The sequence below is a fragment of the Pseudogemmobacter sp. TB195 genome (assembly GCF_058313095.1).
In genome coordinates this window covers 111,477-200,218 of sequence record NZ_JBZEGG010000007.1, presented here as the reverse complement: position 1 = coordinate 200,218, position 88,742 = coordinate 111,477, and the positions used below count along the sequence as shown (strand labels likewise).

The following is an 88,742-nucleotide window of genomic DNA, read 5'->3' as shown; positions in this document are numbered from 1 at the left end:
AGAGACCTTCGTGCAAATGGACCACAGGCCGACAATGCACTAACATTCAAACCGGACCACTCAGTGGGGGCATTCCATGGTCTGTTCAATGAGGACGCGCTTCGCGAGGGCGATGGTCCGGTGGTCATCACCGAGGGCGAGATTGACGCTCTGAGCGTGATCCAGGCGGGCTATTCCCGGGCGGTATCGTTGCCGGATGGCTGGACCGTGGACGGTGGCAAGCGCGATGTGCTGATCGCCGCCGAGCTGCTGCTGCGCAAGGCACCGTTCATCATCGTAGCGGGTGATGCCGACGAGGCCGGGGCAAGTTTGCCGCGGACTGTGTCAAACATCCTCGACGGCCATGATGTGCGCTATGTGACCTGGCCGGATGGCTGCAAGGACGCGAACGATGTGCTCATGCGCTTCGGTGAGGGCGAGCTTGCTGGCTGCCTCTCTGACGCGGTACAGATGGACCCGCCGGGCGGCTTCATCACAAGTCTGCACGATCTGCCGCCGATGCCCGAGCGCCGTGTGCTTCGCCTTGGCATGTCGCCCTACGATCACGGCCTGGCCTTCGAGGTCGGCGCCATGTCGGTGGGCACCGGCACGCCCGGCGCGGGCAAATCCACCTTCACGACCTTCGCCGCTTTTCACATCGCGAAGCACGAAAACATCCGAGTAGGTCTGCTGCCGTTCGAGACCCATTCCTACCGGATCCGGGATCAGATCGCGCGCCTGCTGTGCCGGAAGCCTTTCGCCGATCTGACCGCCTCAGAGCTGGCGCAGGTTCATGTGTTTGGTGCCCGGCATCTGCGGATCGTCCATCGGCGCTACAGCGCGGATGTTCAGCACCACCTTGCGTGGCTGCGGGCCAATATCAAGATCCTCGCGGTTCGCGACAACTGCAAGCTGATCATCATCGATCCATGGAACGAATTAGAGCACTTGCCCGAGAAGGGCGAGAGCATGACCGCCTACATCAACTTTGCGCTGCAGCAGATCCGCAGCTGGGCCGAGCAGTACGACACGCATATCTGCGTGATCGCTCACCCTCGGAAGATGAGCACTGAGGGCAAGATGAAATGCCCGACCGGTTACGATATCGCCGACAGCGCCGCCTTCTTCAACAAGCCCGCGCTCGGGTTCAGCGTTCACAAGGACGAGGACAGCGACGGTGACCAGTTCGTGCAGGTCATGACCTGGAAGGTGCGGGAGACCCAGCTCTACGGCTTCTCCCCCGGCAACATGCGTCTGCGCTTCCACGAGCACGGCATGACCTACAGCAAATTCGAGAGCAACGCCCGGTTTACCAGCGGAAAGGCATCGCCATGACCGTCACCCGCAAGGCCTTTGTCCGCATCCCCGGCAACTCTGGCGGCCTCGATGAGGTCACCCTGGCCCGCGCCCCGTGGGAGGCGCCTGTCACCATGCCCGAGCCCCGGGAGGAAACACGCCCCGGCTTCACCCTCATTCGTCCCACACCCCGCAAGGATCTGACCCGCGCCGAAATGGTGATCGCGGTCCTGCGGGCAGAACTCAAGGAGATCCGCGCATGAAGCCGGTCAAGCCATACCTCACCGTCAGCGTCTGGCAGATCGCCACCGGCGATTATGCCGTGCGCGGCTACCGGCGCGGCATCAGCATTCAGGTCGCGCACTGTGCCGATCTCACCGTGGCCCTTTCCATCGCCCTGGCCACGCCTCGCAAGCAGCTCGCGGTGTCGGTGGTGCCAAGCGCTGAAATCGGGGTGATGACAGCACCGGCTCCCGGCACCCCTTCCGATCAACAAAATAAGGCTGAAACGGTGGTGACCAAGGACGCGACCGGCCGGGTCAGCACCACCCCGGATCGGCCAATTAGCGAGATGGCGGCGCTTGAGGCCATTCGGGGTGAGAGAAAGCAGCACGCCCTGCAGTTTCCTGAATCAGGCGATGAAGAACTGGATCACGGCAACCGGATGTTTCGGGCCGGTCTCAGCCATGCTTTCAGCGTGGTTCGCGCCCTGCCGGATTTCGTCAGCCCTGCACCAGAAGGTGGTGGAGGGCAGAGAGGTGAGATCACCCACGAGTGCATATCGATTGCCGAACTTGATCGGCTCCGGGGTATTGAGGGACATTATGACGCTATCGTTCGTCTGACCGCTGCTGATCAGCGGGAGGTGCGCGTATGATCGTTCGCGCCTCGCATGTGGTCTGGTCTCTGTCGGGCGCCGTCGCTGCAAGTTCAGCAGGCGACGTGGGTCTAATCTGGGCAGCCATTGGCATCGCTTTCGTCGGCTCATGGGCTGCCTGGTGGGAGGGTCAGGCATGACCCGCCGCCGCGAGCCAGAGACCGTCGAAGAGCTGAACGACATGGAAGCTCTTGTCTGGGAATCCATGCTGCATCGCCACGCCGGAAGCGCGGATTGGGCCGCGCAAGCGATCGCCGACCTCGCACGGGAGAAGCTGCTGGCCCTCGGTCGCCAGCCCCCTCTGACCGGAGGGCGGCATGGCCTCAACTGACCAGACAGCAAACACCCTCGATGGGCGCTGCAAGGGCTGCGGTGAGGCGTTCACCATCGCCCGCCTGCCGATGCCCCTTGATCAGATCGCAAGGCTTTCAATGCGGGCCAAATGCCCGATCTGCGGTGGCAAACGCATTGCCCTCGCCAATCCCGAAAACGATTGAGGCACTATCCCATGTGGACCAAACACCCCCATGACGGCGGCGAATACACCGGCCCGGCTGGCGCGCTGGTACGGCCGGTTTATCGCGGCAAGGCGACCGGAGACAGGCGCCCCGTTACGCATTCCGCCCTGCTGCGCTGGCCCCATGATGGCGGCGCGGATGACATTCTGGCCTTTGAGGTCTGGTCGTCTGATCGGCCTGGGCGTGAGCCTCGTTGCTTGCCCCCCGAGGGCTGGTTCGGGCTGCGCTGCCTGACTGGCAAGGAGTTTCAGGCTGAGGAAGAGATGCAATCCCTCGGCCTCGAAATCTGGATGCCGAAGTACCGCACGCTGACCAAGCCGGGTAAGCGCCGCAAACCGGTTGAAACCACCCGACCGCTGCTTGTGGGGTATGTGGTGACGCGGGTCGCGCCTGAGCAATGGTCTCTGGTCAGCGGCGCGCGCCAGATCATTGGCTGGATCTCCGATCATAAAGGCCCGCTTCCGATAAGCCGGGCGCAGCAGATGGACGCGATCACTGCCCGCGCTGAGGCCGGGGAGTTCGATAGCCGTGGCCTCGGCCCGAACATCAAGCCCGGCATGCTGCTGGAGGTGCTGCTCGGCCCGATGCAGGGCTGGCGCGTGACCTTTCTCGGCATGGCTGGGCGAAAGATCGAGGCGGAAATCGACCTGATGGGCGCACCCCGCCGCGTCCGCATCAACCCCAATCACGTCAACCTGAGAGGATAGGCCCATGGCGAAAGACAGCTTCCATGGTTTTGAAGTTCAGATCAACGATAGCTCGGGCCTGATGATATCCCGTCCCGAGCATCAGGAAGGCCTTTGTGAGCGCATCCCGAAGGGCGAAACCCCCGCCGGATATCTGAACGAATACCGCGCCGATTTTATGGTGCGCTGTGCCTTCTGCGATGCTCAGCGCTGGCACAATCGGGGCTTCACCGCAGTAATGGAGGATGGCCGGATCGCCCTTTGTGGCGCCGACTGCGCTGAACAGTTTGGGCTGACCGCCCGCACCCTCTCCAGCCAGCTCGAGCGCCGAAAGCGCGCTGTGTCGATGCGGCGCAAAGTCATGCTCGAAACCGGCAATCTCTCTGCTGTGGTCGATCTTCTGACCGATGAAGTGATGCAGATGGAAGATCTGGCCATGCACGCAGTCAAGGCGATCAACGCCACAGGCCAAGGGACAAGCATCCACCACCGACCTGGCATTCGAGGGCTTGCCGCATTGCGCAATTCGCAGGCCGCTGCCTATCCCCGCCGCCTGCGGATGGTGCGCCGCAAGCTGGCCGAATGGCTTGACCTAGGCGATCTCTCTGCGCAGCCAGACGAGGTGGTGCTGACCATCCTCAAGGAGCGCGACAAGCTGGTGGCTCTAATCAGGGATGGCTGCGCCTTTCTGGATGCGGCGGCTGATCTCTTCACGGTCGAGAGCATCAGGGCGATCAGTGACTATTTCCGCAATAACGCTGCGGCTGACGGCACGTATTCGCTCGCCTCACCCCTGACTGGCGGCATCGGCCTCAAGTTCTATCCGACCGGCCGGCACCACCACGCTGACAGCGCGCGCTATGAGTTGGTCGAGTTCCAAAAGAGGCCTGCCGTCGAGGATCTTCTTGGCGCGCTGTCGGGGAGACAGGACAGCAGTTGACCCGATTCGTTAGAGTCAGTATGTTGGCGGCAGAGCGGCGATCTGTGCGAGGCTATAAGCTGGACGCGCAGCCCTCTGCCGCAGGGCCTACCCGATAGGGCCACCCTGCGAGCCCCTTGGCGAAGCTATGACCAGACGAGAAACGCCCCCGGATTGCCGAGGGCGGCAGGACCGGCCGGAGGGGTATTTTTCGCTTTCCATTGGTTGATCGATTGCAAGGCTCACAGAAAGACCGCACGGTTCCGCCCCATCCGCTTCGCTGCATAAAGTGCGGCATCTGCCTGATGAAAGACCTGCCGAAAGTCGAACTTGTCAGGCGGCAGGGACACGCCGCCAACACTTACGGTGACGGTTATTCGCTTCCCGAAAACCTCATGCAAGCCTGAAATCTCTTTGCGCAGACGTTCGGCCATTTCATACCCATCTTCGGTTTTCTCCACCCGGATCAGAACCGCGAACTCTTCGCCGCCAAATCTTGCTGCGAAGTCGCCATGGCGAATGGATGCCGATAGCGATTTAGCAATCATTTTAAGCACTTCATCGCCAACATCGTGGCCATGCGTGTCGTTTATCGACTTGAAGTGATCCGCATCTACGACCAGTAACGCCATGGTTTCCTGATCAGAGGGACTGATGTGCGAAAGATAGTTCATCAGGGCCCGACGGTTCGGCAAACCTGTTAGCGAATCCGTGCTGGCCTCAAGGTTTAGCTGCCGCTCACGGTTTCCGCGTCGCAGCTCGCCTTCGAACATCCGGCCGAAGAAAACAGTGCCAATCATATCTGTCGTAAGGCGCATTAGTGCTACGTAGGGATTCATGACGTTCATCAACAGCATAATGGCGAGCAGTGGTGCACTGAGGATTACGCCAAGCATCACCCATGCCATCCAGCTTCTGCGCCGGTTACCGCGCGTAGCATAGGTCCAAAGGCTGGCCATCAGGCATGCAAATGTCATGGTCGCTAAACCAATGACCACGCCAGGTCCGCCGATACTGATCCTGACAATGCCGGATATCGTAAACGATATGACGGTTGACAGAGCGCCTCCGAAGGCTGTGGAAACAGCCAGAAAGAGGTTTCTGCTGTCAATCTGAAGCCCGGCCATGACAGTGTAAGGCTGCAGCATCGACAACGCAGCACCAGTGCCCAGAAGGCAGCCAACGGCACATTGGCGAACCAGCCGATGCGGCACGAATCGCTGAAGCCAGCCATAAGCAATAGTGCAGATGGCAATCAGGCCAACAGTATTCAGCCCGGCGATGAGCAGATCTGGCGACATAATTCTGAGGATCCGAAAGCGTTAAACCGAGTTCTAGTTCGCGACGAGCTGGAGGATATCTCCGGCATCGTGTCGATCATCGGCGAGATCAAGGAGCGCGGGCTGCTCGCCTCGGTGTCGGTGGACCCGGCCGGCCTCGGCGAGATGATCGAGGCGCTGGACGAGATCGGGGTCACGCAAGAGGACGGGATGCTCGTCGGCGCGGCACAGGGCTTTGCCATGATGAACGCGATCAAGACGACCGAGCGGAAGCTGGCCAACGGCACCATGCGGCACGAGGGGTCGGCGCTGATGGCGTGGTGCGTCGGCAATATCAAGATCGAGCCGACCGCGACCGCGATCCGGGCGACGAAACAGAACGCGGGCGATGCGAAGATCGACCCGGCCATGGCGCTGTTCGATGCGGTGCAGGTGATGAGCCGGAACCCGGAAGCGAACAACAGCGCGCACAATATGGCGGGGTTCTTCGCCGGTCTGGAGACCTGACGATGGCATTGATGGAACGGGCCCTGGCGATGGTCGGGCTCCAGCGGAAAAGCGGCGTGCAGTTTGTCGATGGGCGCAGCGGAGGGATGGAGGGCGATGCTGGCGTGGCCGTTGACGCACCGGCGACGCTCGGCCTTTCCGCAGCATGGGCATGCACCAACCTGATTTCAGGGACCATCTCGTCACTGCCCTGCGAGATCTACCGGCAGGCCGGTCGCGTTCCGGAGCCGGTGCGCGATCATGCGCTCTATACTGTTCTGCATTCGACGCCGAACTATGACCAGACCGCGCTCGATTTCTGGGATTTCATGTGCCAGGCGCTGGAACTTTGGGGCAATGCTTACGCCCGGGTGGTGCGCACATCGGGCGAGATTGTTGCGCTCTATCCGGTCCGTCCGGATCTGGTGTCAATTCGCCGGCTCTCGACTGGCTCTCTGGAATACTCGTGGTCCTCGGATGGGGTGGCGTATCGCTTGCAGGACCGCGACGTCCTCCATGTCAGGGGGCCGGGCGGCGATCCAATGGGCGGACTGTCAACGCTGTCGGTGGCGCGCAATACGCTTTCATCTGCGCTTGCGGCCGAGCGGGCGGCCGCCTCGACGTTCAAGAATGGCATGCGTCCGAGCGGGATCATCACGACCAAAGAGTGGCTGTCGGACGAGCAGCGCAAGAACACGCATGCGCTGGCCGCCAGCTTTTCGGGCGCTCATAACGCCGGAAAGCCATGGATTGCCGAGGGCGGCATGACCTTCACGCCGCTGTCTCTGTCGCCGGAAGATGCGCAGATGCTGGAGACCCGGCAGTTCTCGGTCGAGGAAATCTGCCGCTTCTTCGGGGTGCCACCGGTGATGATCGGTCACGCCGGGGCGTCGACTGCCTGGCCGACCTCGGTCGAGCAGCAGGTCCTGATGTTCCAGAAGTTCACGCTTCGCCGGCGCCTGAAGCGGATCGAGAGCGCTGTGGTCCAGCAGCTCATCACACCTGAAGAGCGCGCGTCGGGCCTCTATGTGAAATTCAACCTGGAAGGCCTCCTGCGTGCAGACAGCGCCGCCCGGTCCAGCTTCTACCGCACAATGACCCAGATCGGCGCGATGACGATCAACGAAGTGCGGGAGCTGGAAAACCTGCCGCCGGTTGCAGGCGGCGATGAGGTTCGCATGCAACGCCAGAATGTCCCGATTGCGCAAACAGAGGGAGCGATCAATGCTTGATATGATGGCAAAGGCCGCGCCGGTCCTTGATGTGAAGGCGCTGGACGAAGCGAGCGGGCAGTTTGAGGGCTATGCCTCGACCTTCGGCGGGGAGCCTGACAGCTACGGCGATGTGATCTCCGGCGGCGCTTATACCGAGACGCTGGCCGCCCATCGTGCCAAGGGCACCATGCCCAAGATGTTCTGGCAGCATGACAGCCGCGATCCGATTGGCAGATGGCTTGAGGCAAAAGAGGACAACCATGGGCTCTGGGTGAAGGGTAAGCTCAACATGGGCGTGCGCCGGGGGCAGGAAGCTTATGCGCTTCTGAAGGAAGGCGACATCGACGGGCTGTCGATTGGCTACAAAATCAAAGGCTACTCGGTCGATAATGAAACCGGCGTATGGACGCTGGAAAAACTCGACCTGATCGAGATCTCGGTGGTGTCGGTCGGCGCCAACGAAAGCGCGACCATCTCTGGTGTGAAGTCCGCAAGGGCGCTGGCCGAGATCACGGAAAAGCTCAAAGCCGGGGATCGGCTGACTGAGCGAGAATTTGAGCAGATTGCCAAGGGACTTGGCCTCTCGAATTCGCAGGCGGAGCGTGCCGCACGCGTCCACCTGAAGGGGCAGGGGGAGCCTGCCGATGCGGAGAACGAGGCGGCCCGTTTCTGGGCGGCCATGCGGGCCTGAGGCCCAACCCCACATTTGAAGGAGGTTCCCATGGCGGATACCAAAACGGCTGAGCAGCTTGCCGCCGAAACCAAAGCTGCATTCGACGCGACCCTGAACCAGGTCAAAGGCATTGCGGAGGAAGCACTCGGCAAAGCAAAGGCCGGCGAAGAACTCTCGGCGTCGATCAAGGAAAAGGCCGACGAGGCTTTGCTCAAGATGAACGGCCTCAAGGCTGCGGTCGATGAGATGGGCCAGAAGCTGTCACGCGCCGGCGCGGCTGGCGACGAAGATGGAAAATCCTTCGGCGAGCGCTTCATCGATGATCCTTCGGTCAAATCCTGGCTGGACGCTGACCCTTCTTCGGGTCGCAAGGACATGCGGATCAAGGCCACGCTGACCACCGCCACCACCAATGCCGCGGGCTCGGTCGGCGCCGGTATTCCGGTTACCCGCCTGCCGGGCATTCTTGAACTGCCGCAGCGCCGCCTCACCGTGCGCGATCTGATTTCGGTCGGTCGCATGGATGGCAATTCGCTGGAATATGTCCGCGAGGTCGGCTTCAACAACAACGCCGCACCCGTTGCTGAAGGGGCTGCGAAGCCTTCCTCGGACATCCAGCTCGGGCTGGTGACGACCTCGGCCAAGGTTATCGCCCACTGGATGAAGGCGTCGAAGCAGGCGCTCTCTGATATGTCGCAGCTTCGCTCGATCATCGACAACCGTCTTCTGTACGGTCTGGGCTATGTCGAGGAGCAGCAGCTTCTGAATGGCGATGGCACCGGCCAGAACCTGCATGGGATCATCCCTCAAGCCACCGCGTTCGCGGCGCCGGCGGGCGCTGCTGCCGCAGCAACCACGCTTGACGTTCTGCGCCTCGCGATGCTTCAGGCCGCGCTCGCCGAATATCCTGCGACGGGGCATGTTCTGAACCCCATCGACTGGGCGAACATCGAACTGCTGAAGGACGCGGACGGCCGCTACATCATCGGCAATCCGCAAGGCACCATCGCGCCGACCCTCTGGGGTCTGCCGGTCGTGGCCACGCAGTCGATGGTGGTGGGCAAGTTCCTGACCGGTGCCTTCCAGCTCGGCGCCCAACTTTTCGACCGCTGGGATGCGCGGATCGAGGTCGGCTATGTGAATGACGATTTCACCCGCAACCTGGTGACGATCCTCGCGGAAGAGCGCCTGGCGCTTGCGGTCTATCGGCCCCAGGCATTCATCTACGGCAACACCACCGTGCCGTCCGGCGGGTAATCGCTTCACAGGAGGGGCGGGGAACTGCCCCTCTCATTGAGGTGATTGGAGGATATCATCATGAAATACAATGTTCTGCGCGTCCATATCGGGGACCAGACGTACCAGGAAGGAGATGAGCGCGAGGCGCGCCCAGAGGATGTGGCGCACCTCGTTGCCGCAGGCGTGCTTGAGGAGGCCGGCGGGGATCAGCAGGCGAGCAAAGGGCGCGCGAAGAAATGACGCCGGTCCTCGTCTCGCCACCCGCCGGGCCGGTCGTGGCGCTGCCAGACCTGAAGGCGCATTTGCGCGTGGAAAGTGATGACGAGAACGCGCTGATTGAGAGCCTCGAAAAGGCAGCGGTCGCCTGGCTGGACGGGTGGCGCGGCGTACTTGGCCGCTGCATCCTGCCTCAGAAATGGGCCGTGTCGTTCGACCGGGCCGGAACGTTTTCGCTGCCGTTCCCCGGCGTGACAGAGGTTGAAGCTGACGCGGGCAACGCCACGCTCGGGGATGGCTGCGTCACGATCACAGAACCGGCCAAGGTGACAATCACCGCTGAGGCGGGCGAGGATATCATGCCGTCAATCCGGGTCATCATCCTGATGCTGGTCGGCCACTGGTATCAAAACCGGGAGGCGGTGATCACCGGCACCATTACCAGCACACTGCCGATGGCGGTTGAAATGCTGCTGGCTCCGATCCGGGTGGTGCACGTATGACCGCCGGCAAGCTCGACCGCCGCGCCCTGTTTCAATCGCCTGTCTCAGGCGATGATGGCTATGGCAATCAGGTGACCGGCGCGTGGAAAGACGAATTCACCCGCTGGGCCGGCACGCAGTTCCTAAAGGGCGGCGAGGCTGTTATGGCGTCCCGGCTGGAAGGCAAGCAGCCGGTGGTCGTCACCGTGCGCGCCGACAGCGACGCCGCGCGGATCACGCCGGAGTGGCGCTGCGTGATCGACGGGCGGAATTACAATATCCGGGAGATCCCGAGGCAGTCGGACAATCGGCTGTATCTCGAATTTATCGCTGAGAGCGGGGTGGCCACCTGATGCCGGGTCTTGATCGCGTGAAAGCCAAGCTGCGCAGCCATGCGAAAGCCGCCATTGAGGCCGGTGTGGCTGAGGCGCGCAAGCAGGCTGAGATAATCGCGGGGCTGGCCCGGGCCTTTGCGCCGGCTGAGGAATTGGACCTGGTTAAGTCGATCCGGGTCGAGGACGCCTCGACCGTGGTCACGCGGCGCGGCGGTGAGCAGGGCTTTGTCGGCGTGGTGGTGAAGGCAGGCAGCGAGGCGACGATCATCACCAACAAGCAGGGCCAGCGGTTCCAGAATGCGAAGTTGCAGGAGACGGGAACGCAGGACATGCCCGCGAACCCCTATTTTAACCCGGCCAAGCGGATGCGGCGCAAGCAGGCGAAATCCGCCATCGGGCGCGCAGTCAATAAGGCGTGGAAGGCGGGCGGCTGATGGCTTCACCTTCTCTGGAATTGCAGGGTGCAATCGTCGCAGCAGTGCGCGCGGATGAACCCCTCAGCCTTCTGATCGGCGGGATCTATGACAGGGTGCAGCGCGGTGCCGATGGATCGCCTCTCGCGACCGTCTGGGGTGATGCCCAGGGCTATATCAGCTTCGGCCCCGAGGATGTGGTGTCAGAGGAAGGCGGTTGCGTCGGGATCGATGATGTGTCGATCCAGCTTGATATCTGGTCGCGCCAGCCGGGCCGGGTCCACTGCAAGCAGATCATGCACGAACTGCGTCGCGTGATGCGTGGCATCGCGACCACGGAAAACCCCATTGTCAGCCGGTCAGACCCGTTCTCGCAGGTCGTTCGCGATCCGGACGGGCTGACCATGCACGGGATCTTGCGCTATGAATTCGGGATGGAGCGTCATGGCTAAAGCAATTTTTCACCGGGAGTTCCATTACACCAGCCGGAAGGTGAATGCCGGCTGGTCGGTGAAGCCCTGCCCGAAGCCGCAGACCTTTCCGCGTGAGTTGATCGACGCGGCTGTCGCGGCAGGGGTGGCGAAAGAAGTTAAGCCGAACAGGTCACGGCGAAGCAGTTTCGGTACTTCAGGGGAGTAGGGTGTGCCTCCATTTCTCGCACTCGGCGAGGTCTGCTATGTATGTGTTTTCGTCTTTATATCCTACGGGTATGAAGCCGACCCCAACGGTGTAAGAAGCGCTCCTCGCTATCAAATCATCGCATTTCTTGATGATTTCAGCCCTCTCTGTATTTCGAGCATATTGATATGATCGATACTCGCCCCAAAAAAAATACGCGACGAATGCGATAACTGCTACCGCCGCCGCGCTGATCAGACCCTTCAAATCAACCCCTCCATCGACCGCCCCCTTCCGGGCGGTTTTCTTCAATCCAGCCATAGGAGATCAAAATGGCAGCACCTGTCCATGAGGAATATCACGAGCTCGTCGTTGAGTTCTCTGAAGATGACGGGACGACCTGGGCTCGCAACTGCGTGCTGATGGGTGTCGAGGTGTCGCGCTCCACCGCGTCAAGCGAGGTCGAGACGGTCAAGGAGTGCGGCGACGAGAGCCTTCCGAACGACGTGTCGCGCCGGGTTCAGAGCATTTCGGTAAGCGTATCGGGCACCGGAAACTGGACGCAAGGCGGCTATGATAAGTTCCTGAAGAAGTTCTATGCCGGAGACAGCTCTCCGATGCTGGCGCGGATCGGCAACCTCGCCGCAGCGGCGGGCGATATCGAATACGAGCAGGGGCCGATCATCATCGGTTCACTCGGCCAGGCCCGGGTCAAAGGCTCGGTGGTCACCGCCTCGGTGGAGATCCAGTTCGCCACCACGCCCACGACCACTGTGAAGGCCTGACCATGGCTGAACCGAAAATCATCAACTGGGCATGTGGGGAACACCCTTTCATGCTCAGGATCGGCGAGGCCGAGGCGCTGGACGACCTGACCGAAAACGGTGTGGCCGATTTCCGGTTCCGCTGCCGTGATGGGGTGGCGCGCGGCTCGCTCGGCTATTCGCCTGTTCGCACCCGCGAGGTGATCGATTGCCTTCGTCTCGGCCTGATCGGTGGCGGTATGGAGCCGGAAGCCGCCCGCAAGCTCGCCCTGCGCGGGATGGAAGAGGGCGAGTTTACCGAACTGGTGATGATCTGCTTTGAGGTCATCAGCGAATTTCACCGGGGCAAGGCTTACGATCAGCCGGAAAAGCCGGCGGCGGTGGAAGCGACGGAGACGGGCGAGAGCGCATAAAGTTCTCGGCCATCTACGGCAATGGCGCCCTGATGGGCTTCACGCCACAGCAGGTGAAGCAAATGTCCCTCTGGGAATACACCTGCGCTTTCACCGCCTGGGCCAAATTCCACGGGGCCACGGGCGGCAAATCCGACATGAGCATGAGCATTGAGCGCCTGCGCGAGCTGGGGGTCGAGGAATAATGGCAGCAGAAGATGGCCTCGAACTTCTGGTAGGGCTTACCGAGAAGCAGTTCCTGCAATCGGTAGCTCGTCTCGAAAACCGTCTGGCAAAGATGGAGGGAGAGACGATTACCCGGTTCAAAAAGGTCAATTCGGGGATCTCGAAGACCTTTGACGATCTGGAAAACCGGGTCAGCAAGAACTTCCGTGGCATCGCTGCCGCGCCGTTGGCGGCGATCACTGCCGCCCTGGGCGCGGGGCAGATCATCAAACTGACCGGCCAGTGGACCGATCTGACCAGCCGCGTGAACCTCGCGGCTGGCAGTATGGAAAAGGGCGCGGACGTCATGCAGCGCGTCAGCGAGATGGCGCGGCGCACCTATTCGGATCTGACCCTGACGGCCGAGGGCTATATGGCCTTCTCGACCGTGCTGACCGATCTGGGCGTGGCGACGAACAAGCAGCTCGATTTCGTGGAAAGCCTGAACAATGCGCTGGTTGTCTCCGGTGCAAAAGGGGATACGGCGGCCCGTGTCATGGACGCGCTGTCCAAGGCCATGGCACTCGGCAAACTGTCCGGTGACAACCTCAATACAGTGATCGCCTCAGGCGGAAGGGTGGCGCAGGCGCTGGCCGAGTCCATGGGTGTCACCACGCTGGAACTGCGCAAGCTCGGCACGGATGGCAAGATCGGGCGCGCAGAGCTGCTGAACATCACGAGCCAGATGGAGAAGCTGCGCACCGAAGCGGCTGAAATGCCGGCGACCATTCAGGATGGGTTCATGCTCCTGAACAATGCGCTGCTGGAATATGTCGGGCGTGGCGATGAAGCGGTCGGGATCTCGGCAGCCATTGCCGATGCACTGATAGTCATTGCTGACAACTTTGAAGAGGTTGCGGATACTGCCCTCACTGCGGCGTCCGTAATCGCGGCGGCTTTCATGGGGCGGTCGATTGCCGGGATGATCGTCGGGCTGGGTTCAGCAACCGGTGCGGTCACAAAGCTGCTGACTGCGCTGCGTGGTGCCTCCACGGTTTCCGGGTTCGCGGGGGCTTTGACCAGCCTCGGCACGGCAGCCGGTCCGCTTGGCATGATCCTCGGCGGTGTTCTGGCCGGGGGGCTGATCTATTTCAGCGGGCGCGCGCGGGAGACCGAGAAGAAGACGGCCGAGCTGCGGGCCGAAATGGAGAAGCTCGGGCTTTATGCCCCGAAGCTGGTTGAAGCCAATGATCAGGCTGGGAAAAGCCTTGATGATCTGGTCGGAGAAGATCGGATCGAGAAGATCCGCAAGATGCGGGAGGAATTGGAGAGGCTGCGCGGCAGTGCGTTCTTCAATGCAGGCGACAACTTTGCCAAGATCGCCAACGAGGCAAGCGATGCGATGGTATATTCAGGCAGCACAGGCAAAGACGATGTGCTGCTGAAAATACACCAGCTCGCAGCGGATTTGAAAGCCGGAAGCGTTGAAGCGGAACAGCTAGCTACCCGCCTCGATGATATCCGGAAGATCGATATGGACGAGCCGGCTCGAAAGCTTTTCAACCGCCTTATCGAAGTGTCTGCCCTGGGCGATGGCCTCAATACAGCGTTGAGTGTTGAGGGCGCCACAGGCGAAATCGACGCGGCCAATGCAGCTTTGCAGGCGATGAAGGATGAGCTGTCGAACATCAAGGATATGCCTGGCGTCGACAAGAATGTTGTCGATGGTCTTCTGAAGATCATCGATGCGGCCATAGAAACCGGGGAGGTTTCTGAAGACACCTTCGACAAACTGGAGGAGATCGCGGAGGCGCATACCGATGTAGCGGGATACATTGACCGTCTGATGCCCCTTTTCGCCAGGCTGAATGCGCTGATTGCCAAGTCGGAAGAGGCGCGCGCCAAGCTTGCTGCTGTTGCTGGAGCTGGCGGCAGCAATGAAGGCCGTCACGCATCTGACCGCGCGGAACGCGAGGCGGCTGCAAAGCGTAAAGCATATATCGCGGAGCAAGACCGTCAGAACAATCTCACCCGTGAGCAGATAGCCCTTGAAAAAGAGGCGGCTCAGGTGAGGAAGGAGATGATTGAGGCTGGCATTCCAAACCCCGATCAGGACACGGTCGACCAAATTGCCGCCGGTCGCCTCGCTGCGGATGAGGCTCGCCGTGAGGCCGGCAAAAAAGGCAAGGGCGGCGGCAAGGGCAAGAACGACAAGGACGACAAGAAGCTCGAAGGCCTGATCGAGGATCTGAAGACCGAACGCGAGATCTTGGACGAATGGTACAAAGAGAACCTGAAGCTTCTCGAAGAGGCCAGCGAGAAAGAGCTTGAAATCCTTGGGGGCCGGGATGCTGCGAAAGAGCGCCTCGAGGAAGAACATCAGGAACGGATGAAGCGGATCAAGGATGCCGCGAACCAGTTCAACCTCCAGCAGGCCCTCGGCGCCGGTGCCGATGTGCTTGGTGCGATGGGGGCGTTCAACAAGAAGGCCCTCAAAATGTCCCAGTCATTCGCTGCGGCTGAGGCTCTCGTCAGCGCCCATCAGGGGGCCGCCGAAGAGCTCAAGAAAGGCGTGCTGGGTTTCAAAACAGGCGCCTTGGTTCTCGCGAAAGGCTTTGCGTTCGCGGCAGCTATTCGGGGCGTGAACGAGGGTGGCGGCGGAGGTGGTGGCGCTGGCGGTGGTTCAAGCACTCCAGCCGCCGCAGTGCCCCTACCAACTCAACGCCTCGACTGGGTATGGCACGGGCCCGAGGCGGCCATGCCCGGAATGCAGGCCTTTGCCGACTACATCAACGATATGGGCCGGCGCGGATATCGCATCGAAGCCAATGTGATTGCACCTCCGACATGATCTATATGACCGACGAATATCAGGCGCAGGCGACTCTGTTCGATTGGCCTCTGACGCATTCCCGGATCCTTTGGGATAATGTGCTGGCGGCTGCGGCCTTCACCGCAGGATCGGTGCGCGAAGGGTTTGAGGCTGTTCGCGCCCGCTCGTCTGACACAGTGTCGTGGTGGTGGCCGAGTGCCGCAGCCACGCTCACGGCGGTCATGCCGGCGGCGCGCGAGGTCAACTGCATCTCGCTCGCGGCTCATAGCCTCGGAACCACCGGTGCAAGCCTGACCGCATCTGCGCGGGTCGGCGGGGTCTGGCGCGTGGTTCATCCCGCAATCACCCCGAGAGATGATGAGCCGATCATGCTGGCCTTTGAAACGGTCGAGGCAGACGCGATCCGCGTGGCGGTGAGCGGCCCGGCCATGATCGGAGTGATCTATGCCGGGAAACTGATGGTCATGCCGCATCAGCCTTCGGTCGATGTACAGGCGATCCCTTTCACCCGTGCCACGAGCTACGAGACCAATCGCAGCGTGACCGGGCAATTTATGGGGCGTTCGGTCGAAAGCACGTCCCGTCCGGTGACGATCACATGGTCTTTCCTGCGCCGGCCTTGGGTCGCGGAAGTCTTTGACAAGTTCATTCTCTCGGCCCGAGAGGCCCCGTTTTTCATGGCAACCCGGCCAGGCAGGCACCCTGACGACATAGGATACATCCTGACGGACGCGGATGTGATCCCGGCTCCGATGGGGGTGCAGAATTTTATGACAGTCACCCTGACGGGTGAAGCACATGCGGGGCCGCAGGGATGAGCATGACCCGCCGGCCAGTCCAGTATGTCGGCCTGCACCAGAAGCGGTGTAGCCTGCGCTACGGCGTCTCACCCTGCCGGGCATCCGGCGGCCCGCTCTGCTTTCAGACATGGGGCAGCTGCGGCGATCAGGATCATATCAACACGCTCGGCTCCATCCGGTGGATGTTCTGCAAGCCCGGCGCTGCCATCATGCCGCTTTACGAGCGGGACGGCGAGCATATCCAGACCAACGCCCTGCCGCTGCTGGAAAGTGTCTCCACCGCGTCCAGCGAGATCAACGTCGGCGCGCAGCGGTCAGGCGTCTCGCCTCTGGGTGTGGGTTCTGGTGGCAGCATCACCCTCGCAGATCGGCCCTTTGACGACCACGTGGGGGATTTCTACCGCGATCTGCGCTCCAATCGCCGGGATGCGCCGTTCTGGTCGCTCTGGCGCGCGCGCAATGCTTTTTACAATGGCGCGCTGATCTCGGTCTGGGATGGCTATCACGGCCAGACCCTCGCCCAGATGCAACGCCGCGATTACATCGTGGAGAGCATTTCCGGCCCGTCAAATGGCAAGGTAACGATCAGGATCGCGGATCCGCTGAGACTGGCCGAGGCGAAGGAGTCGAAGTTTCCGCCCGAGATCAGCGCGCAGCTGGTCAATGACATGGATCTGGTCACCACGACCCTCCGCGTCTCGGCCCATGCCGCCGATCTGGACAAGGCCTGCGGCAATACCGGGGCGCGGAAGTTTATCCGGATCGGGTCGGAGATCATTCAGTATTCAGGCCACACGCTGGACGGCGATGGCTACCGGACGCTTTACGGCGTGGTGCGCGGCGTGCTGACCAGCGCGGCAGAAGAGCATCGGGTCGAGGATGCAATCTCGCGGGTGGGGCGGTACGAAAACCTGCAACACTGGGGCATCGCGGCTGATCTGATCGACAATCATACGCCGATCCCGGCGGGCTATCGCAGTGACGATCAGTGGCAGGAAGAAGGCCACAACTACATGACCACCCAGAAGGGGGCACGCACCTGCACGCCGCCGAGGGGAGTCGGCGAAATCCTTGGCGAGCTGTGCCAGCAAGGCGGATTCTCGCTGTGGTGGGACGAACGGCAGCAGAAGATCCCGCTGCTGGCCAACCGGCCGCCCGACAGGACGCCGGTCAAGATCAGCGACAACGCCTCCATCGTGGAGGGCTCAGCGTCCGTCACGGATGATGCGGCGGCGCAGATTTCTCGGGTCGCGATCTATTTCGACAGCCGCAGCCCGTTCAATCAGGGCAAGCCAGAGAACTACCGGCTGCTGCGACTGAACATCGACGGCTATGTCGAGAGCGAGGCCGCAACTGGCGCAGCCCGGACGCTGACGGTGTTCGCAGATTGGGTGACGCGGGAGACGGATGCTCTGCGCCTCGCAGCCCGGCTCCTGCTGCGCTACCGCCTGATCCCGCAATACCTGACGCTGGACCTGGATTCCCATGATGGCGGCCAGCGCCGGGCAGTCAACAACGGTGACGTGTTCGATGTCACCACTGGCGCGATGGTGACGACCGAGGGCCAGCCGATTTCAACGCGCTGGCAGGCGATTGCCGTGGATGACACGAAACCGGGTCACAGGCTCCGGCTCAAGCTGCAATCCTATCGGTTCGTTGGACTCTTCGCCCGGATCATGGCTGCCGGAACGCCGGACTATGACGCCGCTACCGAGGCGCAGCGCGCGAATGGCTGCTGGCTGGCGCTGGAAAGCACGGGCCGGATGCCGAATGGCGATGAGCCTTATCTGCTTCAATAGGTGACAAATGGCTGACTGGACAAATCCCCCATGGGCGCAGCTTGTGGCCGGGAAAGCATGGACTGACGAAAAGGCAGCAGCTGCCTTTGAAAACCCCCTCGCCATGTTCGAAGGCGCCCCGGGTGCGCCGGGCCTTGAGTTCCGTGCGCTGGCCGTTGTTGCGGCAGGCGACGTGGCCAAAGTTCACCGCCTTGCGCCTGTGTCTAATCTGGAACTGGTATTGTCCGTCACCCTCTTGAATTCCGGAACACTACGGGGGCGGGCCACCTTCTGGACGGGGGCCAATTTTGAAACTGCTCGCGCGCGATTTGTGCGGGTGCGAGGCGGGGTCAGCACCATTGTCGCCGAACTGGGCGGGATCACCAACGCCGGGATTACCCTGTCGGCAGACATTCCGTTTCAGCCGCTGGACCAGGTTGAAATACGTGCAGTTAGAGTGGGAACCGCCGTCAATCCTATTGATACCTCAAACGCGACCTTTTCCACCTCTGGCGGCGATTTGTGGGTGCTGGACAAAATCGCAGCGGCGGATCTGGTGAACATGACGCGGGGATCGTGAGAGAGATGCCTTTGAAATATCTATGGATGAACCCGGAACAGACCCTCGGCAACATCTCCGAGGGCAATCATGTGACCGTGGTCGAGGCTGGCCATCCCCGATGGGCCGAATTCGTCGGGTCTGATCCTGCTCAGTATGTGGCGGCAGACGCCTGGGCTGATCTTCGCGCCGAGCGTGACCGGCTGCTGCGGATGTCTGACCTCGATCCTCGCAATCTCGCGGACTTCCCCCAGGCGCCAGCCGCGCGCGATGCATGGCTGGCATACCGGCAGGCCCTGCGTGACCTGCCTGACGTGACGACCGACCCACTGGCCCCCGTCTGGCCCGAGGCCCCGCAGGGCTGACCCTTTCGCACAATCCGACCTGACACACCCCGCCGCGCGCGGGCTTTTTTACGTGGATATGCCATGGCTTTGACCACCAGCACGATTACCGGACGGGTTCCGCTCCCTGATGATGCAGCCCCGAAAGCGGCAAGGATCATCTTTACCCTTATCGGTTTCGATACCGAGGGGAGCGATACGATCCCGCCCGGCTCTCAGACCAGCTATACGCTACTGCCGGATGGCTCGCTCCCTGCCGGCGCCAGGCTCTGGCGCAACACATCCGGATCGCGCGGCACGGTCTATCTGGTCGAGGTGGAATGGGCGCAGCCGGATCGTGGGGTGGGGTCCATCCGCATGCGCCAGAGCTTTGGTCAAATCCAGGTGGGCAGTGCCTCCAGTTACACACTGCCGGCACTGCTCGCCAATCCGGCTGGCCTGTCTCCCGGCTGGTATGAGACCGTGCCTCGCGTGATCTGGGAGGCGGTCGTTGCCGGGGGCGGATATCGCGGCCTCTGGTCGCCGGCCAGTGTGTTCCCCGGCGGCGCGGGCGTTACAGCCGGTATGGTTTGGCTGGTCACCGCCTCCGGATCGCGGGGCGGCCAGACCTTCCAGGTCGGCGACCGACTGGTGGCGCTGGTCAACTCCCCCTCCACAACCGTCCATGCCGGCAACTGGCTGCGGGTATCCAGCGGCACCCCACAGCGCAACAGCAATGCCAATGGAGAGTATGTGCGCTTTGCTGACGGGACGCAGATCTGCACCAGATATATGACCCTGCCATTCGCGGCTGCGAGCTATCTCGGCGCCGCATGGACATTCCCGGCATCGTTCCTGTCCGGCAGCGTGCCGTCTGTCACCGGCTCATTCGATGCGTCTGCATGGTCGGGGATGCCGGCGGGGCTGGTCCGTGGTGATGGACAGGTGGCGATTGGCAATGTGACCAATATCCAGGCTGTGCCGCAATGGTGGACCCGATCCGGCGCCCCGTCGCTGGTCTCTGGAAATTCGGTCGGGATCTATCTGACAGCAACCGGCCGCTGGCTCTGAGGGGGGCACATGATTATCAATCTTTCGCCGATCCGGGCCGACTGGCCCCCGCTCAGCCTGTCCGTCTCCGGCACCGTCCTGACCATCAACGACGATCCGGTGGATCTGGCCGGCTATGATCATGACGCCGCGTCACATGATCTGATCGCCACAGCGCCGGATCTGGTCGAGGGAGAGTGGTGTGTCACTGTGCTCTTTCTGATTGGCCCGGAGGCATCAGAGGAAGCGCGCTTCCCGGATCGGATCAGGACAGGCGATGGGCCCATTGACCTGCCGACCTGACGCACACCGCCACTGTCGCGCCCTTTCCTATGGAGAAATCTCATGCTCGCCCCCTTCGTATTCTCGGCTGTCGGGCGCACTCCGGTCGAGGCAGTTACCTGGCCCGAGTCATGAGAGGCTGGTGGCTCGCGCCAGCTGCTCTGGCCAGGGGCGGGCTATGGGCGGCCCTGATCGCCGCAATCCTCTGACGCGCAGGAGGCAATGGTCTCGCTGAAAAGATAAGCGGCGGGAGGGGCTGGGTGCCACTCCCGCCTTTTCGCAGCACCCCGGCCGGTCAGGGCGAGCCGGGGCGGCGCGGCAGGACAATGAGTCGACTGCCGACAGGCTCAGTATGAGCCATCCGATCCTTCCCGGATATTCGTGAAATCCCGTAGCGCAGAGGGTGCAGTGACCGGCGGCGGCTCAGTTTGGGGGGCTTCACAGGACCGCCGGTCTGCCGCGTCCCAGGCCCGGATGGCGTGACCTATTCCAGATACAATCCTCTGGTGAATCTCAGAACGAAAAAGCTCCCCGCTGTGTGCGGGGAGCAGTAGGGCTGATCTCCGCTTCATTGCCAGAGAGACCACTTCCAATGTGGCGGGAAGCCTCAGCCACATCAACCGTTATTCCTATGCCTGGAGGCGCCTTTGACTGATCCTCAACCCACTGGCCTGATCGGCTGGATGCAGGCCTTTTTGGGCGGTGGCGCGACCACGCTTGTCGTGGCAACGCTAGGCCGGCTTGTCTGGCACGGGCAGGAGGCCACGGCAGGTCGTCGCCCATGGATAGGGCCACATCTGTTCCTTGAGCTACCGATTGCTGTCACCATGGCCGTGGTGGCAGAGGCAGGAGCAATGGCCGCTGGCCTCCCGCAGCCCGTCACAACCGGCGTGGTCGCTGTGGTGGCATATCTCGGCCCGCGCGGCCTTCGTGATGTGGTGGACCGTTGGCTACGACGGGGGAAGGCTTAATCAGCGGGATCGGGGAGTAACCCGAAAGGTTACAACAGAGGCAGCAGGCGCCGGGCGAACTATGGGTCGTGGCACGCAATTGCTTCTCCGCTCCGTCACGGCTCTCTTTCGGATGAAACCTAATTTTTCATTGAAAGGGGAGCCAGAATTTCTGGCTTCACGCAGCGCATACTTGTCGAGTTCGATTTGTCTCTGGAAGTCTGGCCGGTCTTCGGGTGAGGGAGGTGCCGTCGTCGTGATGAAGACAGCGAAAGTGCCTTGTCCTATGATTGCGTAGGCAACGACAATGCCCAGAATGTCAAAACCAAGGCCATAGGCGATTGCCGCTCCAAAAGCACCAGTCAGAGTCGCGGCGGCGAGTGAAATGATAAGCATGGTATCCTCCTCTTAGGTTTTGCTTAAGACTCGGTAACCAACTATGGATGTTAGTATCGCTTACTCATTGTGTTCAGACTGTGGCGGACAGCCGATTATTTCATCCGGCTTGCGAACAGATTAAAAAACTCGCATTGCGAACGAAAAAGCTGTGGCTGCCACAACGAGAGATGCGGCGCAGCACACGGCGTAAAAGCGAACGATGTTCATTTTTCCGCCCTGGGTCAGCGTACAACGGGTTAACGCCTCAATGGAAGAAATGTTCCAGACGAGCGGACGGCACCCAATGCCTGTCACGTGACGTCACGCTCGGGCTGATCGCGGTCCTGTCCTATCTGGGGCCGCGTGGTGCCGGGGCGATCGTGAAACAATGGGCCGGCCAAAAAATTGGTCACTTGATATCAGGCAGACACCAAGTGACCCTCTGACACATATTGCTCGGCAGACAGTTTTGGGCTCGTCTATTTGCAATGTCATCGAATTTTAGCGGTAAGAAACCTCGGCTTCAAACCGACGAACTTCTCCTTTGATATGGTCAGGCATAAAGGTTTCATGTGACCAAGGAGAAATGATGGATCCTTCATTTGATGCACTTGTCGTGTCACCGTTGCCGTACGTGTAGACCTTGTTGCGAACAGATGCATCAATACGGTCATTCGATTTGTTGGTGATTTTCCATTGTATTTCAGTATCGCCGCTATTGTTGTAGCGATAGCGATAATGCAAGTGCACCGCGCTCAGGTTTCCGTCTGCCAATGACCAGCCGCTCCAGTCGCCCGCAAAGGCCCAAACAGGGGTCATCGCCATGGTAGCCGCTGCCATTAGAGTAGTAACTATCTTCATATAAGCCTCCATCGAAAGATAGTTCGATCTAGCTGGCATTCACTTATCGGAAATCACCCATTTGGGTGATGGCTTCTCAAGCCTTGCCAAAACGCCGGGCTTTTTCACATTCATCATGAAGATCAACATGATCCAGTTCCTGGCCGGGCTTCTGGCCCGGATCGGTGCGCTTTTCCGTGCGCGCCCGAAGTCTTCCGGCACCAGCCTCGCTGCCGTGCTGGCGGCCGCCGCAGTGTTCGTCGCACCTTGGGAGGGCGAGCGGGCAGAGGCCTATCTCGTCCGGCGTGGGGCCCGCGCGACGGTAGAAAGGTGGGAAAGATGGAGGTGGTGACCCCCGGCATTTCTTGTGCCGAGCGCCTTGTCTACTTCACGGTGACCGTGACGCAGCCGGCCAACGTCCCCTTCTCCCCTTCGGCAGTATTCTTTGTGCAGAACTTATCCTTGCCTTTGAAACCTGCTGCCGGTGTGTAGATGATGCCCTGCTTCGACAGGGAGATCGTGCCGGACTTCGGGGCGCGGGTAAGTTTGACTTCCGTCGCCGGGACGCGCCTGTTTTCCTGTTCGTAGATAAAGCCGGGATAACTGATCAGGCAGTTCTTATCTGATGCGGACATCTGGAACGCGCCGTTTCCCTTGCCCTTGCCCCAGCCCCGTCCGTTGCTGCCGGTGCACTCTGCGAATGCTGCCGAGGCACTCATTGCGGCGATTGTGGCGATCATCGTGAATACTGTTCTGCGGATCATTTCCAAATCCTCTTGAGAAGTATCGATCGGTGCGGTCCGGCCAAAAAGGGCCGCCGATCTCAGCCTGCCAGAAATCCGACTTCCGGCAAGACGATTCGAAAACTCACCATCATGGAGAACGTCATGAGCAAGATCGCTCGGGTTTTCGGGCGTAAAGCCCGGTCGCAAGGGGCGGCAGGAAGCACCGATCAGGGTGGTTGAGATTGCTCAGGTAACTCCGTTCAGCCAACTGCGCGCGTTCCAGAGCTGGATCAGCCGGATCATGGCGCAGTTGGAGAAGCTCCAGCCGAGGCCGTAAGTGGCTCACCCCCTGCCTGAGCCGCCAGAGGGTGAGCCGAGACAACCTTTAGGGCTAAAAAAGGCTGTCTCACGAAACCAATAATAGTCAGACTGTGGCGAGATTTAGGCGATTGCATCCGGATCCCGTGACTTTTCACATTCAGGCCACAATCCGCCTTATGGCCGCCTCTACATGGGCCTGTCGCGCGAGGTCACGGTCGGGCTGATCGCGGTCCTGTCCTATCTCGGCCCGCGTGGTGCTGGGGCTATGGTGGAGCGGTGGGCCAGCCGGAAGGGGTGAGCCAGGCGGGCAGGGAGATCATTCCTGGACGGCAGGCGGCTTGACCCCGTCTCCCATCATCCGGCCGATCTCACGCTCGATGATGTCCAGCGCCGACAGATCCCCGGCGCGTGCGGCTTGCACTGCCTCCTCGATCCTCGCCCATCCTGGGTGGTCGTCTGCGATCAGCCGGCCTGACATGTGCGCCACCATCAGCGCGTGAGCATAAACCGTCCGGTAATCCGGATGGCGGATCGTCCGGTCCCTCATGTCTCTCAGCCGCTTGTGGAAGGGTATCGCGAACATGCCCCGCATATGGGGCGCATTCCGGAAATTTCAATCCGACCCGCTCGCCCGCAGCGCCGGGCTTTTCGCATCATGGAGAACGACATGAGCAAAATCGCTCTGGTGATCGGGCATAACGCCCGGTCGCAGGGGGCTGTCCGCGTGACGGACAAGCGCACCGAATATGACATCAACAGCGACCTCGCGGTGGCGATCCGGGATCTGGACCCGGCGCGCTATGTGATCGTGCGCCGAACGCACGGCACCGGCGAGATCAGCCGCGCCTATGCAGAGGTTGACCGGCTGGGTGCCGCGGCCTCGGTCGAGCTGCATTTCAACAGCGCCGAAGCCGCCAGCGCCACCGGCACCGAAACCCTGACCAGCGGCACCACGAACAGCGCCCGCCTCGCGCGCGGTGTCCAAGCCGGCATGGTCCGCGCTCTCGGGCTGCGCGATCGCGGCGTGAAGGTCATCGCGAAGAACGGACGGGGCGGGGCCTCGCTCTGGACCGGCAAGCCGCCTGCCATCCTGATCGAGCCGTATTTCGGCAGCAACGCGGGCGACTGCGCCGCTGCTGATCGCAACTTCACGGCGCTTGCCCACGCCATCCATGAGGCCTGCACGGCCTATCTCAAAGGAGCCTGACCCATGAACAACGTCATTGTCCGGATGGTGATCTACATCCTGTCGCCCCTCATCGCTACAGCGGTGGGGCTGATTTCTGGTTGGGGCGTCAGCTATAACGCGACCAGTCATGTCCTGTCGCTGGATCTGCCGGCGCTGATCGGGGCCGTCGCAGGCGCCGTGGGGCTGTCTGGTACTGTGTTCGCCCGGTGGGGCGTCAAGTAAGAACAGGCGGGAGTGTGCCGGAACCGTGGATCGGAGCCGGCACGTTCCCGCGAGGACTCAGTTTCGCCATGGTTTCGCCGCGGCGCTGACTCAGGCCACCCCCAGCTCGGAGAAATGATCAATCGACGTGTAAACCTGTTCCTTGCCGAAATCGCCTCAATCCAGAGAAGGGCCCGGAGAATGAGAATTCAGGGGATCATCCTGCTTCTGTCAGCTGCCGTTCTTGCGGGCGTCATTATTGCGACCAACTGGAGCAGCTGACGGCTGCCCCGGTATCTGGCATTGCACCGAACATAGGGGTATAATCTGATTATGCCTCCAGAGTGCCAGTCACCAGTTACCCAAGCTGAGACACAGCCCTTATCAATCCGGGTTGCCTACACCGCTGGTGAAAACCGCTTTCTGATGGGTGGCCCAAGGTGGGCGCGATGGTACCACATCAGTTCCGCCCGTGTTGTGCATGGGCTGTTCCGGCGGCTGAACAATGAGTTTCCCGAAGCAGGCTATGGAGAGATGCTTCACGAGATTGAGCGCATTGTGCTTTTGAAGCAGGTCACTGAACGTCCTGAATGAAGAAGCCCGCCGGGGAGGCGGGAATGCGCCAGCGCCAGAGAATATCATTCTACATCCAGTCAGGCGCGCTATCCGGCCCCCGGCGCTGATCCGCTCCCTGCCGGACAGACCTTGCACACCTGATCGGTGCTTATGCGAGGGTGCCCTCGTGGCGGTTACCCAAGTGCCCGCCGAGCGGCCTGGGCGTATTATCGACTCCAGTTGCAGCCTGGGCCGCTCACCCCGCGTGATAGAAACCCATGTTGCGCCCGCTGTAGTAATCCAGCGGGCCGCAGCCTGAGAGGACGATCAGTGCGGCCAGGAGCAACGGCATGCGCATCATCGCCGCTCCAGTGCCATCGCTACTAGGAGCGCCAGCCTCGCTGTGGCGGGGTCAGCATCTGCCTCGGCCGCTGCTTCACGGAAGCCCTTGGCGAGATCCGCCCGGCCCTCGGCAGTGGGCGCGATACCCTCTGCCATGCCCATGATGATAGACACGGCAGCCCGGCGAGTGTCCGCAGCCTCTCGCTCAAGTTCGATTATGCGAAGCTCTTTGTCCATGGTGCCAGCCTGACGAGAGGACCAGATTCGGGCAAGTGTAATGGAAAGGGCCCCGCCGAAGCGAGGCCCGCAAGTCAGTGGCAGTGAACCCTGCCACCTTGGCTGTTGTCTGCGTGGCAGCACTTTCCAGGGGGAGAACTCTTGCGACAGCCGCCACCGTGGGCATTGGCGCTAGTTGCGAGACAAGCCAAGATCAACGCCACAATGGAAATGTAACCAGTTGCTTTCATAGTATTATACCCGCTTTAAGTTATGCTGCGCACTTCTTCGCAAGCTTTTCAGCTTCAATTTTCTGGATGTGACCTTTGGTCAATGAAATGGCTGCCTCTTTGTCATTCCCAGACATGCTGGAGACGGGCAGCCCAAGGAGAAATACCCCCCACGCGTCTCCACTTGCCGCGCTCTGCTGGGCAGCACTCAGGTTTTCAAGATTCTGCTTCTGCGTCAGCAGGTGCTTATTGAGTGAGGCGCATGACTGACCGCCATACGGGTTCGGTCCTATATCAGCCGCCGCGATTTGATCTGGCTTCTTCGCACAACCCGCAGCAATGCAAGACGCCGCCAATACAAAAAAAATAGAGCGCAATTTGATCTCCAACTGAATATGCGCCATCTGCATCACATACCCGTGAGATTCGTCAAAGTTGTATTTTCACTTCACCTATTCGCCAGCGGAGGTGCAGGGTTTCCGACAAGCCATCGTCCACGCTCACTTTAGAGCCGCCCCGGGATGCCGCGGGCGGCTCTTTTCGTTTCTTGGTTCGCTCACGCAGGAAGCCTTGGTAGATTGGCCCTTAAAGACAGTATCTCGCCAGACCCTGATCGCCGGTCACAATCTTTGCGGCCAAGGCGACCTGAAAGACCTCAACGCCGCGTTCGCCTTCGTGAACCTTAAACAACCTCGAAGTAACCTCCATGTAGGTTCCCTCTCCGGTCCCGTACGCAAAGTACAACGTGTCTCCCACGTTGGGGATTACGTCACTATCGAAGTCATGAAGCCCACCGTGATCGAAGTCGTCGGCGTCAAATACCCTGATCCGCATCTGCAATGCACTTTCTGTAGTTAAGGCAACAACACTACGGGTAGTCCGAGCCTTAAGCAAAGAGCAAGGGTCCCGCGAGGGGGTTTTACTTGATCTGAGGGCAATCTGGGGGCATGGTGTCCGTGGGCGTGAGAACCCGGACCGTGATAGCCGCTACACCTTTGGCGAGGTGCCTTCCCTTGGCGGGGAAGAGCGGCAAAGTATTCGAACGCTTGGCGGCGTTCGCTCTGGCTATATTGGCCGGGGTTGAACGTGCTGTCCAGAGGGAAACCTTAAAAGCGTTCAGCTTGTCTCACGGCAAGTTCTCACCCCCCGGCTGCCAGTCTGTCACTGGCGTGGGCCGTGAGAAGCCCGAACCGTGAGAAGAACCATGACCAAGCACGATACGGGGCAGTTCCATCTGCCGCCCGTTCGCCGTGACCAGTTGCACGACGACATTGCCCTTGCGCTGGACGCGATCACCGCGCCGCAGCCGGGCTCCCGCGAGATCGCCGAGGCCGCCAGCTATCTCCGCCACGCCCTGCGCCTGATCAAAACGGGGGTGTCGGCATGATAACCGAGGGTGACAAAGCATCGCTCCGCATGGAGCGCGTGACTGTGCGCGAGATCGCCCGCCAGGTGGCAAAAGAGGCCGGGGTGAAGCCCGCGGTGATCTTCGGGCCCAGCCGTAAGCAGAAGGACTTCAGGCTGCGCGCCCTGGTCTGCTACATCGCCCGCCGCCACGGCATGAGCTATCCCAGGATCGGCATGGCTCTTGGCCGGGATCACAGCACCATCCGAAGCGCGGTAGTCAATGAGCAGCGCAGGAGGGGGGAGGTATGAAGCGGCGCGACATTCTCTCGCTCGCGCCTGCCGTGGTGCTGGGCTGCACGATCCCGGCTGGCGCTTGCACCCTGCCCCTGTCCGAGACGCCGATCATGGCCCTGTATCGCAGGTACGTAGAAATCAACGATGCCGCTCGGACATATGTTCACGACGAGACTTCCGGCGAGAGCGAAGACGACGCAGTCGAGCGACTGTTCTTCCGGGAGCGGGATAAGGTTGAGGATGCTATAATGGCGATCCCGCCCACCACCGCACAGGACATGGCGGCGAAGACGCTGGTCGCGCACTGCCATGGCGACTTCACTTGTCTGAACTACGATACGTCGCCGTTCTGGGCCGAGGCCCGCGCGCTGGTGGGGGTCTCGGAGTGAGCAAAATCCTCGACGCTCTCGATGAACTGACCCGCGCGCGCGATCTGGTCCAGCTTCTGGAAATGACCACCCGCTACAACCCCGGCGGCGACCGGAGAGCCTTGGCCTCGGGGTGTGAGGCAGCGTTGATCCGGCTGAATGCCGGGATCGACATGCTTCACGGCGCCAAAAATGCGGAGGCCGGCCCATGACCTATTCCGACAAGGTCCGGGCCGAGGTCGCCGCCCGCTATGGCGTACCGGTGCGCTGCCCTGTCCAGATCATCCCGCCCGGGGTGGTCGCCATGAAGGCAGACAGCGAGGCAACTCATTCCAAAATGGAATTGGTTCGCGAGAAGACCCCTAGGCGCCCGCCCATATCCCGGGGGCGGCGGCAGGCAGTCCAGCTGCGGGACGGTGGCCGGCGCTTCCAAGAGACAGCGCACCGTTTCAGCCGAAGCCTGAGCGATATCCGAACGCTCAAAGGGTAAAATAGTGCCCAGCCCCCGGCTTCGGTCGGGGGCGAATCTGCCCGAAACACCCCTCCACAACCCAAAAATGCCATTGCAACCAGTCGCATTTTCGATGGTGGGATTTATGTGGGGTAAGATATGAAATCTTGCAAAAAATTCAATGATTTCAATGGTGGATGGCGGACAGTGAGGGATTCGAACCCTCGAGACGGTTCCCCGCCTACACACTTTCCAGGCGTGCGCCTTCGACCACTCGGCCAACTGTCCATCACGGGGTGTCTATACGCAGGTGCTCACCGGCTTCAAGCCCTGTTTACATTCCGGCAGTCATCGCCATGCAGAAAGTTCAACACGGGTGAGTAGTCTTTCCAGGTCCGGGTATAGGCAGGACTGCTCCGGCGCCCTGATAAACTATATCGCATTCAGCACTTGGTCTGAAACTGCCGGGCGGAAACGCCGGCTGGCCTCTTCGCCCCACGGAGCGATTCTGCAGGGGTCAAAGCCCTGCGGCCTGGGTCAGATTGACTCTGAACCTGTCGCGCCGGCGCTGGTAGCGGCGGGTCATTTCGGCGCTGGCATGGCCGAGCTGCTTTTGCACATGGCGCTCATCGACTTCGGCAGAAGAGGCGAGGCCGGCGCGCAGGCTATGGCCGGAAAAGAGGGCGGGTCGCTCGGCCTCGGGCCGGTCGCCGCGCAATCCTGCGGCCTGGGCCGCCCGTTTGACAAGGCGGGCGATCTCGCGGTCATTCAGCCGCAGCGGCCCCGGTTCCTTGCCCTGGCCCGTGATACGGCGGAAAAGCGGTCCCCGCGAAATCCGCGCAAGGCGCAGCCACAGTTCCAGCGCCTCGACCGGGCAGGTGAGGGGCGAAGAGCCGCGCCCGATCTCGACCTCGCGCCATCCGGTCTTGCCGCGCAGCCTGAGGAGGAGACCACCTGGCAGAACCTCGACCCAGCCACGCCCGTCGCTGGTCTGGTCACGGCCCATATCGAGCCCGGTGATTTCAGACCGCCTGAGGCCACCGGCAAAACCGATCAGCAGCATGGCGCGGTCGCGCAGCCCGCGAAGCGTGGCCCGATTGCAGGTTTCCAGCATGGCGAGCAGATCCTCGGGCAGGATCGCTTCTTTCTGGCGCGGTGGTTCGGCATGGCTGTTGCGGATGCCGGCGAGAACGGTGGCGATATGGCGGTCGCGCCGGTCAAGCATCAGCCCGCGCTGCGTATAGGCCCAGACCAGCGCCGACAGCCGCCGCTCGATGGTCGAAACCGCGTTTTTCCGGCCGCCGACAGATTTCGTCCCGCTGGCGCAGGCGGTGATGTAAAGACCAACCATCTGCGGATCGGGCGCGATCGGATCCAGGCCCTCGCGCCGGCACCAATCGGCAAAATGCTTCCAGTCCGCGGCATAGGCCTTGCGGGTATTGGCAGAGCTTGCGGCCTCGGCATAGCCGCGCGCGCGCTCTGCCAGATCGCGGAGAGCGAGCGGCTGGTGGTCGCGCAAGGCGGGGGAGGGGGCCTCGTCCGTCACGTGGGGTCCTCAGGGCGCTGGTGCTGTCCGTCTCGCCTGACAGCGGACGGATTTCGGGCTGTTTGCAGGGTTCAGAACGGCTTTACCCTATCTGGGGGCATTCGGGCCGGGAGTTCAAGGCCATTGGCCGGTCGCGCAGGTTGTCAGGGATGCCCCTCGCTGCTTTTGACGCGACGATTTTGACACGATGCGCCTCCTTCGGCGTCAATTGCAGATATACCGGTTATCACCGGGGGCCGACAGGCATTTGCTTTCGGGGAGGGCATATTGTCACCCTTGCGCGAAGGAACGGCTCAGGCACAGGCGGTATTGTCGGCAACTCGCAGAAACGGGCCAGATATGGGGTGATGATGCGCTATGCCATTGTCAGAAACAGGTAATCAGATATCGTGGGGACCGATGGCCAGAGGCAGTCAGGTGGTCTGAGCCCTGGGCTCAGCGTGGTTTTTCAGTGCTGAGATGCAGGCACCTGCAGAGGCATCGCAGGGCCAGGCTGCGGGGAGGTTTCAAACTAAGCCTGTCCGGGGCAAAACGCACTCAGTTTCCATCCGGTGCTACCATGCGACAGGTACGGCGGTTAGTTTTCAGGGAACTGGCGTAAACCGCCGATATATGCGAGGCTGTGGCATGTCGCGTGCCCCGAAACCCTCCTTTATCCCCGTGCAAGGCCCGCCTGCGCTGCCGCGCTGGATCCGGCATGCTGTGAGTCGCGATGATATTGAAGCGGCGATGTTTTCTGCCGGCGCGGCGCTTGCTGCCCTGGATGTGGCAGCGCGCTCGGACGACCCGGTCGGAGGGCTGTGGCGCAAGCGGCTGGCCCTTGAGGCTGCGACGGCGGTTTCGGGGTTTGAGGGACGGCGTGAAGGCGAGACCCAGTTGCGCGATGCTTTCGCCCTTCGGCGTGCGGGGGATGATCCAGGCCCGGCGGGACGGATGCTGCTGGGCTGGCGCGCTCTTGGCGAGGCGCGGGCGCTGCGGTCGGCGGAATGGCCGGTGCGGCTGCCGGGGTTTTTCGATCTGTCGCCTGTTCTGGTCGCGGGGGGCCTGCAAGATGCTGGCGCCAGGTTTATCGGCCGCACACCGCCCTTGCGATTTGCCGCGGCTGCCGCGCGGGAGGTTCTGACGCTTGGGCCGGCCTGTCGCGGCCTCGCGCTCTGGCTGGCAGATGCGCTGCTGGCGCGGGCGCTTGGCTGGGAGCGTCCGGTGCCGCTGCTGGCGACACAGCTGCCGCGTGCGGCGTTTCGGCTTGAGGGGGAGGCCTGGCTTGCCGCCTGTGCCGGGGCCTGGGCGAAGGCAGCGATTGCCGCCTGTGATCTCTGGGCCGAGCTTTTGCGGCGCGGAAATGCACTGCGCTCGGCGACGCTGCGGCGTCCGGGAAAGGATACTGGCCAGATCATCGCTGCGCTTTTGAGCGAGGATGCGCTGATTGCCAGGGCGGGGGCCGAGGCCAGCGACCGCGCGGCGCGGCGGCTGTTTGACCGGCTCATTTCGCTGGGCCTGGTGCGCGAGCTGACCGGGCGGTCAAGCTTCCGGCTGTATGGGCTCTGAGATGGCGGAGCCGCAGGAGACACTGGATACCGAACTGGCGGCTTTGCCCCAGGCGCTGCGCTGGCGGGAATGGATGGCGCGGGTCGAGGCGGTGCTTTTTGCCGCATCCGGGCCGGTGACACGCGAGATGCTTTCGCGGGTGGTCGGGCGGGACTGCTCGCTCGATCTTCTGATCGGGGATCTTGCGACCGAGCTGAGCGATCGCCCCTATGAGATCGCCCGGATTGCCGGTGGCTGGCAGTTCCGGACGCGGTCGCAACATGCGGCGGCGATCCGGGTGGCATGTGGCGGCGAAGAGACCAGCCGCGACATGACCCGCAATGAGGCGCTGGTCCTGACCATCATCGCCTATATGCAGCCGGTGACGCGCGGCGGGATTTCGCGCCTGACCGGGCGCGAGGTCAGCCGCGACCTGATCGCCCGGCTGCATCGCCAGGCGCTGATCGCGCGCGGGCCGCGCAGCCCGGAGCCCGGTGCGCCTTATACCTATGTCACGACGCCGGGCTTTCTGGCGCAATTCGGGCTGGAGACGCTGCGCGATCTGCCCGACCTTGAGGCCCTGGAGGATGCGGGGCTGCTTAAACCCCGCAACGATGTGGCGCTGGATCTGCCGGTCGCCGGTGAAGAGACGGACTGAGCCGCCCGCCTCTCTCGCCTTGGATCAAAGCCATGCAGCGCTTCGCCGATTGCCCGGGCCGGGCCGTTGCTCGCCCTGAGTGAGAACGGGTTCTGTGATCTGATCTTGTTGAGCGGCATTGTTCCTTTCGGTTATGTCTGTCCTTTGCACTTCTGTCGACAGCGCAGTCGATTGCGCCCGATATGTTTCTGTCATTCCCGGCAATGATCCGCGGCTTCCAGAAGAGCCTCGGGCTACGGAAACCTCGGGCAGACAGAAGACTTAAGTCGAAACTTCGGACCGGACCGGGATCCGCATGGCGCGGTCCAGGGGGGTCTTTGGCCCGCGAAGGTCTCGGGCAGGGGCCTTCGCGACCTCCCGTTTCACAGCCTCGCGACGCTGAACGCATCGCTGCAACAATCGCGGTGGGAAGAGGCGGTTTCAGCGCCGGCTTCTGCCGTCTCCCTCATCGGAAGCTTCAGAGGAAACGACAGCGAAGTAAAAATCCTCAGCCGCGATGTGGTTGGGGACATGGGCGATTTGATGCCCAGGATGTGAACAATGGCATTGCCTCAAGCCTGTCGTGGACAAAGGGGAATTTCCTGCAGATGCAGCTTGCCGCTCCGCTCCGCTGCGGGGCGGGATTTCGGGGTCCCTTGCCGGATGGCTTCGGCCGCAAGGTCGCGCTGGTGGTCACGCGGCACCGGGGTCAGGCACTCCGGATCGCATTTCATTGAGAGGGCCTCGAGCCGGTTTCTTCCCCGGCTGATGCGGCCCCTCAGGATCTGGATCACAGTTTCTTAAATCGGGGCGCGTGGCCTCTTGTATTTTTGCATCGACTGGCGCACTCATCATACCAGTCGAGTGTGAGGAGAGAGAAGATGACCAGATTGGCCCTTTTCGGTGCCGGTGGAAAAATGGGGATGCGCCTGACGCGCAACCTGTTGTCCGGCGATTTCGATGTGACCTATGTCGAGGTCTCGGAAGCCGGTCGCCAGCGCGCGAAAGACGCATATGGTGTTGAATGCGTCGGCCCGGACGAGGCAGTCAAAAACGCCGAAATCGTGGTGCTCGCGGTGCCTGATACCGCCATTGGCGCGGTCGCCCGCGATATCGTGCCGAAGCTGAACCCGGGCACGATGGTGGTTTGCCTGGACGCTGCAGCGCCTTTTGCCGATCATCTGCCCGAGCGCGCCGATATCACCTATTTCGTGACCCATCCCTGCCACCCGCCGATTTTCAATGACGAATCCACGCCGGAAGGGCGCAAGGACCATTTCGGCGGCATCGCAGCCCAACAAGGCGTGGTGAATGCGCTGATGCAAGGGCCGGAAGAGCATTATGCGCTTGGCGAGAAAGTCGCGAAAACCATCTACGCGCCGGTTGCCCGCAGCCACCGCGTCACGGTTGAACAGATGGCCTATCTGGAGCCGGGCTTGTCGGAAACCGTCTGCGCTTCGCTGCTCGTTGTGATGCGCGAAGCGATGGATGAGGTCATCAAGACCGGCGTCACCTATGACTGTGCCCGCGACTTCCTGCTTGGCCATATGAACATCCTCGGCGCGGTGATCTTTGACGAGGTTCCGGGACAGTTCTCTGATGCCTGCAACAAGGCAATCGAATTCGGCAAGCCGGTGCTGATGCGCGACGACTGGAAGCGTGTTTTTGATTTCGAGGAGATCAAGGCCTCGATCATCCGCATCACCTGAAAAGGTGAAAGACCACCTGTCGCGCCCCTCCTCCTCCCCCCGGCGCGGCGGGTGCACCTCGTGACCGGGGAGGGGCGAGGAAGACGATGGCCCAGGACCAGATCCGCTTTCACTACCTGATCGAGACGCCGGATGACCCCGAGCGGATGGCGGTGAAAATCGCGACCGATCAGTCGACTGGAACGTTTACCGATCTGCCGGGAGAGACGGCGGGTGTGAAGGCGCGCTGCGCCGCAAGGGTGGTTTCGGTGACGGAACTGGAACCGGCAACAGTGCCGGCCTGGCCGGCAGATGCGCCCGGACCGTTCCGCCGCGCCAATGTGGTGATTGACTTTCCGCTGGAAAGCATCGGCACGGATTTCGCCTCGCTGCAAACCATTGGCATCAATGCGCTTTATGCGACGCGTGGCCTGACAGGCGCGCGGCTTCTGGATATCGAATTGCCCCAGGCCTATGCGTCGCATCCCGGCCCGCAATTCGGGGTCGAAGGGTCTTACCGGCTCTGTGGTCTCGATTTTCCGGCCAGGGCGCCGATCATTGCCTCAATCATCAAGCCCTCCCTCGGACTTTTGCCCGAAGAGGTTGCCGGCATGGTGCGCGAGCTGTGCGAGGCGGGCGTCGATTTCATCAAGGATGATGAAAAGCTGACCTCGCCCGCTTATTCGCCCTTTGACGACCGCGTGGCCGCGATCATGCGGGTGATTGATAATCATGCGCAGAAGACCGGGAAAAAGGTGGTCTATGCCTTTGGTCTGTCTTCGGCTGACCCGGAAGAAATGCTGCGCCGCCATGATGTGGTGGTGAAGCATGGCGGTCAGGCGGCGGTCGTCAATATCAACTCCATCGGCTATGGCGGCATGACGTTTTTGCGTAAGCGCGCGCAGCTGGCGCTGCATGCGCATCGGAATGGCTGGGATCTCATGACACGCCATCCGGGCATTGGCATGGCCTTTCGCCCCTATCAGAAGATCTGGCGGCTTCTCGGTGTTGACCAGTTTCAGATCAACGGCATAGCCGCGAAGTACTGGGAACCGGATGAGAGCTTCCTGCAGTCCTTCGCTGACATGGCCGAGCCGATTTTCTCGCCTTCGGACCGCGCGCTGCCGGTTTGCGGATCGGGGCAATGGGGCGGTCAGGCGACCGCGACATTCCAGGGCACCGGCGGCGCGCTGGATCTGATGTATCTGGGCGGTGGCGGCATCCACGGTCATCCGATGGGAGCTGCGGGCGGTGTGCGCGCCATCCGACAGGCCTGGGACGCGGCGGCGTCAGACATCGCGCTTGAGGCCCATGCGCTGACCCATCCGGAACTGGCGGCCTCGCTCGCGAAGTTCGGGAAGAAATGATGCCGCAGGAATACGCGCTCGATTTCGCCTGGTATGGTGATGATTTCACCGGCGCCGCCGCCACGATGGAGGCGCTGGCCTTTGGCGGCCTGCCGGCGGTGCTGTTTCTGGAACCGCCGACCGCAGAACAGCTCGCCCGCTTTCCCGGGCTGCGGGGGGTGGGCGTCGCCTCGACCTCGCGCACCGAAAACCCTGACTGGATGCGGGCGAACCTGCCCGGGGCCTTCCGGGCGCTGGCGGATCTGGGCGCGCGGGTGATCCATTACAAGGTCTGCTCGACCCTGGATTCCGCACCGCATATCGGCAATATCGGATGCGCGCTTGAGATCGGGCTGGAGCTTTTTGACAATGCTTTCGTGCCGGTGGTGATCGCTGCGCCGCAGATGCGGCGGTATCAGGTTTTCGGGCATTTGTTTGCCGGGGTCGGCGCCGGGGTGCATCGGCTCGACCGGCATCCGGTGATGGCACATCACCCGGTGACGCCGATGGATGAGGCCGATGTCGCGCTGCATCTGTCGTGCCAGACCAATGTGGCGATCGGCTGCCTGACGCTGGAAGATTACGCAAGCGGCGCGGATGCGGCGCTTGCACGGCTGCTGGCCAAAGGCGCGCGGGCGGTGACTTTGGACGAGATGGATGCGGGATCTGAGGCCGAGGCCGGTCGCCTGATCTGGCAGGCATCAGAACATGAACCTTTGTTCGCAATCGGCTCGCAAGGCGTGGAATATGCGGTGATCCGGCATCTGGTGGCCTCGGGCCAGCATGTATTGCCGCAGCCGCCGGCCAGTCGCGGGCGGGCTGAGGGGCCGGTCATGGTGGTCTCGGGATCGGTGTCACCGACCACGGCGGCACAGATCGGCTGGGCGCGCGCGAACGGTTTCACCACTTTCGCGCTGGATGCGGCGGCGATGTGCCGGGGTGAGGATGTGGTGGCACCGTTGCGCGCAGCCGCCCTGGCCGCGCTAACGGCGGGCGAGGATGTGCTGGTCCATACCGCCGAGGGGCCACAGGATCCGGGCGTGGCCGCTCTGGCGCAGGCGCTGGCGGAAACCGGCACTGATCCGGCGGTGTTCAACCAGCAGATTGGCGAGACGCTGGGCGCCTTGCTCGCGTGTCTCACGCGGGAGGCCAGGCTGAAACGGGTGGTGATCTCGGGCGGCGATACATCGGGTCATGCCATGCGGCAGATGGGGATCTTCGCGCTTGAGGCGCTGGCGCCGACCATTCCCGGCGCTTCGCTGTCGCGCGCCCATGCGGCGGGCGATTTCGACGGGCTGGAGATTGCGCTGAAAGGCGGCCAGATGGGCAGCGAGGATTACTTCGGCTGGATCCGCGAGGGGGGCGGCGCGCGCAGCTGACGCGCGCCGGCAAAGGTCAGGCCGGGATGCTCAGCCATGCGCGCGCGGCAGAGGAGCGCTGGATCGTCTCGACCAGGGTCTGGATCCTGAGGCCCGCGCGGAAGTTGAAGGGCTCGGGCGCCTCGCCTGCGATGGCGCGGATATAGCCCTCGACCTCGATGGCTTTCAGATCGTTGAAGCCAAGCTGGTGACCTGGTGCCACGCAGAACCGCCCGTAAGGCGCGTGATCCGGCGCGGCCTCAATCCGGCGGAAACCCCGGCGGCCCGGGGCGTCACCGGTCGCATAGAAATGCAGCTCGCTGAAGCGTTCCTGGCTGAAGGACAGCGCACCTCTGGTGCCGTAAACCTCGAAATCATGCTGCATCTTGCGGCCCGTGGCGATCCAGTTGCCCTCGACCGAGCCCTGCGCGCCATTGGCGAAACGCAGGAAGGCGCGGCCGACATCATCGACCTCGACGCGGCGGGTGCCACCTTTGCCATCGGGGCGGGATGGGATCAGCGTCATGCAGTCACCCATGACATCGGTGATCGGGCCGAGCAGGAATTCGGCTGTCGCCAGGGCATGGCTGCCGATATCGGCAAGCGCGCCGCCCCCCGCCGGGTCATGGCGGAAGGTCCAGGGGCCGTTCGGGTCGGCCATGTAATCCTCGGCATGAAGGCCGCGATAGCCCCGGATCTCGCCCAGCTCGCCGCCGGCGATCATGTCGCGCGCCAGCCGCAGCATCGGGTTGCACAGATAGTTGAAGCCGACCTGGGTTTTCACCCCGGCTTTTTCCGCCGCGAGGGTCATCTCCAGCGCGTCTGTGGCGAGCGGCGCCAGCGGTTTCTCGCAGTAGACGTGTTTCCCGGCAGCAATCGCCGCCAGCGACATTTCCTTATGCAAAGCGTTCGGCGCGGTGATCGAGATCAGGTCGATTTCCGGATTGCTGATCAGGTCGCGCCAGTCGGTTGTCCAATGCGCGAAGCCGAGTTCGCGCGCGGCGCGGGTGGCTGTTTCAACCGTCACATCGGCCACGGTGTGCAGCTCGAGGTCATAGGGCAGTTCGAACACCTTGGGCGCCGAGGTGAAGCCGAAGACATGGGCCTTGCCCATGAAGCCGGTGCCGATCAGGCCGATCCGGAGTTTGGGTTTATCCGTGATTTGATTAACTGGCATTGGCGACATCCCGGTTGACGATGAGTTGCGGGTCGATGCTGCCCGCAAGGAAATTGACCGCGTTCTCGATGGAGGCAACCGCCATTCTCGCCGCGCATTCGGCGGTGAGGCCGGCAATATGCGGCGACAGAACCGCATTGGGCAGGTCAAAGAGCGGAATATGCCGGCCGGGTGGTTCTTCTGCAAAGACATCCAGACCGGCGGCACCAACCTGGCCCGAAACCAGCGCCGCCGTCAGCGCGTCTTCATCGACGACGCCGCCGCGCGCGGTATTGGCGAGAACAACGCCCGGTTTCATCAGGGCGATCTCTTCGGCGCCAATGGTCGGGCGGTCGGCTTTCGGCACATGGACCGAGATGCAATCGGCCCAGGCCAGTGCTTCTGCGAGGTCGGTGACCTCGCCCACCGGGCCCTTCGGCCAGCCACTGCGCGAGAGCCAGGGGTCATAGGCGCGGATCTTCATGTCAAACCCCGCCGCCATTTTCGCCAGCCGCTGGCCGGTGCGGCCATAGCCGATGATCAGGAGGTTCTTGTCGGAAATCTCATGCGCTTCCAGCCGGTTGCGCCAGTTCCATTCGGACGGCTCGCGTACAGCGCGGTCAGCAAGGAGCACGCGTTTCGCGCCTGCGAGCAGCTGCATCATCGCATGTTCCGCGACCGAGACCGAATTGACATCGCCCACGATGGTCAGCGCGATCCCGCGCGCATTCAGCGCCGCAAGATCCACGGAATCGTAGCCGACCCCATGGCGCGAGACCACTTTCAGCCGCTCTGCTTTGGCGATGGTTGCCGCCGAGAGCGGCTGCGTACGGATCACCAGCGCATCCGCCTTATGGATCAGCGCGGCGCAGGAGGGCTCGGATACCTCTTCGACATAGTCGATGGTGAAGCCCTTCGTCTTCAGAACCTCCAGCAGCGCGGTGCCCGAAGGATGCAGCTTTCCGGCGATCAGGAGATGCGGCATCAATAGCCCCCTTTCGCGGCAATGGGGGCGGGGGCGGCACCCGTCAGATCACGCCATTTCGCGACCGAAGCCGAGGCCGCTGCTGCCAGCAGCCGCGAGTCGCCGCCGACTGTGGTGAGATCAAAACCCCAGCCGATCGCACGGGCGGCGTAATCGGCGGTGCCGCAATGCAGGCAGGCACGGATGTTGTTCGCCTTGCAGACCGCGAGGATGTGCCGGATCAGCGCGATCAGCTCCGGCTCTTCGCGATCAAAGCCGATGGGGTGCTTTGTGCCGGTGGTGCCAAGCGTCAGATCGGCGGGGCCGATATAGATGCCATCGAGGCCGGTTGTGGCGGCGATGGATTCAATATTGTCGACGCCGCCTTGCGTCTCGATCATCGCGAGCGCGAGGACCTGGTCATTCGCGGCCGCCCCATAGCCACCATAGGCCACCGCCGCGCGGGTCGGGCCATAGCTGCGCTGCCCCTGCGGCGGGTAGCGCGTGTAGCTGACGAATTCGGCGGCCTCGGCGGCGGAATTCACCATCGGGCAAATAATGCCCTGGGCGCCGGCGTCCAGCGCTTTCATGATCGCCCCCGGCTCGCGCCAGGGCACGCGCACCATCGGCGTCACCCCCGATGCCCGCATCGCCTGCAGCATTGGCAGCACGGCCGTATAGTCCAGCGCGCCATGCTGCGCGTCGATGGTGATGCTGTCATAGCCCTGCGCCGCCATGATCTCGGCGGTGAAGGGGTTGCCGATGGAAAGCCAGCCATTGATGGCGGCGCGCCCTTCGGACCACTGTTGTTTCAGCCGGTTGGTGAACATGCCGGTTCCTTTATAAGCGCGATCTGGCCAGAACAGGGTTTAGTCAGAACAGGATTTGGGCGAGTTTTGTGTCGAGATAGTCGCGGATCCCTTCGGCCCCGCCTTCGCGGCCCATGCCGGAATGGTTGGTACCGCCGAAAGGCGCCTCGGAGGCTGCAAGGGCAAAGCTGTTGATCCCGACCATGCCGGATTTCAGTGCAGCCGTGACGCGCCGCGCGCGCTCGGGCGAGCGGGTGAAGGCATAGGCCGAAAGCCCCATATCGGAGGCATTTGCCCGCGCGATGACCTCGTCTTCGCCCGAGAACCGGGTGATCGCGGCGATGGGGCCGAAGTTTTCCTCAGAAAAGACGCGCATGTCGTCGCGCACATCGGTAAGCACGGTTGGCTCGTAGAAATGGCCTTTGTTCAGATGGGCGGGGCGGCGACCGCCAAGTTTCAGGCTTGCACCTGCGGTGAGCGCGTCGGCGACGATCGTTTCGATTTCTGAAAGGCGCCCGGCATTGATCAGGGGGCCCATGCCGGTTTCCGGGTCCATACCATCGCCCACTCTGATCTTTGCGGCGCGTGCGACAAAACCCTCGACAAAAGCGTCATGCAGGCTTTCATGCACGAAGAAACGGTCGGCGGTGACGCAGACCTGGCCCGCATTGGCGTATTTGGTCGCCACTGACAGATCTAGCGCGGCGTCGAGATCGGCATCATCGAAGATGATCAGCGGCGCATTCCCGCCAAGTTCCATCGAGACCTTTTTCACTGTTTCCGCCGCGTCGCGGATCATCTGTTGACCCACCCGGGTCGAGCCAGTGAGCGATACCTTGCGCACCCGTTTATCTGCCATGATCGGCGCATAGGTGTCGGCGGTTGACCCGACCACCAGGGAGACCGCGCCATCCGGCAGGCCGGCTGCACGCAGGCAATCGACGATCACCATGGCCACACCCGGGGTCTGTGAGGACGGGCGCAGCACCACCGGGCAGCCGGCGGCCAGAGCAGGGGCCAGCTTGCGCGCCGGAAGCGCCGCAGGGAAGTTCCAGGCGGTGAAGGCGCCGACGATGCCGACCGGCTCGTGGCTGATCTCGAACCGTCCGCCGGGCACCCGGCTGTCCACGATGCGGCCATAAATCCGCCGTGCCTCTTCGGCATACCAGCGGAACTGATCACAGGCGAGCACCCATTCCCGGCCTGCCTGGGCGATGGGCTTCCCGGTCTCGAGCGAGATCATCCGCGCGCCTTCATCCGTGCGGCGGATCATCTCATCGGCAGCCCGGTGCAGCGCGTCGGCACGGCCGAAACCGCCCATGGCACGCAACGGCCCCTGCGCCAGGGCCGCCGCATCCAGCGCCGCGCAAGTCTGCGCGACCGAGGCGAAAGCAACCGCGCCAAGAGAGACGCCGGAGACCGGAGAGTATACCTCTCCCGTTGTGGCGCCGGGGATCCAGGCGCCACCTGTGAACAGGCCGAAATTGTCGTACATGGGGTTACCCGATGTCTTTCGTGAGGATGGTGCGGCCTTCGGCCACCGATCTGATTGCGGCCTCGGCGAGGATCAGCGCCTGGCGACCGTCTTCAAAAGTCATCGGCGGCGCGGTGCCGTTTTCGACCGCATCGACAAAGGCGCCGATCTCGGCGGCGAAAGCGTCGTCATAGCGCTCGATGAAGAAATTCAGCAGCGGCGGCGCGGCCTCGGTCTGTTCGGCATTGAACAGGCGCACTTTGGTCATGGCGTGGTTTTCCGAAATTGCCATGCCTTTCGACCCGAAGGCCTCGACGCGCTGGTCATAGCCATAGACCGCGCGGCGCGAATTGTTGATGATCGCCTGCTTGCCGGAGGCGGTTTTCAGCACCACGGTGACGGTGTCGTAATCGCCAAGCTTTTCCATCAGTCCTGGCTTCACGAGGCGCGAGCCGGTCGCGGAAACCTCGGTCACATCCTCGCCCAGCATGAAGCGCGCCATGTCGAAATCATGGATGGTCATGTCGCGGAAGATGCCGCCCGACACTTCCATATAAGCGTCGGGTGCCATGTCGGGGTCGCGTGACGTGATGATGACCTGGTGCAGATCACCGATCTGGCCCGAGGCAATCGCCGCCTGCACGCCCGCATGGCCCTTGTCCATCCGGCGCACGAAGCCGAGCATGATCGGAACGCTTGTACCTTTGATCTTTGCAGCGCAGGCATTGACGCGGGCGAGCGACAGATCAATCGGCTTTTCGCACAAAGCGGGCTTGCCGGCAGCGACCGCGGCTTCGATCAGATCGGCATGGGTGGCGGTCGAGGAGGCGATAAGAATTGCATCGACATCTTTCGAGGCGATCAGCGCTTCGGCGCTGTCGAACCGGGTCACACCCAGTTTTTCGGCCGTTTCGGCGGCAGATGGGGTATGAATATCATAGACACCGGCGAGGGCCGCACGCGGGTGTGCTGCGATATTTTCGGCATGCATACGGCCAATGCGGCCCGTGCCGATTACTGCAATCCTGAGCATTGAGTCTCCTCCTCAACTTTGTTGCAATAATCATTGCTATGACGTTGCATTGTCAATATGCATTCCGTAAGCATTGAGAAAAGATACATCCGCAGGAGGAGGCGAGATGACCGGATCTACTGTGCGCCTGACTATGGCGCAGGCCCTTGTTCGTTACCTTTGCAACCAGTTCACCGAGATTGACGGGCAGCGCGTTCCGCTTTTCGCAGGTGTTTTCGGCATCTTCGGCCATGGCAATGTGACCTGCCTGTCCGAAGCGCTTGAGACGGTTCAGGACCAGCTTCCGACCTGGCGCGGCCAGAATGAACAGTCGATGGCGCTGGCGGCGATTGGATTCGCGAAAGCCAAGCAGCGCCGTCAGATCATGGTCGCGGCGACTTCGATTGGCCCTGGCGCGGCGAATATGATCACGGCGGCGGGTGTGGCGATGGCGAACCGGCTGCCGGTCCTGCTGATCGCGGGCGATACATTCGCGAACCGTATTCCCGACCCGGTGCTGCAACAGGTTGAGCATTACAACAATCCCTCGATCACGGTGAATGACGCCTTCAAGCCGGTGGTGCGCTATTGGGATCGCATTGTTTTGCCAGAACAAATCATCCAGTCGCTGCCCCAGGCGGTCGCCGTGATGCTCGACCCCGCCGATTGCGGCCCGGCTTTCATTGGTCTCGCTCAGGATACGCAGGAGATCGCCTACGACTATCCGGAAGTCTTCTTCGAGCCGAAGGTCTGGAAGATCCCGCGCCCGCGCCCCGACCGCGATTCGGTGGCGCAAGCTGCCGAGGTGCTTCAGCGCGCGAAACTGCCGCTGATCATCTCGGGCGGTGGCGTGCGCTATAGCCGTGCCGAACAGGCTCTGGCTGATTTCGCCGCCAGACGCGGTATCCCGGTTGTGGAAACCGTGGCGGGCAAGGGCGCCTTCACCCATGACCATCCGGTGCATATCGGGCCGGTCGGCATCCTCGGCTCGACCTCGGCGAATGAGCTGGCGCGCGAGGCGGATGTGATCCTGGCCATCGGCACCAGGCTGCAGGATTTCACCACCGGCTCCTGGACGGCGTTTTCCCCATCGGCGCAGTTCATCTCGCTGAACGCGGCGCGGTTTGACGCGATCAAGCACCGGGCGCTCTCGGTCGTCGGCGATGCGAAGGAGGGCATTCTGGAGCTCGACGCAGCGCTTGGAGCCTGGAAGGCTGACGCGGGGCTCTTGCCGCGCGGAAAGAAGTTGTTCGCGGAATGGAACAAGCTGCTGGACGGATTGCAGGCGCGGACCGACGCGGCGGTGCCGTCTTACCAACAGGTCGTCAATGTTGTGAACCAGTCGGCGCGTCCGGGCGATACGCTCGTGACCGCCGCAGGTGGTCTGCCGGGCGAGGTCGTCAAGGGCTGGCGCGTCAAAGACCCGCATACCTTTGACTGCGAATTCGGGTTCTCCTGCATGGGCTATGAGATCCCGGCGGGCTGGGGCGCGGCCATGGCGCAGGAAGGTCCTGGCGGCACCGGCGGCACGCCCATCGTGATGCTGGGTGACGGCACCTATATGATGGGGAATTCCGACATCTATTCGGCGGCGCTGACCGGCCATAAGATGATCGTGATCGTCTGCGACAATGGCGGCTATGCGGTCATCAACCGGCTGCAACAGGCCAAGGGCGTGCCGGGCTTCAACAACCTGTTGAAAGACTGCCGCATCCGCGACCGCAACAACCCGCTGCATGTCGATTTCGTCGCCCATGCCAAAGCCATGGGCGCGGCTGCGAAACATGTCGAAAGTCTTGCCGATCTGCCCGCGGCCCTCGAATGGGCCTATGATCAGGACGGCGTGACGGTGCTGTCGATTGTAACCGATGCCTGGACCTGGACGCCCGGCGATGCCGACTGGGATGTCGGCGTGCCAGAGGTTTCCACCTTTGAATCGGTCCGCAGCGCGCGGGCCAATCAGGAAAAAATCCGCAAACAACAGCGTATCGGGGTCTGAGACCATGACAATTAAGGCTGGGAAAGCGAAACTTGGAATTGCCCCGATCGCCTGGTGGAATGACGATCTCGCCGAGCTCTCGGATGATGTAAGCCTTGAGGAATGTCTGCGCCAGGCCTCGGTTGCAGGATTTACCGGGATGGAGACCGGGCGCCGCTTTCCGATGGATATGGCCGAGCTTGGCCCCATCCTGGACCGCTTCGGCATCTCGGTCTGTGGCGGCTGGTTCTCGGGCCTGCTGGTCGATGGCGATATCGAGGTCGAAAAGGACCGCATCGCCGAACAGATGGCGTTTTTCATCGCCGCCAAAGCGCCCTGCATCGTCTATGGTGAGACCGCGCGGTCGATCCAGGGCGTGCGCACGGCGCCGCTCGCGACAAAGCCTAAACTGACCGAGCCAGAGATGGCCGCCTACGGGCGTAAGATGAGCGATTTTGCGGATTGGTGCGCCAAACAGGGGATGCCGATCTCGTATCATCACCATATGGCGGCGGTGGTCGAGACAGAGGCGGAGATCGACCTCTTCCTGAAACACTCTTCGGTGCCGCTCTTGTTCGATGCCGGTCACCTGGCCTTTGCGGGCGCCGATCTGATGCGGGTGATCGACAACCACCATGCGCGCTTCACCCATGTCCACACCAAGGACATTCGGCAAGCGGTGATCGACGGGCTGGACCGCAGATCGGAGAGCTTCCTTGATGCGGTCATCAAGGGCGCCTTTACCGTGCCGGGCGATGGCTCGCTGGACTTTGAAGCCATCGTCAAGGCGCTGTCCCAGAAGGGTTATGAGGGCTGGTTCGTGGTCGAGGCGGAGCAGGATCCGAAGGTTTCCCCGCCGCTCGAAATGGCGGTCAAAGGCCATAAAGAGCTGATGCGGGTCATGGCCGCCGCCGGCTATGAGGTGACGAAATGAACCGGATTGACGGAAAAGTTGCGATTGTCACCGGCGGCACCCAGGGCCTTGGGGCCGCGATTGCCCGGCTCTTTGCCGAGGCGGGCGCAGCCGGGATCGTGATCGTCGGGCGCGGCGAGGACAAGGGTCGCGCGGTTGCGAAGTCGATTTTTGAGACGACCGGCGTGCCGGTCGAGCTGGTGCTCGCCGACCTGGGCAATATGGCGGATGTCGCAAAGATCGTGCCGGCGGCGGATAAACGCTTTGGCCGGGTCGATATCCTCGTCAATGCGGCTGGCCTGACGGATCGCGGCAATATGCTCAACACCTCGCCCGAGCTCTTTGACCGCATGATCGCGGTCAATACCCGGGCGCCGTTTTTCCTGATCCAGGACGCGGCAAAGGTGATGATCCGGGAAGGGATCGAGGGCCGGGTGGTCAATATCGGTTCGATGTCGGGTCTGGCGGGACAACCCTTCCTCGCGCCCTATTCGACCTCGAAAGGCGCGTTGTCGACCCTGACGCGCCATGCCGGTTTCGCCCTGATGCGCCATAAGATCCATATCAACCAGCTCGATATCGGCTGGATGAATTCGGATCATGAACGGGCGCTCGTGCTTTCGGAAACCGGTGACCCTGATTTCATCGACCGCGCGGCGGCGGCAAAGCCCTTTGGCCGCATTCTCGACCCGAAAGAAGTGGCGCGCGCGGTTTTGTGGATGGCCTCTGACGATGGCGGCATGATGACCGGCGCGGTGATCCCCTTCGACCAGTCGGTCTATGGCGGCTATGACGATGCGCCGGTTCCGGCGGCCGCTCTGGAGGGGTGAGCCATGCGCACGATCAAAGGGCCGGGGGTCTTCCTCGCTCAGTTTGCCGCGGACGACGCGCCCTATAACACATTGCCGGGTCTGGCAGCCTGGGCGGCGGAAAAGGGGTTCAAAGGCGTGCAGATCCCGACCTGGGAGACGCGGCTGATAGATATGGAGAAAGCCGCGACCTCAGACGCTTACTGCGATGAGATCAAAGGCCTTCTGGCCGATCACGGGCTGGAAATCACCGAATTTGCCTCGCATATCACCGGGCAGCTGGTCGCGGCGCATCCCGCACATGACGGGGTGCTGGACGCGTTTGCGCCCGAACATGTGCGCGGCAATCCGGCGCGCCGCCGCGCCTGGGCCGAAGAACAGTTGCGCTTCGCGGCGCGGGCCTCGCAGCGGTTCGGGATCGACCGGCATGTGACCTTTTCCGGCGCGCTTTTGTGGCCCTATCTCTACCCCTATCCGCAATGGCCCGAGGGGCTGGTCGACGACGGGTTTGACGAGCTTGCCCGCCGCTGGACGCCGATCCTTAATGATTTCGACGCGCATGGCGTGGATGTCTGCTATGAAATCCACCCGATGGAAGACCTGCATGACGGCCATTCCTGGGAATATTTTCTTGGCAAGGTGAAGGGCCACCCCCGCGCCAATCTGATGTATGACCCGAGCCATCTGGTGCTGCAGGGCATGGATTATCTCGCGTTCATTGACCATTACCATGAGCGTATCCGCACCTTCCATGTGAAGGATGCCGAGTTTCGCCCGGATGGCAAATCCGGCGCTTACGGCGGCTATATGCCCTGGGCAAAACGCGCGGGCCGCTTCCGCAGCCCCGGCGATGGTCAGGTCGATTTTGGTGCCATCTTCACGAAGCTGTCCACTTACGGCTTTGACGGCTGGGCAGTTCTGGAATGGGAATGTTTCATCAAAAACCCCGAAGACGGCGCGCGTGAGGGCGCTCAGTTCATCAAAGACCACATCATCCGCGTCTCGGACCGGGCCTTTGACGATTTCGTGAAATCCGGCGCAGACCGGGCAGCCAACCGGGCGATGCTCGGGCTGGGGGAAGCATGACGCGGCAATTGCGGCTTGGAATGATCGGTGGCGGCGAGGGGGCCTATATCGGCAATATCCACCGCCTGGCGGCGCGGCTCGATGGCGCATGGGTGCTGGTGGCGGGGGCCTTTGATGCAGATCCCGCAAAGGGCAGGGCTTTCGCGCAAAGACAGGGCATCGCCGATGATCGCAGTTACGGGACATATCAGGAGCTGATCGCGGGGGAACTCACCCGCGAGGACCACGTAGATGCGGTGGCGATCTGTACACCCAATTTCACCCATTATCCGATGGCGAAGGCGTTGATTGAGGCGGGCATCGCGGTGATCTGTGAAAAGCCGCTGACCGCCACGCTGGAAGAGGCCCTGGCGCTGGAGGAACTCGCCCGGGTGCGTGGTATCTTCATCGGCGTCACCTATACCTATTCCGGCTATCCGATGGTACATGAGGCCCGTGCGCGGGTCGCGGCCGGTGAGATCGGCGCGGTCAGGACAGTGCAGGTCGAATATCCGCTGGAATGGATGGCGACGGCGATCGAGGCCCAGGGCAATGCCCAGGCCGCCTGGCGGACCGACCCGAAGAAGAACGGGCGCGGTGGTTCCATCGGCGATATCGGCACCCATGCCTATCACCTCGCGGGCTTTGTCACCGGGCTGCGGCTGCAGTCGCTGACGGCGGATCTGGCGACATTTGTGAATGGTCGTTCGCTTGATGACAACGCGCATGTGATGCTGCGCTATGAGGGCGGCGCGCGCGGGCTTTTGTGGTCGAGCCAGGTCGCCATTGGTAATTCCAACGGTGTCCGCATCCGGGTCTTTGGCGGCAAGGGTTCGCTCGCCTGGTATCAGGAACAGCCCAATGAGCTGATCCTGACCCCGCTTGAGGGCCGCGTGCAGACCCTCAAACGCGGAGCGGGTGATCTGTCACCGGCTGCGAAGGCGCGCACCCGTACGCCTCCGGGCCATCCCGAAGGCTATCTCGAGGCCTTCGCCAATCTCTATCTCGGCTTTGCCGAGGCGATCCGCGCCCGGGCCGAGGGCCGTTTGCCTGCGCCCATCGGCCAGGACCTGCCAATGATCCAGGACGGGGTCAGGGGCGTCGCTTTTGTCGAGGCGGTTGTCGACAGCCATGAGGCGGTTGATCAGCCCTGGATCACGCCTGTTGCCGTTTGATACCAGGAGTTCACCCCGGGGGAGGGGGTTTGTGAGATGACGAAAAAGCTGGATCTCGTGACCATTGGCCGGTCCTCCATTGACCTCTATGGGGCGCAGGTGGGTGGCCGGCTGGAAGATATGGGCGCGTTTCAGAAATATGTCGGCGGCTCCCCGACCAATATGGCGGTGGGGACGGCGCGGCTGGGGCTGAAACCGGCGCTGATCACCCGGGTGGGCGATGAACATATGGGCCGGTTCCTGCGCGAGGAACTGGCGCGTGAAGGCGTCGATACGCGCGGCGTGGTGACCGACCCGGAACGACTGACGGCGCTGGTTCTGCTGGGGATCCGCGACGAACATCAGTTCCCGCTGATCTTCTACCGCGAGAATTGCGCCGATATGGGGCTGTGCGAGGATGACATCGACGAGGCGCTGATTGCGGACAGCCGCGCAGTGGTCGCGACGGGAACGCATCTTTCGCATCCGCGCACCAAGGCGGCAGTACTGAAGGCGCTGGCTCTGGCCCGCCAGCATGGCGCACGGACAGCGCTGGATATCGATTACCGCCCGAACCTCTGGGGTGTCGCGGGCCATGGGGATGGCGAAAGCCGCTTCGTCGAAAGCGCCGAGGTGACGGCGAAACTGCAAACCACGCTGCATCTCTTCGACCTGATCGTCGGGACCGAGGAAGAATTCCATATCGCCGGCGGTTCGACCGATACGATCGCGGCGCTTCGGGCCGTGCGCGCGCTCAGCACCGCCACGCTGGTGTGCAAACGCGGCGCGGCGGGGGCGGTGGCCTTTACCGGCGCAGTGCCCGACAGCCTTGATGCGGGCGAGGCCGGGCCGGGGTTCCCGATCGAGGTGTTCAACGTGCTGGGCGCGGGAGACGGGTTCATGTCGGGCCTGCTGAAGGGCTGGCTGGATGATGAAAAATGGCCGCGCGCCCTGGAATATGCCAATGCCTGCGGGGCTTTCGCGGTGTCACGCCATGGCTGTGCGCCGGCCTATCCTTCGCTTGCCGAACTGGAATTTTTCCTGGATCGCGGTGTGACCCGCCCGGATCTGAGAAACGACGCAGCGCTGGAACAGATCCACTGGTCGACCAACCGCCGCGCGCTGCGGGGCGAAAGCCGGGGCAATCCGTGGCGGGATATCCGCGTCTTCGCCTTTGACCACCGGATGCAGCTGGAACAGATGCAGGGCGCAACCCCCGCAAAGATCGGCGCGTTCAAAGAGCTGTGCCTTCAGGCCGCGCAGGGCGTCCAGGCGGGGCGGCCGGGCTATGGAATCCTCTGCGACAACCGCCTTGGCAAGACCGCGCTGCATGCGACAGCGGGAAGCGGGCTCTGGGTCGGGCGTCCGGTGGAATGGCCGGGCTCGCGCCCCTTAAGCCTTGAGCCTGAGATCGGGCCGGATTACGGCGGGCTGGCCGAATGGCCGCTGGATCATGTGGTCAAGGTGCTGTGTTTCTGCCACCCCGATGACGATGCCACAACCTGGGCGCAGCAGGAAGACGTGGTCAAACGTCTGTTTGCCGCAGCACGCCGGAACCGGCTGGAATTCCTGCTCGAAGTTATCCCGTCCAAGGTGGCACCGGTCGATGACCTGACCACGGCCAGGATCATCCGTCGCTTTTACGATCTGGGCATTTATCCCGACTGGTGGAAGCTTGAGCCGATGAAGACGGCTGAGGCCTGGGCCAATGCCGTCGCCGCCATCGAGGAAAACGACCCGAACACGCGCGGCATCGTGATCCTTGGCCTTGACGCGCCCGAGGCCGAGCTGGCCGCAAGCTTCCGCGTTGCGGCGGCGCAGCCGCTGGTTCGGGGGTTCGCGGTCGGACGGTCGATCTTTGGAGATGTGGCGCGGGCCTGGATGGAGGGCGGGACGGATGACACCGGGGCGGTCGCGGACATGACGGCGCGCTACAGCCGGCTGTGTGAGATCTGGGATCAGGCAAGGCGCGCCAGCGCCGGCTGATGCCCGCGCCCGTGCCAGTGACAGGGAACGTATTCATGAGCCAATTGCAACTGAAACCCTTCGGCACCACGGGCAAGGTGCACCAGGTCACCCCCGCCTCGGCCGGCTGGCGCTATGTCGGCTTTTCGCTCTATCGGCTGCGGCCCGGCGAGACGGCGTCGGAAGCGACCGGCACGGATGAGGTGATCCTGGTCATGATCGAGGGCAAGGCCGCCTTCACCGCCGCCGGTCAGGACTGGGGCCTGCTTGGCGAGCGGATGAATGTCTTTGAAAAGACGCCGCCGCACAGCCTTTATGTGCCGCCGGGGCAGGACTGGCGCGCGGTGGCCGAGACCGCCTGCACCATCGCGGTCTGCGCCGCGCCTGGCAAGGGCAATTACCCGGCGCGACGGCTTGGCCCTGATGGCATCACCCTGACCGAGCGCGGATCGGGCTGCAATCTGCGGCTCGTGAACAATATCGCGATGGAGATGCATGACGTCTGTGACAGCCTGCTGGTGACCGAAGTTTATACCCCCGCCGGCAACTGGTCATCCTATCCCAGCCATCGCCATGACGAGGATGATTTCCCCCGCATCACCTATCTCGAAGAGACCTATTACCATCGCCTGAACCCGGGCGATGGCTTTGCCTTTCAGCGCGTCTATACCGATGACGGGCAGTTTGATGAGGTCATGGCGGTGAAAGATGGCGATGTGGTGCTTGTTCCGCGCGGCCATCACCCCTGCGGTGCGCCCTATGGGTTTGAACTTTACTACCTCAACGTCATGGCCGGCCCGCGCCGCAACTGGCGCTTTGTGGCGGACCCGGCGGTTGAATTTCTGATGAAGTGAGCCATGAAAACGAAAGAGGGCGCGGGAAACATCCCGCGCCCTCTCGCGTTTCGGACAGGTTCAGTAGGGGCTGTCGGGGAAGTAATATTCCGCCGCGTTCTCAGCGGTGATCAGCGGGCTGTCGAGCGTGTAGATGCCATGCACCGGCGATTGCACCGCATAGCGCGCGGCGGTGACGGTGATCGCGGGGATGATCAGAGTGGGCGGGTAGAAGATGTCAGCGTCGATCAGCGCATCCCCATCCATGATCAGCTTGATCACCCGGTTCATCCCCGAGCCGCCCAGCAGTTTCATCCCCTCTGCACGGCCCGCCTGTTCGATGGCCGCCTTGGCACCGAGCGCCGCGTCATCGTCACCGGCCCAGACCCCGTCGATCTGGGGGAAGCGGGTCAGGAAGTCCTGCATCACCTCGAACCCCTTATCGGGGTTCCAGTTGGCATATTGCATGTCGAGAACCTCGATCCCCGACCCTTCAAGCGCGGCATTGAAGGCCTCGATGCGGATATTGTCGATGGCGGTCGGGATGCCGCGCATGACGACGATCTTGCCGCCATCCGGCAGCTTGCCCTTGAAGTAATCGGCGGCGATCTTGCCATATTGCGGGTTGTTGCCGCCGACATAGAGATCTTCGACGCCCGGCTCTGACAGGCCACGGTCAACGGCGGTGATGAAGATGCCACGGGCCTTGGCGGCCTTGACCGGCTCGGTCAGCGGATCGCTTTCCATCGGCAGGATCACGAGGGCATTGATGCCCTGGGCGATCAGGTCTTCGACATTGTTCACCTGGGCCTGGACATCGCCGGCGGTGGTCACCACGAAATCAAGCTGCGGGAAGGCGGCCTGCAAGGATTTGACGGTGCGCTCGGTGTGATAGTTCAGACCGCCGGTCCAGCCATGGGTCGCGGCCGGGATCGCGATGCCGATTTTCGCGACTTTCTCTTGTGCGCGGGCGGGAAGGGCGGCCAGCGGCAGCGCCATGCCTGCGGCCGATGCCACCAGCATATTGCGGCGGGAAAGGTGGGCTTTCATTGGGGGTCTCCTCCGGTTGAAAAACTCAGGTGCCGCTGCGCCGGCGTTGCAGCAGGACGGCGATGACGATGATGGTGCCCTGGAAGGCGCCGTTCAGATGCGGGCTGAAATACGAGGTGAGGTTGAGGATATTCGCGACGAGGCCAAGGATCAGCACACCAACCACCGTGCCCCAGACCCGCCCGTAGCCGCCCGCCAGCGCCGTGCCGCCGATGATCACGGCGGCAATCGCCTCCAGTTCCCACAACATGCCGGTCGAGGGCGTGACGGCGCCAAGGCGCGGCACATAGATCAGCGTGGCAAGCCCGACGCAGGCGCCCTGCAGCACATAGGTCGCAAGCCGCACCCCATTCACCGGGATCGCGGAATAGCGCGAGACATCCGGGTTCGAGCCGATGGCCGTGACATGGCGGCCAAAGCGCATCCGGGTCATGACGAATTCACCGAGCGCCGCCAGCACCGCGAAAATGATCACCGGCACCGGGATCCCCAGCAGCGCGCCATAGTAAAGCCCGCGCCCGGCATCGCGCAGCGCGAAATCGAGCGAGATCGAGCCGCCATCCGACATCCAGGTCACCAGCGAGCGCATGATCCCCATCGTGCCCAGCGTGACGATGAAGGCCTCGATCCGGGCAAACACCACCAGCGAGCCGTTCAAAACCCCGGCCAGCATCCCGATCACCAAAGCCAGCGTCATGCCACTGATCAGCGCGGCCATCGGCGACATATGGGCGAGAAACCAGTTCATCCCCATGATACCCAGCCCCGCCACCAGCGCGGCCATCGCCCCGACCGACAGGTCAAGCCCGCGTGCGGTAATCACAAAGGTCGCACCGATCGCGATGATCCCGATGATCGAGGACCTTGTCAGCACATTGAGGACATTCTCGGCGGTCAGGAAGGTCTCGCTGGACACGGCGCCGAGGATCACCAGCAGGATCAGCGCGATCAGCGGCCCGAGCTGGCCAATCCTCTGGCGCAGCGGCGTGGCGGCGGGGGCGAGGGTTGCGTCGCTCATGCGGGGATTTCCTTCTCTGAATCGGTGGAAAGGCCAAGGCCGAGGCGCAGGATATCGGCCTCACTCACCTGGCCACCCTCGGGCTGGCGCAGCGTGCCGGCGATGCGCCCGCGATCCATCACGAGGATGCGATGGGCAAGGCCGATCAGCTCGGGCAGTTCCGACGAGATCACGACAACGGCGCGGCCTTCGGCGGCGAGCCCGGCGATCAGGCGGTAGATCTGGGCCTTGGCGCCGATATCGACGCCGCGTGTCGGCTCGTCGAGGATGACGATATCCGGCTGGCTCGCGAGCGTCTTCGCCAGCAGCAGTTTCTGCTGATTGCCGCCCGAGAGCCGCCCCGCCGGGATCAGTGGATTGGCCGAGCGGATGTCGAATGTCTCGCGCGCCTTCGCATAGCGCGCGCGCTCGCCCGCCTGGTCAAGGAGCGGCCCGCCCGACAGGGCCCCCAGCGTCAGATCGGCATTGACGATCTGGCTGGCCTCAAGCAGCAGGCCCCGGCTTTTGCGGTCTTCGGTCAGATAGGCGATGCCCTTTGCCCAGGCCTCACGGCTTTTCGGCAGCGCGCGCGTTTCGCCGCGCAGGGTGAATCTGCGTGCGCGGGCGGGGCGCAGGCCAACAAGGCCCTCGAACATCTCGGTGCGGCCCGATCCGACCAGGCCTGCCACGCCGAGGATCTCGCCGGGATGCAGCGCAAAGCCCGCATCCCGCACCGGGGCGCCGATCTCGCGCGGCACGTCAAGCCCCTCGACTTCCAGGACAGGGGCGGCGACAGGCGCCGGGCTGCGGGGCAGGAAGAGGTCGGAGATTTCGCGCCCGACCATGGCGGTGGCGATGTCATGTTCGGAAACGTCTGAGGTGGGGCGGTCCATGGTGATGGTGCCATCGCGCAAAACCGTGACCCGGTCGGCAATCTCGCGGACTTCGTCCAGCCGGTGTGAGGTGAAGATCACCGCGCCACCTGCCGCGCGGAAGGTGCGGATCCGGTCAAAGAGCGCGGCGGTTTCCTCGCGGCCCAGAACTGCGGTGGGTTCATCCATCAGCAACAGCGAGGGGCCGGCGCCAAAGGCCTTGGCAAGCTCAACCACCTGCCAGCTCGCCACCGGCAGATCGCGCATCGCGGCCTCGGGATGGATCTGCGCGCGCAAAAGCGTCAGCGCCGCTGCTGCCTGGTCGCGCATCCTGCGGCGATTGACCACGCCGAACCGGCCCGGTTCGCGCCCGAGATGGATGTTTTCGGCGACATTCATATCAGGGATCAGCGCGAATTCCTGATGGACAAGCGTGATCCCCATCTTTTCAGCGCGGTGCAGATCGGCGGGCACAGGCGCGCCGCGCCACTGGACCATGCCCGACCCCGGCGCCTGATAGCCGCCGATGATCCGCATCAATGTCGATTTTCCGGCGCCATTCTCGCCTGCAAGCGCCACAACCTCGCCCGGACGCACCGCCAGGTCGATGCCCGCAAGCACCCGGTTCGGCCCGTAGAAATGTGTAACATTGCGGATCTCAAGCCCGCCGCCCGTAGCAGATTTCTGCATGTCCTCCCCTTTCTCCCCGGCCGTGCGGGCGCGCCGCAAACCCTCTGCCGCTGATCAGTGCGCAGTTTTCACCGGCGCAAGAGGCGGAACCTTTCGCGCTGAAATCAGGTCTTTGGTGCGATCCCCCTCGGGTATCAGACCGGCTGCGACTTCCCCGGAACGCAGCGTTCTCTGACAGCACCGGCATAGCAAGATCTCAAAGAAATGCAATACAGATTGCCAATGATGGATACTGGCAATCCTGTGTTGCGATGCGGACGCGGGCAGGTCAGGGAAGGTCGGGGCCGCAGGGCATCACAGGCCGACCATCTTGCGGAAGGCGGCAAGTTCGGCCTCGTTATCGGTAACACTGTGAAGTGGGGCAGGATAGGCGCCCTTGTTCACATCGGCGACAAATTCGCGGAAGGCCGAGATGCGTTCCTCCTGCAACCGGGCGAATTCGGCGGCGAAATTGCGGTAGCTTTTGGCGTGGCGCGGCTTATGGCCCGTGGTATAGCCCAGCACGTCTTCGGCAAAGAGATATTGCGCATCGGCACAGGGACCGGCGCCCATCCCGAGGATGAGCAGCGGCGAGTTTTCGGTGATGATCTTCGCCACTCCGACCGGAACGACCTCAAGCTCGGCACCGAAACAGCCGATCTCTTCCAGCCGCTTGACGTGATCCCAGACCATACGGGCGCTGGCGGCGGTCCTCCCGACCGCGCGGAAGCCGCCGGTCCAGGTCGCTTGCGACGGGATCAGGCCGACATGGCCGACGACCGGCACGCGGTTGTCACAAAGCGCTTTCTGGATCTGCAGGGAGGCCGCGCAATAAAAGCAATCGCCGCCGAGTTTGGTGAACTGAAAGGCGGCGCGCAGGTAATCCTCGGCGGTCACCAGGTCGCCGGCGGGGCCATAGGGCAGGCCGATCTGTACAAAACAATCGCCCGCCGCCTCGCGCATCGCGGGCGTGAAATACTGCCCCTCGATCGACAGGAGGTCGACCCCCGCTGCCGCCGCCGCCGCCGCCTCATCCGGCGTGGTGACGTATAGCATCGAGAGCTTCTGCCCCTGCGCCTTCATCGCACGGATATCGGCAACGGTCGGTCTTGTGCTTTTCTGAACCATGATGTCCCCCGTGGATTTCTGCGCGTGATCTCAGTCGATCAGGATTTCGACCTGGCCGTTTTCAACCCGGGTCTGCCAGGTGTTGAGGTTCTTGCAGGCCGGCAGCCGCACCGCCTCGCCGCTTCGATAGTCGAACTGGCCGTTATGTTTGGGGCATTCGACAACGTAATCCATCACCAGCCCATCGGCGAGATGGATCGCCTCATGGGTGCAAAAGCCGTCGGTGCAGAAATAACCGTCATCGGGGCTGCGATAGATCGCATAGCTGCGACCGGCGTGATCCCAGCGGATCAGGTCTTCGGTGTCGATGTCATCGGCCGAACAGGCGGCAATCCAGGGCATGTCTTCTCCTCCAAAGATATCTGGCAATCGGGCGGGATGGGAGCGGGTGTCCGGCAGGGCTATTCGGCGGCGATCGGACGCGCTTGCGCGTCATAGCCTGCGATGCCGGGGGTGGGGGCACCAGGTTCCAGGTCGCCGTGATATTCGGCGCGGTAGGGCTGGGCGCTGGCAGGCAGCTCGCGTTTCACGAACCAGTCGGGGTTTTTGAACTGGCGGATCAGGGTCGGGATAATCTCGCGATAGGCCGAAAGGATCGAGGGATGCGCGGGTGGCATGTCATGTTTCACCAGCTCATGCATCCGGGGCAGCGCATGATAGGGCACCATCGGGAACATGTGGTGTTCGACATGGAAATTCATGTTCCAGTAGATGAAGCGTGAGATGGGGTTCACATAGACGGTGCGCGAATTCAGCCGGTGGTCGAGCACGTTTTCCGCCAGGCCCAGATGCTGCATGTAGCCGGTCATCACCATATGCCAGCTGCCAAAGAGGATCGGCAGACCCACGACCATGAAGGGCAGGATCGACTGCATCCAGAAAGCCAGCGCCGCGATGCCCAGATAGATCACCGCCCAGATGCGGGCGATCAGGAAGGCGCGTTTGCGCTCGGGCTCCGGCACGAAGGACTTCGTGGTTTCGGGCACATAGCCTGCGATCAGCTGCAAAGTGGTTTTTGCATTGCCCCAAAGCTCGAATATCCCGAAGAAATTCAGGATCAGCCGGGCGACGACCGCCGGGCGCATCGCGATGATCTCGGGATCATGGCCGACGATGATCGTGTCGGTGTGGTGGCGGGTATGGCTCCACCGCCAGGTCACCGGATTGCGCATCATGCAAAAGCACGCGACCTGATAAACCGCATCATTCATCCAGCGGGTTTTGAACGCGGTGCCATGACCGCATTCATGCCACCGTGAGTCCATCGCCGAGGCATAGAGCACGCCGTAAATCAGCCAGAAGGGCGCCGACCACCAGGAGGGCCAGAGCCAGATCCCCGCGCCCGCCGAGGCGATCATCACCCCGAAAAGGATGATCGTGTCGTGGATTGCGGGCTGATCCGACCGTGTCATCAGCTCTTTCATCACCTTGCGCGGCAGGTCGGTATGATACCACTGGGCGGAGACGAGGCCGATCTCCTCGGCCAGCCTGGCATCGCGCCCCAGGAGCGCGTAATCGCGGTTCGTATGGCTCATGTTGTGTTTCCCCTCCGGCACAGCGACGGTTCCTGACCTCAGACCTGCGGCCTCTCCCGATAGCATTGCAACGAAAATTGCGATTTTCCAGATTCGTTTATTGCAATTCACATCAGAATGATGATGGGTAATGATGGTTTCTGATGGATTTTTCCGATGCGCAAACGTGTGACGATCACCGATCTTGCCGAAGCTGCCGGGGTTTCCACCGCCACCGTCGACCGGGTGCTGAACGGGCGCAGCACGGTCCGGCAGGCCACTGCGATGCACGTGCTGGACGTCGCCCGAGAGATGGGGTTTCACGCCGCCCCGCTGCTGGAGAAACGCCTGATCGGTGAAAAGGAAAGCCTGACCATCGGCCTGGTGCTTTTGCCGACCGAGCCGGACTTCTACCGCCAGTTCCAGGCCGAGGCCGAGGCGGCAGCCCTTGCCCAAACCGGCCTGCGGCTCCGTATCGTGACCGAATATGCCGCCAATTCCAGCCCCGCCGCCAGTATTGCCGCGCTGGAACGGCTGGCGCCGAAAGTGCAGGCGATCGGCCTCGTCGCGGTGGATCATCCCAGGGTCACCGAGGCAGTGGCGGATCTGAAGGCCAAAGGCATCCCGGTGATCGCGCTGTTATCCGACCTGGCCCAGGGCGTGCGCCATGCCTGTCTGGGGGTCAATAATCTCAAGGTCGGGCGGGTGGCGGCGGCGATGCTGGCGCGGGGCGTGCCCAAAGGGGCAGGGGGCGCGCTCGCGCTGTTTGTCGGCGGCCAGCTCTGGCATGGGCATGAGCTGCGCGAGACCGGGTTTCGCAGCTATATCCGTCGTGAGCGGCCGGATCTGGTCCTGCTCGATACCCAGATCAATCTCGACACGGATGATCTGACCTATGAGGCGGCAATTGCGCTGATGGCGCGGCATAAATCGCTTTGTGGCATCTATTGCTGCGGCGGCGGGCGCAATGGCGTGATCCGCGCGGTGCGCGAAGAGCGCCGCCATGGCGAGATCGACGTGATCGCCAATGAACTGACCGAGACGACACGGCGCGCGATGGCCGAGGGCATCGTGTCGCTGGTGATCGACACGCCATTGCGCGAGATCTGCGCCTCGCTGGTCACCCTCGCCCGACAGGCGGTCAGGGGCGAGGCGGTGGCGGAGGGCCGGGGCCAGGTTTTCCTGCCCATGCGGCTGATCCTGCCCGAGAGCATCTGACAGCGGCGGGCTGCAATGGGCCCTGAGACTGCCGTGAGGATGCAGGACTGAAGGGGCTTTGCTGCGGATCGAATCAAAGACCGGGACTTGCCGGGGGACAATTTTCTGCAAGGAAAATTGCAAGACCGCAATCGAACCCGGTGCCGCTGCCATGGGGACGGTTGCACCGTGTGAGGTCAGAAAATTCAAATAACCCAATAAGATAAATCATTTTTTTAAATCAAATCCGCGCCCGCGCGCCAGATGCACCCATTGGGATCAGGACAGATTTCTGAATTAAAGGTTGACACACTCAAATTTCTGCAATCAATATTGCCAAACTAATCAGGTTGCAATTTTACAGAAGCAGACAACCGGCATCGCGTGGAGGACGCGGGGCCGGCACGGTCGGCTGATGTCTTATCGCCTGATCCGACAGGTCGACGATGAAGGGAGAGCATCGTGAAGGATTTGGTCCCCGAGATCAGTCTTGAAGAGTTTCGCGCTCAGGTGGAGACGGTGACCACCATCGAGCATTGCCCCTCGGCCATCGCCATTGAAAAGAATATTCCGATCTATGATGGCGCGCGTGTCAGCGCAGAGATTTCACGCGAATGGGCGCGGGTGATCGGCGAGGGCGCCGGGGTTTTCGTGGTTAAAAATGCCTTTGCGGACAAAGGCGCGATTGATGCGGCCTCGGACGCGTTTCGCGCCATTATCGCGCATGAGCGTGAGACCGGCGTTGCGGCAGGCGACCATTTCGCCAAGGCCGGCGCCAATGACCGGATCTGGAACAGCCTGCAAAAGCTCTGCCTGCATGATCCGGCGGTTTATGCCCGCTATATGGCCAATCCGGTGATTGATATTGCCTGCCGCGCCTGGCTTGGGCCGGGCTATCAGATCGCAACTCAGGTGAACCAGGTCCGTCCTGGCGGCAAGGCACAGGCACCGCATCGCGACTATCACCTTGGCTTCATGTCGCCGGATCAGATGGCGCAATATCCGGATCATATCCACGCGACCGGCCCGACGCTGATCCTGCAAGGCGGCGTCGCGCATTGTGATATGCCGGTCGAGAGCGGAACCACGAAACTGCTGCCGCATTCGCAGCGCTTCCTGCAGGGCTATATTGCGGCAACCCGGCCGGAATTCCGCGACTATTTCGAGACGGCCCATGTCCAGCTGCCGCTGGAAAAGGGCGATGCGATCTTTTTCAGCCCGGCTCTGTTCCATGCGGCGGGCGAGAACAAAACCTCTGACGTTGTGCGGATGGTGAACCTGATCCAGACGGCAAGCGCTTTCGCCCGTCATATGGAGGCGATTGACCGCACGGCGATGTGCCGCGCCGTATTCCCGCATCTCGCAGCGCTGTCGCCCGGGGGCCGGCATGCGGTGATCGCGGCCACGGCGGATGGCTATCCCTTCCCGACCAATCTCGACACCGATCCGCCGATTGGCGGTCTTGCGCCTGAAACCCAGCAGGATCTGCTGGCGCGCGCGGTGTCTGAGGGCTGGGATGCCGCAAGGCTCGACGCAGCGCTGGACGCGCAGGAGGCAAAACGCCGCCCGTAACACCTGTCAAACCAGAATCCGCCATGGCTTCCGGCGGTCACAGAGGGAAGCCGCAAAGGGAGGATTACCACAATGAAATCAATGCTGAGATCGGTCGCCATCGGGGCGGTTCTTGCGGTGACCGCTATGGTCAGCTCTGCAAAGGCAGAAGGCGAGCAATTCGTCTGGATCAGCCATGGCCCGGACAGTGACAGCTGGTTCAACGTGATCAAGAATGCGATCAAGGTCACCAATGAGCAGATGGGTGTGAACACCGAATACCGTAACCCCGCGACCGGCGACCTCGCCGATATGGCGCGGATCGTACAGCAGGCCGCCGCCGCCGATGTCGACGGTATCATCGTTACCATCGCCGATTACAATGTGCTGGAAGGCCCGATCAAGGACGCCGTCGCCAAGGGGATCCCGGTCGTCACCGTGAACTCGGGCACTGTCGAAGAAAGCAAGAAACTCGGTGCGCTGCTCCATGTCGGTCAGCCGGAATATGAGGCGGGTCTCGGCGCAGGCGAGCGTGCTAAAGAGGCGGGGATCACCACCTTTCTTTGCGTCAACCACTATATCACCAATCCTGCATCGGTAGAGCGTTGCCGTGGTTTTGCCGACGGTCTGGGCGTCGAACTGGGCAGCCAGATGATCGACTCGGGCATGGACCCGTCGGAAGTCGCCAATAAAGTGAAAGCCTATCTGACCGCGAACCCCGATACCGGCGCGATCCTGACCCTTGGTCCGAATTCGGCCGAGCCCTCGATCCGTGCGGTCAAGGAACTTGGTCTCGATGGCGAAATCTATTTCGGCACTTTTGACCTGTCGTCGGAAATCTCAGGCGCGATCAAAGACGGCACCATCAATTTCGCCATCGATCAGCAGCCCTTCCTGCAAGGCTCGGTGCCGATCCAGGTTCTGACCGCCTATGTCCGTTATGGCGTGGCGCCGTCGAACTCGGTCTTCACCGGTCCGGGCTTCGTCACCAAAGAGAATATCGAATTCGTCGAGTCTCTCGCCGGCGAATATCGCTGATCTGGTGCAAGGGCCGGGGCACAAAACGCACCCGGCCCGTTTTACCTGTGGGGATTATCCAAATGACAGAAGCCGTCCAGGCTCAAAAAGACGAGCGCGTCAGAACCGTCTCGCCCTTGCGCCGCGCGCTGATCCGGCCCGAACTGGGCGGCATTTGCGGCACCATCCTTGTCTTCCTGCTGTTCGGTGCCATCGCCGGCGATTCCGGCATGTTCCGGGCCGAAGGCATCATGAACTGGACCGTGGTCTCCGCGCAGTTCATGATCATTGCGGTCGGCGCCTGCCTCCTGATGATCGCGGGCGAGTTCGACCTTTCGACCGGCTCGATGATCGGCTTTGCCGGAACCGTGATGGCGATCCTTTCCGTGCATATGGGCTGGCCGCTCTGGGCGGCAATCCTGTTTACCTTTGCCTTTTGTATGCTGATCGGCGCGCTGAACGGCTGGCTTGTGGTCAAGACCGGGCTGCCTTCTTTCATCGTGACGCTTGCATTCCTGTTCATCCTGCGGGGCCTGACAATCTGGGGCTCGGTCTATTTCACCCGCCAGACCATTATCGGCGGCGTCGCCGAGAAAGCCCAGGGCGACTGGCTTGCGCCGGTTTTTGGCGGCAAGATCCTGACCGGCTTTTTCGCCTGGATGGGCGAGGCGGGCTGGATTGCCACCTTCACCCGCGGCTCGCGCGCGGGGCAGCCGGTGGTTGACGGCATCCCGATGCTGGTTGTCTGGGCGCTGGCGCTGGTCATCCTTGGCCATCTGCTTCTGACCCGCACCAAATTCGGCAACTGGATCTTTGCTTCGGGCGGCGACGCCCAGGCCGCGCGCTATGTCGGCGTGCCGGTGAACCGGGTGAAAATCTCGATGTTCATGTTCTCGGCCTTTTGCGCCTGTGTCTTCGCCACCTGCCAGGTAATGGAATTCGGCTCGGCCGCAGCTGACCGCGGGATGCTGAAAGAATTCGAGGCCATCATCTGCGTGGTGATCGGCGGCGCGCTTCTGACCGGCGGGTACGGATCGGTGATCGGTGCGGCTTTGGGCGCTGTGATCTTCGGGGTCGTGCAGCAGGGCCTGTTCTTCGCCAATGCCGAAAGCTCGCTGTTCCGGGTCTTCCTTGGCGCCATCCTTTTGGTCGCCGTCATCATGAACACCTATATCCGCCGCATCATCACGGGAGAACGCTGATGACGACTCCAATCGTGGAAATGCGCAATATCAAGAAGAACTTCGGCCATGTAATCGCGCTGAACGGTGTCTCTTTTGATGTCAAAGCAGGTGAATGCCATTGCCTGCTGGGGGATAACGGGGCGGGGAAATCGACCTTCATCAAGACGATGTCGGGGGTGCACCGGCCCTCTTCCGGAACGATGGTGATCGAAGGCAAACCCGTCACTTTTGAATCCCCCCGTGACGCTATGGGGGCGGGCATCGCCACCGTCTACCAGGATCTCGCGATGATCCCGCTGATGTCGGTGGTGCGCAACTTCTGGATGGGGCGCGAGCCGGAAAAAGGCATCTGGCCCTTCCGCAATCTCGATATGAAAAGGGCCGAAGAGGTCACCATGTCCGAGATGAAGAAGATGGGGATCAACCTGCGCGGCCCGGATCAGGCGGTGGGCACCCTTTCCGGGGGCGAACGCCAGACCGTCGCCATTGCCCGCGCCGTTTATTTCGGGGCGAAGGTTCTGATCCTTGACGAGCCGACCTCGGCTCTGGGCGTGCGCCAGACCGCGAATGTGCTGGGCACCATCGACCGGGTCAGAAAGCAGGGCATCGGCGTTGTGTTCATCACCCATAACGTGCGCCATGCCATGGCGGTTGGCGACAGGTTCACCGTGCTGAACCGGGGCCAGACTTTGGGCACCGCGACCAAGGGCGATGTCGATGCCGCGCGTCTGCAGGATCTGATGGCGGGCGGGCAGGAACTGGCCGAGCTGGAATCCTCGCTGGGCGGCACGATTTAAGGAAAAGCGATGAGCTTTACGGACAGAAGCAATCTGCGTCAGCCCCCACTGGGGCGGCGCCTTCGCCTTGGTTTTGTGGGCGGCGGGCGGGGCGGGCTCGTGGGCAGCTGGCACTTCTCGGGCGCGCGGCTTTCGAACCATTTCGATGTCGTGGCGGGGGCGCTGTCTTCCCGCCCCGACACTGCGGCGCTCTCAGCCGCCGACTGGGTCATCCCGGCGGATCGCAGCTATAGTGACTACCGCGAGATGGCGCGGGCCGAGGCCGCCCGGCCCGATGGCATCGACGCGGTGGCGATCTGCACCCCGAATGACAGCCATGCGGCGGTGGCGATTGCCTTTCTCGAGGCCGGGATCGACGTGATCCTGGATAAGCCGATGACGGCGATGCTGCCGGATGCCGAGGCACTGGTCGCGGTGCAGCAAAAGACCGGCGTCAGCCTGACCATGACCTATCCGTTCTCGCATCACGCTATGGTGCGCCAGGCTCGCGCACTGGTCGATGAGGGTGCCCTGGGTCGCATTGCGCAGGTGCATGTCGAATATCTCCAGGACTGGAACCTGGCGGCGCAAGCCCTGGATGGCGCGCCCTGGCGGCAGGATCCCAAACGGGTGGGCCGCAGCTCGATCGTGGGCGATATTGGCACACATGCATATCACCTGCTTCATACCGTCACCGGCCTCGACGTGGCCAGTCTGCGTGCCGATATGTTCACCTGTGGCGGCGCGAAACCGCAGCCGGATACCGCCCATATCGGGCTGAAACTCAGCAATGGCGCGCCGGCGACGATGCAGCTTTCCAATGCGGCGATCGGGCAATATTGCGCGCTGAGGATCCGGGTCTGGGGCGATAAGGGCGCGCTCGACTGGGATCAGGAAAAGCCCGAAGAGCTGCGTTTCACCCCCGCCGGGGCCGAAGAGCGTATCTTCCGCAGGGGTGCCGCCCAGGGCATCCGCCCGGCAGCCGAAGCTTTGATCCATCTGCCGCGCGGCCATGGCGAGACCCTCACCGACGCCTGGGCCAATCTTTACGCCGAAGCGGGCCTGGTGATTGCCGCCCGCCGCTCAGGGCGCGATCTGGGTCAGGCCTCGACCAGGCTCTCCGGTGTCGCAGACGGGCTCAGAGGCATGAATTTCGTCGAAGCCTGCGCCGACAGCCATGAGGCGGGCGGCATCTGGACCCAGATGGCGGATCGCGACTGATCCGCCGCTTTCATGTGGCCCGCTCCCTGGTCACATGATGGCCCGGCGTTCCCTCGCGCCGGGCCAGGTTTTTAATATGGTGACGAGATGCCGATCCTTGACACGCCTGCCGCGCTGATCGCCACCCTGATCGCGGTGATCCTTGTCGGGCTGTCAAAGGGTGGTCTTGGCGGCATGAGCCTTCTGGGCGTGCCGATCATGGCGATGGTGATGTCGCCGGTGACGGCGGCCGCGATTCTGCTGCCGGTGCTGGTGGTGATGGATGTGGTCAGCGTCGCGAGCTGGCGCAAATGGGTCGACTGGCGGCTGATTGCGCTTTTGATGCCCGGCGCGCTGGCCGGGATCGGCATTGGCTGGTTCACCGCCGAGATGGTCTCGGATGCCGTGGTGCGGCTGATTGTGGGCGTGGTGTCTGCCGCTTTCGTGCTGCGCGTCCTCGGCCAGCATCTGATGCGGCGAGAGGTGCGCCCTCGCGGACAGCGCCCGGCCCAGGCGCAGGTCTGGGCCGGTATTGCGGGCTATACCAGCTTTGTTGCCCATGCCGGTGCGCCGCCGTTGCAGATCTATATGATGCCGCTGAAGCTGGATCCGAAGCTCTACACCGGCACTTTGGTGATGTTCTTCGCGATCACCAATGCGCTGAAACTGATCGCCTATTTCGCGCTTGGCCAGTTCGGGGCCGAAAACCTCACCGCCTCGGCGCTGCTTTTGCCTCTTGCGGTTGTCTCGACCTGGGCAGGGGCCTGGGCCGTCCGGCGGATGCGGGCCGATATCTTCTATCTGCTGACCTATGTCTCGGTCGCGCTGGTCGCGGTCAAGCTTATCGGGGACGGGCTGGCGGGGCTATAGATCAGGGGGTATCAGGTTCCCGTTACGGTCGGGATACGGGGCGCCTCGACATTTTGCTGCACCCGCGCTGCCACCGCGACCGTCAGCGCCTGCGCCAGACACATCGGCGCCGCCAGCGAGCGTGAGAAGGTGTAGTCATGTTCCGGCACCGGAAACAGCACGGCCGCCGATTTCGCCAGCGGTGACAGCGTGCTGTCCGAGATCGCCACGATCCCCACGCCGCGCGCGCCCGCCTCTTCGACGATGGAGACAACCTCTTTCGCATAGAACCGGAACGAGACCGCCATCAGAACATCCTTCGGCCCCATGGTGCGGGCGACATAGGTCGAAAGACCGCCTGCGGAATCCAGAAGAATGCAGCGTTTTCCGATCATGGTCAGCTGGTAGCGCATCAGCTCCACCACCGGGAGCGAGCGCATCTGACCCACAAGGTAAACCGTCTCGGCCTCCTGAAAGAGGGTCGCGGCCTGGACCAGATCTTCCTGGCGGATGTCGTTCAGCATTTCCTGCAATGAGGCGATATCGCGCACCACCAGATCGCTGAGGAAGCTCAGCTCTGAGCGCCCGCCCGAGGTGTGCAGCTCGGTTTCCAGCAGCTTGACCCGGGCCTCGAACCCCGGCGCAGCGGTTGCAAGGCGGCGCTGGAACAGCGCCTGCAGCTCTTTGAAGCCCTTATATCCCAGGGCCTGGGCAAAGCGCACAAAGCTGGACGCATGGATGCCACAGCGCTCGGCAATCGCATTGACCGATTGCACCGCGACCTCATTGGGGTTCTGGGTCAGGAAAACCGAGATCCGCTGATAGGTCTTGCTCATCTGATCATGGCGCTCATGGATGAGGCGGATCAGCTCTTCATAGTCTTTCGGCGGCGTCATATCGGTCATGCGGAGGTCTCCCTCCAGTATTTTGCAACAGGTTTTGCAAAAATCCAAGAGCCATTGCAGATCAGGCCACCGCGATGTGGAGCCCCGACGACAGCCGGGGCTCCGTTGTTCTTGCGGTATTATTGTGCCGGCGTCAGGCGCCAGAGATTGTCGCCGGTCGGATCGTCTTCGCCGCGCGCCTTGTTCACCGCCCAGATCCGGCCCTGGCCATCGGCCCGGAGCTGGTTGGTCGAGTTGCCGGCGTCAAGATTGGCGAGGATTTCGCCCTGACCATTGACCACCGTGATCGTGCCCGCACCGCGATTGGCGATATAGGCGGCATTCGAGGCCGCGTCATAGGTGACGTTCAGCGGCTGCGCGCCGACCGCCACATCATGGATCACCTCGCCTTTCGCGACATCGACCACCAGCACATTGTCCGATTGCTGCGAGACGACAAAGGCAAGGCCCTGGGCCGCATCATAGGCCACACCGGCGGCACCTTTGGCACCGGGCAGCGCGATCACTCTGACATCGCCCGATTTCAGATCGATCACGGCAAGCTCATTGGTGCTCATCGAAACATTGACGAGAATGCCCGAGGCCGGGTCGATATCCAGCGCCATCGCCGACCATGCACCGCCGCGTTCGCCCGAAGTGATGGTGATCGGTGCCAGCTGCTCCAGCGTTGCGGTGTCGAACACTTCGATATTGCCGGTGCGGGTGGCCGAGGCATAGGCCCGGCCATTCGCCTCGTCGATCACCACATCGCGGGCATGGTTGACCGAGCCCGGCGCGAATTGCCGGACCAGAGAAAGGTCGGATTGCTTATAGACCGAAATGGTGTCCTGCCGGGTGTTTGTCACCCAGACATTGCCATTCACATCATCCACGCCCACGCCGTAAACCGCGAAAAGCCCGGCATCCTCGCCATTCTCGCGCGCGGGTGCGGCCTCGGGTGTGACCTGGGCCAGCTGTTCCAGCGTATTGGCATCAAGCTTGGTCAGCGCCGATTGCTTGACCGGCGGGCGGCCGACGGCCGAGGTCACGAACACCGCATCCGAGGCTTTCGAATAAGCCACCTGATAGAGGCCACGCGTCACCGGACCATTGGCGATGGTGAATTTATCTGCGCCCGAAAGTGGCACTTCGGGAGAGATTTTCAGCGTCACCACCTCGGCGGCGGCGGGGTTTTCGGCAATGACCAGGATCGGCTGCAGCCCGGTTGCGGCATCGGCATCGACGTCAAGGTCAAAGCTGAATGCGCCTTCGGCATCGACCAGCAGCGGGCCGTCGGCGTTCAGGACATTGGGGCCGCGCATCAGGGTGATTTCCTGATCGGGGATCAGCCCTTCGCCCGAAATGGTGACCTTGCTGCCCGTATAGACCGGCGCGCCGCGCTCGGAGCTGGCGGCGCTGACGCGGCCCTGGAAATCCCGGACCGGTGTGAAGACGCTATCGGCTGAGACCGGGCCAGCCAGCAGGATCGCAAGGGTCGAGGCGCTGAGAAGCGGGCGGAATACTTTGGAAAGCATGATGTTTCTTTCTGACAGGGAGGAGCCCGGCCGGATCGTCCGGCCGGAACAATTGCGTCGCTCAGAAGGATTTGGTCAGGCCGACATAGAAGGCACGCCCTGGCTCGTTGAAGGTGTTCGACCCACCGCTGGTCTCGGTGCGGTAGATCTTCTTGTCGAGGAGGTTGGTCACACCGGCGGTCATGCGGGCGGTCTCGGTGACATCCCAGTTCATGCCGATATTGAACAGGGTGTAGCCGCCGCGCTCATTGGGGTCGGTGGTGACCGCACCGGACACCGAGCTGATCGCCGAAGGCTGGATCGGGCCGTAATGGGTGGCGCCGAGCGAGAAGCCCAGATCGTCGCGGGCCTGCCAGTCAAGCGTGGCATTGATCGTATAGTCGGGGACCAGCGAAAGCGGCTGGCCGGTGGATTTGATCTTCGAGTCGATCATATAGGTGACATTGGTGTTCAGGGAGATCGTGTCGCTGAGCCGGGTGGCAAAATTGCCCTCGATCCCCTCGACCACAGCCGGCCCGGTGTTTTCCCAGCGGAACAGGCGGTTGGTGGTGGCGCCGGGATTTTCCTGGATCTGGCCCGACTGGATCTTGTTCTTATAGTCATTGTGGAAATATGTCAGGCTGGCATTGATGCCGTTATCGCCCTCATAGGCGAACCCGATTTCCTTGTTGACGCTGATCTCGGGATCAAGATCGGGATTGCCGACCACAAAACAGGGGCCGGTCAGACGCACACCATTGACCCAGGGACAGCCATTTCCGTTGGTCGTATAGACATAGCCCGGGTTCAGCTGGAACACGTTAGGCGTCTTGAAGGCGCGGGCGATGCCGAGCTTCATCTTCCATTCATCGCTGAAACGGTATTCAGCATTCAGGCTGGGCGAGGCATTGCCGCCAAAATCGCTGGAATAGTCGTAACGCAGGCCGGGGGTGATGATCAGATTGTCCGACCATTCGATATTGGCTTCGGCATAAAGCCCGACGCGGTTCATCGCGAGAACCGGGTCGCGGCTGGCGGCATTGTTGATCAGCGTCGGGTCGGTGATGGAGCCGGGCAGGCTGGTGACGATCGAGACCGGATCGTCGATCTTCTCACGGCGGAATTCACCGCCCAGCGTCACCGTCGCGCCACGGCCGAAAAGATGCATCGGCAGGATCCATTCCGACTTGGCGGTGATGTTTTCCAGCTTGAGGGTGCGGAAGGCGAAGCTGTCATTGACGCCATCACCATCGGCATCCGCGCAATAGCTGATCCGGCCCTCGCCTGCACCGGCGACGCCTTCACAAAGCCGCGTATTGGTGGTGTTTTCCAGCTGGATAAAGCTGTTCGACGTGCCGAAATCATAGTCGCCGCGATGGGTGATCGCGAAGGTGCGGCGGTACATCTTATTGGTTTCGGTGCCGATAAGCCCCAGGTAGTCCTCGACGATATGGGGCTGGGTGGCCGAGTTCGCCGGCCAGCTGCCAAGCTGCGAGTCGCCGGCGAATTTATTGCCCTGGCGCGAGAAGTTCATCTCGAAATCCAGCTCGTGGTTCTCGGCGATCTTCCAGGTGGCCAGAGCGCCGATATCCTTGTTCGAAACACCTTCTTTGCCGGCCAGGGGCGTGGCACCGGTCGCGGTCGGAGGGTTGAGATCGGCCGCATCGCCATTGGTCTTGTTATAGCCGCCGAAGATCCGCAGGCTGAGCCTCTCGCCCACCGGGCCCGCCAGCATGAAAGACCCGCGATAGCTGTCGCCTTCCTTGCTGTTATCGGGCGCGGTGTAATGCAGCCCGACCTGACCGGTAAAACTGTCAGGGCGTTTGGTCACGATATTGACCACACCGCCCGAGGCACCCGAACCGTAGCGCGCCGCCGCCGGGCCGCGAATGACTTCGATCCGCTCGATGAGCTCTGCCGGAACCCAGTTGGAATCGCCCCGGGTGTCGCGCTCGCCATTCCGGCCCATCTTGACCGCATTGCGCGAATTGACCGGTTTGCCGTCGATCAGGATCAGGGTGTTTTCCGGCCCCATGCCGCGCAGGTCGATCTGGCGCTGGTTGCCGCGCTGACCCGAAGCCGAGGCCCCTGTCAGGTTGACGCCCGGCATCTTGCGCACGGCTTCCGAGATGTCATTCATCACCGGGGTTTTTGCCAGATCTTCTGCGGTGATGGTCGAGACGCCGAGCGCCTGTTTGATCTGGTCTTCGGCCGAAAGAACGATGGTGCCAAGTTCGACCGCCTCGTCCTCTTCCGAGCCCGACTGGGCAAGGGCCGGGGTCACCAAAAAACCGGTGGAAAGCACCAGAAACAGCGCCGTGCCGGATGCAAGGCGCGATGAATGGGTCTGCATCACAAGACTCCGTGGAATCGGGGTTTCTGGCTGGCTGAATGCGGGCTTTGGCCCGGTTCATGCCGCGACACCCGGGCGGGGCAAGCCGTTTGCGACAGAACTGTCGCGAACTGTCTCTGGCTGACGGGTTTCGCCGGATTTGTCCTGGAAATTCACTCAGGAATGTGACAACCTCGCCACGTTGTCCGGACCGGTGGTCGAGTTTACTATGGGTTTGGCTCCGGTCGGAGGAATCTCCTGGACATCATTCCGGCAGCCGAGGCTCCGGGGGCCCCTGGCGAATGCAGAAGACATCCATACCGAAACTGCTGGTGGTCGATGACGCCGCCGATATCCGCGATCCGCTTTGCCACTATCTCGCGAAGAACGGGGTGGAAGCGGTTGGCGCCGCATCGGCGGATGAGGCGCGGGCGGTTTTGCACGATGAAACGATCAGCCTCATCATCCTTGATCTGATGATGCCGGGCGAAGACGGGTTAAGTTTTTACCGCGCGCTGATGAACAGCAGCACCGGGGCGCGCATTCCGGTGATCATGCTGACGGCGCTGCACAGTGACGCCAATAAGATCCGGGGCCTCGATCTGGGCGCTGATGATTATGTGACCAAACCCTTCAATCCGCGCGAGCTTTTGTCGCGCATTCATGCCGTTTTGCGGCGGGGCAGCCTCGCAAAGCCCGGGCCGGCGCGGGAAAGACGGCGTTTTGCCGGGATCGTGCATGATCCTCAGCTACAGGCGGTACTGCTGCCCGACGGGGCCGAGGTCGGGCTGACCTCGGGCGAGAACCGGCTGCTTGAGGCGCTGCTTGATCATGCGGGCGGGGTCCTGAGCCGCGAGGACATCGCAAAGCTGATCAGCCGAAAGGGGGATACGACGACGATGCGTGCCGCCGACAATTGCATTTTCCGGCTGCGGCGCAAGCTTGGGGACAATGCGCGGGCGCCGAAGATCCTGCTGACCGACTGGGGTGGCGGCTACCGGATTGTTGACGATGTCCGGCCGGACGGCTGAGGCATGCAGTTTCGTCTTCCTGACAGTATCCATGGCCGTTTCGCGCTTTTGCTGATTGCCTCGCTGTTGTTTTGCAATGTCGCCGCCGCCTGGCTTCTGGCGCAGGAAGGGTCGGCCTTTGACCAGGCGATCCGGGTGCAGCATGATATGGGTCGTCTGGTCGCGCTGATCGACACCATTGAAGAGACCGACCGCGAGACCGGCGAGGCGATCGTCACACGCTCGATGACCGGCTACACCCGTTTTTCCATCGAACCTGACCCGCTGACCCGCAATGCGGGGGAGGAGCTGGGTGATATCGCCGATGAGATCCGCCGTGCGCTGCCGAACCATGTGATCCTGGTGGCCCGGCCCGTCGCCCGGCAAAGCGCCGATCTGCGCAGCCCGGCGCTTCTGATCATCTCGGTCCAGCTGGCCAAGGGCGTGCGTCAGGAGGAATGGCTCAATTCACTGGTCTATCCGCTGGGTCTCTCCAATGTCTGGCGGCAGAAATCGACGTTTTTCATCCCGCTGATCGCGTCGCTTTCGGTGGCACTGGCGATCGGGCTTTTCTTCCTGAACCAGATGACGCGCCCGCTGCAAAAGCTGGCCGCTGCCTCGCTGGCGGCAGGGCGGGGGGATCATTCGGTGCGCCTGACTGAAACCGGCCCGCGCGAGATCCGCGATGCGGCGACGTCGTTCAACACGATGCAAAGCCAGATCGCCGCATTTGAAGAAGACCGGCGACGGATGCTGGCGTCAGTCGGCCATGACCTGCGCACGCCAATCACCAGCCTGCGGTTGCGCGTCGAAGGGGTAGATGAGGATGCGCTGCGCCTGCCGATGATCCGCATCCTCGAAGATATGACGGTTATGACCGATGATATCCTGCGCTACACCACCGGATCCGGGCCGGAAGAAGAGCGCCGTGAGACCGATCTGCGCGAGGTGCTGGCCGGTCTTTGCGCGGGGGCGGGGGTACATCTCGCGGCGCATGAGCCGGTGATCGCTCCGGTGCAGGAGGTGGCGATCCGCCGCGCCGTTTGCAATCTGATCGACAATGCGCAGCGCTATGCGGGCTCGGCCCGGGTGAGCCTTGAACGTATCCGGGGGGCGGCGGTGATTACGGTCAGCGACCGCGGCCCGGGGATCCCGGAGAACCGGCTTGCCGATGTGCTGCAGCCCTTTGTCCGCGGCGAGGAAAGCCGCTCACGCGAGACCGGCGGCATTGGTCTCGGCCTCGCGATCACCCGCAAGATCGTCGCAGCGCATGGCGGCACGATGGCGCTGAGGAACCGGGCGGGTGGCGGCCTGGAGGTGGAATTGCAGCTGCCATCTGGCCAGGTTCAGCCGGGTTTGGCGGAGTGAACCGGGCCAGAAATCAACTTTTGCCTCCAAAAAGGCGGGCCCAGAATCCCGGTGGTTTTCCGGCTTCTGCTCCGGCATCAATTGCAGCCCCGGCGGGCTGGCTGCGGGCGGCGCGGCGTTGCCCCGCTTTCACCTCGAGCGCGGCCCGGCCAGCATCGCTCAGCCGGTAGCGCCGCGCGGTCACGATGCGCAACAGGCCAAGATCGGTCAGCCGCTCGGCCAGGGCTACCACCTCTTCGCCACGCGGATCGTCTTTCAGCGACAGGATCCCGCCCGGCGCGATTTGTGCTTCGGCAAGCAATGCCTTCTGGGGCGCAGAGAGGCCCTTTTCTGTCATCGCCGACCTGTCATGGCGCGCCGCCTGTTCCTTGCCATCTTCCCCCCGGCATCTGCCTTGCGGTCGAGTTTACCCCAATGCGGCACGAACAGCAGTGCAATTCTCGATGAGCGGCGCGCGAGGCGCTCAACCAGTGTCGAAACCACGCCCTGGCCCCGCCGCAGTCTGTTGGGGTATTTGATCGTATTGGTCTTGCGCCGCATATGCCCCCCTCCACGCGTCCGGGCCGCTTTCGCGCCCGCCGCCGAGGGGCGCTGCTCTGTCTCGGGCAGATCGGCGGTGAAGATCGATGAAGAGAACCCCGTGCCAATTGCAGTTCGATCAGGGCCGGGCGGATCCAGAAGGTGGCAGCACCTTCGACACGCCCCTACTCGCCGCCGGTCACCTGGCCATCAGGCGCGCGGGCAGCGGCAATGGGCTTTTGCACAGCGTCAAACGCGGCGCGGTCAGTCAGCGGCCCGACCAGCGGCGCAGAGATCAGGGGGAGCCCGATGGAGGCCGGGGCCCCGGCCTTGCGCAGCCAGGGAAGCAGTGCCCGTGTGATGCGCTCCTGCACAAAGAGCCGTCCGGGTTCGGTTCACGCCGCCCGATGCTCCGCCCCGGGAGCCGCACCGGCTTGCCGCGCCGAAGGGCCGGAACGAGGCGCCAGATGCGGAAGGCCGCATACGGGCAGGTGATAGCATCACTGGCAGGCGTGTGATTGCTTCGCCGGTGACCGGCGAGAATGGCGCAAGGCTGCTGCGGGTACAAAGCGCCGGATCGAGCCTCAGGCGGGTCAGAATGGCGACGGCAGAGCCAGAGCGCCTGGCCGGGTCTTGTGCTGAACCGGGCTGAGCTGATGCCTTTGCGGAGCGATCCACAGAGGTTCGGCCCCGTCAGGGTTCGCTTTCGCCCGGGCCAGCCGCAAGGCGCGTGATTCCGGCGAAGATCTGTTGCCAGGCGGCGTCATCCAGCCCGATCAGCCCAAAGCTCCTGAGGAAAAACACCCCCTCGCTGGCTAGAAAGGCAATGGCGGCGTCGCGGTCTTCGGGGCGGCTGACATCAAGCCCGCCCAGCCGCCTGTCATACCAGGCCCGGGTTTCAGCCACCTGGTCCGGGCTTTGGAAAATCGCGGTCATCATCATGGCCGAGCGGGCAAAATCGGCATCGGCCGCCGCGACATTGGCGCGGACATGGCTTTGGATCACCGCCTGTGGCGTCGGGTCGGGGCCAAGGTCGCCCAGCACATCGGTTTCGAAACTGTCCGACCAGCGGTCGACCATGGCGCGGATCAGGTTCTCTTTGGTGCCAAAGGCATATTGCACGCCACCGCGCGTGACCCCGGCGGCTTTTGCCAGAGCGCCAAAGCTCAGTCCCGCCGCGCCTTCAGCCGCGACAATTGCTTCCGCCGCATCAAGCAGTTTCTCGCGGTCTATGCTGCGCGGGCGTCCCGACATCTTGGCTCTTTCATTTCAATGCAGTTGTATTTATATTGCAGCCGGGGCGCATGACGCCCTCACCGAGTAACGGATCCCTCCGATGTCTGCCGCCAATCGCTGGCTTGTTCTTGCCATTATCTCAAGTGCCCTGTTCCTGATCGTCATCGATATGACGGTTCTCTATACCGCATTGCCGCGCCTGACCCATGATCTCGGTGCTACGGCAACCGAGAAACTCTGGATCGTCAATGCCTATCCGCTGGTCGTAGCCGGGCTTTTGCCTGGGCTGGGGACGCTCGGCGACCGGCTGGGCCATAAGCAGATGTTCCTTGCGGGGCTGGGCGTCTTCGGCCTCGCCTCGGTGGTCGCCGCTTTCTCGCCCACGCCTTCGATGCTGATCTTCGCGAGGGTGCTGCTGGCGCTAGGGGCCGCGATGATGATGCCGGCCACGCTGTCTTTGATCCGGCTGACCTTCACCGATGAGAAAGAACGTGCATTCGCGATCGGCATCTGGGCGGCGGTCGCCTCGGGTGGGGCGGCGCTTGGCCCGGTGGTGGGCGGCGTGCTGCTGGAATGGTTCTGGTGGGGTTCGGTCTTTCTGATCAATGTGCCGGTGGTGATCCTGGCGCTGATCAGCGGCGCAATGCTCCTGAAGCGGCGTCCGGGCAATCCTGACAGCCCCTGGGATCTGGCCGGATCGGTCCAGGTGATGGTCGGACTGGTCGGCCTCGTCTTTGCCATCAAGGAACTTGCCAAACGCGAACCGGATCTGCTGGCGCTGGCGCTTTCGGCGGGGATCGGGGCGCTCGCCATGTGGATCTTCCTGCGCCGCCAGCTGCGCGCGAGCCGACCGCTGATCGACTTCAGCCTGTTCCGCAATGCCCGGTTTTCGGCCGGTGTGGTGACCGCGCTGACCGCTTCGGCGGCGCTGATCGGGTTCGAGCTGGTGTTCAGCCAGCGTCTGCAGCTGGTCGATGGGCTCTCTCCGCTTGAGGCCGGGCTGCTGATCCTGCCGATCCCGCTGGCCTCGTTCCTGTCCGGGCCGCTGACCGGGCTGGCGCTGCCGCGTCTTGGCGCGTCACGGGTGCTCTGGGGGTCGCTTCTGTTGTCAGGCTTCGCGCTGGCGGCCTATCTGGCACTGCATCAGGGCCCGGCCTGGGCCTGGCTGGCCGCCCTGACGGTGATGGGCTTCGGGATCGGCGCGGCGATGACCGGAGCGTCGGTCGCGATCATGCTTTCGGCGCCGGAAGAGCGGGCGGGCATGGCGGCCTCGGTCGAGGAAGTGTCCTATGAGCTGGGCGGCGCCCTTGGCGTGGCGCTGCTGGGCAGCCTGATGTCAGCGCTTTACACCCGCAGCCTCGTTCTGCCCGAAGGCATCGCCATCGCAGGCGAGGCGCGCGACAGTCTCGACGAGGCGCTGATCCTTGCGGCCAGCCTGCCGCAGCGTGAGGCCGATCAGGTGATCACCCTGGCCCGCGCGGCCTTTGAACAGGCTTTCACCGGGGTCACCGTCGCGGCCATTCTTGCCCTGGTCCTTGCCGGGCTGGTGATCCGCCACAAGACCCGCGACCAGGCTGGCGCAGAAAAGGGCGAAGAGATCCGCCCGCATGCCTGACTGACAGACCCGGCGCGGCGCCTGTTGCCGCGTCGGTAATCCGCCGCAATCTTGTCGAACTTTAATCATAACGGGAGGGTAGACAGTACGGGCCGCTGTGTTCTTTGGCGGTCTTCCTCGTGTGGAACCCTCACCATGCCAACGTATAATGGTTCGAACGGCAATGATGCTCTGACGGGCAGTAACAGCGCCGATACGCTTAACGGCCGCGCGGGAAACGACACACTTTACGGCGGCGGTGGCAATGACGTTCTGAACGGCGAGGCCGGCGACGATCTTCTCTATGGCGGCGCGGGCAATGACTCGCTCTATGGCGGCGATGGGGCGGATACTCTGGTCGGCGGCGAGGGCGCAGATTACCTGAGCGGCGGCGCCGGTCTTGATATTGTTGATTATTCGGCCTCCAACGCAGCGGTGAATGTCAACCTGACGACCTGGACCGGGTCGGGAGGCCATGCTGCCGGCGACACTTATGCAGGCGTGGATGGCATTGTCGGGTCCAGCTACGACGATACGCTGATCGGTTATGACGAGATGGGGACCGGGGCCGATTCCTATACGAACCATATCAGCGGCGGCGCCGGAAACGACAGTATCGAGGGCCGCGGCGGCGACGATTCGCTTTATGGCGGCACCGGCAATGACACGATTTACGGCGGCACCGGCAATGATACGGTCGAGGGCGGTGAGGGCAATGATACGCTCTATGGCGATGCCGATAACGACATTATCCGCGGCGATGGCGGCAGCGATCTGATCTATGGCGGCGCCGGCAATGACACAGCCTTTGGCGGTGACGGCAATGATATTCTATATGGCGATGCCGGGAATGATACGCTTTACGGTGATGTCGGCGATGACCGGCTTTACGGCGGCGCGGGATCTGATCTGCTTTATGGCGGCGCGGGCCGCGACTCGCTTTACGCCGATGGCGGCAATGACACGCTTTACGGCGGTGACGGCAATGACGTCTTTTACATCAATACCACGACCGGGCAGATTCTGATCGCCGATTTCGGCACCGGCAATACCGGGGCGATCAATGACGGCAACAGCCTCAACAATGACTTCGTCGACCTGACCGCCTATTACAATCACGCGGCACTGGACGCCTGGAATGCCGCACATCCCGGCCAGACCTATGGCAATCCGCTGCAATGGATGCGCGCCGATCTGGCGGATGGGGTGCTGAACGCGGTTGCGGGCGGGCTGCGGATCCAGAATGGCGGCATGACGGTCGACGCCATGGCGCTGAACACCGAAACGACCGGTGTGATCTGTTTCACGCGCGGCACCAGGATTGCGACGCCCAGGGGCGAAATTGCGGTCGAAGATCTGGTGGCGGGCGATCTCGTGCTGACACTGGATCACGGGCCGCAGGTGCTGCGCTGGATCGGCTCGCGCCAGGTAAGCGCGCCGCAGATGCAGGCGGATCCGGGGCTGCGCCCGGTCCGGCTCCGGGCGGGAGCGCTTGGCAATGGTCTGCCGCTGCGCGATCTTGTCGTGTCGCAGCAGCACCGGTTTTTGATGTCCTCGCGCATTGTCAGCCATCTTTTCGCGCGGGAGGGGATCCTGCTTGCGGCAAAGCATATGAGCGGTTTTGACGGGATTGCGATCTGCGAGGACGCGTCAGAGACCGAATATTTCCATCTGCTGTTTGATGCTCATGAAGTGATCCACGCCGAGGGGGCGGCAGCGGAATCCTTCCTGCCCGGGCCTGAGGCGCAGAAAATGCTGCGCCCCGGCGCGCTGGCCGAGATCCTTACGGTCCTGCCAGGGCTTGCCACGCGCCTGCCTGATCCGGCGCGGCGGCTGCTCAACGGCCGCGAGGGCCGCGATCTGGTGCGGCGCCATCTCCGGCACGGGCTTTGTGCCTGTGATCAGATGCAAGGCTCTGCCGCCGAAATGCGGCACAGCGCCTGAGAAATGCCTGGCTCAGCCGGCGGCGCGGAATTCCAGCCGGCCGGCGATCCAGATTGCGATGATCGAACAGACTGCCCCGGACAGCAGGTATAGACCGGCGGCCGGCAGCCCAAGGGACGAGGCCAGGAACAGCGCCGTGATAGGTGCGAAACCGGCGCCAAACATCCAGGCCAGATCCGAGACGATGGCCGAACCGGTATAGCGGTTCTTCGCCCCGAAGAGCGCACCGACCGCGCCCGAGCTTTGGCCGAAGCTCAGCCCCAGAATGGTCCAGCCCAGCAGCAGATAGACCACCTCGCCGCTGCGCCCGCCCGACAAAAGCACCGGTGCCGCGATGGCGAAAAGCCCGATCAGAACGGCGGTGGCCTGCAACAGCCGACGCCGTCCGAATGCATCTGCAAGCCAGCCCGAAAGGATCACCGCAAGGATCCCGTTCGCGGCGGCCCCGGCATCAAGCAGCAGATATTCTCCAATGGTTTCATCGGTGTAAAGGTTGATCCAGGACAGCGGGAACACAGTCACCATATGGAACATCGCGAATGTGGCCAGCGGCACGAAAATACCAAGGACCACGGTGCTCCCATCTTCGCGCAGCGTCTGCCCCACCGGGGTCGGCTGCAATTCGCGTGAGGTATAGAGCTCCTGGAATTCATGCGAGGCGACGATGCGCAGCCGCGCGAACAGCGCCACCACATTGACCGCGAAGGCCACAAAGAACGGATAGCGCCAGCCAAATTCCATGAAATCCTGCAGGCTGAGGCTGTGGAGCAGATAGGCGAACAGCAATGTCGCCACGATAAGCCCGATCGGCGCCCCCAGTTGCGGCACCATCGCGTAAAGCCCGCGCTGATGTTTTGGCGCGTTCATCGCCAACAGCGACGGCATCCCGTCCCAGGCGCCGGCCAGCGCCAGACCCTGACAGATCCGCAGCACGGCCAGAATGACCACCGACCAGATCCCGACCGTCTCATAGGAGGGCAAAAGCCCCATCGCCACCGTGGCCGTGCCCATCATGAAAAGTGCGATGGTCAGCTTTGCCACCCGCCCGATCTGCCGGTCAAGCCACATGAACAAAAGCGAGCCGATGGGGCGTGCGACAAAGGCCAGCGCCAGCAGGCCAAAGGACATCAGCGTGCCCGAAAGCGGATCGGTGAAAGAAAACACCAGTTTCGGGAAGACGATCACTGCGGCGATGGCAAAGACGAAGAAATCGAAAAACTCTGACGCGCGGCCGATGATGACGCCGACCGCGATGTCAGAGGGCGACACGGAATGGATCGCTTCGTTGCTGGTATCACTGCGGCCAGTGGCGGAAGAGTTCGACATCTGAATGGGGTCCCGGCTGGTTCAGGAATTGGGCAGGATCAGAAGCGCCGGATCTGCCCCGGCCCCCTTTTGCAGGGGTCGCGGTGGGGCGCCTGTACTCACTTGCCCCTGAATTCGGTATATCCGGCATATGGCAAAACGCCGCATGTTCTGCGCCGCCGCATGACGTTAGGCGATAGAGGCGAGGGGACCTGGCAGTCAGGCCCGCCCAGCGTGACCACTTCGGCAGATGAAGGCAGTCATATGAAATCATTTATAAAATCCCCGGCGACTCTTTTGAGTGTCGCGGTTCTGGCACTGGCGGGATGCAAGGCAGAAGTGCTGGCCCCCGCAGGGGATGTCGCCGCAAGGCAGCGCGATCTGCTGGTGCAGACAACGCTTCTTATGCTTCTCATCATCGTGCCGGTGATGTTGCTCACGCTGTTTTTCGCATGGAAATATCGCAGCAAAAACAAAGAGGCAGACTATCAGCCCGACTGGGATCATTCGACCAAACTCGAGCTGGTGATCTGGGCAGTGCCGCTTTTGCTGATCATCTGTCTCGGCGCGCTGACCTGGGTGGGGACCCACCTTCTGGACCCGTATAGGCCGCTTGATCGCGTAGATGTGAACACCCCCGTCACCGAAGACCACGAGACCCTGAAGGTCGAAGTGATCGCGCTCGACTGGAAATGGCTGTTCATCTACCCCGACCAGGGGATCGCCACGGTGAACCGCCTTGTGGTGCCCGAAGATACGCCGGTTGAATTCAGCCTGACCTCGTCCACGGTGATGAATGCCTTCTACATCCCCGCCATGGCCGGGATGATCTATGCCATGCCGGGGATGGAGACCAAGCTCCATGGCGTGCTGAACGAGCAGGGCGATTACAAAGGCATCGCCTCGCATTATTCCGGCGCCGGGTTCTCGGGGATGCATTTCGTGACCACGGTGACCGATCAGGCCGGGTTTGACGGCTTTGTCTCCGAGACGAAGGCGGCGGGCGGGATGCTTGACCGCGACACCTATCTGCAGCTTGCGGCCCCAAGCCAGAACGAGCCGCCGCGTGGTTATGGCAGTGTTGATCCGGTGCTGTTCGCGCGGGTCGTCAATATCTGTGTCGAAGAGGGAAAGATCTGCGTCGCCGAAATGATGCAGATTGACGCCGCAGGCGGCGCGGGGCGTGCCGGCGTTCTCAATCTGATGCCGCGATATGCCAGCGCCGATGGCCGCAGCCTCGCGATCCCGGTGCTCGGCGGCAATGCCAATATGATCCAGGGGTTCTGTGGCCCGGATGAAGAAGCCAGGATGCTGAGCCAGCGCGTCGTCATCGCGCCGCGCGAAGTGACTGCGCCCGGCCCGATGCGCGGGGCCGGTCTGACGCCGCCGTCAGGCCTTTTCGGCCGGGCCAATACCCAGTTCAGCCAGATCGCGCCGGAACCGGCTGCGGGCGAAGATTTCTGAAAGGACGCTGAGAAATGGCAGATGCGCCGGGCGCTCAGCCCACAACCTTTCTTCTGGGTCGCCTGAACTGGGAGGCCATTCCGAAAGACCCGATCATCTGGGTCACCTTTGCCGGTGTCGTTCTGGGTGGCCTCGTGCTGCTGACCGCGCTGACGAAGTTCAGGCTCTGGGGCTATCTCTGGAAAGAGTGGTTCACATCGGTCGATCACAAGAAGATCGGCATCATGTATATCATCCTCGCGCTGATCATGTTCGTGCGCGGCTTTGCCGATGCGCTGATGATGCGGCTGCAACAGGTCTGGGCCTTTGGCGGGTCCGAGGGCTATCTGAACTCGCACCATTACGATCAGGTCTTCACCGCGCATGGCGTGATCATGATCTTCTTCGTGGCGATGCCCTTCATCACCGGGCTGATGAACTACCTCGTGCCCCTGCAGATCGGGGCGCGCGATGTGTCCTTCCCCTTCCTGAACAATTTCTCGTTCTGGATGACGGTGGGCGGCGCAGTGACCACCATGGCATCCCTGTTCATCGGGGAATTTGCACAGACCGGCTGGCTGGCCTTCCCGCCACTGTCGGGGCTGCAATCAAGCCCCTATGTCGGTGTCGATTATTACATCTGGGGCCTTCAGGTCGCGGGCGTGGGGACCACGCTGTCGGGCATCAACCTGTTGATCACGATCCTGAAAATGCGCGCGCCCGGCATGACCCTGATGCGGATGCCGATTTTCACCTGGACCTCGCTTTGCGCCAATATCCTGATCGTGGCCTCTTTCCCGATCCTGACGATGACGCTGATCCTTCTGACGCTGGACCGCTATCTCGGCACTGCCTTCTTCACCAATGAGGCGGGCGGCAATGCGATGATGTATGTCAACCTGATCTGGATCTGGGGCCACCCCGAGGTCTATATCCTGATCCTGCCGCTGTTCGGTGTGTTCTCGGAGGTCACCTCGACCTTCTCCGGCAAACGGCTCTTCGGCTATTCGTCGATGGTCTATGCGACGATCTGTATCACGATCCTGTCTTACCTCGTCTGGCTGCACCACTTCTTCACGATGGGGTCTGGGGCAAGCGTCAACTCCTTCTTCGGGATCACCACGATGATCATCTCGATCCCGACCGGGGCAAAGCTCTTCAACTGGCTCTTCACCATGTATAAGGGCCGCATCCGGTATGAGCTTCCGATGATGTGGACCATCGCCTTCATGCTGACCTTCACGGTGGGCGGGATGACCGGCGTGCTGCTTGCGGTGCCGCCGGCGGATTTCGTGCTGCATAACTCGCTTTTCCTGGTCGCGCATTTCCACAATGTGATCATCGGCGGCGTGCTGTTCGGCCTGTTTGCCGCGATCAACTTCTGGTGGCCCAAGGCCTTTGGCTACAAGCTGAACGTCTTCTGGGGCAAGGTCTCGTTCTGGTTCTGGGTCGTGGGCTTCTGGATGGCCTTCATGCCGCTCTATGTGCTGGGGCTGATGGGCGTCACCCGCCGTCTGCGCGTGTTCGATGATCCAAGCTATCAGATCTGGTTCGGCGTTGCGGCCTTTGGCGCGGTGCTGATTGCCATCGGGATCGCGGCGATGTTCGTGCAGATGGGCGTCTCGATCTGGAAGCGGGGCGACCCTGCGATGCGCGACGAGACCGGCGATCCATGGGACGGGCGGACGCTGGAATGGGCGACCTCTTCACCGCCGCCGGATTACAACTTTGCCTATACGCCGGTCAGCCACGGGCTTGACACCTGGTGGGATATGAAACGCGAAGGGGCCGCGCGCCCGACCGGCAAATATCACGCCATCCACATGCCGAAGAATACCGGCATGGGTGTGGTGCTTTCTGCGATTGCGACCATCTTCGGTATGGCGATGATCTGGTATATCTGGTGGCTCGCGATCCTGTCCTTCGGGGCGCTGATCGTGGTCGCGATCTGGCATACCTTCAACTACAACCGCGACTTCTACATCCCGGTCTCTGAGATTGAGGCGAAAGAGGCCGCGCGCACCAGACAGCTGCAAGCAGCGGCGGGGGGCTGATCATGAGCGTTTTTTCTCCCGCCAACCCCGCCGCGATCTATGCGCAAAACAACCCTGAGGCGGTCGCGAAATACTGGGACAAGTCTGAACATCACCCGGAAGAGGGGGCGTCGACCCCCCTCGGATTCTGGGTCTATCTGATGTCCGATTGCCTGATGTTCGCGGTGCTTTTCGCGGTCTATGGGGTGCTTGGCACCTCCTACGCTGCGGGCCCGGGGCCAAAGGTTCTGTTTGATCTGAACCTTGTCGCGATCAACACGGCGATGCTTCTCTTCTCGTCGATCACCTTCGGCTTTGCGATGCTTTCTATGTATGCCGGGCAGAAGGGGCGGATGCTGGGCTGGCTTTTTGTCACGCTGCTTTTCGGCCTCGCCTTTCTCGGGATCGAGATTTACGAGTTTTACCACCTGATCCATGAGGGCGCGGGTCCTGGCCGCTCTGCCTTCCTGTCGTCTTTCTTTGCGCTGGTCGGCACCCATGGGCTGCACGTCACCTTCGGGTCAATCTGGCTGGTGACCATGATGGTGCAACTGTCGGTCAAAGGCATCACCGGGCCGAATATCCGCCGGATGAGCTGCCTGTCGATGTTCTGGCACTTCCTTGACGTCATCTGGATCGGCGTTTTCACCTTTGTCTATCTGCTGGGGATGATCTGATGGGCGCGCATCACGACACGCATGGCCAAAGCGGGGGCCAGGATCATGGGCATGGCAGCCATGCCAGCTATATCAGGGGCTTTATCCTGTCGGTGATCCTGACCGCGATCCCCTTTGCGGTGGTCATGTCCGGCGGTTTTGAGAGCCGGCTTGCGACCATCGCGCTGATCGTGGGCTTCGCGGTGGTGCAGATCATCGTCCATATGATCTATTTCCTGCATATGACCACCAGGCACGAGGAGGGCTGGACCATGATGTCCACCATCTTCACGCTGATCGTGGTGGTGATCATGCTCGCGGGCTCGATCTGGGTCATGTATCATATGAACACCAATATGATGCCGCAGATGAACCACGAGGCCTTGCAGGGTTTCGGGTCGTGACGGTCCGGCGCAGCGGCGCGGCGGGTATCGTCGCGCTGGTGCTGGCTGCGCTGGTCTTTGCCGGGCTGATCGGGCTGGGCGTCTGGCAGGTCCAGCGCCTGGCCTGGAAGACAGATCTGATCGCCCGGACCGAAGCACGGCTGATGGCAAAGCCGGTGCCCCCCCCGGGGGCGGCGGATTTCGCAGCGATTGAGGCGCCGGAATATATGCGCCTCGCGCTGACGGGTCAGTATCTCGAAGTGCCATCGACCCTGGTGCAGGCGCTCACGGTGCAGGGGCGCGGCTTTTGGGTCATGAGCCCTTTCATCAGCTATGATGGCCAGTTCATCCTGATCAATCGCGGCTTTATCCCCGAAGCCGCCCGCGACATGCTGCCCGCCCCGCCCCGGGGCGAACAGCGGCTCACCGGGCTTTTGCGGCTGAGCCAGCCCGATGGCGCTTTCCTGCGCTCAAATGATCCGGCGGCGGGGCGCTGGTTCTCGCGCGATGTGCTGGCGATTGCGGGGTCTTTGGGGCTGCCGCAGGTGGCGCCCTGGTTCCTCGATCTGGGGCAGCCGGGCGAGGCGGTGGCGCCGGGCACGCTGCCGGTGCCGGGGCTGACGGTGGTAGAGTTCCGAAACAGCCATCTCGGCTATGCGGCCACCTGGTTCGCGCTGGCGGGGATATGGGCGTTTGGCCTGTTCATGCTGTGGCGACCAGAGCGCAAAGCAACCCTATAGCGCGCAGTTATACTTCGTGTGCAGTAGGATCTGCGAGGCCGCAGGCTGCACCGTGACACCCCGCGCCGCATCGCGGATCCAGAGCGCGGCCTGGGAAAGCTCGGCGGTGAAATCATGCGAGATCACGAAATCCATCACGCCGCTGCTCAGGAGATCGCGGGAATGTGGCGTCAGCTCATGACCGACAAAAACCGGATCACGGTCGCGGCCAAGCGCCTCGAGCGCCCAGGCGATGCCGCGATTGGCGCCGGCGACATTATAGATCGCCAGCGGCACGCCATAGTCGCGGAAATGGCTGATCAGCTGCTGATGCGTGGTCTCGGGGTCGTCATTGGCGATCACCTGTTCCTGGACACGCAGATGCGGAAAATCGCTGCGCAACACGCGGCGAAAGCCCATCACGCGCTCCTGCTGGCAGCGAAAGGGCACGCTTGAGACGATGAGGATGCTGGCGCGGTTTTGCGAGAGGCGGCTGCCAATCAGCAAAGCCGCCACGCTGCCGGCGGCATATTGGTCATTGCCGACATAGGCGGCGCGGCGCGAGCTGGGCAGATCGCTGGTCAGGCAGACCACTGGCACGCCCTGGTGGCCCAGCTTGCGTAAGGCCGCATTGATCGCGGGATGTTCGCGCGCGACCACGATCACCCCGTCCGACCCGCAGCCACCCTGTTCGATCTGGCGGGCGAAAAGCGCCGGATCGGCCTCGCGGGTGGTCAGATAAAAGCCGCTGATCCGCACCCCGGGAAGCGAGCGGTTCACCGCATCGGCGGCCGCATCCATCGCGGCGTTGAAGCTTGTGCCGGATTCGCAGAACAGCCGCAGATCCAGCGCCTCCTCACGGCCCTGGTTTTCCTGGCTGAGCTTGTCGAGCGCCGCCACAACCCGGTTGCGGGTCTTTTCCCGCACCCCCGGCCGGTTGTTCAGCACGCGGTCAACTGTTGCAGGGCCAAGGCCAGAAAGCCGCGCGACCTCTTTTACCGTTGGGCCTTTCCAGCCCTGAATGCGGGAATTTTCCGTCATTTCCGCCCCCCTCTGCCGCCCAAAGGCACCCGAAGACTGATGCGACCTCAAATGATGTGATTTGCATCAGAAACAGCCATTCAATCATCTTTCGCAATTTTCTCATGATTGCAATATTCATTGCACCCTTGGAGGAGGAGATAAGATGATGACGTTCAAAGGCTGGATTCTGGCCGCGACCGCGCTTGCGACCACCGCCCTCACGGCGACCCTTCCGGACGCCGCCATGGCGCAAGATGGTGAAAAACTGCGCTTCGTCGTGGTCTCGCATATCGGGTCCAACGATCCGAATATGAACTGGCTGACCATGGCGATGGAGGAATTCGGCAAGAAATACCCTGATGTTGAAGCCGAATATATCTCGACCAACAATTATTCGATCCAGGAACATGTGCGGCTGCTGGAACAGGCGATTGCCACCCGTCCCGACGGGATCGCGGTGCCGATCGTCAGCCCGGACGCATTTGAAGGCCCGCTGCGCCGCGCCATCGACTCCGGGATCCCGGTTGTAGCCTTCAACATCGCCGATGGCCGCCCCGAGGGCGAGCGGATTCCTTACGTCACCTATGTCGGCGGCGACGAGTTGCTGACTGGCCGCAAGCTGGGCGAATTTGCCCTGTCGCAGGTCGAGGCGGGCGTGGTGCCGGCCCCGACCCGGGTGGTCTGCGCCAGCCATGACAGCGCGCATGAGGGGCTGAAAAAGCGGTGCGCCGGGATGCGTGAAGTGATGGAGGCGTCGGGCGCCAAATTCGACGAGCTGTTCATCGGGGCCGAACCCGCCACCGCGCGCAATACGCTGCAATCTTATCTCTCGGCCAATACAGACACCAATTACATCTTCACTGTGGCCGGCTGGTCGGCACCCTGGGCCTGGGGGGTCGCGAATGAGATGGGGCTTTCGCCCGATGTCGATATGGAGGGCGTGACCGTTCTGACCGTCGACGAAGGCCCGGTCTCGATTGAGGGCGTCCGTCAGGGGCATGTCCTTGCCACCAACAGCCAGGGGTTCTGGCTGCAGGGCTATGCGCCGCTGGAATGGCTCTACTGGAATGTAAAACATGGCTATGCGCCGCAGCAGGACATTCTGACCGGCCCGATCATCATCACCAGAGAAAACGCTGACAAATGGTCTGATCTGGTCCGCAGCGTCTTTGGCGAAGAGGCCTATAATCAGCAAAACACCTGGTAATCCTGGTGCCATTGCCGGCCGGGGGGCGTCTCCCGGCCAGTCCTGCCAACGCGCCGCATATGCCCGCCTGCCAGAGGAAGATCCTCATGCGAACCCCCCTGCAAGCTCTCGTCCGGAGCCAGAGCTTCGGCGCCGTGATCGGTGTCGTGCTGATGCTTGCCGTCTTCAGCATTGTTGACTTCTCTGGCTGGTGGCGCAGCCAGACGCTGGCGAATGTGGCGCATTTCTCGGCCATACTCGGCCTTGTTGCGATGGGCCAGGCGCTGGTGATCATCACAAAGGAAATCGACCTCTCTGTCGGGTCGGTCTACGGGCTTACGGGCGTCGCCTTCATCACTTTCGAGCCGCAATATGGGGTCGGAGGCGCCATTATCCTCGCGCTGCTGATCGCGGCGCTGGTGGGGGCGGTCCAGGGCCTGCTGGTTGTGAAGGGAAAGCTTCCTTCGATGATCGTGACGCTGGGCGGTCTCTTTGCCGCGCGCGGGCTGATCTATGTCTGGACCGGCGGCTCGGTGAACAACTTCTCCGAAGCGGCGCGCAGCAACCCGCTGACCCGGCTGTTCGGCGGCGAGTTTTTCGGGATCGAGGCGGCGATTTTCTGGATGATCGGCCTCTGTATCGCGCTGAATATCATGCTCTGGGGTACAAGGTTCGGGAACCGCCTGCTGGCGACCGGCGGCGCGCAGGACAGTGCTGAGTCGCGCGGCGTCAGATCGGATCACGTCAAGATCGCCACCTTCACCCTTTGCGCGCTCCTGGCCGGTTTCGCGGGGATCGTGACGCTGGCGGACAAGCCGCAGACCCATGTGACGCTGGGCGATCTGATGGAGCTGGAGGCGATTGCCGCAGCCGTGATCGGCGGCTGCCTCCTGACAGGCGGGCGCGGCTCGCTGGTGGGTGCGGTGCTTGGCGCCTTTATCATCACGAGCTTTCGCTATGAGCTGATCGCGCTTGGCGCGCCGTCCTCCTGGTTCATCACCTTTGTCGGCGTGGTCCTGATCGTCGCCGTCATCTTCAACCAGTCCCTTGCCCGCCGGGCAGGGCATTCTGTCTGACCCGAAAGGATCCTCCCATGTCCGGCACTCCGCTGATCCAGGTCAAAAACCTCCAGCTTTACTTCGGGGCCTTTCACGCGCTGAAAAATGTCTCGGTCGATTTCAACGCAGGCGAGCTGATCGGCCTTGTCGGTGACAATGGCGCGGGCAAGACTACGCTGATCCGCGTGCTTTGCGGCATCCATAAACCCACCTCGGGCGAGGTCTGGTTCAATGGCGAGCGGGTCGAAAAATTCCACCCCAAACTCGCCATCGATCAGGGGATCGAGACCATTCAGCAATCGGTGGGCCTTTGCGACAACCTCTCCATCGCGCGCAATTTCTACCTTGGCCGCGAACCGGTGCGCCGCATTTTCGGCATCCCGATCCTCGATTTCAAAAAGATGCGCGAGATGTCGACCAAAGTGATCCGTGAATTCGGATTGCGCGACAATGTCTCGGCCGATGACGAGGTCGAGCGGCTTTCAGGGGGGGAACGCCAGTCGGTGAAAATCGGCCGCGCGGTCGAATTCAAGAACCGCGTTGTCATCATGGATGAGCCCACGAACCACCTTTCGGTGCGCGAACGCGAACATGTCAACGAACTGGCCGTCGCGCTCAAGGAACAGGGGCTGCTGGTGATCTATATCACCCATGACATTTTCCAGGTCCACAAGCTCGCTGACCGCATCATCATCATGGAAAACGGCGAGAAAATCGAAGACGCCGCCACCAGCGCCATGACTGCCGACGAGCTGGAGGAGGTCATCCGCCAGGGCGGCCGCAAGGTCGAAAAGCGGGAGACCGTCTGATGGCGGCGCAAGGATTCAAGCGCCTGGTGCGGCGTCATTCCGAGATCGGCATCTTCCTGATCGCGGGCCTTCTGGTGGCGTTCTTCGCCACCAGTTCCGATGGCCGCTGGGCCAATCTCTATAATTTCGCGACGATTTTGCAGGTTACGGCGACGCTCGGTCTGATGACCCTGGGCGTGGCGCTGGTGATCGGCACCGGCGAGATCGACATTTCGGTCGGATCGACCTTTGGCATGGGCGCGCTGGTCTATCTGTGGCTGGCGCTCAGGATCGACCCGGCGATTGCGATGCTGGCGGCGGTGACGACAGGCGGGCTGATCGGGGCTTTCAATGGCTGGCTGATCACGAAAACCGGCACACCTTCGCTGATCATCACGCTCGGATCGCTGATGATATTTCGCGGCATCGCTATTGCACTGACCGACGGATTTTCCTTCTCGATCCCCTACGCGGCGCGCGGGGGCTTTACCTACTGGCTCTTTGGCGGCGGCGATATTCTTGGCTTCAACACCGGATTGATCTGGCTGGGGCTAAGCCTCGTCGTCCTGATGATCCTGCTGCGCGCCACGCCCTTCGGCAATCGACTGCTGGCGGTCGGCGGCTCGGCCGCAAGTGCCCATTCACGCGGCGTCCGGGTCGACCGGATCAAATTCTCGGCCTTCGTGATCTGCGGGCTGCTTGCGGGCCTCGCCGGAGGGCTCGAAGCCGGCAAGCTCGGCTTTGCCGATGGCTCGATGGGCCGGCTGATGGAGTTGCAGGCGATTGCCTCCTGCGTGTTGGGCGGTTGTCTGCTGGCAGGCGGGCGGGTGTCGCTGCCGGGCGCGCTGATGGGTGCATTCGTGCTGTCGTCGATCCAGTCCTATCTGGTGGTAATGGGGGTCAGGCCGCAATGGTTCATCCTCAC

96 protein-coding genes and 1 tRNA gene (1 of these 97 only partly in view) are annotated in these 88,742 nt (G+C 62.4%); 67 read left to right on the top strand and 30 right to left on the bottom strand.

Translation table 11 applies throughout. The annotated features are described in order from the left end of the window. From AC4FS3_RS09685 to AC4FS3_RS09655, 7 genes are all read left to right on the top strand, one after another. On the top strand, nt 1–1,314 hold a 1,314-nt coding region (locus AC4FS3_RS09685; protein WP_491020385.1), incomplete at its 5' end, for a toprim domain-containing protein. Beyond that, a complete protein-coding gene (locus tag AC4FS3_RS09680; RefSeq protein ID WP_491020384.1) occupies nt 1,311–1,538 on the top strand; it encodes a hypothetical protein in 228 nt (75 codons plus the stop codon). The genes AC4FS3_RS09685 and AC4FS3_RS09680, both read left to right, overlap by 4 nt. Continuing rightward, nucleotides 1,535–2,152 (top strand): hypothetical protein, encoded by a 618-nt coding sequence (locus AC4FS3_RS09675; RefSeq protein ID WP_491020383.1) that lies wholly within the window; start codon nt 1,535–1,537, stop codon nt 2,150–2,152. The genes AC4FS3_RS09680 and AC4FS3_RS09675 overlap by 4 nt, the downstream gene beginning before the upstream one ends. 136 nt (nt 2,153–2,288) lie before the next feature. Beyond that, nucleotides 2,289–2,483 carry a hypothetical protein gene (locus AC4FS3_RS09670; RefSeq protein WP_491020382.1) on the top strand — a complete coding sequence of 65 codons (195 nt, stop codon included), beginning with the start codon at nt 2,289–2,291 and terminating at the stop codon, nt 2,481–2,483. Further along, the gene (locus tag AC4FS3_RS09665) at nt 2,470–2,649 is read left to right on the top strand and encodes a hypothetical protein (protein ID WP_491020381.1); all 180 of its coding nucleotides are present in this window, start codon (nt 2,470–2,472) and stop codon (nt 2,647–2,649) included. The genes AC4FS3_RS09670 and AC4FS3_RS09665 overlap by 14 nt, the downstream gene beginning before the upstream one ends. Nucleotides 2,650–2,660: 11 nt before the next feature. Beyond that, nucleotides 2,661–3,377 carry a transcription termination/antitermination protein NusG gene (gene nusG / locus AC4FS3_RS09660; RefSeq protein ID WP_491020380.1) on the top strand — a complete coding sequence of 239 codons (717 nt, stop codon included), beginning with the start codon at nt 2,661–2,663 and terminating at the stop codon, nt 3,375–3,377. Between the two features lie 4 nt (nt 3,378–3,381). After that, nucleotides 3,382–4,296, top strand: a complete 915-nt coding sequence (locus tag AC4FS3_RS09655) for a hypothetical protein (RefSeq protein ID WP_491020379.1) — start codon at nt 3,382–3,384, stop codon at nt 4,294–4,296. Between the two features lie 221 nt (nt 4,297–4,517). Here AC4FS3_RS09655 and AC4FS3_RS09650 read toward each other — a convergent pair whose 3' ends face one another. Beyond that, nucleotides 4,518–5,576 carry a GGDEF domain-containing protein gene (locus AC4FS3_RS09650; protein ID WP_491020378.1) on the bottom strand — a complete coding sequence of 353 codons (1,059 nt, stop codon included), beginning with the start codon at nt 5,574–5,576 and terminating at the stop codon, nt 4,518–4,520. On the opposite strand from AC4FS3_RS09650, the gene AC4FS3_RS09645 reads away from it, so the two are divergent. Genes AC4FS3_RS09645 through AC4FS3_RS09605 form a run of 9 tightly spaced genes read left to right on the top strand, consistent with a single transcriptional unit; the run spans nt 5,481 to nt 11,065 of the window. Next, nucleotides 5,481–6,062 carry a terminase TerL endonuclease subunit gene (locus AC4FS3_RS09645; RefSeq protein ID WP_491020377.1) on the top strand — a complete coding sequence of 194 codons (582 nt, stop codon included), beginning with the start codon at nt 5,481–5,483 and terminating at the stop codon, nt 6,060–6,062. The two genes, AC4FS3_RS09650 and AC4FS3_RS09645, sit on opposite strands and share 96 nt — an antisense overlap. Nucleotides 6,063–6,064: 2 nt before the next feature. Further along, the gene (locus AC4FS3_RS09640; protein ID WP_491020376.1) at nt 6,065–7,273 is read left to right on the top strand and encodes a phage portal protein; all 1,209 of its coding nucleotides are present in this window, start codon (nt 6,065–6,067) and stop codon (nt 7,271–7,273) included. Next, complete coding sequence (locus AC4FS3_RS09635; protein WP_491020375.1) at nt 7,266–7,946, top strand: HK97 family phage prohead protease; 681 nt, start codon at nt 7,266–7,268, stop codon at nt 7,944–7,946. The genes AC4FS3_RS09640 and AC4FS3_RS09635 overlap by 8 nt, the downstream gene beginning before the upstream one ends. A 30-nt stretch (nt 7,947–7,976) precedes the next feature. Then, a complete protein-coding gene (locus tag AC4FS3_RS09630; RefSeq protein ID WP_491020374.1) occupies nt 7,977–9,185 on the top strand; it encodes a phage major capsid protein in 1,209 nt (402 codons plus the stop codon). A 60-nt stretch (nt 9,186–9,245) separates the two neighbouring features. Continuing rightward, on the top strand, nt 9,246–9,407 hold the full coding sequence (locus AC4FS3_RS09625; protein ID WP_491020373.1) for a hypothetical protein: 162 nt from the start codon (nt 9,246–9,248) through the stop codon (nt 9,405–9,407). A 35-nt stretch (nt 9,408–9,442) separates the two neighbouring features. Continuing rightward, on the top strand, nt 9,443–9,886 hold the full coding sequence (locus AC4FS3_RS09620) for a head-tail connector protein (RefSeq protein ID WP_491020372.1): 444 nt from the start codon (nt 9,443–9,445) through the stop codon (nt 9,884–9,886). Continuing rightward, on the top strand, nt 9,883–10,218 hold the full coding sequence (locus AC4FS3_RS09615; RefSeq protein WP_491020371.1) for a phage head closure protein: 336 nt from the start codon (nt 9,883–9,885) through the stop codon (nt 10,216–10,218). The genes AC4FS3_RS09620 and AC4FS3_RS09615 overlap by 4 nt, the downstream gene beginning before the upstream one ends. Then, nucleotides 10,218–10,634 (top strand): hypothetical protein, encoded by a 417-nt coding sequence (locus AC4FS3_RS09610; RefSeq protein ID WP_491020370.1) that lies wholly within the window; start codon nt 10,218–10,220, stop codon nt 10,632–10,634. The genes AC4FS3_RS09615 and AC4FS3_RS09610 overlap by 1 nt, the downstream gene beginning before the upstream one ends. Beyond that, the gene (locus AC4FS3_RS09605; protein ID WP_491020369.1) at nt 10,634–11,065 is read left to right on the top strand and encodes a DUF3168 domain-containing protein; all 432 of its coding nucleotides are present in this window, start codon (nt 10,634–10,636) and stop codon (nt 11,063–11,065) included. The genes AC4FS3_RS09610 and AC4FS3_RS09605 overlap by 1 nt, the downstream gene beginning before the upstream one ends. Before the next feature lie 175 nt (nt 11,066–11,240). Here the strand turns inward: AC4FS3_RS09605 and AC4FS3_RS09600 are convergent, their stop codons facing one another. Then, a complete protein-coding gene (locus tag AC4FS3_RS09600) occupies nt 11,241–11,552 on the bottom strand; it encodes a hypothetical protein (protein WP_491020368.1) in 312 nt (103 codons plus the stop codon). Between the two features lie 11 nt (nt 11,553–11,563). On the opposite strand from AC4FS3_RS09600, the gene AC4FS3_RS09595 reads away from it, so the two are divergent. From AC4FS3_RS09595 to AC4FS3_RS09545, 11 genes are all read left to right on the top strand, one after another. Further along, nucleotides 11,564–12,016: a phage tail tube protein gene (locus AC4FS3_RS09595; protein ID WP_491020367.1), complete on the top strand. Its 453-nt coding sequence runs from the start codon at nt 11,564–11,566 to the stop codon at nt 12,014–12,016. 2 nt (nt 12,017–12,018) lie between these two features. Beyond that, nucleotides 12,019–12,408 (top strand): GTA-gp10 family protein, encoded by a 390-nt coding sequence (locus AC4FS3_RS09590; RefSeq protein WP_491020366.1) that lies wholly within the window; start codon nt 12,019–12,021, stop codon nt 12,406–12,408. 62 nt (nt 12,409–12,470) lie between these two features. Beyond that, nucleotides 12,471–12,593 (top strand): hypothetical protein, encoded by a 123-nt coding sequence (locus AC4FS3_RS09585; RefSeq protein ID WP_290438665.1) that lies wholly within the window; start codon nt 12,471–12,473, stop codon nt 12,591–12,593. Then, on the top strand, nt 12,593–15,403 hold the full coding sequence (locus AC4FS3_RS09580) for a tape measure protein (RefSeq protein WP_491020365.1): 2,811 nt from the start codon (nt 12,593–12,595) through the stop codon (nt 15,401–15,403). Before AC4FS3_RS09585 ends, AC4FS3_RS09580 begins: the two co-directional genes overlap by 1 nt. After that, nucleotides 15,400–16,203 (top strand): hypothetical protein, encoded by an 804-nt coding sequence (locus AC4FS3_RS09575; RefSeq protein WP_491020364.1) that lies wholly within the window; start codon nt 15,400–15,402, stop codon nt 16,201–16,203. Before AC4FS3_RS09580 ends, AC4FS3_RS09575 begins: the two co-directional genes overlap by 4 nt. A gap of 2 nt (nt 16,204–16,205) precedes the next feature. Next, nucleotides 16,206–17,984, top strand: a complete 1,779-nt coding sequence (locus AC4FS3_RS09570; protein ID WP_491020363.1) for a hypothetical protein — start codon at nt 16,206–16,208, stop codon at nt 17,982–17,984. 7 nt (nt 17,985–17,991) lie between these two features. Next, nucleotides 17,992–18,543, top strand: a complete 552-nt coding sequence (locus AC4FS3_RS09565; protein WP_491020362.1) for a hypothetical protein — start codon at nt 17,992–17,994, stop codon at nt 18,541–18,543. Between the two features lie 5 nt (nt 18,544–18,548). Then, nucleotides 18,549–18,887, top strand: a complete 339-nt coding sequence (locus tag AC4FS3_RS09560) for a tail fiber assembly protein (RefSeq protein WP_491020361.1) — start codon at nt 18,549–18,551, stop codon at nt 18,885–18,887. 63 nt (nt 18,888–18,950) lie between these two features. Then, complete coding sequence (locus tag AC4FS3_RS09555) at nt 18,951–19,916, top strand: hypothetical protein (RefSeq protein ID WP_491020360.1); 966 nt, start codon at nt 18,951–18,953, stop codon at nt 19,914–19,916. A 9-nt stretch (nt 19,917–19,925) separates the two neighbouring features. Then, a complete protein-coding gene (locus tag AC4FS3_RS09550; protein WP_491020359.1) occupies nt 19,926–20,198 on the top strand; it encodes a hypothetical protein in 273 nt (90 codons plus the stop codon). Between the two features lie 626 nt (nt 20,199–20,824). Next, entirely contained in the window at nt 20,825–21,148 is a 324-nt protein-coding gene (locus AC4FS3_RS09545) for a phage holin family protein (protein ID WP_491020358.1), read from the top strand. Here the strand turns inward: AC4FS3_RS09545 and AC4FS3_RS09540 are convergent, their stop codons facing one another. Further along, nucleotides 21,149–21,523, bottom strand: coding sequence for a hypothetical protein (locus AC4FS3_RS09540; RefSeq protein ID WP_491020357.1), 375 nt, complete (start codon nt 21,521–21,523; stop codon nt 21,149–21,151). It abuts the gene before it with no gap. A 483-nt stretch (nt 21,524–22,006) separates the two neighbouring features. Continuing rightward, nucleotides 22,007–22,366 (bottom strand): hypothetical protein, encoded by a 360-nt coding sequence (locus AC4FS3_RS09535; protein ID WP_491020356.1) that lies wholly within the window; start codon nt 22,364–22,366, stop codon nt 22,007–22,009. A gap of 61 nt (nt 22,367–22,427) precedes the next feature. Here AC4FS3_RS09535 and AC4FS3_RS09530 point away from each other — a divergent pair, with 61 nt between their 5' ends. Next, on the top strand, nt 22,428–22,697 hold the full coding sequence (locus tag AC4FS3_RS09530; protein WP_491020355.1) for a hypothetical protein: 270 nt from the start codon (nt 22,428–22,430) through the stop codon (nt 22,695–22,697). Nucleotides 22,698–22,728: 31 nt separating this feature from the next. On the opposite strand, the gene AC4FS3_RS09525 is transcribed toward AC4FS3_RS09530, so the two are convergent. Both AC4FS3_RS09525 and AC4FS3_RS09520 read right to left on the bottom strand, forming a co-directional pair. Continuing rightward, the gene (locus AC4FS3_RS09525; protein ID WP_491020354.1) at nt 22,729–23,109 is read right to left on the bottom strand and encodes an Ig-like domain-containing protein; all 381 of its coding nucleotides are present in this window, start codon (nt 23,107–23,109) and stop codon (nt 22,729–22,731) included. Nucleotides 23,110–23,707: 598 nt separating this feature from the next. Then, nucleotides 23,708–23,938, bottom strand: a complete 231-nt coding sequence (locus tag AC4FS3_RS09520) for a hypothetical protein (protein ID WP_491020353.1) — start codon at nt 23,936–23,938, stop codon at nt 23,708–23,710. A 120-nt stretch (nt 23,939–24,058) separates the two neighbouring features. Here AC4FS3_RS09520 and AC4FS3_RS09515 point away from each other — a divergent pair, with 120 nt between their 5' ends. Next, nucleotides 24,059–24,598, top strand: coding sequence for an N-acetylmuramoyl-L-alanine amidase (locus AC4FS3_RS09515; protein WP_491020352.1), 540 nt, complete (start codon nt 24,059–24,061; stop codon nt 24,596–24,598). 3 nt (nt 24,599–24,601) lie between these two features. After that, on the top strand, nt 24,602–24,802 hold the full coding sequence (locus AC4FS3_RS09510; RefSeq protein ID WP_491020351.1) for a hypothetical protein: 201 nt from the start codon (nt 24,602–24,604) through the stop codon (nt 24,800–24,802). An 891-nt stretch (nt 24,803–25,693) separates the two neighbouring features. On the opposite strand, the gene AC4FS3_RS09505 is transcribed toward AC4FS3_RS09510, so the two are convergent. Together AC4FS3_RS09505 and AC4FS3_RS09500 are read right to left on the bottom strand one after the other, a co-directional pair. Further along, the gene (locus AC4FS3_RS09505) at nt 25,694–25,915 is read right to left on the bottom strand and encodes a hypothetical protein (protein ID WP_491020350.1); all 222 of its coding nucleotides are present in this window, start codon (nt 25,913–25,915) and stop codon (nt 25,694–25,696) included. A gap of 250 nt (nt 25,916–26,165) precedes the next feature. Then, nucleotides 26,166–26,528 carry a hypothetical protein gene (locus tag AC4FS3_RS09500; protein ID WP_491020349.1) on the bottom strand — a complete coding sequence of 121 codons (363 nt, stop codon included), beginning with the start codon at nt 26,526–26,528 and terminating at the stop codon, nt 26,166–26,168. 800 nt (nt 26,529–27,328) lie between these two features. Here AC4FS3_RS09500 and AC4FS3_RS09495 point away from each other — a divergent pair. From AC4FS3_RS09495 to AC4FS3_RS09475, 5 genes are read left to right on the top strand one after another with little or no spacing between them, the layout of a single operon-like run. Beyond that, a complete protein-coding gene (locus tag AC4FS3_RS09495) occupies nt 27,329–27,511 on the top strand; it encodes a hypothetical protein (protein ID WP_491020348.1) in 183 nt (60 codons plus the stop codon). Beyond that, complete coding sequence (locus AC4FS3_RS09490) at nt 27,508–27,780, top strand: helix-turn-helix domain-containing protein (RefSeq protein ID WP_491020347.1); 273 nt, start codon at nt 27,508–27,510, stop codon at nt 27,778–27,780. The genes AC4FS3_RS09495 and AC4FS3_RS09490 overlap by 4 nt, the downstream gene beginning before the upstream one ends. Further along, nucleotides 27,777–28,154 carry a hypothetical protein gene (locus tag AC4FS3_RS09485; RefSeq protein ID WP_491020346.1) on the top strand — a complete coding sequence of 126 codons (378 nt, stop codon included), beginning with the start codon at nt 27,777–27,779 and terminating at the stop codon, nt 28,152–28,154. Before AC4FS3_RS09490 ends, AC4FS3_RS09485 begins: the two co-directional genes overlap by 4 nt. After that, nucleotides 28,151–28,345 carry a hypothetical protein gene (locus AC4FS3_RS09480; protein WP_491020345.1) on the top strand — a complete coding sequence of 65 codons (195 nt, stop codon included), beginning with the start codon at nt 28,151–28,153 and terminating at the stop codon, nt 28,343–28,345. The genes AC4FS3_RS09485 and AC4FS3_RS09480 overlap by 4 nt, the downstream gene beginning before the upstream one ends. Then, nucleotides 28,342–28,623 carry a hypothetical protein gene (locus AC4FS3_RS09475; RefSeq protein ID WP_491020344.1) on the top strand — a complete coding sequence of 94 codons (282 nt, stop codon included), beginning with the start codon at nt 28,342–28,344 and terminating at the stop codon, nt 28,621–28,623. The genes AC4FS3_RS09480 and AC4FS3_RS09475 overlap by 4 nt, the downstream gene beginning before the upstream one ends. Before the next feature lie 159 nt (nt 28,624–28,782). Here AC4FS3_RS09475 and AC4FS3_RS09470 read toward each other — a convergent pair. Both AC4FS3_RS09470 and AC4FS3_RS09465 read right to left on the bottom strand, forming a co-directional pair. After that, nucleotides 28,783–28,872, bottom strand: a tRNA-Ser gene (locus tag AC4FS3_RS09470). A 229-nt stretch (nt 28,873–29,101) separates the two neighbouring features. Continuing rightward, nucleotides 29,102–30,130 carry a tyrosine-type recombinase/integrase gene (locus tag AC4FS3_RS09465; protein WP_283179029.1) on the bottom strand — a complete coding sequence of 343 codons (1,029 nt, stop codon included), beginning with the start codon at nt 30,128–30,130 and terminating at the stop codon, nt 29,102–29,104. A 702-nt stretch (nt 30,131–30,832) separates the two neighbouring features. Between AC4FS3_RS09465 and AC4FS3_RS09460 the strand changes: the two genes are divergently transcribed. The 5 genes from AC4FS3_RS09460 to AC4FS3_RS09440 all read left to right on the top strand — a co-directional run bounded on the left by AC4FS3_RS09460 (nt 30,833) and on the right by AC4FS3_RS09440 (nt 36,707). After that, a complete protein-coding gene (locus AC4FS3_RS09460) occupies nt 30,833–31,678 on the top strand; it encodes a DUF1403 family protein (protein WP_491020343.1) in 846 nt (281 codons plus the stop codon). 1 nt (nt 31,679) lies between these two features. Then, on the top strand, nt 31,680–32,315 hold the full coding sequence (gene scpB, locus AC4FS3_RS09455; RefSeq protein WP_491020342.1) for an SMC-Scp complex subunit ScpB: 636 nt from the start codon (nt 31,680–31,682) through the stop codon (nt 32,313–32,315). Nucleotides 32,316–33,175: 860 nt separating this feature from the next. Next, the gene (locus AC4FS3_RS09450) at nt 33,176–34,003 is read left to right on the top strand and encodes a phosphogluconate dehydrogenase C-terminal domain-containing protein (protein ID WP_491020341.1); all 828 of its coding nucleotides are present in this window, start codon (nt 33,176–33,178) and stop codon (nt 34,001–34,003) included. Between the two features lie 86 nt (nt 34,004–34,089). After that, nucleotides 34,090–35,349 (top strand): RuBisCO large subunit C-terminal-like domain-containing protein, encoded by a 1,260-nt coding sequence (locus AC4FS3_RS09445; RefSeq protein ID WP_491020340.1) that lies wholly within the window; start codon nt 34,090–34,092, stop codon nt 35,347–35,349. Continuing rightward, a complete protein-coding gene (locus tag AC4FS3_RS09440) occupies nt 35,349–36,707 on the top strand; it encodes a four-carbon acid sugar kinase family protein (protein ID WP_491020339.1) in 1,359 nt (452 codons plus the stop codon). The genes AC4FS3_RS09445 and AC4FS3_RS09440 overlap by 1 nt, the downstream gene beginning before the upstream one ends. Before the next feature lie 16 nt (nt 36,708–36,723). On the opposite strand, the gene AC4FS3_RS09435 is transcribed toward AC4FS3_RS09440, so the two are convergent. The 5 genes from AC4FS3_RS09435 to iolG are packed head-to-tail and all read right to left on the bottom strand — an operon-like array spanning nt 36,724 to nt 42,122. Beyond that, complete coding sequence (locus tag AC4FS3_RS09435) at nt 36,724–37,863, bottom strand: Gfo/Idh/MocA family protein (protein ID WP_491020338.1); 1,140 nt, start codon at nt 37,861–37,863, stop codon at nt 36,724–36,726. Next, complete coding sequence (locus tag AC4FS3_RS09430) at nt 37,853–38,827, bottom strand: hydroxyacid dehydrogenase (protein ID WP_491020337.1); 975 nt, start codon at nt 38,825–38,827, stop codon at nt 37,853–37,855. The genes AC4FS3_RS09435 and AC4FS3_RS09430 overlap by 11 nt, the downstream gene beginning before the upstream one ends. After that, on the bottom strand, nt 38,827–39,636 hold the full coding sequence (locus AC4FS3_RS09425) for an HpcH/HpaI aldolase family protein (RefSeq protein ID WP_491020336.1): 810 nt from the start codon (nt 39,634–39,636) through the stop codon (nt 38,827–38,829). Before AC4FS3_RS09425 ends, AC4FS3_RS09430 begins: the two co-directional genes overlap by 1 nt. Before the next feature lie 43 nt (nt 39,637–39,679). Next, the gene (locus tag AC4FS3_RS09420; RefSeq protein WP_491020335.1) at nt 39,680–41,110 is read right to left on the bottom strand and encodes an NAD-dependent succinate-semialdehyde dehydrogenase; all 1,431 of its coding nucleotides are present in this window, start codon (nt 41,108–41,110) and stop codon (nt 39,680–39,682) included. A 4-nt stretch (nt 41,111–41,114) separates the two neighbouring features. Then, nucleotides 41,115–42,122: an inositol 2-dehydrogenase gene (gene iolG, locus AC4FS3_RS09415; protein WP_491020334.1), complete on the bottom strand. Its 1,008-nt coding sequence runs from the start codon at nt 42,120–42,122 to the stop codon at nt 41,115–41,117. Between the two features lie 106 nt (nt 42,123–42,228). Between iolG and iolD the strand changes: the two genes are divergently transcribed. The 7 genes from iolD to iolB are packed head-to-tail and all read left to right on the top strand — an operon-like array spanning nt 42,229 to nt 50,839. Continuing rightward, nucleotides 42,229–44,100, top strand: a complete 1,872-nt coding sequence (gene iolD, locus AC4FS3_RS09410) for a 3D-(3,5/4)-trihydroxycyclohexane-1,2-dione acylhydrolase (decyclizing) (RefSeq protein WP_491020333.1) — start codon at nt 42,229–42,231, stop codon at nt 44,098–44,100. A gap of 4 nt (nt 44,101–44,104) precedes the next feature. Continuing rightward, nucleotides 44,105–45,013 (top strand): myo-inosose-2 dehydratase, encoded by a 909-nt coding sequence (gene iolE, locus AC4FS3_RS09405; protein WP_491020332.1) that lies wholly within the window; start codon nt 44,105–44,107, stop codon nt 45,011–45,013. Further along, nucleotides 45,010–45,822, top strand: coding sequence for an SDR family oxidoreductase (locus AC4FS3_RS09400; RefSeq protein ID WP_491020331.1), 813 nt, complete (start codon nt 45,010–45,012; stop codon nt 45,820–45,822). The genes iolE and AC4FS3_RS09400 overlap by 4 nt, the downstream gene beginning before the upstream one ends. A 3-nt stretch (nt 45,823–45,825) precedes the next feature. Beyond that, nucleotides 45,826–46,887, top strand: coding sequence for a sugar phosphate isomerase/epimerase family protein (locus AC4FS3_RS09395; RefSeq protein WP_491020330.1), 1,062 nt, complete (start codon nt 45,826–45,828; stop codon nt 46,885–46,887). Nucleotides 46,888–46,907: 20 nt separating this feature from the next. Beyond that, entirely contained in the window at nt 46,908–48,041 is a 1,134-nt protein-coding gene (locus tag AC4FS3_RS09390; RefSeq protein ID WP_491020388.1) for a Gfo/Idh/MocA family protein, read from the top strand. 36 nt (nt 48,042–48,077) lie between these two features. Then, entirely contained in the window at nt 48,078–50,006 is a 1,929-nt protein-coding gene (locus tag AC4FS3_RS09385; RefSeq protein ID WP_491020329.1) for a bifunctional 5-dehydro-2-deoxygluconokinase/5-dehydro-2-deoxyphosphogluconate aldolase, read from the top strand. Between the two features lie 35 nt (nt 50,007–50,041). Next, nucleotides 50,042–50,839: a 5-deoxy-glucuronate isomerase gene (gene iolB / locus AC4FS3_RS09380; protein WP_491020328.1), complete on the top strand. Its 798-nt coding sequence runs from the start codon at nt 50,042–50,044 to the stop codon at nt 50,837–50,839. A gap of 60 nt (nt 50,840–50,899) precedes the next feature. On the opposite strand, the gene AC4FS3_RS09375 is transcribed toward iolB, so the two are convergent. The 6 genes from AC4FS3_RS09375 to AC4FS3_RS09350 form a co-directional block, all read right to left on the bottom strand. Further along, a complete protein-coding gene (locus AC4FS3_RS09375) occupies nt 50,900–51,868 on the bottom strand; it encodes a substrate-binding domain-containing protein (protein WP_491020327.1) in 969 nt (322 codons plus the stop codon). Between the two features lie 25 nt (nt 51,869–51,893). Continuing rightward, entirely contained in the window at nt 51,894–52,886 is a 993-nt protein-coding gene (locus AC4FS3_RS09370) for an ABC transporter permease (protein WP_491020326.1), read from the bottom strand. Further along, a complete protein-coding gene (locus AC4FS3_RS09365) occupies nt 52,883–54,427 on the bottom strand; it encodes a sugar ABC transporter ATP-binding protein (protein ID WP_491020325.1) in 1,545 nt (514 codons plus the stop codon). The genes AC4FS3_RS09370 and AC4FS3_RS09365 overlap by 4 nt, the downstream gene beginning before the upstream one ends. Nucleotides 54,428–54,721: 294 nt before the next feature. Then, entirely contained in the window at nt 54,722–55,534 is an 813-nt protein-coding gene (locus AC4FS3_RS09360; RefSeq protein ID WP_491020324.1) for a 3-methyl-2-oxobutanoate hydroxymethyltransferase, read from the bottom strand. A 30-nt stretch (nt 55,535–55,564) separates the two neighbouring features. Next, nucleotides 55,565–55,876, bottom strand: a complete 312-nt coding sequence (locus AC4FS3_RS09355; protein WP_491020323.1) for a MocE family 2Fe-2S type ferredoxin — start codon at nt 55,874–55,876, stop codon at nt 55,565–55,567. Between the two features lie 59 nt (nt 55,877–55,935). Further along, nucleotides 55,936–57,069, bottom strand: a complete 1,134-nt coding sequence (locus tag AC4FS3_RS09350) for a fatty acid desaturase family protein (RefSeq protein WP_491020322.1) — start codon at nt 57,067–57,069, stop codon at nt 55,936–55,938. 156 nt (nt 57,070–57,225) lie between these two features. Between AC4FS3_RS09350 and AC4FS3_RS09345 the strand changes: the two genes are divergently transcribed. The 7 genes from AC4FS3_RS09345 to AC4FS3_RS09315 all read left to right on the top strand — a co-directional run bounded on the left by AC4FS3_RS09345 (nt 57,226) and on the right by AC4FS3_RS09315 (nt 64,843). Continuing rightward, nucleotides 57,226–58,266 carry a LacI family DNA-binding transcriptional regulator gene (locus AC4FS3_RS09345; protein ID WP_491020321.1) on the top strand — a complete coding sequence of 347 codons (1,041 nt, stop codon included), beginning with the start codon at nt 57,226–57,228 and terminating at the stop codon, nt 58,264–58,266. A gap of 441 nt (nt 58,267–58,707) precedes the next feature. Then, a complete protein-coding gene (locus AC4FS3_RS09340) occupies nt 58,708–59,817 on the top strand; it encodes a phytanoyl-CoA dioxygenase family protein (protein ID WP_491020320.1) in 1,110 nt (369 codons plus the stop codon). 72 nt (nt 59,818–59,889) lie between these two features. Continuing rightward, nucleotides 59,890–60,834 carry a sugar ABC transporter substrate-binding protein gene (locus AC4FS3_RS09335; protein WP_283179005.1) on the top strand — a complete coding sequence of 315 codons (945 nt, stop codon included), beginning with the start codon at nt 59,890–59,892 and terminating at the stop codon, nt 60,832–60,834. A 62-nt stretch (nt 60,835–60,896) separates the two neighbouring features. Continuing rightward, nucleotides 60,897–62,015 (top strand): ABC transporter permease, encoded by a 1,119-nt coding sequence (locus AC4FS3_RS09330; RefSeq protein ID WP_283179004.1) that lies wholly within the window; start codon nt 60,897–60,899, stop codon nt 62,013–62,015. Continuing rightward, nucleotides 62,015–62,794: an ATP-binding cassette domain-containing protein gene (locus AC4FS3_RS09325; protein WP_491020319.1), complete on the top strand. Its 780-nt coding sequence runs from the start codon at nt 62,015–62,017 to the stop codon at nt 62,792–62,794. The genes AC4FS3_RS09330 and AC4FS3_RS09325 overlap by 1 nt, the downstream gene beginning before the upstream one ends. 9 nt (nt 62,795–62,803) lie before the next feature. Further along, the gene (locus AC4FS3_RS09320) at nt 62,804–63,994 is read left to right on the top strand and encodes a Gfo/Idh/MocA family protein (protein ID WP_491020318.1); all 1,191 of its coding nucleotides are present in this window, start codon (nt 62,804–62,806) and stop codon (nt 63,992–63,994) included. 87 nt (nt 63,995–64,081) lie between these two features. Then, nucleotides 64,082–64,843, top strand: a complete 762-nt coding sequence (locus AC4FS3_RS09315; protein WP_491020317.1) for a sulfite exporter TauE/SafE family protein — start codon at nt 64,082–64,084, stop codon at nt 64,841–64,843. A gap of 11 nt (nt 64,844–64,854) precedes the next feature. On the opposite strand, the gene AC4FS3_RS09310 is transcribed toward AC4FS3_RS09315, so the two are convergent. From AC4FS3_RS09310 to AC4FS3_RS09300, 3 genes are all read right to left on the bottom strand, one after another. Next, a complete protein-coding gene (locus tag AC4FS3_RS09310) occupies nt 64,855–65,727 on the bottom strand; it encodes a MurR/RpiR family transcriptional regulator (protein ID WP_491020316.1) in 873 nt (290 codons plus the stop codon). A 119-nt stretch (nt 65,728–65,846) separates the two neighbouring features. Further along, nucleotides 65,847–67,241, bottom strand: coding sequence for a YncE family protein (locus AC4FS3_RS09305; RefSeq protein WP_491020315.1), 1,395 nt, complete (start codon nt 67,239–67,241; stop codon nt 65,847–65,849). Between the two features lie 61 nt (nt 67,242–67,302). After that, nucleotides 67,303–69,573: a FepA family TonB-dependent siderophore receptor gene (locus tag AC4FS3_RS09300; protein ID WP_491020314.1), complete on the bottom strand. Its 2,271-nt coding sequence runs from the start codon at nt 69,571–69,573 to the stop codon at nt 67,303–67,305. 281 nt (nt 69,574–69,854) lie between these two features. Between AC4FS3_RS09300 and AC4FS3_RS09295 the strand changes: the two genes are divergently transcribed. Further along, nucleotides 69,855–70,583 (top strand): response regulator transcription factor, encoded by a 729-nt coding sequence (locus tag AC4FS3_RS09295; protein WP_198835085.1) that lies wholly within the window; start codon nt 69,855–69,857, stop codon nt 70,581–70,583. A 3-nt stretch (nt 70,584–70,586) separates the two neighbouring features. Next, on the top strand, nt 70,587–71,930 hold the full coding sequence (locus AC4FS3_RS09290) for an ATP-binding protein (RefSeq protein WP_491020313.1): 1,344 nt from the start codon (nt 70,587–70,589) through the stop codon (nt 71,928–71,930). A gap of 13 nt (nt 71,931–71,943) precedes the next feature. Here the strand turns inward: AC4FS3_RS09290 and AC4FS3_RS09285 are convergent, their stop codons facing one another. The 4 genes from AC4FS3_RS09285 to AC4FS3_RS09270 all read right to left on the bottom strand — a co-directional run bounded on the left by AC4FS3_RS09285 (nt 71,944) and on the right by AC4FS3_RS09270 (nt 73,703). Then, nucleotides 71,944–72,267, bottom strand: a complete 324-nt coding sequence (locus tag AC4FS3_RS09285; protein ID WP_491020312.1) for a hypothetical protein — start codon at nt 72,265–72,267, stop codon at nt 71,944–71,946. After that, nucleotides 72,264–72,470: a hypothetical protein gene (locus tag AC4FS3_RS09280; RefSeq protein ID WP_491020311.1), complete on the bottom strand. Its 207-nt coding sequence runs from the start codon at nt 72,468–72,470 to the stop codon at nt 72,264–72,266. Before AC4FS3_RS09280 ends, AC4FS3_RS09285 begins: the two co-directional genes overlap by 4 nt. A 164-nt stretch (nt 72,471–72,634) precedes the next feature. Continuing rightward, nucleotides 72,635–72,823, bottom strand: a complete 189-nt coding sequence (locus tag AC4FS3_RS09275; protein ID WP_491020310.1) for a hypothetical protein — start codon at nt 72,821–72,823, stop codon at nt 72,635–72,637. A gap of 319 nt (nt 72,824–73,142) precedes the next feature. Then, nucleotides 73,143–73,703: a TetR/AcrR family transcriptional regulator gene (locus tag AC4FS3_RS09270; protein ID WP_491020309.1), complete on the bottom strand. Its 561-nt coding sequence runs from the start codon at nt 73,701–73,703 to the stop codon at nt 73,143–73,145. A gap of 82 nt (nt 73,704–73,785) precedes the next feature. On the opposite strand from AC4FS3_RS09270, the gene AC4FS3_RS09265 reads away from it, so the two are divergent. Beyond that, nucleotides 73,786–75,300: an MFS transporter gene (locus AC4FS3_RS09265; RefSeq protein ID WP_491020308.1), complete on the top strand. Its 1,515-nt coding sequence runs from the start codon at nt 73,786–73,788 to the stop codon at nt 75,298–75,300. 135 nt (nt 75,301–75,435) lie between these two features. Further along, nucleotides 75,436–77,223, top strand: coding sequence for a Hint domain-containing protein (locus AC4FS3_RS09260; protein WP_491020307.1), 1,788 nt, complete (start codon nt 75,436–75,438; stop codon nt 77,221–77,223). A gap of 12 nt (nt 77,224–77,235) precedes the next feature. On the opposite strand, the gene AC4FS3_RS09255 is transcribed toward AC4FS3_RS09260, so the two are convergent. Next, nucleotides 77,236–78,549 carry an MFS transporter gene (locus tag AC4FS3_RS09255; protein ID WP_491020306.1) on the bottom strand — a complete coding sequence of 438 codons (1,314 nt, stop codon included), beginning with the start codon at nt 78,547–78,549 and terminating at the stop codon, nt 77,236–77,238. Between the two features lie 276 nt (nt 78,550–78,825). Here AC4FS3_RS09255 and cyoA point away from each other — a divergent pair, with 276 nt between their 5' ends. From cyoA to AC4FS3_RS09230, 5 genes are read left to right on the top strand one after another with little or no spacing between them, the layout of a single operon-like run. Next, the gene (cyoA, locus tag AC4FS3_RS09250; protein WP_491020305.1) at nt 78,826–79,992 is read left to right on the top strand and encodes a ubiquinol oxidase subunit II; all 1,167 of its coding nucleotides are present in this window, start codon (nt 78,826–78,828) and stop codon (nt 79,990–79,992) included. 14 nt (nt 79,993–80,006) lie between these two features. Beyond that, a complete protein-coding gene (cyoB, locus tag AC4FS3_RS09245) occupies nt 80,007–82,025 on the top strand; it encodes a cytochrome o ubiquinol oxidase subunit I (RefSeq protein WP_491020304.1) in 2,019 nt (672 codons plus the stop codon). A 2-nt stretch (nt 82,026–82,027) separates the two neighbouring features. Further along, nucleotides 82,028–82,681 carry a cytochrome o ubiquinol oxidase subunit III gene (cyoC, locus tag AC4FS3_RS09240; RefSeq protein ID WP_491020303.1) on the top strand — a complete coding sequence of 218 codons (654 nt, stop codon included), beginning with the start codon at nt 82,028–82,030 and terminating at the stop codon, nt 82,679–82,681. Next, nucleotides 82,681–83,064, top strand: coding sequence for a cytochrome o ubiquinol oxidase subunit IV (cyoD, locus tag AC4FS3_RS09235; RefSeq protein WP_283178988.1), 384 nt, complete (start codon nt 82,681–82,683; stop codon nt 83,062–83,064). The genes cyoC and cyoD overlap by 1 nt, the downstream gene beginning before the upstream one ends. Next, nucleotides 83,061–83,783: an SURF1 family protein gene (locus tag AC4FS3_RS09230; protein ID WP_491020302.1), complete on the top strand. Its 723-nt coding sequence runs from the start codon at nt 83,061–83,063 to the stop codon at nt 83,781–83,783. Before cyoD ends, AC4FS3_RS09230 begins: the two co-directional genes overlap by 4 nt. Here the strand turns inward: AC4FS3_RS09230 and AC4FS3_RS09225 are convergent. Next, a complete protein-coding gene (locus AC4FS3_RS09225) occupies nt 83,778–84,803 on the bottom strand; it encodes a LacI family DNA-binding transcriptional regulator (RefSeq protein ID WP_491020301.1) in 1,026 nt (341 codons plus the stop codon). The genes AC4FS3_RS09230 and AC4FS3_RS09225 overlap by 6 nt on opposite strands. A gap of 145 nt (nt 84,804–84,948) precedes the next feature. Between AC4FS3_RS09225 and AC4FS3_RS09220 the strand changes: the two genes are divergently transcribed. From AC4FS3_RS09220 to AC4FS3_RS09205, 4 genes are all read left to right on the top strand, one after another. Next, nucleotides 84,949–85,992: a substrate-binding domain-containing protein gene (locus AC4FS3_RS09220; protein ID WP_491020300.1), complete on the top strand. Its 1,044-nt coding sequence runs from the start codon at nt 84,949–84,951 to the stop codon at nt 85,990–85,992. Nucleotides 85,993–86,078: 86 nt separating this feature from the next. Beyond that, nucleotides 86,079–87,047 (top strand): ABC transporter permease, encoded by a 969-nt coding sequence (locus tag AC4FS3_RS09215; RefSeq protein ID WP_283178983.1) that lies wholly within the window; start codon nt 86,079–86,081, stop codon nt 87,045–87,047. 17 nt (nt 87,048–87,064) lie between these two features. Continuing rightward, nucleotides 87,065–87,838: an ATP-binding cassette domain-containing protein gene (locus tag AC4FS3_RS09210; protein WP_283178982.1), complete on the top strand. Its 774-nt coding sequence runs from the start codon at nt 87,065–87,067 to the stop codon at nt 87,836–87,838. Next, nucleotides 87,838–88,742: the 5' portion of an ABC transporter permease gene (locus AC4FS3_RS09205; RefSeq protein ID WP_491020299.1), read on the top strand. It continues 70 nt past the right edge of the window; the window shows 905 of its 975 coding nt (coding positions 1–905); the start codon lies at nt 87,838–87,840; its stop codon lies beyond the right edge, outside the window. The genes AC4FS3_RS09210 and AC4FS3_RS09205 overlap by 1 nt, the downstream gene beginning before the upstream one ends.

What these genes read in the sequence shown, in the direction of transcription:
- AC4FS3_RS09680 (WP_491020384.1), top strand. Translation starts at nt 1,311, where the DNA reads ATGACCGTCACCCGCAAGGCCTTTGTCCGCATCCCCGGCAACTCTGGC.
- AC4FS3_RS09675 (WP_491020383.1), top strand. Translation starts at nt 1,535, where the DNA reads ATGAAGCCGGTCAAGCCATACCTCACCGTCAGCGTCTGGCAGATCGCC.
- AC4FS3_RS09670 (WP_491020382.1), top strand. Translation starts at nt 2,289, where the DNA reads ATGACCCGCCGCCGCGAGCCAGAGACCGTCGAAGAGCTGAACGACATG.
- AC4FS3_RS09665 (WP_491020381.1), top strand. Translation starts at nt 2,470, where the DNA reads ATGGCCTCAACTGACCAGACAGCAAACACCCTCGATGGGCGCTGCAAG.
- nusG (WP_491020380.1), top strand. Translation starts at nt 2,661, where the DNA reads ATGTGGACCAAACACCCCCATGACGGCGGCGAATACACCGGCCCGGCT.
- AC4FS3_RS09655 (WP_491020379.1), top strand. Translation starts at nt 3,382, where the DNA reads ATGGCGAAAGACAGCTTCCATGGTTTTGAAGTTCAGATCAACGATAGC.
- AC4FS3_RS09645 (WP_491020377.1), top strand. Translation starts at nt 5,481, where the DNA reads ATGCGGCACGAATCGCTGAAGCCAGCCATAAGCAATAGTGCAGATGGC.
- AC4FS3_RS09650 (WP_491020378.1), bottom strand. Translation starts at nt 5,576, where the DNA reads ATGTCGCCAGATCTGCTCATCGCCGGGCTGAATACTGTTGGCCTGATT.
- AC4FS3_RS09640 (WP_491020376.1), top strand. Translation starts at nt 6,065, where the DNA reads ATGGCATTGATGGAACGGGCCCTGGCGATGGTCGGGCTCCAGCGGAAA.
- AC4FS3_RS09635 (WP_491020375.1), top strand. Translation starts at nt 7,266, where the DNA reads ATGCTTGATATGATGGCAAAGGCCGCGCCGGTCCTTGATGTGAAGGCG.
- AC4FS3_RS09630 (WP_491020374.1), top strand. Translation starts at nt 7,977, where the DNA reads ATGGCGGATACCAAAACGGCTGAGCAGCTTGCCGCCGAAACCAAAGCT.
- AC4FS3_RS09625 (WP_491020373.1), top strand. Translation starts at nt 9,246, where the DNA reads ATGAAATACAATGTTCTGCGCGTCCATATCGGGGACCAGACGTACCAG.
- AC4FS3_RS09615 (WP_491020371.1), top strand. Translation starts at nt 9,883, where the DNA reads ATGACCGCCGGCAAGCTCGACCGCCGCGCCCTGTTTCAATCGCCTGTC.
- AC4FS3_RS09610 (WP_491020370.1), top strand. Translation starts at nt 10,218, where the DNA reads ATGCCGGGTCTTGATCGCGTGAAAGCCAAGCTGCGCAGCCATGCGAAA.
- AC4FS3_RS09605 (WP_491020369.1), top strand. Translation starts at nt 10,634, where the DNA reads ATGGCTTCACCTTCTCTGGAATTGCAGGGTGCAATCGTCGCAGCAGTG.
- AC4FS3_RS09600 (WP_491020368.1), bottom strand. Translation starts at nt 11,552, where the DNA reads ATGGCTGGATTGAAGAAAACCGCCCGGAAGGGGGCGGTCGATGGAGGG.
- AC4FS3_RS09595 (WP_491020367.1), top strand. Translation starts at nt 11,564, where the DNA reads ATGGCAGCACCTGTCCATGAGGAATATCACGAGCTCGTCGTTGAGTTC.
- AC4FS3_RS09590 (WP_491020366.1), top strand. Translation starts at nt 12,019, where the DNA reads ATGGCTGAACCGAAAATCATCAACTGGGCATGTGGGGAACACCCTTTC.
- AC4FS3_RS09585 (WP_290438665.1), top strand. Translation starts at nt 12,471, where the DNA reads ATGTCCCTCTGGGAATACACCTGCGCTTTCACCGCCTGGGCCAAATTC.
- AC4FS3_RS09580 (WP_491020365.1), top strand. Translation starts at nt 12,593, where the DNA reads ATGGCAGCAGAAGATGGCCTCGAACTTCTGGTAGGGCTTACCGAGAAG.
- AC4FS3_RS09575 (WP_491020364.1), top strand. Translation starts at nt 15,400, where the DNA reads ATGATCTATATGACCGACGAATATCAGGCGCAGGCGACTCTGTTCGAT.
- AC4FS3_RS09570 (WP_491020363.1), top strand. Translation starts at nt 16,206, where the DNA reads ATGACCCGCCGGCCAGTCCAGTATGTCGGCCTGCACCAGAAGCGGTGT.
- AC4FS3_RS09565 (WP_491020362.1), top strand. Translation starts at nt 17,992, where the DNA reads ATGGCTGACTGGACAAATCCCCCATGGGCGCAGCTTGTGGCCGGGAAA.
- AC4FS3_RS09560 (WP_491020361.1), top strand. Translation starts at nt 18,549, where the DNA reads ATGCCTTTGAAATATCTATGGATGAACCCGGAACAGACCCTCGGCAAC.
- AC4FS3_RS09555 (WP_491020360.1), top strand. Translation starts at nt 18,951, where the DNA reads ATGGCTTTGACCACCAGCACGATTACCGGACGGGTTCCGCTCCCTGAT.
- AC4FS3_RS09550 (WP_491020359.1), top strand. Translation starts at nt 19,926, where the DNA reads ATGATTATCAATCTTTCGCCGATCCGGGCCGACTGGCCCCCGCTCAGC.
- AC4FS3_RS09540 (WP_491020357.1), bottom strand. Translation starts at nt 21,523, where the DNA reads ATGCTTATCATTTCACTCGCCGCCGCGACTCTGACTGGTGCTTTTGGA.
- AC4FS3_RS09535 (WP_491020356.1), bottom strand. Translation starts at nt 22,366, where the DNA reads ATGAAGATAGTTACTACTCTAATGGCAGCGGCTACCATGGCGATGACC.
- AC4FS3_RS09525 (WP_491020354.1), bottom strand. Translation starts at nt 23,109, where the DNA reads ATGATCCGCAGAACAGTATTCACGATGATCGCCACAATCGCCGCAATG.
- AC4FS3_RS09520 (WP_491020353.1), bottom strand. Translation starts at nt 23,938, where the DNA reads ATGAGGGACCGGACGATCCGCCATCCGGATTACCGGACGGTTTATGCT.
- AC4FS3_RS09515 (WP_491020352.1), top strand. Translation starts at nt 24,059, where the DNA reads ATGAGCAAAATCGCTCTGGTGATCGGGCATAACGCCCGGTCGCAGGGG.
- AC4FS3_RS09510 (WP_491020351.1), top strand. Translation starts at nt 24,602, where the DNA reads ATGAACAACGTCATTGTCCGGATGGTGATCTACATCCTGTCGCCCCTC.
- AC4FS3_RS09505 (WP_491020350.1), bottom strand. Translation starts at nt 25,915, where the DNA reads ATGGACAAAGAGCTTCGCATAATCGAACTTGAGCGAGAGGCTGCGGAC.
- AC4FS3_RS09500 (WP_491020349.1), bottom strand. Translation starts at nt 26,528, where the DNA reads ATGGCGCATATTCAGTTGGAGATCAAATTGCGCTCTATTTTTTTTGTA.
- AC4FS3_RS09495 (WP_491020348.1), top strand. Translation starts at nt 27,329, where the DNA reads ATGACCAAGCACGATACGGGGCAGTTCCATCTGCCGCCCGTTCGCCGT.
- AC4FS3_RS09490 (WP_491020347.1), top strand. Translation starts at nt 27,508, where the DNA reads ATGATAACCGAGGGTGACAAAGCATCGCTCCGCATGGAGCGCGTGACT.
- AC4FS3_RS09485 (WP_491020346.1), top strand. Translation starts at nt 27,777, where the DNA reads ATGAAGCGGCGCGACATTCTCTCGCTCGCGCCTGCCGTGGTGCTGGGC.
- AC4FS3_RS09475 (WP_491020344.1), top strand. Translation starts at nt 28,342, where the DNA reads ATGACCTATTCCGACAAGGTCCGGGCCGAGGTCGCCGCCCGCTATGGC.
- scpB (WP_491020342.1), top strand. Translation starts at nt 31,680, where the DNA reads ATGGCGGAGCCGCAGGAGACACTGGATACCGAACTGGCGGCTTTGCCC.
- AC4FS3_RS09450 (WP_491020341.1), top strand. Translation starts at nt 33,176, where the DNA reads ATGACCAGATTGGCCCTTTTCGGTGCCGGTGGAAAAATGGGGATGCGC.
- AC4FS3_RS09445 (WP_491020340.1), top strand. Translation starts at nt 34,090, where the DNA reads ATGGCCCAGGACCAGATCCGCTTTCACTACCTGATCGAGACGCCGGAT.
- AC4FS3_RS09440 (WP_491020339.1), top strand. Translation starts at nt 35,349, where the DNA reads ATGCCGCAGGAATACGCGCTCGATTTCGCCTGGTATGGTGATGATTTC.
- AC4FS3_RS09435 (WP_491020338.1), bottom strand. Translation starts at nt 37,863, where the DNA reads ATGCCAGTTAATCAAATCACGGATAAACCCAAACTCCGGATCGGCCTG.
- AC4FS3_RS09430 (WP_491020337.1), bottom strand. Translation starts at nt 38,827, where the DNA reads ATGCCGCATCTCCTGATCGCCGGAAAGCTGCATCCTTCGGGCACCGCG.
- AC4FS3_RS09425 (WP_491020336.1), bottom strand. Translation starts at nt 39,636, where the DNA reads ATGTTCACCAACCGGCTGAAACAACAGTGGTCCGAAGGGCGCGCCGCC.
- AC4FS3_RS09420 (WP_491020335.1), bottom strand. Translation starts at nt 41,110, where the DNA reads ATGTACGACAATTTCGGCCTGTTCACAGGTGGCGCCTGGATCCCCGGC.
- iolG (WP_491020334.1), bottom strand. Translation starts at nt 42,122, where the DNA reads ATGCTCAGGATTGCAGTAATCGGCACGGGCCGCATTGGCCGTATGCAT.
- iolD (WP_491020333.1), top strand. Translation starts at nt 42,229, where the DNA reads ATGACCGGATCTACTGTGCGCCTGACTATGGCGCAGGCCCTTGTTCGT.
- iolE (WP_491020332.1), top strand. Translation starts at nt 44,105, where the DNA reads ATGACAATTAAGGCTGGGAAAGCGAAACTTGGAATTGCCCCGATCGCC.
- AC4FS3_RS09400 (WP_491020331.1), top strand. Translation starts at nt 45,010, where the DNA reads ATGAACCGGATTGACGGAAAAGTTGCGATTGTCACCGGCGGCACCCAG.
- AC4FS3_RS09395 (WP_491020330.1), top strand. Translation starts at nt 45,826, where the DNA reads ATGCGCACGATCAAAGGGCCGGGGGTCTTCCTCGCTCAGTTTGCCGCG.
- AC4FS3_RS09390 (WP_491020388.1), top strand. Translation starts at nt 46,908, where the DNA reads ATGATCGGTGGCGGCGAGGGGGCCTATATCGGCAATATCCACCGCCTG.
- AC4FS3_RS09385 (WP_491020329.1), top strand. Translation starts at nt 48,078, where the DNA reads ATGACGAAAAAGCTGGATCTCGTGACCATTGGCCGGTCCTCCATTGAC.
- iolB (WP_491020328.1), top strand. Translation starts at nt 50,042, where the DNA reads ATGAGCCAATTGCAACTGAAACCCTTCGGCACCACGGGCAAGGTGCAC.
- AC4FS3_RS09375 (WP_491020327.1), bottom strand. Translation starts at nt 51,868, where the DNA reads ATGAAAGCCCACCTTTCCCGCCGCAATATGCTGGTGGCATCGGCCGCA.
- AC4FS3_RS09370 (WP_491020326.1), bottom strand. Translation starts at nt 52,886, where the DNA reads ATGAGCGACGCAACCCTCGCCCCCGCCGCCACGCCGCTGCGCCAGAGG.
- AC4FS3_RS09365 (WP_491020325.1), bottom strand. Translation starts at nt 54,427, where the DNA reads ATGCAGAAATCTGCTACGGGCGGCGGGCTTGAGATCCGCAATGTTACA.
- AC4FS3_RS09360 (WP_491020324.1), bottom strand. Translation starts at nt 55,534, where the DNA reads ATGGTTCAGAAAAGCACAAGACCGACCGTTGCCGATATCCGTGCGATG.
- AC4FS3_RS09355 (WP_491020323.1), bottom strand. Translation starts at nt 55,876, where the DNA reads ATGCCCTGGATTGCCGCCTGTTCGGCCGATGACATCGACACCGAAGAC.
- AC4FS3_RS09350 (WP_491020322.1), bottom strand. Translation starts at nt 57,069, where the DNA reads ATGAGCCATACGAACCGCGATTACGCGCTCCTGGGGCGCGATGCCAGG.
- AC4FS3_RS09345 (WP_491020321.1), top strand. Translation starts at nt 57,226, where the DNA reads ATGCGCAAACGTGTGACGATCACCGATCTTGCCGAAGCTGCCGGGGTT.
- AC4FS3_RS09335 (WP_283179005.1), top strand. Translation starts at nt 59,890, where the DNA reads ATGAAATCAATGCTGAGATCGGTCGCCATCGGGGCGGTTCTTGCGGTG.
- AC4FS3_RS09330 (WP_283179004.1), top strand. Translation starts at nt 60,897, where the DNA reads ATGACAGAAGCCGTCCAGGCTCAAAAAGACGAGCGCGTCAGAACCGTC.
- AC4FS3_RS09325 (WP_491020319.1), top strand. Translation starts at nt 62,015, where the DNA reads ATGACGACTCCAATCGTGGAAATGCGCAATATCAAGAAGAACTTCGGC.
- AC4FS3_RS09320 (WP_491020318.1), top strand. Translation starts at nt 62,804, where the DNA reads ATGAGCTTTACGGACAGAAGCAATCTGCGTCAGCCCCCACTGGGGCGG.
- AC4FS3_RS09315 (WP_491020317.1), top strand. Translation starts at nt 64,082, where the DNA reads ATGCCGATCCTTGACACGCCTGCCGCGCTGATCGCCACCCTGATCGCG.
- AC4FS3_RS09310 (WP_491020316.1), bottom strand. Translation starts at nt 65,727, where the DNA reads ATGACCGATATGACGCCGCCGAAAGACTATGAAGAGCTGATCCGCCTC.
- AC4FS3_RS09305 (WP_491020315.1), bottom strand. Translation starts at nt 67,241, where the DNA reads ATGCTTTCCAAAGTATTCCGCCCGCTTCTCAGCGCCTCGACCCTTGCG.
- AC4FS3_RS09300 (WP_491020314.1), bottom strand. Translation starts at nt 69,573, where the DNA reads ATGCAGACCCATTCATCGCGCCTTGCATCCGGCACGGCGCTGTTTCTG.
- AC4FS3_RS09295 (WP_198835085.1), top strand. Translation starts at nt 69,855, where the DNA reads ATGCAGAAGACATCCATACCGAAACTGCTGGTGGTCGATGACGCCGCC.
- AC4FS3_RS09290 (WP_491020313.1), top strand. Translation starts at nt 70,587, where the DNA reads ATGCAGTTTCGTCTTCCTGACAGTATCCATGGCCGTTTCGCGCTTTTG.
- AC4FS3_RS09285 (WP_491020312.1), bottom strand. Translation starts at nt 72,267, where the DNA reads ATGACAGAAAAGGGCCTCTCTGCGCCCCAGAAGGCATTGCTTGCCGAA.
- AC4FS3_RS09280 (WP_491020311.1), bottom strand. Translation starts at nt 72,470, where the DNA reads ATGCGGCGCAAGACCAATACGATCAAATACCCCAACAGACTGCGGCGG.
- AC4FS3_RS09270 (WP_491020309.1), bottom strand. Translation starts at nt 73,703, where the DNA reads ATGTCGGGACGCCCGCGCAGCATAGACCGCGAGAAACTGCTTGATGCG.
- AC4FS3_RS09265 (WP_491020308.1), top strand. Translation starts at nt 73,786, where the DNA reads ATGTCTGCCGCCAATCGCTGGCTTGTTCTTGCCATTATCTCAAGTGCC.
- AC4FS3_RS09260 (WP_491020307.1), top strand. Translation starts at nt 75,436, where the DNA reads ATGCCAACGTATAATGGTTCGAACGGCAATGATGCTCTGACGGGCAGT.
- AC4FS3_RS09255 (WP_491020306.1), bottom strand. Translation starts at nt 78,549, where the DNA reads ATGTCGAACTCTTCCGCCACTGGCCGCAGTGATACCAGCAACGAAGCG.
- cyoB (WP_491020304.1), top strand. Translation starts at nt 80,007, where the DNA reads ATGGCAGATGCGCCGGGCGCTCAGCCCACAACCTTTCTTCTGGGTCGC.
- cyoC (WP_491020303.1), top strand. Translation starts at nt 82,028, where the DNA reads ATGAGCGTTTTTTCTCCCGCCAACCCCGCCGCGATCTATGCGCAAAAC.
- cyoD (WP_283178988.1), top strand. Translation starts at nt 82,681, where the DNA reads ATGGGCGCGCATCACGACACGCATGGCCAAAGCGGGGGCCAGGATCAT.
- AC4FS3_RS09225 (WP_491020301.1), bottom strand. Translation starts at nt 84,803, where the DNA reads ATGACGGAAAATTCCCGCATTCAGGGCTGGAAAGGCCCAACGGTAAAA.
- AC4FS3_RS09220 (WP_491020300.1), top strand. Translation starts at nt 84,949, where the DNA reads ATGATGACGTTCAAAGGCTGGATTCTGGCCGCGACCGCGCTTGCGACC.
- AC4FS3_RS09215 (WP_283178983.1), top strand. Translation starts at nt 86,079, where the DNA reads ATGCGAACCCCCCTGCAAGCTCTCGTCCGGAGCCAGAGCTTCGGCGCC.
- AC4FS3_RS09210 (WP_283178982.1), top strand. Translation starts at nt 87,065, where the DNA reads ATGTCCGGCACTCCGCTGATCCAGGTCAAAAACCTCCAGCTTTACTTC.